A 115,343-nucleotide genomic window follows, 5' to 3' on the forward strand; every position below is an offset into this window, starting at 1 on the left:
GCCTACGACCCGCGCGGGGGCGTGCTCCCGTCCTGGCTCTCGGGCTGGCAGAAGCTTGCTGAGCAGGTGGGCGTGGATGACTCCAAGATCAGCAACATGGACCTCTACAGTAAGAGCTTTGGGGCGGGCCGCGTGAGCCTGGGGGGCAACTTGCAGGCACCGGCCTCGGGTTCCGAGACCAACTACTTCGTCATCGCCAAAAGAGACGTGAAGCCTATCCAGGCCCTGTCGTTTTCACCGCAAACCCTAGCGTATACCGTTGTGCAAGGAGCTACGGTAGTTACTAAAACTACGGAGTTGGCTGCTAGCAACGGGTCTCCGTCCGTCGTCCTCAGTAAAAGTGAAGCATCGTGGCTCACCTTGCCCGCTTCCAACTTAGGCACGCTCTCGTTTGGCCCTTCGCAAATAAACTCAAATCTTGCTCCCGGCGTTTACAAAGCAACAGTTACGGCCACGGCAACGGATTACACAACGGCATCCCTCCAAATTGACCTAACTGTAACTAGCGCGACGAGCACATCTCAAGACGCTAAAATCAATTTTGAGCTTTCCAGTTCCAATACCCCAACCGACCATGTGAAGGATGCCGGACTACCGTTTGATGCCGGAAGGCGCTACGGTTGGGTAGACCCCACGACAAAAGAGCCAAGCGACCTCTCCAATAACATGCGCGAACGCTCTGGCTCGGAAGACATACTGCTTCGGACATTTAGCCAGATGCAGGCCAGCAACAGTGGCCAGGTACCCGGATCCTGGGAGTATGTGGTGCCAAATGGGGTTTACAATGTGACCGTGAGTGTAGGAGACCCAAATTACTTTGACAGCAAGCACCAAATAAACGTTGAGGGAAAGGCTGCTATCACAAATTTTGTCCCTTCTCAGCAGCAGGCATTTCAGTCGGCCACGGTTGCCGTGGAGGTAAAGGATGGGAAGTTGACCATCGACGCCGTGGGAGGCACCAACACCAAGCTGAACTATGTGGTGATCAGCCCGACTACGGCTGGTGTGGATATCATCTCACCAGTGGCGTCTGTTTCATTCACAGGTACGGAGCAATCGGCCAATGTTTATAAAAATGAGGTGTCGATTGCCATAAACGCTTCTGACAAAGGCGGCTCAGGGCTTGCCACGGTACAGTATAGCCTCAATGGCGGCACATACACAACCTATGCATCCCCAGTGCGCATTACCGAGCAGGGTAGCTATACCATTCGGGCAAAAGCCACGGACAACAGCGGCAACCAGACAATAACACAGTTGTATAGTTTTAGTATCGTCACCTCCAGCAAGAACAACAATTACATGTTTGTCGAGAACATGGACAAGTTTCCTGGAACAGACCAGCTGACTTTCTCCCGAATTCAAATTCCTTGGAGGCGCGAGAACAGTGACGGCAGCTTTACGCCTTACAACTCCAACCACGACAAAGTCAAGTTACGAATCCATAACAAAGGCACAGGGGCGCTGGTGATCAACAACCTTGTCCTTTCAAACCCAAGTGCCTGGAAGATTGCCCAGTTGAATGGTATAGACTTCGACAAGGCTACTGATCTGCCGCTGTCTGTCAGCTCGAAATCATATGCCGAGCTTACAGTAGAGTTTATCGCGGTAGATCAGGCTACGCGAGTGAAAGTGTTGCAGGATATGCTGGCTATTTACTCAAACGATGACCTGACTCCTTACAAAGAGATTCAACTACGCGGTTTATGGCAGAAACAAGGGGAAGACAAGGCAGAACCACATGCCCAGGAAATCGTGAATGCCTTTGGGTTTGGCACCAAGATTGGCTTCAATGCCTCCGATGGAGCCTCTGACGGTGACTACATTATGCCTAACTCAGATGAAATCATGTCGGCATTCTTCCTGAGAGTGGACCCAAGCAAGCCTGTATCTGTGTTGCAGATGGCTGCTTATCACGGCTGCTGCTCAGACGTGGAAACGTTCCAGTGGTATAATAAGAACAGCACCTCCAGTACTGTGTTGTTTACTCACGAGAACCTCGACGGTCAGTCGCTGCTTCCACGAAGAAACGGTTCTTCAAAAATAGCCCAGGGAACATTTACTCCAACGGCTTCATCCAGCAACCCAACGGCCGCATTCGGTTTGAGGGTGCAGCGATCTTATTCTGACAGAACCCGCAATTACCAGGGCAAAATAGGCCTCCGGATTTGGAAGGCCGTTGACGCCAGCGGTAAAGTAATCCCGAACGCTTATCTGGTGGGTATGGATTACCTCACGTCTCCCTATGTGAACTACGATTACCAGGACAACATCTACTTCATCAGCAATGTGAAGCCTGAAACGGGCTCTGCCCATTATTCTGAGCTAGCGGCCATACCATCGGCAGCAAACTTCGGAACTGTGATGGCGGGAAGCACTAAGTCTCTTTCTGTCAGCCTGAAAAATATGGGCCAAACCTACGAGAGCGGCAACGACCCAAGCATCCAGATAAGCAGTGTGGAAATTGTGGGACCTAACGCGAACGAGTTTACCGTGACACAACCGGCAACGACTCTGCTCGGACCTCAGGGAACCGTTAACTTAGCAGTTAGCTTCAAAGGGGTAAGTGCCGGGATCAAGAACGCGGCGGTGCTGGTGCACTACAGTAACGCTTCCTCTCCGTTGCGCATCCCACTCTATGGAACCGTGAACACCACAAGTACGACTGTTGCTATCCTTAAGCGGGTGAAAGGCGCTGCTGATACTGACGTGTCGATAGGTGGCAATGTATGGGAGGCAGACAAGGATTACCGTTTCGGTAGCATAAAGCTTGACAAGCAAGTAGTGGAGACCCCGATTGCGGCCACCGATGAAGATGTACTCTACCAGACGTATCTGTCTGCAGCCAGCGATTTGAGCGAAACGCGCTACGCTATCCCAATTGCGAATGGGAACTACATGCTGCGTATGCATTTCGTCGAAAATTACTTCACTGAGCCTGGCACAAGAGTCTTTGACATTAAAATCGAAAACGAGGTTAAACTCTCCAGCTTCGATATTTACAGCGAAGTAGGGTATAGAGCAGCTTTGGTAAAAGACTTTGAGGTGAACGTGACCGACGGAACCCTTAACCTGAACTTCAACCCTACCGTGAACCGCTTGGCAATCGCAGGCTTGGAGATTTTCAAAGTGACGCCGACTTCAACGATTACCTCAGCAATGGGTGCGTTTTCAGAAAACAGTTCTGCGAAAGACCAAAAGCAAACCTCGCTACAGCTCTACCCTAACCCTACACAGGGAGGCAAGGTGTATATGGGCGTGGCTAACTTCGGGCCAAAAGAAACCTTGCTGATCTCCGTGCATGATGTACTTGGGCGTGTTGTTTCTACCTTGGAAGCGGTAACTGACCAAGAGGGCAATGCACATGTTGAGCTACTCTCCGGGAACAAACCACTTGAGAGAGGTCTGTATATCGTGAAAGCGAAGGCTGCCGGTGGCAAAGCGCAAGCAAAGCTACTTATACAGTAAATAACCTAATAAAAAAAGGAAGCACTGCTATCTGCAGTGCTTCCTTTTTTTATGCAAAATATTTTTTAGTGTTGCAACAAGCTTAAGTTGCTCAAACAGATGATTTATTTAATGAAACGTAAAGACCTGTAAGCCTTTATCTCGTATGTATAATTACATATTCAGATCAAATTAATCAAAATTAATCTTAAAGTAATACCGGGTTTAAACAAGCTTCTTATGTCCGATAATCTAAATAAACAGCGGGTGAATAAAAGCTTACGTGAGTTCAGTTACAGTAAGTCTTATATAATTGCTGCCAAGGCTCAAGAGCCGTTTTTTTATAAATTATAGTATCTTATAACTAACCCTCCTCGAAGTTAATACATAGCTCACGCTAAGTACTGCTACCTACCATGAAAACTACTTTTACTCACAAATTCCGCACAGCGGTTTTGCTTAACCGTATGTGCCTCATATTATTACTTACCATATACCTCTGCCTCACAAGCCATGTGTATGGTATAAACTTAACGAAGGGAGTTTCCTCCCTTGATGCAGTTCCCCCAGGCATCGCCGCCAATACAGGTGGTGTTGCACGTGCTAATTTCCAGCGAGCCGGTGAGCCATGTTCTCCTGAGAGCATGCTCCCATGCGACCAGCTAAAAGTGGCGGTGCCCTTTGTGTTGGATTTTGAGGCAAGTGAGGTGGGTATCCCGGATATTAATGGATTGGGTACCGGTTTTACGCTCGTAAGCCCTTATTCCGGCACGCGCCTCGCAGCAGATGGGAAAGTGAGTGACCTCAGCATACCTGGGTATGAATCCTCGAAAATAAAGCTAAACAGCGGCCATCTGGAGTTAACTACCAACAAGGGAATTGCTTACCGCGACCAGAACAATCAACTTAACGCCTTGGGGGTCAAGGTGGACAGCCGAGAAATTTTGCAGGTAGAGACCACTGTGCTGAATCCGTTCTATGGCACCAAAGCAGAGCAGGCCGGACTGTGGTTTGGGGTAGATGACAAAACATACATCAAGCTCACCATCATCGGAAACAAAGTAGAACTGCGCCGCGAGATACATGATATAACAGCAGGCGTAGGGTCAACCGACCAACGTATCACAAACTTCGTCAGTGGGCTTGACCGGGCATCGGTGCAGCTAAGGTTGGTGATTGACCCAGTTAATGAAACCGTGGAAGGCTACTATGCAGTGAATGGGGCATCGTTTATTAATGTTGGGCAAACCTACGAAACCGCCAGCCTAGGCATAGCCGGTATGGGACTAACCAACAATACCGCCAATACCGGAATTTACGCCACACACAGGAACGGCTCGCAGCCAGTCCTATATACTTTCTCTGATTTTGCCATATCGTCCCCGACGCCTTTACCACCATCAAACCGTGATCCGGTGGTAGTGGAGGCCCCGAAAGATCAGGTGCTTCAACCCGGGAAGTCTTTTTCGTTCTCAGCGGGGGCCTACGCAGACCCCGATCCCTGGGATGCATTAGTGTATACGGCATCCTTGGCTGATGAAAGCCCGTTGCCGAACTGGTTAACATTTGATGCCGTCAAAGCTGTTTTCAGCGGAACCGCTCCCACACAAAGTAAAGTGCTGTATGTGAAGGTAAGAGCTACAGACAAAAAAGGAGCTTCGGTAACCGCTACGTTTAAAGTGATGGTGCCAGAGGCTGGGGCTGCGCTGGTCTCCAACATTCAGGCCAGCAGCGGCAGTAGCTATGCCCAGGCCCAGCTGGCCGTAGGCGCAACCCACTACACCGACCGCGCCTATACTATCACCAGCGTTCCCTCGCTGCTGAGTGGGGCCATCCTGGTACGCACGGCCAACGACGACAAGCGCAGCACCGCCTCCGCTTTGCTGGGCTTCGACCTCTCGGGCCCGGCCACCCTCTACGTGGCCTACGACCCGCGCAGCAGCGCCTTGCCCGCCTGGCTGTCGGGCTGGCAGAAACTGGCCGAGCGGGTGGGCGTCAATGACCCCAAGATCAGCCATATGGAGCTCTATAGCAAGGCTTTCCCCGCCGGGGCCGTGAGCCTGGGGGGCAACCTGCAGGCCCCCGCTGTGGGTGCCCAGAACAACTACTTTGTGCTGGCAAAGGCCGTAGACCAGGCCGCCCAGTATACCCTGGCGGTGAGCGCCGGGGCCGGTGGCAGCATGTCCAAGAGCCCCGACCAGCCGACCTACGCCTCCGGGGCGCAGGTAACCCTGACGGCCATCCCGGCCCAGGGCTACGTGTTCGTTGGCTGGGGCGGCGACGCGTCGGGCACCACAAACCCGCTGTCCGTGACCATGAACCGCGACAAGTCCATCTCGGCCTCCTTCGCCCTGGCCCCGCAGCCGGGGGCGCTGGTGAGCAACATCCAGGCCAGCAGCGGCAGTAGCTATGCCCAGTCCCAGCTGGCCGTGGGGGTAGCCCACTACACCGACCGCACCTATACCATCTCCAGCGTGCCTGCGCTGCTGAGTGGGGCCATCCTGGTGCGCACGGCCAACGACGACAAGCGCAGCACCGCCTCCGCTTTGCTGGGCTTCGACCTCTCGGGCCCGGCCACCCTCTACGTGGCCTACGACCCGCGCAGCAGCGCCCTGCCCGCCTGGCTGTCTGGCTGGCAGAAGCTGGCCGAGCGTGTGGGCGTCGATGACCCCAAGATTAGCCACATGGAGCTCTACAGCAAGGCTTTCCCCGCCGGGGCCGTGAGCCTGGGGGGCAACCTGCAGAGCCCCGCCGTAGGTGCCCAGAACAACTACTTTGTGCTGGCAAAGGCCGCCTCCAGCGGAAGCCAAATTCCGGTGGCGAACGCGGGACCAGACAAACAAATCACCCTTCCCACCAACAGTGTGCTTCTGGAGGGCTCAGGGAGTGATGCTGACGGCACGATTCAGGAGTACAGGTGGCGACAGATAAGCGGCCCCTCTACGGCAGCCTTTAGCACCAAGGCGGTTGCGCAGCCCACAGTTCAGAACCTGATAGCAGGGAACTATGTGTTCGGACTCATCGTGGTAGACAACGCGGGAAACCTGAGCCCTGAAGATGCAGTGACTGTATCCGTTGCGCCTGCACCGTCGAATTCCGCCTGCCTGCCAATCAGTATGTTCCCGTGTAAACAGCTGCGTGTAAGCCTGCCCTTAAACCTTAGCTTCGACGGGCCTGTCTCAAACACTGTGGCTGATAAAAAAGGTGCCGGTACAGGTTTTACAATGATCGACGCGCCCTCTGAACCCCGAACCCCTGAGGATAGCACGCCCTCTTACCCTGGCATTCCGGGATATGAGCCCGCCAATCTATCGCTAAATGCCGGGGCGCTGGAGCTGACGACCAATAAAGGCATTGCGTATGCAGGCAACAATAATCAACTCAACACCTTGGGAGTAGAGGTGGCCACGATGGGAGAGCTCCTCATAGAGACAGCCCTTGTCAACCCCTATGTAGGGACGGCCTCGCAGCAGGCGGGACTGTGGCTTGGCTTGGGCGATAAAACATATGTGAAGTTAGCGGTGGTGAACTCCAAGATAGAATTGCGCCGAGAACTGAATGATGCCTCCAACGGTAGTGGAGATGGCCGTCTCTCTGGAACGATAAGCGGATTAGCCAGCAAGCGCTTAAACCTGCGCATGACCATGAACCCAGGCACACAAGTAGTGGAGGGTTTCTACTCTATTGATGACGGAGCAACCTATAAAACAATCGGGACGGTCAGCGTATCAGGCATGGGAATCACAAACGGCTATGCTTATACCGGGATTTTTGCAACGCACCGCAATGGCACAAGCCCCGTCGTGTATACATTCGATGATTTCTCTGTCGAGACTGTGCGCCCCTATGTGACGGCCGTGCGGCCAGCAAACGGAGCAGTTAATTTACCCTTAGACCAATCCGTGTCGGTGGATCTCGCGTTTCCGAGTGGTCAGTCTATTAACGGCAATACGGTAAACACGAGCACGGTGAAGCTTTACACGGTGGAGATAGGCGGAGGCAAGGAAGTAGCGGGCACCGTGGTAAACGCAACCGCTGCCGGAGATGCCATCACGCTTTCGGCCCCGCTCAAGCCCAACATGACGTATGAGTTTGTGATCACGGATATGGTGAAAGACGGCAACGGGTATGCCATGGTGCCTTTTGTATCCCGCTTTACCACAACCAGCAGCGTGCCCGAAACCCCCACTGACTTATCGGGGGTGTCTTTCACGGAACAGACCCTGATTGACAAAACTTTTGGCACCGTAGGCTTTACCAGTTTGGCTATCGGGCCCGACCACCGGCTGTATGCCGCTTCCTCTGACGGTAGGATTGAGCGGTGGGATCTTAACGCGGATGGCACCCTTGATAACCACATCACGATAAGCCCTTTTGGGGCGGAGAAGCGCTTGCTTATCGGCCTACGCTTCGACCCGGCTGCTTCCGCATCAAATCTCACTGTGTGGGTCAGCCATTCATCAGGCTTGTTTAACAACCCGCCGGCATGGTCTGGTAAGATCTCGAAGATAAACCTGGGCAATCCATACAGTCCACAGGTAACCGATTATGTGATTAACTTACCCCGTTCTTATAAAGACCATGCAACCAATGGCATAGACTTTGGGCCCGATGGCGCGCTGTATTTTACGCAAGGCAGCAACACCGCCATGGGAGATCCGGATGCCGCCTGGGGGAACCGTAAAGAAGAGCTCCTGACAGCGGCCGTGCTCCGGCTGGATATAGCCAGGGCGCAGCAGATCGGCATACCACTAGATGCTAAAACGGGAGAAGGCGGCACTTATAACCCCTCTAGCCCCGAAGCGCCTCTCACGGTTTACGCCTCAGGGGTACGGAATGCCTATGATCTGGTGTGGCACTCGAACAAAGAGCTGTATGTGCCTACCAACGGATCAGCCGCTGGGGGGAACACACCCGCGCTTCTTTCCGGCACGAAGTGGTCGAACGGGCAGGCATTCCCGGGGCCTGATGTGGCTTCTGTGAATGATGTGCGCGTTTCACAGAACGACTACTTGTTCAGAGTCGCGAAAGGAGGCTATTACGGACACCCCAACACCCTCCGCAACGAATACATCATGAATGGGGGCAACCCCACAAACCGCCAGGATCCCGGAGAGGTTGTCTGGACTGTGAACAATGTGGAGTATGGATACCCTGTGGGCACGCCCGTCGAACCCAATTACCGTGGCTGGGCGTACGACTTTGGCTTGAACATCTCGCCAAATGGCGTAATTGAGTATAAAAGCAATGCCTTCGGAGGAAAACTGAAAGGGAAGCTGTTGGTTTGCCGTTTTAGCGGGGGCGACGACGTGATTGTGCTGGAGCCTGGCGTTTCCAATAAAGACATTATCCGGGCAACCGAAGGAATCAAAATCCCCGGGTTCCGGCGCCCATTCGCAAACCCGTTGGATATTATCGAAGATGTTAAGAACGGAAACCTGTATTTATCTGAGTATCACGACGGGAATGGCGGCGGACAGCCGCGCATCACGCTTTTGAAAGCAGACCAGCCGGCCATGGCCGCTACGGGCGTTTCACAGGCAAGAAGCGGTGCGTCCGTGCCCGGCAGGCTTAGCGTATACCCCAACCCAACGTCAGATGGCAAAGTGTTCGTGAGTGTCCAGCAATTCGGGATGAAGGAGCCAGTGCGCATTTCAGTTCTGGATACCTCGGGCCGGGTGGTGCATACCGAATCGCTGCTGACCGATGCCGGGGGAGCCGGTAAAGTTGAACTGCGTCTTGACAAAGCGACCCCACATGGTGTATACATTATCAAGGCTACTTCCTCCGCTGCAATGGAAGTAGGCAAATTGCTCATACAATAAAAAGGCAGGGCCAGAGCGCTCACAAGGCTACCGCAGGTGTATCTTGCGGTAGCCTTGTGAGCGCTCTGGCTTCTTTAGCTGTGGCATATCGCCCGATATGCATCTGGTGCGCTCAGAAAAAGACATACCTGCCGTTGGTGGAAGGCAATTTTTAAGCAAGCTGACGTTGACATAGACAGCGCTGTCGCGCATTTCGGATAAAAAAATATATTTTATAAAACCTATATAAAATTTTAACGTTCCTGATATAAATTATAAGAATACACAGCTTTGATTAAAACAGTAATATTAATTTTACATCTGGCTTTAGGCCTTCTGCTCACCTCATCTTGTTCTGGACAGGCAAACCGATCTTTTTCCATATATGCATACCCTAGTAGGTTTGATGCAGGGGCAGAAGCATACTTTGCAGAAAATGGGTTCATAACACAGAACATTGACATTATGACGCAAGGCAGCATTGTATATGCAAAAGATCCTACCAACTTCGATTCTGCCCGTATCAAGCGCTTTCTGGACAAAAGGTTTCCGGATGTGGCGGGCGAGGGCATGCTGGTGCTCGATTGGGAGGCTGGGCCATACCTCGACCTGCGGAACCACGCTGCCACAGACAGCGACTTTCAACTGGCTGAGCAAAAAATGATAGCCTTGCTGCGTGAGATTAGAAGACAACGGCCAAACCTAAAGCTCTCTTTTTACGGCATACCTTACCGTGCTTGGAACACATGGCAACACGAGAACTATAATCCGACAGGGAAATACGATAACCTGCTCGCTAAGCTTGATTTTATAACGCCCTCCATGTACATGGTGCATGCCGATGAAGAGGTAGGGCATGAGCGAAACCTCAAATATTTGCGGCAGAATCTGGAGACAGCCCTCTATTATGGGAAAAAATTCAACATACCCGTTACTCCATTTGTCTGGCACCGTATACACTCCGGCAATGGCCAATACGGAGGGGAGATCATCCAAAAGGAGGTTTTTGCATCTTATATCAAATATATCTCGGCTTATACATGGGATGGGCATAAGGCCGCCGGCGTCTATTGGTGGGATAATGTAAGCAACCGGCTCAAGAAACTGGAGGGTATAGATAGACACCTGAAAGGAGAGGTGCACGATGCAGCCTCCTACGACGCCATGCTGGTGGGGTATGCCAGGGAAGTGAAGCAAGCGCTTCGATAAGTCCGCATCATGGCGCATCCAAACACAGGGTATATGCTTGCTGCTCAAAATACACAGTTGAAATCTAAGCCGTCCAACTCATGAAAGTATTGTTCATTCAACCCGGATGCAGGGAGTATAGAGTGAAGTTGTTTGAGGAGTTGTCCCAATCTATCGGGGGGGTAGACCTTCTGCATTTCGGCCCAAGAAAATTCAATGGCAACCAGACAGTTTCAGAGAACGAGGGACGCAAGCTGAAAATTTCCAAATTCCATTGGATCAGGGGGCTGCACCGGCACGTGAAAGACTATGATGCCGTAGTCGGGATGTTTGACCCGCACTGGCTCAACGTTTTCCTGCTGCCCATTTTCTTTAACAAAAAAATAATCTTCTGGGGGCACGGCAAAGGAAAATCCGGTATGCTCAATATAGTTAGGCGGACGCTGGGGAAAAGGGCAAAAGCCGTGATTACCTACGATGAGAAGGGAAAGGCCGAATTGGTAAAGCTCGGCATTGATACGCAGAAAGTGTTTATCGCCAACAACACGCAGCACGTGCCCAATAGCAGTGATACTTCTGCGCTGCCAAAAAACAGTTTTATCTATGTTGGCAGAATCCAGGCCCGAAAAAAAGTGGAGGACCTGCTGGAAGCTTTCGCGATGGCCAAAAGCCAGTTGCCCGCCGGAACCCGGATTACGGTGATCGGGGATGGAGACCATCTGAAGAGCTTGAAAGCAAAGGCCCAGGAATTGCAGATTGCCAGTTCTGTAGACTTTGTGGCGGGAACGACCGATGCGGAGGAACTTAAGGCTCATTTTTCCAAAGCCTATGCCTATGTTTCCCCGGGCCACGTCGGGTTGGGAGTGCTTCATAGTTTTGCCTACGGAGTGCCGGTCGTTACCTACAAAGGCGACCATCATGCCCCGGAGTACCATAACATCGACAACGAGATTTCTGGCTTGCTCACTGAGCCCAAAGTAGCTGAACTGGCTCAGGCACTGGTGAAAATAACAACAGGTGGTATGTATAGGCAAATGGGCCACACTGCCTATGGGCACTATGCCGAGAAGCGAAAGATATCTCAGATGGTTGACGCTTTTAAAGAAGCGATCTATTACACGCATACCTCCTGAAAGCGAGGTATGGCGATGCAACTAAAACAAGGAGGCATATTACCTGCAAACACAATAGGGGCCACAAGTCAGGCAGCTTATTTGTGGCGAAGGGCATCGTAATAAGCGAAGCATACAAAACAGATTAAAATGAACGTATTTCTTTCTTCAGGATCATTTTTCCCAGCGCAAACTGGCGGGCCAAGCAACTCCCTGTACTGGCATGCCAAGGCGCTTGTGGAAAACGACGTGGCAGTAACCATCCTGACGACAAACAGGGGTATCACTGAACAAAGCCCCGTTCCGTCCGACAAATGGACAAACATGGGGTTTGGGGATGTCAGGTACTGCAGCAGCAGGTATAAGGCTTTCGTCAACTCCATAAACGCCACGAAGCGTTCTGATATCATCCACCTTTCAAGCTTGTTTTACTTTCCTTCGTTCCTGCTGGCGATATACCTGTATCTGCAGGGCCGTAACTGGATCTGGTCGCCAAGGGGGGAATGCTCTGCCGACGCTTTGCGCTATTCGTCTATAAAAAAGAAGCTAATCCTGAAGTTGATTAATAGATTAAAGGGCAGGGTAGTCTTTCACTCCACCTCTCCGAAGGAGACAGAGGAGATTATGGCTGTGTTTGGCAAGGTGAAAGTGCTTGAGTTCCCGAACTACTGCTCTCTGGAAGACAGGCTAGCCGTCGACACCAAGAAGCAAATCCTTTTTATGGGGAGGATACACCCAATCAAGGCGATAGAGAATCTGATACAGGCCGTTGCTATGTCCGAAGAGTTCAATACGAAGGGGTATAGCCTCAAGATCGTGGGCAAATGCGCGCCCGAAAACGCGGGGTATCTCAACAGCCTGAAGGAACTGGTGGAAAAGAGCGGCCTGCGCGACAAGGTACATTTTGCCGGCCATTTAACTGGCAAGGAAAAGAGCAACGCATATGCCGAGTCTTATTGCCTGGTACTGCCCTCACACACCGAGAATTTTGGCAATGTCATTATAGAGGCCCTCAATTTCGGCACCCCTGTAATCGCCTCAAAAAACACGCCCTGGGGCATTCTTGAGGAAAGCGATGCAGGATACCATGTCTCTAACCAGGTGAGCGAACTCGCCGATGCTTTGAACAGAATAATAAGCTTGCCACAAAACCAGTATCAGGCGATGCGGGAAAATGCCTTCAACCTTTGCGAGCAGCATTTTTCGATCAACAACAACATAGATAAATGGATTGACGCCTATAAGGGCAATTTTAAAGGTGCGTAAGAGTTCTTAGAAAGAAACGATATTTAGTATAACTTATGAAACAAATCATACAGTCGTTTAAGACCGGCGAGACGACTTTAGCCGATATACCTGCCCCACAAGTAAGAAAAGGCTATGTGCTGATCCAGACGAGTTGCTCGCTGGTATCGTTAGGGACAGAGCGCATGCTAGTGGAGTTTGGGAAGGCAAACCTGTTGGAGAAAGCGCGTCAGCAACCAGACAAAGTGAAGCAGGTGCTGGACAAGGTGAAGTCTGATGGCCTCATGCCCACGCTGGAGACTGTGTTTAATAAACTGGAGCAGCCACTGCAGTTAGGCTACTGCAACGTGGGCAGGGTCATCGCCGTGGGTGAGGGCGTCAGCGAATTCAAGGTAGGCGACCGCGTTGCCTCAAACGGGTCGCACGCCGAAGTGGTGTGCATCCCGAAGAACCTGGTGGCCGCCATACCCGACAATGTGAGCGACGAAGAGGCGGCCTTTACCGTGATCGGCTCTATCGGCCTGCAGGGAATCCGGTTGCTGAACCCGACATTCGGAGAGACCATTGTGGTGACGGGACTGGGCTTGATCGGACTCGTGACAGCAGAAGTCCTGAAGGCGAACGGCTGTAAAGTGATAGGCGTTGACCTGGATGACCAGAAGCTCGCCATTGCCAAGGCAAAGGGGATCATACCGGTCAATCCGCGCACCACCGATGTAGTGAAGTTTATCGAGAACGAGACTAACGGGGTAGGGGCAGACGGCGTGATCATCACGGCATCTGCCAAGTCTAACGACATTATCTCGCAGGCAGCGCAAATGAGCCGCAAACGCGGCCGCATTGTGCTGGTAGGCGTTATTGGGCTCAATATCAGCCGCGCAGAGTTCTACGAGAAAGAACTGACCTTCCAGGTTTCCTGCTCCTACGGGCCAGGCCGGTATGATGAGAGCTATGAGCAGCGGGGGCAGGACTACCCGCTGGCCTTTGTGCGCTGGACCGAGAAAAGAAACTTCGAAACCATACTGCACGCCATTTCCAGCGGTAATCTCGAGGTAAAATCGCTGATAACAGAGAAAATCCCGATCCAGGAATACGACAAGATTTATGGGGAGATAGGCAAGAGCCGTGCGATAGCGTCTATCCTTACCTACCCCGGAAGCGGAGAGGTGGATTTGAGTGCCACTGTGCTGCTTGGCGACAGAAGTTTCGCCGGGGCAAAGGGTGTGGTGGGCATCATCGGGGCCGGTAACTTTACCAAGATGACCATGTTGCCTGCGATGAAAGACACCGGGGCGAACTTTAAGTACATTGCTAGCGCCGGAGGCGTAACAGGCACCGCACTGGCCAAGAAACACGGCTTCACGCACAGCACCACCGATTACAAAGAGATGCTGAAAGACGCGGAGGTGGACCTTGTGATGATTACCACGCGCCATGGGCTGCATGCTGCTATGGTACAGGAAAGCCTTGAGGCAGGCAAGCACGTGTTTGTGGAGAAACCGCTGGCCCTGACGCAGAAGCAACTGCAGGATGTGGTGGCCGCCTACCAGAAACACGCCGCGCAGAAAAACCTGACGCTCTCAGTGGGCTTTAACAGAAGGTTCTCGCCGCATATCCGCAAGATGAAGGAACTCATCGGCAACGCACAGGATCCGATAAACATCGTGGCCACCATGAACGCCGGGTATATCCCTGACAATGTTTGGGTGCACGACATGCAGTCGGGTGGCGGGCGCATTATCGGGGAGGCCTGCCATTACCTTGACCTGATGGTATACCTTACGGGGAGCAAAATTAAGTCTGTATGTATGAATGCCCTCGGGAAGAACCCTGCGGAGAACACCGATAACGCCAGTATCCTGGTGCAGTTCGAGAACGGTTCCAACGGCGTGGTCAACTATTTTGCGAACGGGCACAAGAGCTATTCCAAGGAGCGCGTGGAGTTGTACTCGCAGGGTCGCACCCTGATTATGGACAACTTCCGCAAAACGGAGGGCTACGGTTTCAGGGGCTTCTCGAAGCTGAAAACCGGCCAGGACAAAGGCCACCGCTACCAGTTTACGAAATTGGTTGAGGCCCTGAAAAACGGCGGCGAGCCGCTTATACCGTTTGACGAGATCGTGAACGTGTCGTTGGCAAGCATTGCCGCGATCCAGAGCCTGAAGACCGGAGGGTGGGCCAACGTGGCATTAGACACCCAGCCTGCCGCAACTCCTGTGTCGGAAGCCTTGAAAGAAACCCTGGCAGTCTGATCAATTCGCGCTTGCTATACCTAATGTATCATCCTTAAAACCTATTCTTATGCTTGTAACGATCATTGCCGGTGCCCGACCCAACTTCATGAAAATTGCCCCTATCATCGAGGCGATTAAGAAAGCAGGTGACCAGGGCCACGCTATATCTTACAGACTGGTGCACACGGGCCAGCACTACGATAAAAAAATGTCAGGCGACTTTTTTGAGCAACTGGGTATCCCGGAGCCGGACACGAACCTGGAGGCTGGCGGCGGAACACAAGCCGAGCAAACGGCAGCCATAATGGTTCGCTTCGAGCAGGAGTTATTGAGCCATCGCCCGGACCTCGTGCTTGTGGTCGGTGACGTTACCTCTACCATGGCCTGCGCGATCACTGCGCAAAAGCTGTGTGTGCCCGTTGCGCATGTCGAGGCCGGCATACGCTCCGGCGACTGGAGTATGCCCGAGGAGATAAACCGCATGGTGACGGACAGTATCAGCAACTATTTTTTCACCACCTCGGAGGTGGCCAACCAAAATCTGCTGCAGGCAGGTATTGGCCGGGACAGGATTTTCTTCGTCGGCAACACGATGATCGACACCCTGCTGAAGCAGCAGCCCAAGTTCCGGGCACCGCAGTTCTGGGACGAGCTGGGATTGAAGAAAAAAGAATACCTGGTGATGACCCTGCACCGACCCTCCAACGTGGACGAGCCGGAGCAGCTTGCCAGACTGCTGGATGTGCTGGAGAAAGGCACCGAGCAGCTGCCCGTTATTTTCCCTGTGCACCCGCGCACCCGCAACAACATGGAAAAATTTGGCATCACGACTAACCATGTGAAAGCCGTGGAGCCGCTAAGCTACCTGGAGTTCAATTACCTGGTGCAGCATGCTAAGGGTGTGATCACCGACTCTGGCGGCATCACGGAGGAAACTACAGTGATGGGAGTGCCTTGCATGACGCTCCGCACCTCCACGGAAAGGCCGGAGACGTGCACAATAGGCACCAACGAACTACTCGGGACAGATTCTGAGGCACTGAAAGACGCTCTGGAAGTGCTTTTTGCAGGCAATTGGAAAAAAGGCGGTATCCCGGAGCTCTGGGACGGCAAAACAGCGGGCCGCATTGTGGAGGCTCTGTTGCGCCTGCACCAACCTGAAAAAGCCGCTTTGGCATAACCCGATTAGGTCTGATGGTTTAACTGGCGTGTAAGCAATTGTTGAAGCGCCAGAGCCAGGTACCGGATAATCGCAGCGCCGGGGTATGCGGGTATACCGCACCACTTGCAGCAAAAAAATCACAGTTTCGCACAAATCAGTACAATGGTAAATATCGGTACAGGGGTAGTACATCTTCTTAAGAACATGGGGCCGCGTTATGTGGCCTACAGGGTACGGCACGAACTTGAGAAGAAGGCGGGTGTTTTGAAGCGTAGGTTCCCGGAGAACCAGCCGCTGAAGACATTCGTGCCTCTGGTGCAGTGGCGCGCAGATGCAGGCACGTTCCTTTTCTCAGACAGAAAGGATATCAGGCTGAAGAAGAAACCGACGCCCCAGCTGAAGCAGAAGGCTGCTGCCATACTGGAGGGCAGGCTGACTTTTTTCAGCTCACTGGAGATTGACCTTGGCAAAGATTACGATTGGCTGACAAACCCGGACTCGGGCTTTACTTACGACAACACGCGGCACTGGTCCCAGATCAGCGACCTGAGCTCTACGGCCGGAGACATAAAGTATGTATGGGAGAAGTCCAGGTTCAGTTACCTGCATACCATCCTGCGCTACGACTACCATTTTGAGCAGGACAGCGCCGAATGGGTGTTCGCGGAGTTGGACAGCTGGATCAGGGCAAACCCCATCAACTGCGGCCCGAACTACAGGTGCTCTCAGGAAATCTCGTTGCGTTTGTTCAACTGGAGCTATGCCCTGCATTTTTACCGGCACTCTCCGGCCCTGACAGAAGACAGATGGCGTGACTATCAGCATTATATATACTGGCAGCTGCACCATGTATACCATCACATCGATTTCTCGCGGATAGCCGTGCGCAACAACCACGCGATCACGGAGACATCGCTGCTTTGCCTCTCTGCGTTTCTATTTCCATACATACCGCAAACAAAGCAGTGGGCAAAGGAAGGGCGCCGCTGGCTGGAAGAGGAAATCAGCTACCAGATATACGAAGACGGCACTTTCCTGCAGAACAGCATGAACTACCACCGTGTGGTGGTGCAAGTGCTGACGCTGGTGCTGGCCCTAACTGAAAAAAACGGAAATCCTTTGGCAGGGAGCGCCTACGAGGCCGCTTATAAGTCTGTGAATTTTCTGCTGCAGTGCCAGCAACTCACCACCGGCAAGCTTCCTAACCTTGGTGCAAACGACGGGGCGCTTTTCTTCCAGTTTACAGACAGCGACTACAATGACTACAGGCCACAGCTGAACTCGCTCCACCTGCTGCTGACCGGGGAGAACCTGTACAGTGGCACGGGGGTATGGGAGGAGGATGCCGCCTGGTATGGCATCCGGCCACAAAAAGCAACGCGTTTTGCGGTGTTAAACCAAACCCAGGGTTTCGTGTCGTTTCCGGTGGGTGGGTATTACCTGATCCGCGACAACGAGAGCCTGAGCCTGATCCGATGCGCCAAATTCAGGAACAGGCCCAGCCACGCCGATAATCTGCACTTGGATGTATGGGTGGGGGAGAAGAACCTGCTACACGACGCGGGGAGTTATAAATACAACACGTCCAAGGACCTGAAGCGCTATTTCAAGGGCACGCAATCGCACAACACCGTAATCGTGGACGATCTGGATCAGATGCTGATGGGAGAGCGGTTTATCTGGTACCATTGGTCAGAGGCAGAAGACGTTAAGCTTACAGAAAACGACGAGTATTATACCTTCGAGGGCACCATCAGGGCTTTCGGCCACCTTGCCAGGAACGTGCGCCATACCCGTACCGTCCAAAAGAAAAAAGGGGCCAACACCTGGCTCGTGACGGACGAGGTAAAGGGCCTGCCGCCGCAACACATGATCAAGCAGCTGTGGCATACCGCTTACCCCGAACAGGCAGACCTGCGGGTACTGACCAACGAAGCCGACCGAACCACCGAAACCGGCTGGCGCTCGACGCACTACGGCACCAAAGAGGCCTGCACCCAAGTTGCGGTAACCACAGAGAACAGGCATATACAAACCCTAGTACAAACAACATAGCTTTATGAGGATACTTTATTTTCATCAGTACTTTAAAACCCGGGAAGGGTCGGGGGGAACACGCTCCTACGAGATGGCCAAGTACTTTGTGGAACAGGGACACCAGGTAACCATGGTGTATGGCCTGTCTGACAAGATCAAGTCGCCCCTCTCCGGGCCCTACGTGAACGGCAAAAGGCGCGGTAGCGTAGAGGGCATCGACCTAATCGAGTTTAACCTGAACTACTCCAACCGGCTCAACTTTTTGCAGCGGGCAATGGTTTTTCTCTCATTCTCTTTCAAGAGCATCAAAGTGGCGCTTCAGGAGGATTTCGATATCGCCTTTGCGACATCCACACCCCTGACGGCCGGTATACCCGGCATCTTCATGAAGATGCTTGGCAAGAAGAAGCGCTTCGTGTTTGAGGTGCGCGACCTGTGGCCAGAACTGCCTCGGGAGATGGGCGTGATCACGAACAAGCTGACCTTGTGGGCCATGGGTGTGCTGGAGCGCATGTCTTACAACAAGGCAGACGCTTGCGTGGCCCTCTCGCCTGGCATACAGGAGGGAATCCGGGCAAAGCTGAATGACAAGAGCAAACCGGTATACCTGGTGCCAAACGGCTGCGACCTTGACTTTCTGGTGCCTGGCCGGGAGCCGAAGACGAAAATACCGATGGTGCGTGAAGACGACTTTGTGGCCATCTTCACGGGTGCGCATGGCATTGCCAACGGCTTGGATGCCGCGTTGGATGCCGCTCAGGTGCTCAAGCAAAAGGGGTATGGCGATAAGATAAAGCTGGTTTTTGTGGGAGACGGCATGCAGAAAGACCGTTTGATGCAACGCGCCAAGGGACAGCAACTCCATAACTGCATTTTCCTGGATCCGGTATCCAAACAACACCTGATTACGTACCTGCATGCTGCCGATGTGGGACTGATGTTGCTGGCAAACATAAAGGCGTTTTACTATGGCACCTCTCCCAATAAGTTCTTCGACTATATATCGATGGGGATGCCGATACTGAACAACTACCCCGGCTGGCTGGCAGGTATGATCCAGGAGAACAACTGCGGGGTTGTCGTGCCGCCAAACGATGCCGAGGCCTTTGCCAATGCGTTGATTGAGATGTACCACAACAAGGAAAAACTTCCTGAGATGGGAGAAAATGCCCGGATGCTGGCTGAAAGAGAATTTGACAGAAAGAAATTGGCAAAAGAACTGCTGGAGGCGCTGGTTATGGATAAGCACGAATCCTTGAAAAAAGACGAACTGGTAGAATGCTAAAATCACTCTTTGATAAAGTTGTTGCCGGCATGCTGCTACTCGTGCTGTTGCCCTTGTTTGGGGTGGTGTCGGTGATGGTGGCCGTATTTATGGGATCCCCTGTGCTCTACAGCCAAAAGCGGCCAGGGCTGCATGGCAAAGTGTTCCGCATGTATAAGTTTCGGTCGATGACCGACGCCAGAGACGCGCAGGGGAACCTGTTGCCGAACAAAGACCGTTTAACTCCTTTCGGCAAGTTCCTGCGGAAAAGCAGCCTGGACGAGTTGCCGGGCCTGCTGAATGTGCTGAAAGGGGACATGAGCCTGGTGGGCCCAAGGCCGCTGCTGGTCGAGTATTTGCCGCTGTATTCGGCAGCACAGGCGAGGCGGCATGAGGTAAAACCCGGTATCACGGGGTGGGCACAGGTAAACGGCCGCAACGCCATCAGTTGGGAGCAGAAGTTTGCATACGATGTTTGGTATGTCGAACACCAATCCTTTAAGCTCGATCTCGAGATTCTGTATAAGACATTCCTGAAAGTGATGAAGAGCGAGGGCGTGAATTCGACGGAGAGCGTGACCATGCCGCCTTTCAAAGGCAATAGCCGGTTAGAGCAGGAAAAAGCCGCTCCGATCAACTAAAATCAGCCCTGACCCCAAACACCAAACGTTGTGTGGGGCTGGATGCTGTACAAATACAGTTACAGATATAGTTTTATGAAAAAATTACTCATAATCGGGTGTGGCAATGTCGGCGGGTTTATCGCCAACAACCTGGAGGAGTTTACAGGAGAGCGCTATGCGATAGAGGGTTTTCTGGACGATGACGCGCAGAAATGCGGGAAAGTGCTCTTTGGTTATCCGGTTCTCGGGAGCATCGACAAGATTAGCGAGTATGCCGCGGAAGTGGCGGTGGTGGTTTGCGTATCAAATCCCAGAATCCGGAAAAACATCCTCGACAAATTAAGCGCTTTCTCTACTATAAGTTTCCCGTCGTTCGTTTCCAGCCATGTATGGATCTCCAACAACATCCGGATTGGCAAAGGCGTGATTATATACCCTGGGGTAGCCATAAACTACAACACCAGTGTGGCTGATTTTTCGATCCTCAACATGAACTGTGCAATCGGTCACGACTGTCGTATCGGGAGATGCGCCACGCTGGCACCGGGAGTATCATTGGGCGGTTTCACTGTTTTAGAGAACTGTGTGGAAATGGGTATAAACGCCGCCACCGTGCAGGGCTCCCGGGTAGGGGAGAACAGTATAGTAGGTGGCATGGGTATGGTAACCCAGGAAATTCCGGCAAACTGCACAGCAGTTGGGGTTCCTGCGAAGCCTGTGAAATACCATAGTGATTATGTGGCTCTGAAGAGCGTAGGTTAAGCTTGAGTTTTAGAAGGTATGGCGCGTTGTATTTGCCGAAGGCGAATAATTTGCGTGTGACAGAAGGTTACGGCAAGTCGCACCATACGTAGCTTAGGCCTGAAGCAACCATTAAAAGATATTATACTTTTCGGCAATCCGGCTTTTGTTGCTTTATTTAGCAGGATCTACTTAGTGTAGCATCTGTTAACGGGTTTTATGAAAAGAATAGCTGTTTTTGGTGCCGGAGGGTTCGGTAAAGAGGTTGCCATGCTCATTGAACAAATCAACGCATCAGCCCCTGCCTGGCAGTTGATCGGATTCTTTGACGATGGCGTAGCCAAAAACGCAATCGTTAACGGGTATCCCAGCCTGGGTGGCGTGGCAGAGGTAAATAAGTTAGAAGAAACCACCGGCTTGCTGCTTGCAATCGGAGACCCCGGCATCAAAATGCGTATACATGCGCAAATAAGCAACCCGAAGGTATATTATCCTGTGCTGGTGCATCCCAATGTGCTGATGGGAAACAGTCAGTACCTGGACATCGGTGAAGGAAGCATCATAACTGCCGGAAACCTGCTTACAGTAAATATTAGGCTGGGGCGGCACGTGATCCTGAACCTGGCCTGCACTGTCGGCCACGATGCCATACTTGAAGATTATACCTCTGTCATGCCGGGTGTAAACATCTCGGGAGGAGTTAAAATAGGAAAAGGAGTTTACATTGGCACTGGCGCTAAATTAATCAACCACACAGAGGTGGGGAGTCATACCATCATAGGGGCTGGGGCCGTGGTCGTCAAATCATTGCCCGCCCATTGTACGGCTGTGGGCGTGCCCGCAAGGCCGATAAAGTTTCACGCATAACACAGGAAAGAATGGATCAGAAAATATGGCTGTCCTCCCCGCACATGGGCGAGAATGAGTTTAACTTTGTAAAAGAGGCGTTCGACACCAACTGGATCGCGCCGCTGGGCCCAAACGTAGACGGGTTTGAGAATGACCTGGCAACATACCTGGGGCAGGGCACGCATGTGGCCGCCCTCAGCTCGGGCACCGCGGCCCTGCACCTTGCCCTGATATTGCTCGGCATACAGGCAGGAGATGAGGTGTTGTGCCAGTCCATGACTTTTTCGGCCTCAGCAAACCCTATTGCCTACCAGGGAGCCACGCCCATATTCGTGGACAGCGAAGCCCAAACCTGGAACATGTCTCCCGATTTTCTGGAGGCGGCCATTCAGGATCGGATTCGGAAAGGCACCAAGCCAAAGGCCATTATCGTGGTGCACCTGTATGGCATGCCCGCCGACATGGACCGCATCATGGCGGTGGCAGACAAGCATGCGATACCAGTTGTTGAAGATGCAGCCGAGGCCCTGGGGTCGATGTATAAAGGCCGTGCTTTGGGCACCTTTGGCGCCTTGAGTATCCTTTCCTTTAACGGCAACAAAATCATCACCACCTCAGGTGGTGGGGCACTTGTGTCTGCCAACGAGGAATGGATCAAGCAAGCCCGCTTTCTGGCCACACAGGCCCGCGACGCCGCCCCTCATTATCAGCATTCCCACATTGGGTATAACTACCGTATGAGTAACGTATGTGCAGGCATAGGCCGTGGCCAGATGGAAGTGCTTCCGTTAAGGGTGCAGCAACGCCGAAAGAACTTTGAGAGGTATAAAGAGGCATTCCGACTGTTGCCAGACGTGCAGTTGCAGCAGGAGCCAAATGAAGACTACTACTCCAACAGGTGGCTAAGCGCGATTCTCGTCAACGACCACAATGGCGCTACCGTAGACCGGGAAACGCTCCGGCTGGCCCTGGAGAAGAAAAACATTGAGGCAAGGCCTCTCTGGAAGCCTATGCACTTACAGCCCGTGTTTGCCGGAACGCCTTTCTATGGTGACGGTACGTGTGAGCGTCTTTTCGAAAAAGGCCTTTGCTTGCCTTCCGGCTCAAATCTGTCGGAGGTGGACCTAAGCAGGGTAATGCAGGCATTGCAAGAATGCCTGAACCCAGGGGTAGTAGCCTAGCGTGTGGGGGCCTGTTCTCGATCAGGCGCTAAATAGCCTTCATAGCCATTAAACTGCTTTGATACCCAGTAGCGAACTGCGTCCCAATGTGTGTGAGCTATTTTCTCTTTTAAACTTAGCCTTGGGTAATCAGGCTAAGTTTATTTTGTAACCATCCTCATCATATCCCAGGTTATTTTACTCATTTGTGTTAAAGTGTATTCTTTTGGATGCATGCAACGTATAAGGTGCGTTGCGCGCATCTGTGGAGCGGTATGGAACCCTGTTAAATGGCTTGAAACTAATAAGTTTCAGTGCAGTTTATGCTTTTGCCAAAACCAAAACAAGGAAACAGGTTGACAGTGGTAATATATGTAAAATAAAATATAATGAATTATATATATAATTAGTCTTTTCTATGCACGTTTAGACATAATGAGACGTTTTTTTTTTAAGCATTGAGTAAAAAATGATGCCCGTAGAGGCTAAAAAGGCCCATTTTATTATATACTTATAATTTAAATATATAATATTAAAAAAAATATGACATTTTCTAATTGTTGGCGTATATAGAAAACCAATTAAAAATAGTCATAAGAATTATAAATCTTGTTATGTTTTTGCGAAGGCAAAACAAAATGATTTAAGCGAAATAGTATGAAAATTTTTCTACTGAAAAACTCCCTTCCCAACTGGATAATCCTGCTCATCGATCAAGTGATTGCAAGTTGGTCTTTTGCCCTGTCTTATTTCCTTATCTGGCAATTCGAATTCAATCAAATCCTTAAAGGTCATTTTCTGATTTTTATCTGTTTGTATGGCGTCGTGTCTGTCGGTATTTTTTACTTTATGCGGCTGCATACCGGACTGATTCGCTATTCCAGTATGGTTGATATTTACCGCATATTCGTGGCGGTTCTGTCATCCAGCGTGCTATATGGGGCCGTTGTCGCGTTGGCTGTTGCGCCTATCTATAACATCGAGTCCAACAACATATACCTTGTGCTGCTGGTAAACTTCTTCATCTCATCATCGCTGCTCATCATGCTAAGAATAGGCACTAAAAGTCTGTTTTTTTTTGTGAAGCGAAATACTAAAGACAAGAAAGAATGTGTGCTTATCTATGGCGCAAACAGCAGCTCCATTCTGGTAAAGGAAGCTTTGGAGTCTAGTGGAATGGGGAAATTCGTTATCGCCGGATTTATAGACGAAGATCGCTCCAAAGGAAACAAAAGCATCCACCAGATTCGGATCTACCATACCAGCGAAATAGAGAAGCTGCACCGCAAGGCGCAGGTGAACAAACTGATCATGATGAGTGAGGACCTGCAGGCCGGGGCCAGAAAGCAACTGATCGACAAGTGCCTCGAGCTGAACATAAAAGTACTGACCGTGCCGCCAACCGCACAGTGGATGTCCGGGCAGTTGAAGCTGAACCAGCTGAAGAACCTGAAGATCGAGGACTTGCTGCAGCGGCCAATGATTAACCTGGAAAATCTGAAGGTAGCCAACGACTTGAAAGGCAAGCGCGTGCTGGTAACCGGGGGAGCCGGATCCATTGGCTCTGAAATTGTGCGGCAGGTGCTGAGCTGTGGCCCTGAGATGGTGGTGATCTGCGATCAGGCGGAGTCTCCCCTGCACCAGATGCAACTGGAGATGGAAGAGAAGTTTCCATCTGTAGAAATCAAAATCTGCATCGGCGATATCCGTGACTTCGACAGGATGTATAAACTCTTCAAAGCATACAGCCCTCAGGTGGTCTATCATGCCGCCGCCTACAAGCATGTGCCTATGATGGAAAACAACCCTTCGGAGGCGATCCTGACAAACATTCTCGGTACAAAAAACCTCGCGGATCTGGCTATCAGCTGTGATGTTGAGAAATTTGTGATGCTCTCCACAGATAAGGCTGTCAACCCGACCAATGTAATGGGTGCCTCCAAGCGAATCGCTGAGATTTATATTCAGTCGCTTAACAGCGTCAATCTGATAGATGCCGATATGCGCGGATTGAATGCTGCCACTATGCCTAAAACCAAATTTATAACCACCCGCTTCGGGAATGTATTGGGCTCAAATGGTTCCGTTATACCGCACTTCCGTGCCCAGTTGGAGAAAGGCGGCCCCATAACGGTGACACACCCTGAAATCACGCGTTACTTCATGACGATCCCGGAGGCCGTGCAGCTGGTGCTGGAGGCAGGTACCATGGGGAATGGCGGCGAGATATTCGTTTTCGACATGGGCCAGCCGGTTAAAATCATTGACCTTGCCCACAAGATGGTGAAACTGGCCGGACTAACGCCCGGTGTTGATATAGAGATTGTATTCTCAGGCCTACGGCCAGGGGAGAAACTGTACGAAGAGCTTCTCAACAAGGAAGAACTCACCATTCCCACGCATCACCATAAGATCAAAATCTCAAAGGTGAGAAAGTATAAATATGCGCAAGTGGAGCTGGACGTGAAAGAGTTGCTTAGCCTCAACAAGAGCAACGACGATTACCGCTTCGTGAAAAAGATGAAAGAAATGGTGCCGGAGTACATCAGCAAAAACTCCAGATTTGAGGAGCTTGATGCTGCCATGCACTACAAAGGCCTTTAATCACACCAGCGAAAGCCTGTTATTACAGAATTCTCCCTTTCAGAAAGCTTCTGTCCGCTCTGTTTTAGCACTGCGGGCAGAGGCTTTTTTCTATACCCCCCAAGTCTATACCTCACAAAAACAGCGGAAAAACCTTAATGCTGTATAGCTGGCAACACCTGACCCCTCACTTCGCCAAAGCCTACCCGGATGCCGTTGAGTTCGCAATGGCCCCGCATAATCACGGTATCATAATCCTGGATGAACTGGCGCTCCGAGCCATCTGGCAATTGCAGCGGTTGTGTGCCGCGCCATGTCAGTTCCAGCATTGAGCCATAGGCCTCCTGCCGCGCCCCGCTGACTGTGCCCGAGGCATAGAGGTCACCGACCATTATATTGCAGCCATTGCTGCTCTGGTGGGCCAACTGCTGTGCCATACTCCAGTACATGTGTTTAAAGTTTGTGTGGCTGATGGTGCTGGCCGCTTTGTGCTGTGGCTGGAGCAGAACCTCCAGGTGGATGTCGTAATTCCGGTTTCCGAGGGCTTCGAGGTTAGGCAGCGGCTTGGGGATTTGCTCCGGCCCCTTCACCCGGAATGGTTCCAGCGCATCCAGGGTGACGACCCAGGGAGAAACAGAAGAAGCGAAGCTTTTCGCCAGGAATGGCCCCAACGGCACGTATTCCCATGTCTGTATGTCCCGTGCCGACCAGTCATTGAACAATACAAGCCCGAAGATATACTCCTCTGCCTCGTAGGGCGTGATGCTTTGCCCCAAAGGCGTTTCCTTGCCAGTGATGAAGGCTACCTCAAGCTCAAAGTCTAGTTGCTGGGAAGGTCCGAAGGTCGGGGTATCCTGATCTGCTGCCTTTGTCTGCCCTTTGGGCCTGTGGATAGGTGTGCCCGATACCACGATGGAGGAGGCTCTGCCATGATAGCCGACAGGCAGGTGTTTCCAGTTAGGTAGGAGCGCGGTCTCCGGGTCGCGGAACATGGTGCCCACGTTGGTGGCATGCTCCAGGCTACTGTAAAAATCGGTATAGTTCGGTACTTTTACGGGCATATGCATCGTGGCCTCGCTCTGCAGCACCAGGCATTCCCGAATCAACTCACTGTCCCCGCTGATCTCCTCATTGTTGTTGCGCAGCAACTCCGACACCCGGTTGCGAACCGCCCGCCAGACAGGTTTTCCCATCGCGATAAAGTCGTTCAGGACAGGGCGGTGAAACACGTTTGGGTCGAAGTCAATCAGCTCGAAGAAGTTGTGTCGGCCCAGCACGCACAGATCCAGGATATACTCCCCGATGGCCACCCCCACGCGCGGGTCCCTGTCTGGGGTGCTGAAAATGCCGAATGGCAGGTTTTGGATAGGGAAGTCACTTTCGGGGGCTATCTCTATCCAGGAATGGAGATGCGGATCATTCGCTCGTATCATGTTGTCCGTGCAAGAGGTTCAGTATGTAAATATAGTTTTTTTGCCCGGATGGGAAAGGCTTTTATGGGGTTTAAGTCCACTTGAAAAGGCCTGACAAAGCGGAGGTATGGATCAGGCGAAAAAAAAAGCGGGTATGGCTTTACACCACACCCGCTTCAACAAAGGTTTTTTACCGAATCTATACCGAAAGCGGCATCATGTTCACGGCTTCCACAGATTTGATCTCCGGCACCGCTTTCAGCACCGACTGCTCTACGCCAGCTTTCAGTGTCATGGTAGACATGGGGCAGGAGCCGCAGGCGCCCAGCAATTCTAGTTTCAGCACCATATCGTCTGTTATCTCCAGCACTTTTACATTGCCTCCGTCTGCTTCGAGGTATGGCCTGATCTGGTCGAGGGCACCTTCTACACGGAGCATGAAATCTTGATCTACGTTTATGGCTGCCATTATCTTTTAGCTTTTAATTTCAACAGGTTTTGTTTTGGACAGCGAGGCATTCCGGACGGATACCTGCTGCGCCACGGCTTGCGCCAGCTCTTTGAAAACACCCGAAGCCGGGGAATCGTTCTGCAAAACTACGGGAGTTCCCTCGTCCCCGCTCTCGCGGATGCCTTGCACAAGCGGTATCTGGCCCAAAAGCGCGACTTCGTATTTCTCTGCCAGCGCCTTTCCTCCGCCCTCACCGAAGATATAATATTTGTTATCGGGGAGCTCTGCAGGTGTAAAGTAAGCCATATTCTCCACTACACCAAGCACCGGCACGTTTATCTGCGGTTGCCGGAACATCTGCAGCCCTCTCACGGCATCCGCCAGGGCCACTTTCTGCGGCGTCGTCACGATAACGGCGCCGGTTACCGGCAGGGCCTGTACCATGGTCAGGTGTATGTCGGAGGTGCCCGGAGGCAGGTCCAGCAGCAGGTAATCCAGCTCGCCCCACTCTACGTCCGATATAAACTGCCGCAGGGCAGAGCTGGCCATCGGGCCGCGCCATACCACGGCACCGTCCGCAGGTGTCAGGAAACCGATCGACATCATCTTGACGCCATACTTTTCTACGGGCACGATATAGTTTTTTCCGTTGTCGCCCTGAATCATTTGTGGGCGCTCCTGCTCCACGCCAAACATGGTGGGGATAGACGGGCCGGAGATATCAGCATCGATCAAACCGACGCGGGCACCGGCCTGCGCCAGGGCAATGGCCAGGTTGGAGGTAACAGTAGACTTGCCGACACCGCCTTTGCCAGACGCCACGGCAATGATGTTCTTCACACCGCCCAGCACCTCGGACGTATCGCCGCGGCCTGAGGTCACGCGCGAAGTCATGTTCACGGTCACGTCAGCCTCTTTGTCTACCATGGTATGGATAGCAGTGACGCAGGCGTTCCGGATCAGGTCTTTCAGCGGGCAGGCGGGCGTGGTCAGGATGACGGTGAAGCTCACGCTTTTGCCGTTTACCTGCACGTCCTCCACCATGTTCAGGGTGACAAGGTCTTTCCCCAGATCAGGCTCCTCTACATAGCTGAGCGCTTTTAGTACATCTTCTTTTGTGATCGCCATATATTAAACTGCTTAGCAATTTGCCCCGCAAAGATACGAACAAAAACCGCTATTCATAAGCGAAGGGCTTTAGAGTGCAACAAGCGGGGAGCGGTATAAGTTTTATACCAGGCAATAGGAGCGTAATTAGGCTGTGGGCGAAGTGGTATAAAACAGGGTAGCGCCTTTCCATCAGCCGAGGGGGATGTATGAATTCCCTTCTTAAAACGAAATCTATACCTGCTCTTTTCGACGCGCACGCTTCGCCTTTGCCCTCGGTTTGCCGTAGCTTAGGTATAAATGGACATGCCATGGAACAGACAAAAATAGAAATACAGCAGGGCGACATCACCAAACTGGATGTGGACGCGATTGTGAATGCGGCAAACAGCAGTTTGCTGGGCGGCGGCGGTGTGGACGGCGCCATTCACCGGGCGGGCGGACCCGCTATTCTGGCGGAGTGTAAGAAGATCGTGGCGCGGCAGGGCAGTTGTCCCACCGGCGAAGCCGTCATCACGACAGGCGGGAAGCTGCCTGCAAGGTATGTCATCCATACCGTCGGGCCGGTGTGGCACGGCGGCGAGCAGGATGAGCCGCAGCAGCTGGCCAACTGCTACCGCAACAGCCTGCGCATCGCCACAGAAAAGCAGCTTAAAAGTATCGCCTTCCCCAACATCAGCACGGGCGTGTATGGCTACCCGAAGGAGAAAGCCGCCAAGGTGGCCGTGCAGGCGGTAAATGATTTTATCCGGGACAACGATACCAGCCTGCGGCAGGTTATTTTTGTATGTTTCGACGCCGAGAACCTGCGCCTGTATGAGAAAATTTTGAAAGGTTGAGTACGGCGATAAAGCGCATATTTCTGTGGCTTTAACCATCCTGCAGCGCTATGGCCTTCTGTAGCCAACAGCGTTTTAGCTATGTAGCCATCTTTCAACCCAACAATTAACAACCGGCAACTAGCAATCAACCAGCAGCAATCCCGTATCTTTGCTCTCCGCTAACATCGTTTGCCCATGTCACTGATCCCGAAAGAAGTTGTTGACCAGGTGTTGGTTCAAGCCGACATCACGGAGGTAGTCGGCGATTTTGTGTCGCTCAAGAAAAAGGGGCAGAACATGTGGGCCTGCTGCCCTTTCCACCACGAAAAGTCGCCTTCTTTCTCCGTTTCGCCGTCCAAGGGCATCTACAAGTGCTTTGGCTGCGGCAAGGCGGGCAACTCGGTGCAGTTTATCATGGATGTGGAGGGCACCAGCTTTCCGGAGGCAATCAAGTACCTGGCCAAGAAGTACAGCATCGAAGTGCCGGAAGATAACCCGAACCCGGAGTACGCCAGGGAGCAGAGCGAGCGCGACAGCCTTTTCATCGTTTCGGACTATGCCAACAAGCATTTTCAGCAAAACCTGCATACCCACGAGCAGGGCGGCATCGGGCAGTCTTACCTGAAGCAGCGGGGGATGAGCGAAAAGACCATCCGCAAGTTTGAGCTCGGCTACAGCGTGGACGAGTGGACAGACCTGACGGATGCGGCTCTCAAGGCAGGCTACCAGCAGAAATACCTCGAGGCCACCGGGCTGACCATTGCCAAGGAAGACGGCAAGAAGTACGACCGTTTCCGGGGCCGCGTCATGTTCCCGATCCATAACGTGTCGGGGCGCGTGGTGGGCTTTGGTGCCCGCACGCTCAAGACCAACGACAAGAAAAGCCCGAAATACCTCAACTCGCCCGAGTCGGACATTTACCACAAGAGCAACGTGCTGTATGGCCTGTTCCAGGCCAAGCAGGCAATCCGGATGCAGGACATGTGCTATATGGTGGAGGGCTACCTCGATGTGCTGTCGCTGCACCAGGGCGGCATCGAGAACGTGGTGGCCTCGTCGGGCACCTCGCTCACCGAGGGGCAGATCAAGCTCATTGCCCGCTATACCGAGAACATCACGGTGCTTTATGATGGCGACGCCGCCGGTATAAAAGCCTCGCTGCGCGGGATCGACTTGATTCTGGAGAGCGGCCTGAACGTGGATATCGTGACGTTCCCGGAAGGGGAGGACCCGGACTCATACATCCAGAAAGTGGGCGACACGGCGTTTAAAGCCTACATACAGGAGCACGCGCAGGATTTTATATCCTTCAAAACCAGCCTATACGCCGCCGAGGCCAAAGGCAGCCCGGTAAAAAAGGCGGAGGCGATTAAAGAGGTGGTTGCCTCTATTGCTAAAATCCCGGATGCCATTAAACGCACCGTCTTCTTCCGCAGCTGTAGCCTCATTTTCGACATCGACGAGCAGGTGCTGATTTCGGAGTATAACAAGATGCAGCTGCAGGAACGCCAGCAGCCGCAGCGCGGGGGCAGTGGGCAGGAGTTTTTCCCGACGGCGCCGATAGCCGAGCCAGAGCCCGAAAAGCCGGTGTCGGACCTGGACATGCTGAAACGGTATGAGCGCGAGATCGTGCGCATGCTGCTCAATTACCCCGATCGCGTGCTGGAAGACGGCCTGAACACATGCCAGTATATGCTGGAGCAGCTGGAGGATGTGGAGTTCCGGACGCCGCTGTACGCCCGCCTGATGGAGCTGATCAAGGACAAGCTGTGTGATGGCACCCTGGCCACCGCCGACGACTTTGTGCACCACCCCGATCAGGAAATACGCACCGAGGCCACCAACCTGCTCTCTGACCCCCACGAGCTGAGCCATAACTGGGAAACGCACCACATTTTCGTGCCTAGCGAGACGGACCTGCTGCCGTACGGGGCCGAGCGCGCCGTGCTGCGCCTGAAGTGGCGTAATGTGGAGCTGATGATCAAGGGCGAGATGGAAAAGCTGCGCCTCGTCACCGATCCGCAGGAACAGATCCAGCAGCTCACCTTCATCCGAAACCTCAAAACCCTGCACTGCCAGCTCGGCGACATGCTGGGCATCGTGGTGAACAGGTAGTTTCCGCAGCGAACTTCCAGGGTTATGAAATTCCTGCGGGGGCGTTGCCCGCAGGGCTATACCTTTCCGCAATTCCAGCCTCAACTAAATCCGCCTCAAAACTGTTGTTTAAATAAAAAAAGGGAATGCGCTTTAAACTTTTTAATTTTACTGCGCTTTACTAACAGACCAACCGCCGGGCTGCACAGGCAACTCAGGCATAAAATACATAGCATGGAATCCAATACAACAAATGAGGACAGGCCTTTAGACGCCATTGCCGCCGCCATTGAGGATATCCGCCAGGGCAAGGTGGTGATTGTAGTTGACGATGACGACCGTGAGAACGAAGGCGACTTTATCTGCGCTGCCGAAAAGGTCACTCCTGAGATTGTGAACTTCATGGCCACGCACGGCCGGGGCCTCATCTGCACCCCACTTACAGAGGAGCGTTGCGACGAACTCGGGCTTGAGCTGATGGTGGGGCGCAACACGGCCCTGCACGCCACGCCGTTCACCGTGTCTGTCGACCTGATCGGGCACGGCTGCACGACCGGCATCTCCGCCTCCGACCGGGCCAAAACCATACAGGCGCTGGTAGATCCCGTCACAGACCCGCACGCGCTGGGCAGACCAGGCCATATTTTTCCGCTGAAAGCGAAGAAAGAAGGCGTGCTGCGCCGTTCGGGCCATACCGAGGCGGCTGTGGACCTGGCACGACTGGCGGGATTGTCGCCGGCCGGGGTGCTGGTAGAGATTATGAACGAGGACGGCACCATGGCGCGCCTGCCCGATCTGTTTAAAGTGGCAGACCGCTTTAACCTGAAGCTGATCTCCATCAAAGACCTGATCAAGTTCAGGCTGCAGAAAGAGAGCCTGATAGACCGCGAGATTGCCGTGCAGATGCCGACAGACTTCGGCAACTTCGACCTATATGCCTTTACGCAGCGCAGTTCGGGTGCCAAGCACCTGGCCCTGGTGAAAGGGACCTGGGAGGAAGGCGAGCCGGTTCTGGTGCGGGTGCACTCTTCCTGCGTTACGGGCGATATTTTCGGGTCGTGCCGCTGCGACTGTGGGCCCCAACTGCATGAGGCCATGCGCATGATCGAGGCAGAGGGCAAGGGCGTGGTGGTATACATGAACCAGGAAGGCCGCGGCATTGGCCTGATCAATAAGCTGAAAGCCTACAAGCTGCAGGAGCAGGGCCGCGACACGGTGGAGGCGAATCTGGAACTGGGCTTTGCCATGGACGAACGCGACTATGGCGTGGGCGCACAGATTCTGCGTGACCTGGGTGTGACGAAAATGCGCCTGATCTCCAACAACCCGAAAAAACGCTCGGGCCTCATGGGGTATGGCCTCGAGATTGTGGACACGGTGTCGATTGAGATTTCGCCGAACGAGCACAACCACCGCTACCTGACCACAAAGCGCGACAAATTGGGCCACGATATCATGAAAGACGTGACCGTGAAGCACCAGGCAAACACCATCCGGCACCAATCGAACCTGAACCAGCAGTAAGGTTCTTCCTTCGGGCAGGTATAAATTTTGCGCTCAAAAACGAAATTTATACCTGCTTATATACGCGGGCTTTGCCACAAGCTTGCCCGAGCCTTTACAGCCCTTTGCCAGCAGCTAACTGCTCCTGGCAAAGGGCTTTTTTGCTTTAGAGCATGTTTAAATTTCGTTTTTGGAAGCGAGAATTGTTCAGCAAGGGTTCTGGCGAAGCGTTTTTTGAGCCGCATAGCAGCGCTATGGGGTGATAAAAAGGCGAAGTCAGGTTCCTTTATGAACAATTTGCAGCCCAAAAGATGAATTTTAAACATGCTCTTAGTGCAACTCCCATTAGTGGCATGATGACGGCGTGACTCTGGCAGGTTCGTCTGTCTGCAGGATTTATACCCGTATCAAACAGATTTTGCGCATATATAAGAGCTTGTGCAGTAGTGGTAACCAATCCCTAACCCTTACAAAGAGAGTCCATACCCACAGGAGGATAATTTCACTTCCTGAACCGTAAGTTTATACCTGCTTGTCGATTGAGAATGGTTGTATCACAGCTTCGTGAAAAATCAGCATAACACACCCTGTACAGGATAGTGCGGGCGTGAAGAGGTTAAACCGCTGATGGACAATTTCCTATGAAATAGATGCTCGCTATTGTTCTAAAGGTATAAACTTTTGTATATAAGAAACTTTAGCAGGTTAAATCCTTAAAAATAGATAAAGAAGATGTAGAACACATAACGCTATTTTGTGATGAGAGGGAATTTAGGAGTTGGAGCGCGTTTTATAAGCGCAGTAGTGTTGATTTTTTATATGTCTCTTCCGCTGCAGGCGCAGCACCAGGATAATCGGGACGAAACGTCGTGGTGGCCAGGAAGCAAGGTGGTGCTTTGGAGCGGAGACACCGTTTCTGGCTCACTAACCCTTTACCGATCACAGGACCTGATCTATGTGCAGCAACCCGACGGCAGCAGTAACTTTTACACGCCGGTGCATGTGCAGTATTTTATTACCAGGGAACAGCTCAGCGGCAAAACCACCCTGTTCCGGACGCTGTCCTGGGACATGGGCCGCGACCATTCTGATTTTAAAAAGCCAGCTTTTTTTGAGCAGCTAAACGAGGGCAGTTACACGCTGATGCGCCGGGAAATGCCGTTGATTCGGAACCCGAACGCGATTGACCAGCCGAATCAGCAGCATAGCTTCAGTACCGTCAGTACATACACGCAGGACAATACGCCATTAGGGTATGCCCCAAACCGATACTACATGCTGCTCCCCAACGGGGAAGTGGTGACGCTGCGCAACCTGCGGAAAGACCTGCACCGGCTGTTCGGCAAAAAGTCGAGGAAGGTGAAGAGCTTCGTGAAAAAGCACAACCTGGACTATGAGTATCCCCACAGGCTGGTGGCCATCGTCAACTACTACAACTCACTCTAAGTGCTACAGGTCGCGGAGTTTCAGGGTATAGTAACTGAGCAGACAGAACAGCACGATGTACCCGATAGCGGGCAGCGCGGCCCAGGCCGGCGAGAGCATCTGGGTAGGCGCAGTCAGCTGGTCGAGCAGGTCCTGTCCGGGCATCGGGGTAAGGCTTCCGAGCACTTTCATGGGCAGGTACTCGTCAACGGTGTCGGGTAGGCGCAGCTGGATGATCGGCTCCACGATTTTGGAGTAGATGATGAACGCCACGATGGCCAAACCGCTTTTCCTGATCACAAACCCAAAGAGCATGGCCAGCGTCATGTAGCCCACTGCTTGCACAAAGTAGTAGGAGAGCGCATCCATCTGCCCGAAAATAGCGCTGAAGGAGCTGTCGGGGCTGTATATCAGGCCGAAGTAGAGGCCCAGCACCAACAGCAGCAACGTGCCAAAGACCGCGAGCGCCAGCGCCACGTAAAACTTTGCCAGCACCAGTTCCATACGCGAGAGGCCGTCGATCACCTGCTGCCGCAGGGTCCGGAAGGTATACTCATCAGTCACCAGCACAATCAGGAGTATGCCGAAGAGCAGGTTGAAAAAGCTGGCGATATAGGTCAGACGGTGCCAGAGTTCCGGAAGGTGGTACATGTCCTCGCCCAGTTCCTTGCCGTTGATGGTGACTTTGCTGCTGGCATACAGGATCAGGAGGAACACAGAGACGAAGATCGCCAGGATGACCCATACCGTGCGGTAGGACATATATTTGTGCAGCTCAATGCGGAGTAAGTTCATCAGGATGGTTGTTTTATGATTTCCAGAAACTGCGCCTCCAGGCTCTTGCGCTTTACCGAGAGCTGCGACAGGACGATGTCAGCCGCAAACATGGCCTTGTTCACATCCGCGCTGCCATACCCCTCTTTCAGCGTGAGGTATACCACATCGCGCTCCGGGGTATAGGTTTCTACGAAGGGCAGTTGGGGCAGCACCCGCAGTATCTCCGCCATATCTGTTGCGCTCACGATGATCTGGTCTTTGGCAGAGAGGATGGTGCTGACGGGGCCTTCGGCACGCAACGCCCCTTTTTGCAACACCGCCACGTGCGTGCAGACTTTCTCCACCTCATCCAGCAGGTGGCTGGCCAGGATTATTGTTTTGCCTTCGGCGGCTATCTTCAGGATCAGCTCGCGCACCTCCGCGATGCCCTCCGGGTCCAGGCCGTTCGTGGGCTCGTCCAGCACCAGCACCTCCGGGTCGTTTAGCAGGGCGGCGGCTATGGCCAGGCGCTGCTTCATCCCCAACGAGAACCCCTTGAAAGTGGTATGCATCCGGAGCTCCAGCCCGACCAGCTTCAGCACGGCATTTATTTTCTGTGGGCTAACCCCCTTTATATCTGCCACAATCTGCATGTTTTTGCGGGCGCTGAGGTAGGGGTAAAAGTTAGGGGTCTCGAGCAGGGCGCCTACCCGCCGCTTGGTGTCGCGGCTGATGGGCTGCCCGAACCACGTGAAACTGCCCGAGCTGGGGCGGATCACATCCAGCACCATGCCCAGTGTGGTGGTTTTGCCACTGCCGTTTGGGCCCAGCAAGCCGTAAATGCTCCCTTCCCCCACCTGTATCGATAGCTGGTCCACGGCCTGGATGGAGCCGTAGCGCTTGGAGAGATGCTTGATGTCCAGTATGTCTGCCACGAGTGTTGGTTAAGTGTGCCGCCGTTTAGCTGTCCGAATATAGGGAACAGGCGATGGAAATAAAAACTTTATCTCCGGAGGCGCGCCCACGTACTGCGTAAGAGCCTATTTATATTTCGTTTTTGGCAGCGAAATGTAAACTTGCTTTAAACTATGGAACAGAACGACAATTTATACATCGGCACATCCGGGTGGAGCTACCGCTGGCCGGACGTGCTATACCCCGAGGGGATGAAATCGGCGGAGCGCCTGGCATACTACGCCACCCGCTTCAACACGACCGAGCTCAACAGCAGCTTTTACCATTTTACGATGGCCAAAACCATCGCGAAGTGGCTGGCAGAAACCCCTGGCTCCTTTCGGTTTGCAGCCAAAATGCATCAGGAGGTAACCCATAAGCGGCGCTTGGTAGATGTGGAAGAACCGCTGGAGAAGTTCATGTCGCGCTTTCTGGCGATGGAGGGCAGGCTGGGGCCGGTGCTGATCCAACTGCCCGGCAGCCTGCACTTTGACTTTGGGGTGGCCGCAGATTTTTTCGGGATGCTCCGGACGAGATACCCTGACCCTGTGTTTGCCCTGGAGGTACGGCACGCCTCTTGGTTTACGGAAGAGGCGCAGAACCTGCTTCGGGAGCACGCCATCACGTGGGTGATCCTCAGCGCCGGCAAGCGGTTCCCAAGCCTCGAAACCACGACCACCGACACGGTATACCTGCGCCTGCACGGCGACGAAAAGCTGTATGCCTCCGCCTATACCGACGAGCAGCTGGAGCGCTACGCCCTGATGGTGCACGACTGGCTCCTGGACGGCCGGGAGGTATGGGTGTTTTTCAACAACACGATAGTGGGCAATGCCGTTTTAAACGCGGAGCGGCTACGGGAACTGGTGGCTGCACTGTAACAGCGACTCCTGATTTTAAGCGGTATGCCTTAAGGCTGCTTCTGGAATATGGCTTACCTTTGCAGCCAGGCGGAGAGGGTATAAAACAGTTTGCTAGCCGACGTATACGCCCAAACCAGCTTTACTTGCCCGAAGGCCCGCTGTATGAGAGCGCATTTCTTCTTCGACGGCTTCCGGCGGGCACATTTTCAAACTTTCATACCGGGCAACACCCCTTGTTAAAAGACATATGAACCATACAACCGACGCCATTATATTCGACCTCGACGGCACACTTTGGGACTGCACCCCCGCCATTGCCGAGGCCTGGAACGCCGCCATCGACCAGTTTGATTTTGTTGACCACAAGCTGACAGCCGACGATGTGCGCGGGGTGGCCGGCATGCCGCACGACGAAATTTACGAGAAGCTCTTCCCGGAACTGAGCCAGCAGCAGCGCCAAACCCTGCAAGAACTCAGCGACCGCCTGCAGATGGAAAACCTGCGGGAAAAAGGAGGCAAACTGTACGAGGGGGTGGAGGCAACGCTGGAGAAGCTCCAGAAAAAGTACAAGCTTTTTATCGTGAGCAACTGCCAGCTGGGCTACATCGACGATTTTCTGGCGTTTCACGGGTTGCAGCGCTTCTTCACCGACCATGCCTGTTACGGGGATAACCACAGGCCGAAAGGGGAGAACATAGAGGCTGTGATCAAACGGAATAACCTGAAAGCCGCCGTGTATGTGGGCGACACAGCGGGTGATTTCGAGGCCAGTCAGGCAGCGGGCGTGCCGTTTATATATGCCCGTTACGGCTTCGGGGAGGTGCCCGCGACCGAGCGGTACATCGACCGGTTTGCTGACCTGCTGACCCTGTTTTAACCCGTATGGCTATACCGGCAGACCAACACCGCGTCTCCCTACTCAATACCCTGATCCGCTATCTGGCCAGACGGGATTTGCGCGACCTAACGGCTGAGGCGCTGCAGACGGATTGCCACCTGCAGCAGGTCGATTTGTTGATTTTGCTCGGCAACAGCAGCCTCTTCGTAGCGGAGCAGGCTGCCCGGGCATACCGCTTTGGGCTGGCAAAGGAGATGATGATCTGTGGCGGTATCGGGCATTCCACGCACTTTCTGGAGGCGAACATCAGGCAGCACCCACGCTACAACGACGTGGCTGTAGGGGGCAGGCCCGAGGCAGACATGCTGCAGGACTTGCTGGCAAAGCATCTGCAGGTATCGCCAGAAACTATCCTGCTGGAGAACCACTCCACGAACTGCGGGGACAATGCCCGGCAAGCCCTCCGTGTGCTGAAGAAACTTCAGAAAACCCCGGAATCCATACTGCTGCTGCAGGACCCCGTGCTGCAGCGCCGATCGCAGGCCTCGTTTGAGAAGGTATGGCAATACGCTGGGGCTCGGTTTATCAGCTATGCGGCTTTTGTCCCGCTGCTGCAAAGTAAGGAGGGGATGCTTGCTTACGCCACTGCCGCACACCGTGAATTCTGTGACCTGGACAGATTGCTCTCTCTGGTGTTAGGGGAAATACCGAGGCTGCGCAACGATGCCGCGGGCTATGGGCCAAAAGGCAAGGGCTACATCACGGCCATACCCATTCCGGCGGAAGTGGAGGCAGCCCACGCCGAACTTGCCTCCCTGTATCCGATGCACGTCCGGGTATAACGGGGCGGTATGGGGCGGCAAGTGCGCCCGAAATGTGCGGTATACCGCGCGGGCGCGCCAGCTGCATTACGCTGATTTCAAGATAAATGAGTAACTTCCGGCGCATTTGCCCATGCAGGATGGCGACGAGTAGCCGGAAAGCAAGCCTGCACGTGAGCTAATAGCGCTAAAACAGAAATCGTTTATTTATATGAAAAAACTATCCAGAAGACTGTTCCTTGGCAACAGTGCCAAATTCTCTATCGCCGGGTTCTTCGGCCTGATGCCCGCCACTGACAGGGGCAAGCACAGCAAAAAAGGCAAGTTGGTGCATCACGTCTTCTTCTGGCTTAAAAACCCGGCATCCGCCGCCGACAAAGCCAAGCTCATTGAGGGGCTCAGCACGCTGAAGGCCATTAAAGCCGTCCAAATGCTACGCATCGGCGAGCCCGCCTCCACAAACCGCGACGTGATCGATCGGGGCTATCAGGTTTCGGAGCTGATGTTTTTTGACAGCCTGGAAGATCAAGAGGTATACCAGAAGCACCCCATCCACCTGAAGTTCGTGGAGAACTATGCGCACCTCTGGGAGAAGGTAGTCGTGTACGACTCCGTGGATGTATAAGACCACATGCGCTGGCGTCGCGCCGTAACCGGGACGCCGGTAAGCGAAAAGGCTGCAAAGCCACCCAGGCGGTGGATTTGCAGCCTTTTTCGGTCTTGTAACTGCAAGCCGACTTTCAAGGGGTAAAGGCGAAGCCATACCCCTCTTGCCATGCCTACAGCGGCAGCTTCACCTCCTGCATCAGCCTGCCCACAGGGTATAGGTTGTGCGTGGGTTCGTAGTGCGGGGAATTTCTGTAGACAAAGTCCAGCTGCGCGCGCGCGTTTTGGGCGAAGTCCGGGTCCTGCTTTTTGCGGGCCTCAAGCTGCTGGCGCAACTGTGGGTTCTGCCTCAGGATGCTGGCGGCCAGGTCCTCGAACACGTAGCTGGAGAAGTATTCTTTCTGCATCAGAATCGAGTCGAAGAAGTTCCAGTTGAAGTAGGAGTCCACGGCCTGCGGCTCCAGCACCTCCACCACAAAGCGGTTGGCGGGCTGGTTGAGGTATACCACGTAGTCTCCGGCGAGGAACTGGCGCGGCATGCGGCGGGTTTCCACCTGCACCTCGGCATGCAAATAATGGCCCTCGTAAGGGCGCTGGCCGGTTTTATAGTCTGTGATGTAATAGCTGTCGAGTGTCAGGATCGTATCCTTTTGCAGTTGCCGCAGCTGCACTTTATCTGTTTTCAGCCGATCAATCACCTCGCCCCAGGCCTGCGGTATGACATAGGCCACCGGCTTTTCCACGGTCACGGTTGGCACAAACGTATCGTAGTAATTGATCATTTTGCTGTATGGCGCGGCGCGGTCGTAATAAAGGCGGTCGAGGCCGCTCACCTCGCTGGGCTTATACCTGGCCGCATACCCCAAAAACGGAATCTGGCTGACCTGCGTGGTGTCCAGCTGCCAGTTGAGCGGAAACGTTTTTTGTTGCAGCGTCTGCTCTTTTGCCCGCGCCCGCAGCGCGCCGATCTCTTTTGCGTCGCGGTGCACGGTTTCGATCATGTTCTCCATCAGTTTGTAAGTGGCCTGCACCCGCTGGCCAAACGGTTTCAGCATGTGCGTCTCGGGCACGAAGCCGAGGGTGTTGTACAGGGCGGTGTAGCCGGTGGCATAGCGCGGCGACTCCATAAAGCCAATGATGCCATCATCGGGGGTGTCGCCGGCATGGTTCATATAGGGCACCATCGGGAACTTGTCCTTTTTCATGCCGGCATAGAGCGCAGGTACCATTTTACCGGAGAGGTAGCTGGCCAGCGTCGGGTTCAGCTTGTTGTGCTGCGTCGCGATCAGCGTCATCACGTGCTGGTAATCCGCCCCGTTGGAGGTATGGTTGTCCATGAACACATCCGGGTCCCACTCCCTGAAAATCTCATGAAAGGTCCGGGCATTTCGGGAATCGGTTTTGATGAAGTCGCGGTTCAGGTCGAGGTTGCGGGCGTTGCCCCGGAAGCCGTAGCTTTCCGGCCCGTTCTGGTTGGTGCGGGTATGGCTGTTACGGTTCAGGGCCCCGCCGATGTTATACACCGGGATAATCGCCAGCACCACGTCGTCCAGTTGCCTGCGGCGTTTTTTATCCTGCAGGTAGTCGCGCACGAGCAGCATTGTGGCGTCTATACCCTCAGGCTCGCCGGGATGTATGCCGTTCTGAATGAGCAAGATGCGCTTGTCTTTCTGGTGGAGCGAGGCAGGGTCGAAATCTTTATCAGTAGAGACAACCACCAGATGCAGCGGACGGCCCGCGTCCGTCATACCCATAGGCATCATCTTCACTTCTTCGTAGGCAGCATCCAGCCGTTCATACCACTCGATGGCCTCGGCGTATGTGGCGGTCTGGTTGCCGTTCCCTTTTTCGTAGGGTGTTTTCAGGTCGGGTTTGCTTTGGCCGGGGCTGTCAGATGCCAGCAGAAAGGAAAGCAGGAGTGTCAGGAGCATGGGTATGGGTATAGATAGGTTAGATGTGCAAATATAGGAATTCTGGGTTGGGTTTTGAAGGAAGCAGTACCCCGTATAAATCGGGGCAGGGGATGGTATGGGAGGGCAAAAAAAAAGCCCTGGCTCAAGACCAGGGCTGTATGCTGCGGTTGCAGGGTAAGAGCATGTTTAAATTTCGCTTCCAAAAACGAAATTTAAACATGCTCAAAGTTTAGACCACAATCCGGTTAAACCTGCTGCGGTACTTATCGCTCGGGAAAAGCTTTCTGTCGAGGCTATAGCCACCGGGGCCGATGAAGAGAAACGCAAAAAACAGAATAGCAGCCTCCAGCGCATGCGAGTAGGCGTTAAAAGGGTCGCCGCCGGTAACGTGGCGCAACGTGGCCACCACCATCGTGATGAAGAGCAGGAGGCAGACAGGGCGCCAGAAGAGGCCAAGCGCCAGCAGCAACCCACCGGCAGCCTCCGAAAACCCGGCCATAAACCCCCAGAAGGCAGGGGCGAAATCAATCCCGACCACCTCCATCGACTTGCCGAGGTTTTCCCAAAGCTCGATGCCGCCAGCCAGTTTGGGCCAGCCATGCAGGATGAACATAGTGCCAATGCCGATACGCAGCAGCAGCAAACCGAATGCTCTGTAAGAGTAGTCTGAACGGAATAATGCCATAGAAGCAATAATACGTAATTGTGTTCAATATCGCAAGATACTAATATAATAGCACGCGTTTTACCAGCGTATTGGCAGGGATATTCTCTGGCGTATACTTGCCGCGTTCTTTATAATCCTGGGGCAACTGGGTGTGGTCCAGCACAAAGCTCATCCCCAGCTCTTCTGACACTGCCACAAAATTGCCTCCCTCAAAAGCCACCACCCCGATGGGGTATGCCGCTTTCACCTCGCTGTATTTCGAGCCTACGCCAATCCCTTTGGAGGTTTTGAAATCTGGGCCGAGCACGCTGATGCGCCATACCGTGCACCTCGGCTCACAGTGCTGTTCTACCAGCAGGCCCTTTTTCTGGCTGTCAGTGCGCAGCAGGTAGGCGGTGGAGGCGGTGCCCTCCATTTGCAGGAGGGTGTCCGTCACCACGGTGCCGAGGGCCACTTGCTGGCGCACTTCCTCCAGCGGCATCCCCAACCGGACGTCCCCTACGCGGCCTTTTTCTATGATCAGCAGGGCGGGGTCAGGGGCGGGCTGCACCTCCAGTTCAGTGGCAGCGGCAGCTTCCTCCTGTGCACGGCTCTCTGTGGCGGCCTCGTCGTTTTGGGAGAGGCAGGCGGCCATGCTCACTCCCAGTAATATGGCATAAATGATATTTCGTAGCAGCGTCATCTCTCAGTCAAATCTTTATTGAGTATAAACCTTGTAGCGTAGAAGCAGGTTGTAGTATATTAGCACGAATTGAGGATTCGTTTATTTTATCATACATCAACTTAAAATTATTAAGATGGCTAAACCATTGATTCTGGTCTCAAACGACGATGGCATTACCGCACCGGGCATCCGGACGCTTGTGAAGGTCGCCATGAAGATAGGGGAGGTTGTGGTGGTGGCGCCGGATGGGCCGCAGTCGGGCATGGGGCACGCCATCACGATTGGCAACACGCTGCGCCTGGACAGATCCATCGCCCTCGAGGACCTGAACGTGGAGGCGTATGAGTGCTCTGGCACACCCGCCGACTGCGTGAAACTGGCCAAGCACCACGTGCTGAAAGAGCGCACCCCCGACCTAGTGGTGAGCGGCATTAACCATGGCTCCAACTCCAGCATCAGCGTGCTGTACTCCGGCACCATGTCGGCGGCCATCGAGGCGGCCATCGAGGGGCTTCCCTCCATCGGGTTCTCCCTCTGCGACTATGGGCATGAGGCCGACTTTTCGCATACCGAGGAGTTTGTGGAGCTGATTATCCGGCAGGCCCTGCAGCACCGCATACCCGAGAACACGGCCCTGAACGTGAACCTGCCCAAGAAGAGCGAACAGCCGATAAAAGGCATTAAGGTATGCCGGCAGGCCCATGCCAAGTGGCAGGAGGAGTTTGACGAGCGCCTGGACCCGCGGAACCGAAAGTACTACTGGATGACGGGCAGCTTCGTGAACTTCGACAAGGGTGAGGACACTGATGAGTGGGCGCTGGTGAACAACTACGTGTCTATTGTACCCTGCCAGTTCGATATGACCGCGCACCACGCTATCGCCATGCTAAACGAGAACTGGGATTTTTAAAGGTCTTTTTTCTGCTGCAAATAAAGTATAAAGTCCCGTTTGCGGAGGCCCTTTTTCAGGTGTGCGCAAACGGGACTTTTGGTTGAAGTGGACCTGGTGGCTCTAGAACAAAGGTATAACAGCCAAATAGAGGCCATGCTATTTGATGGTGTAGCGCACCGGCAGGGTATACCTCACTGGCACCGGTTTGCCATCCTGCCGCCCCGGTGTCCAGTTGCCGCTGGTGAGTTTCACAACCCGGGCGGCTTCCTGGTCTGTCTCTGGGCTCAGACTTTTCACAGTCTGTATGTCGGATACGCTGCCATCCGTGTTGATGACAAACGAAAGGACAGTGATTCCTTCCACGCCTGCCTTCTTCGCCGCCTTCGGGTAGTTGATGTTGCTTCCCAGAAATGCCAGCATCGCATTCTCTCCACCTTTGAAAACGGGAATCTGCTCCACATACGTGTAGGGTTTGGCGGAGGCGTCATGCTTGTCTGCAACGGTTTCCTGTTTCTGTACTTCCATCACAGGGTCTTGTTCGGTAGAGCAGGAGGTCGCCATCAAGAGGGTAATAAGCACTGCATGGGTTGCGATAAGCTTTTTCATAACGGTTTTTTCTAGGTTTGAGAATGAAATTTTCAGGCAATACGATATTCGGCCAGGTTTTATACCGGGCTAAAAACTACTAGAAAAGGCTATTTTATCTTGAGGTAAAGCGGATGGGCAGGGTATACCGGACAGGAACCGCTTTGCCGCTCTGCCTGCCGGGCTCCCATTTCCCGTTCATCAGCTCCACCACCCGGATAACCTCTTCGTCGGTGCCCATACCCAGTTTTTTTATAATTTGGACGTCAGTTAAGCGGCCATCTTCCTGCACCACAAAACTTGCCACAACAATACCTTCAAGTTTCGCTTCCGAAGCCGCTTCAGGGTATTTTATCGCGGTGCCCAAAAACTCCAGCATCTTTCCTTCCCCGCCCTTAAACTGCGGCATCTGCTCCACATAGGTATAAGGCTTAGGCCTAAAGCCATTTGGCATGTCCTCGTTGGGCAAGGGTATAGCAACCGGCATATTGGCTGTGGTGTCTCCTTTCAGGATGGGCATTTTGCCTGACTGAGCAGGTACTGGTTTTAAGGTGCGTTGCGTAAAGGAATTCCCGGCTACTGGCCGTGACGAGAGCGTGAACAGCAGCGCTGCAACCAGCGGCAGCACGAGGAGCGGCTTTCCCCAGTTCGGCTGTTTTCCGTGCAGCTGGAGCATGTGCAGGCGCTGGAGTACCTGCGGCTTCTGAAAGTGACTGCCTATGGGGAGCCCCATGTTGAGGAGCACCTCTTTGGAGAGAAGCAACCGGTAGGGTTGGGCCTGATGCTGTTCCAGTACGCGGGCATCGGCCTGAAACTCGTGCAGGTTTCGGAGTTCCTGTTTCAGCAGCCACACAATCGGGTTGAACCACAGGACAATGGATAGGAGCTCATACCACAGAATATCGTAGGTATGGCCCAGGCGCGCGTGGGCAAGCTCATGCGTCAGCACCTGTTGCCTTTCAGCCGCGCTCAGCGGACCTTGCTCCCCTAAAAAGACGGTGCGCAGAAAGGCGAAGGAGGCATAGGGCCGCTCAAGCTGTAAGATCTGAACCGCATCCGGGGTCTGCTCCCGGTATGTTGCCTGGGCTTTCAGGCGATGGATCTGCCAGAGTTGTCTCAGCAGTTTTACCGTCAGCAGGAAAGCCACCGCCAGGTATAGGCCTAACGCCACGTGGGAGAGGGCCGGAAATATACCCACAGTCGTTTGGCTGCCTGCGGTTATAGTCACCCCCGCCAACTGTATGGCTTGGAGCGTTTTTTCTATTCCGGTATCGGGCTGGAACAAGCTGGGCCACCGGAGCAGCGGCAGCACTAGCGCCACCAGCGGTGCCAGCAGCAGGTATAGCCTGTTAAACCGGAAGTCGGTTTCGTGGCGCAACAGCGCAACGTAGAACCCATAGAGCGCAAGCAGCCCCAGGCCTGATTTAAGTATGAGATTGAGCAGGGTCTCCATCTGGCGTGTCTTTTGGGTTTGAGTCGATGTCCTCTTTCACCTGTTGCAGCAGCTGGTCGAGTTGCTGCACGTTCAGGTTGTTGTCCTGGGCGAAGAACGAGACAAGCTTCTCGAACGATCCGCCAAAATAGCCGCTCATGAAGTTCTTCAGGAAGTCGCGCTTATACGTGTCCTGGGCCACCAGCGGGTAGTACTGGTGCGACTTGCCAAACGCCTCGTGGCCCACAAAGCCCTTGCTCTCCAGAATGCGCACGATGGTGGAGACGGTGTTGTAGGCTGGCTTCGGTGTGGGCAACTCCTCCAGTATATCCCGGACAAATGCCCGCTCCAGCTTCCAGAGCACCTGCATAATCTCCTCCTCGGCCTTGGTCAGTTCTTTCATGCGTATGTGCTTAAAAATTTTGCTCTGTGAATGTATAACTAATTACTTAGTTTAACAACTAAAAGTTTAGTTATTTATGGGAAAATAAAAGGGCTCTCTTGTAGAGCCCTTTTAGATGGGGGATTTTAGTTTATACTAGTACCCTGGGTTTTGAGTGAGTCCTGGGTTTACCTCTATCTGCTGTAACGGAATCGGCCATAAGTTTCGGAAAGTCTCTCCGGTATCTTCACAGAATTCTAATAAATCACAGGTCAGATTATAGCGTTTTAGGTCCATAAAGCGGAGGCCTTCTCCTACAAATTCAAGCCGTCGCTGCTCAAGTATTTCCTGAAGCGCTTCAGCATTTGAGATGTCTTCTACCGTCATCAAGCCCGCTCTTTCACGAATAATGTTGATGTCGGAAAGTACGCTGCTGCTAGCTGCTTCAGATCCGCTCGCCATTCTCGCATTAGCTTCTGCCCTGATCAGGAACATTTCAGCCAAACGAATTACAATAACGTTGTCGGCGTTATTGGATACGTCATCGTATTTTATGAGCCTGCGTCGATTTCGCTGTATGGTCGTAGTTGCTTCAAAACGTTCGTCACCTTCATTGGCTGATGCCTCTAAGGCGGCATAAGCGTTTGCGCTGACATAAAAACGTTGCCCGGATGAGGTAGGGTCGGAAGCTGTGCCTAAACCGTTAGCGTCATTCATTGTAAAGTCTAATTCAAAAATTGACTCATCGTTTCCTTCGTTAGTAAATAACGTGGCAAAATCATCTAACAGTTCGAATTGCCCACTTTCTATTACCTTTGTCGCTTTTGCTGCAGCCTCTGCATAGTTACCTCGCTGCAGGTAAACACGGGCCAGCAAGGCTACTGGTGCATATTCACTGGCACGCTGAATCTGGGTGATGCCTTCTAGCTTAGTTTCCGCATCCTGCAAATCAGCAATAATGGCTTCGTACACCTGTGCTTCTGTTGCACGAGGCAATAACTGAATTTCCTCGATGCTGGTAGTGGGTGTTGTTACGACAGGAACCCCTCCGTAAACCTTCAACAAATCGAAATGAGCCAACCCACGGATAAATTTCATTTCACCGATAATCTGGTTACGTTGCTCATCAGAGATATTGGTTAAGCGTTGCGCATCCCGGATCACGATATTAGCTCGGTTGATAGCGGTATAGATACTGCTCCACGTATTAGCAATTTGCAGGTTAGATGAATTAATCCGCTTGCTGGCTACTTCTCTATCGGTCGTAAAAGTGCCAGAGAAAGAGATGTCGTCTGCATATAAGCCTTGATACAACAGATAGCGTAGTCCATAATAGTTGGTGGACTGCAAGGCGCTATACGCTCCAAGGGTTGATCTATCTAGTGTGATAAAATCAACTACGGAACCCTCTGCCTCAATGGCAGTAGTTGGCTCAACGTCAAGCACATCTTCGCAGCTTACAAAAGTGAACAGACCGAGTGCTGCTAATAATATTTTAGAATATTTTTTCATATTGTTTCTATCCTTTTTCTCTTATAAACCAACGTTAATACCAAAAGTGATTGTCCGTGTTTGCGGGAAGGTATAAAAGTCTACGCCTAAGGTCGTATTGGATGTGCCAGCGTAATTTACCTCCGGGTCAAACCCTGGATAGTCGGTAAAAGTGAGTAGGTTTTGCGCTTGTGCGTAAACGCGCAAGCTTCTTAGTTTAACTCGCTCTGTGAACGTATTTGGCAGTGTATATCCCAGCACTACGTTTTTGACACGGGTATAAGAACCATCATATATAAAGCGGGATGAGTTACTGCGGTTGTTATCGTTTAGATCATCCACAGTGGCCCTTGGGATGTCTGTCTGATCACCTTCCTGCTGCCAGCGGCCGGTGACTAAGCTAAGCATGTTGTCATCTAAAAAGTCGTTGCCAAGATGCTGCTGATACTGATGCGCTGGGTTTGCAATCTGATTGCCAACAGAAAACTGCAAGAATATGCTCAGATCGAACCCATTATAGCGGAACGTATTGGTAAAACCGCCAACGTAATCAGGCTGTGCGTTTCCGATGATAGTCAGGTCATCATCGGTAATGATACCGTCTGGTTGTCCATTAGGCCCACTAACATCGCGAAAGTTTACATCGCCTGCCTGAGCTCCTTGTGCCTGCCTGGAGGCTGGGATTTCATCTGTTGTGCTGTAAATACCGTCAGCTTGGTAGCCGTAGAAGGTACCTATTGGTTCCCCCTCCCTCAATACTAGCGAGTTGCCACCAAAACCGTAGAAAATATCCTGACCTTGGTAAAGCTCTGTAACCTTGTTGCGGTTAAACGAGATGTTAAAGTCGGAGGTCCAGTTAAAGCCTGTCTTCCCTCTGTCAATATTAACTGTGTTCAAGGCAAGTTCAAAGCCTTTGTTCTCCGTGGCTCCGATATTGGACTGGTAACTTGCGAAACCATTTTGCGTGGCGACAGGACGGGCAAACAACAAATCTTCTGTCTTTTTGATATAATAATCAACAGCCAGGTTCACTCTATTATTTAGAACACCGATATCAGCGCCTATATTTAGCTGGTTTGTTGTTTCCCACTTCAAGTCTGGGTTTGGAATTTGTGAGAGGGCAATCCCTGGGTCATCCTGATAGTTTGCTCCGGTTACCAATGCTTGGTAGCTAAAATTACCGATTTCCTGATTGCCTGTTATGCCATAAGAGGCACGTAGCTTGAACTCACTAAGTAGATCAAGGTTCGCCATAAAGTCTTCTTCCATAACTCTCCAGCCCAATGAAACAGAAGGGAAGTAGCCAAAGCGGTTATTTACACCAAATCTGGATGAACCGTCTGCTCGGAAGTTTACCCCTAACAGGTACTTTTCTTTAAAGCTGTAATTTACGCGACCAAAATAAGAGAGTAAAACACTTTCCGTCAGGGCACTTGAACCTTCGTTGACACGGGCGGCGCTAGCTATATAGCGGAAGCGCTCTCCAGGAAAACCTTGGCCAGTGACGAAAGATGAGCTAATGTTATTTTCCTCCTTGCTTGTGCCAATCACAGCGGAAACGTTGTGCATATCATTAAACAACTTGTTGTAGCTAAGCGTGGACTCAAGAAGAAGCTTGGTGGCTGTTGTTGTAGCATTCGTTCCTTCACCGCCTACAGCCGTTGTGAAAGAACCTGGATAATTAGTTGGCGTGTACCGACGTTCATCTACGTTGAGGGCATCATAGCCACCTTTCACTTGCAAGTCAAGACCGGTGGCAAGCGTATATCGAGCAAAAATATTGCCCAAGGCCCGAAGGTTTGTCGTGACGTCGTCATTTTCGGTACCTTCTGCCACTGGGTTTGTGTAAAAATAGTTCGGGCGGGTATAGCCACCATCTTCATAGTACACAGGCCAGATAGGAGAGGCTGCCAGAGAATTGGCAAAAGGACCGTAAAGCGTATTGTCACTCACAATACGGTTGTTCTCAGAGCGACTCAACTGTATACTGGTGCCGATTGAAAGTTTATCGTTCACGGTATGATCCAGATTCAGGCGGGTAGAATAGCGCTTGTACTCACTCCCGATGATAATCCCTTCCTGATCAAAGTAGTTTCCGGACAGATAGTATCGTGTTTTTGCATCGCCTCCGCTGAGAGACAGCTCGTAATTTTTGATGTTGGCATCCCTGGTCACCTCATCAACCCAATCAGTGTTGGCTTGGTCAAAATCCAGTTCTCCATAATAGAAGTCAATAAAATCCGCAAATGTGGCATCAGGGGCCAGGTAGGCATCATTTACGTAGGCCTCTAACATAATTTCCTTATACTGGTCGGCTTTCAGGAAATCAGGCTTTTTCCACATGCGTTGTGTACCAGTGTAGGCATTAAAGTTGATTTGAGTCTTCCGATCAGCGCCTCGTTTGGTAGTGATTAAAACTACGCCGTTTGCGGCACGTGAGCCATATATGGCGGCGGCGGATGCATCCTTTAAAATGTCAATGGACTCAATGTCGTTTGGATTCAGGTCTGCAATAGCATTTACGCTCTGTCCACCATAGCCAAGTTGAGAGTAGTCTCCCGTAGTCAGGGGCACACCGTCCACAACATACAGCGGCTGGTTATTTGCAGAAATAGAGGTTGCTCCGCGTACGCGCACACTTATGCCAGCACCTGGCGTGCCTGAGTTCTGGGAGATTTGCACCCCCGCGGCCCGGCCTTGCATCGCCTGGTCTACACTTACTACCGGTATATTCTGTAAATCTTCGGCAGTAACCTTTGCCGTGGCACCGGTTACCTCACGACGCTCCTGCGTACCATACCCCACCACCACTACTTCTTCCAACAGTTTCTGGTCAGAGGCGAGTTGCACGTTTACGGTGGCGCGGTTGCTTACCGGCACTTCCTGGGTCAGCATGCCCACAAAGCGGAAAACCAGTGTGGCGTTTGGGTTCACGTTTAGCTGGTACTCCCCGTTGACGCCGGTGGTCACCCCATTGGTGGTGCCTTTTTCAAGCACTGTCACGCCGGGCAAGGCCGCACCGTCAGCGGCGGCAGTCACGCGGCCTGAAACAGTTTGAACCTGCGCTAACACGCTGTTCAGGAGCGTGAAAACCATCAGGAAACTCAACAGTAAAATCTTTCTCATATTGGTTTAGGTTTAGTGTGTGAAATGTGTAATTATTAATTGTGGAAATTGGGATACTCGTATTTAAATGCTGTTACAGTGATAGCGCTTCGGATTCGTTGCTGAAATAGCAAGCAACCGAGCCGAAACATGAAATTACGCTAATTTGCTTAATCGTTCAAACACATATAGCGCCTATTTGCGAGATACTGCGGTTATGGGCATTACTGACAAGAGCATTATACTCTATTGCCTGTCAGATGTTCTTGTAGAATAGGGGTTTATGTGTTCTCTTTTGTGAGTAGGTGTACCGACAGAAAATTATTTCCGCCATCCACGGCGATGCGCCATCCCATGCGTTTCAACTCCCACCGGATAAAATTGTTCAGGAGCCCATGCGCCACCAGCACGGTGGTGTCGTGCTCCGACGCGTCCTGCACCAGCAGCTCGGCGCAGATGCGGGCCCTGCGCTTCGCCTCCTTAAAGGTTTCGATGCCCTTGCTGTTAAAGCCCAGGAACCACAGCACCCGGGATGCGAGTAGCCATAGCCTTATGGGTAGCCGGAGTAGCGGCAGCGAAAAGATCTTGCGCTCAAACTCCCTGAAGTTGTGGTTGACTTTCAGGACGACCTGCTCCCCGAATATAGCCTTGGCCGTAAGCTGCGACCGGACAAGCGTGCTGCAGTAAACCGATTTTATCTCGCGGTAGGGTATGGCTTCGTGCTCCAGTACAAACTCCTCTACCTCGGCAGTGTCGTAGGCGGCAATGTACTGGCGCGCAGACGCAGTGTTGAAATAGCCCACCTTCGGAACGATAGGGCGAGCATGGCGGATCAGAAAGATCTTTTTCTGCACGATGGTGCTTGCAGTCGATTGTTTTTCCAAGGGGGGAGTGCTTTTCAAATTTACCAACAGATGTTTTGCCTGACACCCATCATACGGCAAAACCAGCCATCAGACTGTGAACTGAATACACCAGTACTCGACCAATTTAATTACCAGAAGTAGCGTTTGTCTTTATATGTATAGAAACAGCTTTTATGCATTATTTCTACTTCTTAATTTCTAATTTTTAATTTGGCGAAGCACCAGGTCTGTACTATTATGTATGGATAAGTATACCATACCGACATAAAGCGGCTGGCCGCAGGCAAAGATGCAATTGCTGCAGGCGGTTAAGCGGGCAGATCGCCGAAAACGGTCTTTTTGATTTGGTCCCATTCCGGGCGCAGGATGCTGTAGTATACCGTGTCGCGGCGGCGGCCATCGTGCATCAGGGTATGGCTGCGCAGAATGCCCTCCTCTATGGCCCCGATCTTGCGCATAGCCTTCCGGGAACGGGCGTTCAGCGCGTCACCCTTCAGCTCTACCCGCTCCAGGTGCAGTTCCTCGAAGGCATAGCGCAGCAGCAGAAACTTGCAGTGCCTGTTCAGGCCACTGCCCCTGAACTCCCGGCTCAACCACGTCCAGCCAATCTCCACGCGTTTGTCTGCCACTGAGATGTTGCCATAGCTGGTGCTGCCGGCCAGTTGGCCCGTCGCTTTATCCACGATCATAAAGGTATAGCGCGTGCCTTTCTGGTAACCTTCCGTAACGGTGCGCACCCATTCGGCCAGTTCCTGCTCGTTGCTGATGCGGGTGACCATATAGCGCCAAATTTCCTCATCAAAAGCAATGGTTCGGAGCTCGGGAATGTCTGCCGGTTGGAAAGGGCGCAACAGCACGCGGCTATCCTCTAAAAGGGGTATGGTTTCAAAGTCCATCGGTAAGTCAGTGAAGTGTAGAGAAGTTTGACTCAAATCTAAAAAAGCATTCGCATACTGCCCAACGGTTGGGTATAACTGTCCGGGATATACTTCATACTGAGCATGTATAATAACACAGGGTATAAACCAATATGATTTTATGAAACATTTGGAAGGAGCACAACCCTCTTTCCATGTCCTACGTTCTAGCTAATCATTATAGGTTTTGATTAATTATTTAAAAGAATTATCCTATAGTTGGTTTGGCGCGCACGAATCGCCCTGCCTTAGAATATGGCGGCACCTATACCGGCAGTAAACCACGATGGCAGAAGCTTTGGCCTGAAACAGCCATTTGGGAACTGCATACGCTGCCTGATGCTACATACATTTACAGAAGAGACACCCATTATACACTCATGGAAGCACATCACCTAGCAAGAATCCTGATGACAACAGACACCATAGGCGGTGTCTGGAATTACTCACTCGAACTCATTCGCGCCCTTGCGCCCTTCGGCACACACTTCGATCTGGCCGTGATGGGCGCGCCGCTCACCGACGACCAGCGCCGTCAGGCACAAGAGTTGACTAACCTGACCCTACATGAAAGCACGTACAAGCTGGAGTGGATGGAGAACCCCTGGGAGGATGTGGAGGCTGCCGGAGAGTGGCTGCTTGCGCTTAAGAGCAAGGTAAGGCCCGACTTGGTGCACCTGAACGGGATGGTACACGGGGCTCTGGCCTGGGGCGTCCCGGTTGTAGTGGCCGTGCACTCCTGCGTGCTGTCGTGGTGGCGTGCCGTAAAAGGCGAGGAGGCTCCTCAGGCCTGGGACAAGTATAAGCAACTGGTGACGCGCGGTTTGCAGGCTGCCGATTTGGTGGTGGCCCCAACACTGGCGATGATGAACCAGGCGCAAGCACTGTACGGACCGTTTAAGGCCCAGACCGTGATTTACAACGGCCGCGCCCAGAATAATTACCAGTTCGGCAAAAAAGAGCCTTTTGTATTTAGCATGGGCCGCGTTTGGGACGAAGCGAAAAACATCTCGATGCTGGCGCATATTGCCTCCGAGCTCTCCTGGCCGGTATATATCGCTGGGGACGACAAGCACCCTGCCACCGGCGAGCCCGTCGAACTGGAGAATGTTCACTTCCTGGGTCAGCTGACAGAGAAAGAAGTTGCGGACTGGCTTTCGAGGGCCTCGATCTATGCGCTGCCAGCCAAGTATGAGCCATTCGGCCTTACCATACTGGAGGCAGCCATGTCGGGATGCGCGTTGGTGGTGGGCAAAACAGACAGCCAGGCAGAGATTTGGGGAAATGCGGCCCGCTACGTGGACCCCGGCAACGCAGACAAGTTGCGTGACACGCTCCAGAACCTGATTCAGGATGAGTTTGTGCGCAACGTGATGGGCTGCCGCGCCGTGAAACGCTCCCACGGCTACACCGCCGACCCGATGGGCCAGGATTACGACCATGTATACCGCCAACTGATGCAACTCTCGCTGGCAGTAAGTTAGGCCTGCTCAGAACAGGGGGTGGCTGGCCGTTTTCAGGCCAGATTAGGTAAAGAAAGCACCGCTTTTGGCTGGAAAACACTGGTACTCAGCTACCGGGTTAAACAATGTGTAAATTTGGAGTTTTTATTACACAGAAAGACAAATGAAACAGGAAAAGCTGCGTATAAAATGGCATTCCTGATATAAGACCGGCGTACTCCTACACTACATTTTCCGTAAGATGCTGCGCATGAATGTAAATCAATAAAACACAGCAGAAGCATGAACATAGTTATACTGGGTTTATCGAATACGTCGGGCAGGGGAGACGGCCATACCGCCCTCTACCAGCCCCTGATGCGCGAACTGAGTCAGAAGGGCCATCATATCCTTTTTCTGAAGCGTGAAAGGCCTGGCTACGGCGTTGTGGACGAGTCCCTGAACACTGGCTTCTGCGAAACTGGGCACTATTATTCTCTCAAAGACCTGCAGCTGTTTACGGAGCAGGTGCACGAGGCAGACATGGTCATCCTCGGCTCGTCTGTGCCAGAGGGCGTGCAGGTGGCGGAGTGGGTGCTGCGAAACGCGCGGGGCGTAAAGGCCTTCTACGACCTCGATACCCCTGTTACACTGGCCAGGCTAAATAGCAGGGCATGCGACTACCTGAACCCCGACCTTATCCCGCAATTTGACCTATACCTTTCGGTTATGGGAGGGCCCGCGCTTGAGGTGCTGGAGCGGCAGTATGGCTCCCCGATGGCACGTGCCCTGTATCGATCCGTAGACGCCACGCTGTTTTACCCTGAGTTCCGGGAGAAAATCTGGGATCTGGGTTACCTCGCGGATTTTACCGAAAGCCACCAGCCACTCGTGGATAAACTGATGCTGGAAGCTGCCAGCGACTGGTCAAAAGGCCGGTTTGTGGTGGCAGGGGCGCAGTACCCACCGGACATGCCATGGCCGACGAACACAAAGTATACCCAACAGCTGCAGACAGCAGACCACCGCAAGTTCTACAACAGCCTGCGCTTTGCCCTACACATCACCGGGCCCGAGGCGTTGCCGGGAACCTACGCCCCAAGCGCCAGCCTATTGGAGGCGGCTGCCTGTGGCACCCCGATTATCGCGAACTACTGGGAGGGCCTGGAGGATGTCCTGGCAATAGACTCCGAGATACTGGTGTCCCGCTCATCCAAAGAAACGATACAGTACCTGCGAGAAATATCGAAATCTGAGCGCAAGCTCATCGGGGAGCGGGCGCGCAAGAAAATACTCTCCCGCCATACCCCCGCACGGCGGGCAAAAGAGCTCATCGGCTATGCCGAGGAATTCCTGACACTCGACGGTGAGCCCGGCGCGTACAACCTTGAAGTCGTGGTATAAACACGACGCCACACGGAACCGAGTACGTAACTGTGGATGACATACCCGCACTGATGCCATGAAAGGCAACGCCTGCTATACCCTAGCAGGCGTTGCCTTTTGTAGGGGTATCGTTAACTTGCGTGCAACCTAAACGAGCAATGGAGAACAACAAGCATACACCCACTCCCTGGAAAGTGTTAAAAACTGAGATGGTGGTGGACGAGAAATGGTATAAACTGCGGCGCGACCACGTGGCGCTGCCCAACGGGCTGGAACTGGACGATTATTACGTGAGCGTGCGGCCGGATGTGGTGCTCACCTTCCCACTGACCGCGGACAATCAGGTGATATTTGTGCGGCAGTACAAACACGCAGCCAGCGACATTTTTATCGAGTTGCCCGGCGGCGTGATTGACGCGCACGAGACCGAGCCCGCCGAGGCGGCCAAACGCGAACTGCTGGAAGAAACAGGTTATACCACCAGCGAAGTTGAGTTCCTACTGGAGGTAACCGACAACCCTACAAAGGACACCAATAAAATCTACTTTTTTCTGGCCCGCAACGTGCACAAAGTGGCTGAGCAGGACCTGGACGATTCGGAGGCGATTGAGGTGCTGAAAGTACCCCTGCACGAGGTAGGGCAAATGGTTATGGACGGGCGCTTGCATGTGTCTGGCACGGTAGCCTTGTGCCTGCTGGCGCTTCGGAAACTGGGGGTATAAAATAGCACCTCCAGCAGCAGGAGAGGCACTTTATCCGCTTCAAAATTCCCTTTCTCAGCTAATGCTGTAAAACAAATCGGTGCCGGGGTAAAGCAAGCGCACGAGGTGCCCAGTCGTTTCACGAAGGGAGCTGTGCGCGTTCTTCTAAACCCGTATTTTTATCAGACCCATAGGGAACGAACCATAAAAACCTAATGTTATGTTTGTACATTAAATGTATATACATTAAATTTGCATGTATAAAACACGTACAAAGTATACACACAGGGCAGTGCTTGCGCCTGCCTTTATACCTATTTAAAAGCGATGACAGATACTAAAAATAAGATAGCAGTGCATAATTTGATCACGACACGAAGAAGCCCGCGTGCCTTCAGGGAAAAAGCGGTGACGGAGGAGCAGTTGGAGTCACTTTTTCAGGCTGCCCGCTGGGCTCCCTCGTCTATGAACGAGCAGCCATGGCGCTTTATCTATGCCGCCAAAGAGGACCAGGAGGCCTTCTCGCGCTTGTTTGGGTGCCTTGTTGAGGGAAACAGCTGGGCCAAAAACGCTTCGGCGCTTTTCGTGACGGTGGCGAAAAAAAGCTACGACCTCAACGGGAAACCCAACAGCCACGCCTGGCACGACGTGGGCCTGGCCACTGGCAACCTGCTGCTGCAGGCAACCGAGCTTGGGCTGCACATTCACCTGATGGGAGGCTTCAACGCTGCAAAGGCGCAGCAAGACCTGGGCATACCGGAGGGGTATGAGCCCGTGGCCATGGGTGCCATTGGCTTTGCCGGAGACCCCGATACGTTGCCTGACCCACTAAAAGAGCGGGAACTGGCCCCGCGTACCCGAAAGCCGCTGCAAGAGCTCGTGTTTAAGGGCAAATGGCAGGGATAAAACAGCTTATGGCGAACGGCGGGGCGGTCTGATTTCGTAGAAAGCTCCTTCATTAATAAAGATAAAAACACTAAAGACATGAGCAAGAAAGTAATGCATAAAGCGGCAACGCGCGGCCACGCCAACCATGGCTGGCTCAACTCGCACCATTCTTTCAGTTTCGCGAGCTATCATAACCCAGAGCGCATGGGCTTTGGCCTATTGCGTGTCCTGAATGACGATGAGGTGGCTGCGGGCATGGGCTTTGGGGCGCATCCCCACGACAACATGGAGATCGTTTCGATACCGCTGGAAGGCGAACTGGCCCACAAGGACAGCACCGGCAACAGCAAAATCATCCAGACGAACGAAGTGCAGATCATGTCGGCCGGAACTGGCCTGACGCACTCAGAGTTCAACCACTCCAAAACGGATCCTGTGAAGTTCCTGCAGATCTGGGTGTTCCCGAAAGAGCGTAACATCGAGCCGCGCTACGAGCAGAAGGCTTTCAGGCCGGAAGACCGCGTGAACCAACTGCAAACGGTGGTATCACCAGACAAAAATGGCGATGCGATCTGGATCAATCAGGATGCCTGGTTTACGCTCGGAAGCCTGAAGGAGGGTTTCTCGGAAGAGTATAAAGTGCATAAGCCGGGCAACGGCGTGTATGCCTTTGTGCTGGAAGGGGAAGTGGAGATAGACGGAGAGAAGCTGGGCAGACGCGATGGCCTGGGCATTTCTGAGACAGAAGCCTTCCAGATTAAAGCCTCCGGCGACGCAGAGCTGTTGCTGATGGAAGTACCCATGCAGTAAGCAAATCCCCTCAGACAGTGAAAACTCTGGTGCCTGTTTAAGATAAGAAGCAGTAATCTAACGTTAACTTAAGAATAGCTGCACGTTCACCTGCTTTCACAATAAGTTTTCCTGCTTTGGAGAAGTATAGTTTAGCTAGATGAGGGCAAAATGATTCCCAGTTTTTCTGGGAGGCGCCGGGGGTAGGGGCCCTCTATTTGTAGATTTCCGGTGCCGAACGGAGTGAGGCATTGCGCAGCGCAGCGAGCAAAGGGACACGACACAGTGCCGAGCGGGAAAACGCGCCCCAGCTTAAGTAGGGCCCCTACCCCAGGCGTGGAGCGCAAAGCAAGCTATGCAATAAGGCTGTTCAAGTTTTGAAATAACCGCTATACTCCCGATTTCACGTTAATTTTAGAGACAGCAATCGCCCCGGCCAGCAAGCCGGGGCGATTGCGTTAGCGGAGGTAGCGCATCACGGCAAAGGGCAGCGGGGCCCACAGAGCGGTGGGTATACCTGCCGCTTTCAGGCCTTTGCTCACCCAGTTGTTGCAGTTGTGCAGGATGTAGAATTTGCCGTTTGCCTCATAAAAAGTGTCCTGACCGGTATAGCCTGATCCGGAAATATGCCTGTAGGCTCCGTTCTCTTTCTGAAAGGAAGCATCGATATACGCTACTAACTGCTGATACTGTTCCGGCGAGAGCAGCACGGGCTGTTGTTGCCTGGTGGGTATAAGTTTGCTTGAAACATAGGCGACGTGCATGGCAGCGGGCGTGGGCCAGAGGGAGGCGCTGAGCGCCACTCCCGGCGTGAGGTCGCGCCACGACGGAGTTTGCATGAAAAAGCGGCGGTCGCCCCAGCCAAAAGCCAGGTAGGTGTAGCTGCTGTCGGCGGCGGGGAAGTGCTCAAGCGGCACCTTTTGGCGCCAGTCCATATAGGGAGTTGCCACAGGTACCACAAAATCGGTATGCACCCCGTTGGAGGTGACGAAAATCTCTACCCGCTCATCCTCAGTATGGGCCTGGGCAAAACCATTGTTTACGGGTATGCTGCCCAGAACCGCCGCGCACAGTAGAAAAAGCGCCACCGTGCCCACCACGCTCACCGCCATACCCCCAACCAGACAGCCTACCTTTCGCTTGATCGTTCGCATATTCGCTACATACGTAACGCAGGGGCAAAGGCCTGAACAAGTGAACGCGTGCCATACCGCCGGGCTGGCTTGCCTTATTCAGCAATTTTGCAGAGATTGTGCCTTGATTCAGTTCCAATCCAACTACTTTTTAACAAACAATCCTATGATCAACTCGCTAAAGCGAAGTTTCGCTTTGCTATTGCTGCTGCTGTGTGTGCAGGTGGCCACGGCGCAGGGCCAGTTGCAGTCGCCGGCGCAGTTTCTGGGCTACCCGCTGGGCAAGCAGTTCACTACCCACAACCGCATCCTGGACTATGTGCAGTATCTGGCGGCGCAATCGCCTGACCGGATGAAGGTGCAGGAGTATGGCCATACCTACGAGGGGCGCCCCCTGGTGCTGGCCACCGTAGCCTCAAAAGAGAATTTGCCGCGCCTGGAGCAGATCCGGGAGAATAACCTCCGGCAGGCGGGCCTGCAAAGCGGACAGGTGCAGGGTGAGCAGCCCGCCGTGGTATGGCTCAGCTACAACATCCACGGAAATGAGTCGGTGAGCTCGGAGGCGGTGATGCAGGTGCTGTATGACCTGCTGAATCCGGCAAACGCCCAGGCAGGGAAATGGCTGCAGAACACCGTGGTGATGCTGGACCCCTGCGTGAACCCCGATGGGCGCGAGCGCTACGTGCAGTGGTATAAGCAGGCCTCGAACCGGGCAGGAAACGCCTCGCCCTATGCCTGGGAGCATTATGAGCCGTGGCCGGGCGGCAGACCAAACCACTACTACTTCGACCTGAACCGCGACTGGGCCTGGCAAACGCAGGTGGAGTCGAAGCAGCGCATGCAGGTATACAACAGCTGGCTGCCGCAGGTGCACGCCGACTTCCATGAGATGGGCACCGAGTCGCCATACTACTTCTCGCCGGCGGCCAAGCCTTTCCACGAGAGCATTACGCCGTGGCAGCGTCAGTTCCAGAACACCATCGGTGAGTATAACCGGGAGGCCTTCGACAAAAACAACTGGCTGTACTTCACCCGCGAGAACTTCGACCTGTTTTACCCCAGCTACGGCGACACCTACCCCACCTACAACGGCGCCATCGGGATGACCTACGAGCAGGGCGGATCGGGCAGGGCAGGGCTGGCCTATACCAAGCAGGACGGCGACACCCTCACCCTGACAGACCGCATCACACACCACGTGGCGGCCAGCATGGCCACCATCCAGGCCACCTCTGAAAAGGCGGAGCCACTGAAGCAGGAGTTCCGGAAGTACTACGACAACAACCTCAGAAACCCCGCAGGAGACTACAAGGCCTTTGTGCTGAAGGCAGACAACCAGAACGCGGGCAACCTGAAAGCGCTGACGAGCTACCTCGACCAGCAGGGCATCCGGTATGGCTACGCAGGCAAAAGCAACTCCGTGAAAGGGTATAACTACAGCAACGGCAAGACAGAAAGCGTGCGCCTGGCACCGCAGGATGTCGTGATTAGCATGTACCAGCCGAAGTCCACACTCCTGAAAGTGCTCTTCGAGCCAAACGCCCGCCTCGAGGATTCGCTGACGTATGACATTACTTCCTGGGCAATGCCTTACGCCTACGGGGTGCAGGCCTACGCCACCAAATCCAAGCTGGAGCCAACGCAAAGAGCAGACACGCCTCCGATTGTAAAATTAGAAATCGAGCGCCCCTACGCCTACCTGGCCCGCTGGACAAGTCTGCAGGACCTGAAGTTCCTGACTGCGCTGATGCAGGAGGGTATAAAAGTGCGCCAGGCCGAGAAAGCCTTCGAGACCGACGGCCAGCAGTTTGCCCCCGGCACCCTCATCATTACCCGCACCGGCAACACCGCCCTGGGTGAGAAGTTGGACGAGACGGTGCGCCAGTTGGCAAATGAGCATCAGGTTAGCCTGCGCGCCACCACCACGGGTTTTGTGAGCAGCGGGGCCGATTTCGGCTCAGGGAGTGTGCGCTATCTTAAAATGCCGAAGGTGGCACTGCTCTCCGGAGAGGGCGTTTCGCCGTACGGCTTTGGGGAGGTATGGCATTACTTTGAGCAGCAGATCGGCTATCCGGTCACGGTGCTCAACACTTCTTACTTCAGCAGTGTGCCCCTGCACGAGTTTGACGTGCTGATTCTGCCGGCGGGTTCCTACAGCCGCACGCTCAATGAGGAGACGCTGGAAAAAGTGAAGGACTGGGTGCAGGCAGGCGGAAAGCTGATTGCCATGGAAAGTGCAGCCGGATATCTGGCAGGGAAAACCGGCTTCAACCTGAAGAAAAAAACGGAGGAGGAAGAAAGCAAAGACAAGGAAAAATCAAAAGACGAAGACCCCTACAAGCACCTGCGCACTTACGCCAACCGCGAGCGCGAGTCTCTGCAGGAAGAAGTGCAGGGCAGTATTTTCAAAGTCGATCTGGACAACACGCACCCGCTGGCCTTTGGCTACGGCCCCACGTACTTTGCCCTGATTCGCTCTTCCGACACCTTCAGCTTCCTGGAAAAAGGCTGGAACGTGGGCGTGCTCAAGAAGAACAACTATACTACCGGCTTTGTAGGCACCAGTTCCAAAACCAAGCTGCAGGACGCCCTGATTCTGGGCACGCAGGAACTGGGGCGCGGGCAGGTGGTATACCTGGCAGACAATCCACTGTTCCGTGGTTTCTGGCAAAGCGGCAAGTTGCTGTTCGGCAATGCCGTGTTCCTGGTGGGGCAGCAGTAAAGAAAAGGAAGATCAGCTTAAAAGCCTCTTGACGAAAGTCTAGAGGCTTTTTTATGTGGGTTCAACTGCTTTAGAACTAACGTGAACTCAGAATATCTGCTCATTCGGACTTCCCAGTCCGAATGCCACCTGACGGGGATTTCCTAATCCCCGCTATTAGGTATAACGCCCCGCCAATTATGCCTCCTAAAGAATAAAGCTAAACCTAAAGCCCTGGCTTTGCCGGTAATTTAACTTCGAAATCATCCCGAAAAGGTTTACTCACAAAAAGGGGTATGGAGGGGTATACATGCAGCCGCGGCTAATCACCAGCTGCTGAACCCAAGCCATACCCTCAAAATCCTGGAGTGCGCTTACAGCGTGTAAAGTATAGGTGCAATGCCGAAAGATGGTTACCTTCGCAGCAAAGCATTCGCAATTACTATGAGTTTACCTATAGGTTATCCGGCCCCCGAAGAGTACCAGGGCTATGTTGGCGCTTATGTGCAGCAAGCACAAACAGAAGATCTGATTGAGGGGCTCACCGCCAGCTACGTCTTTATTATGGGCATGCTGCAGGGCCTGTCGGAGGAGCAACTGCTGCACCGTTATGCCGAAGGCAAGTGGAGTATAAAAGAGGTAATGGTGCACCTGATGGATGCCGAGCGCATTTTTGCCTACCGCGCTCTCCGCTTTGCCCGCCAGGACAAAACCGAGCTGCCCGGTTTCGATGAGAACAGTTTCGCAGTCTCCTCCAAGGCCGATGCCCGTGAGATTAACAGCATTCTGGCAGAGTACACGGCCGTGCGCACCGCCACCATCGAGCTCTTCAAAAGTTTTACCGGCGAGGATCTAACGCAAACCGGCACCGCCAGCGGCCTCACACTCAGCGTGCGTGCCCTGGGTTTCGTGACTTTGGGCCACGAAGTGCATCACCTCAAGATTATCCGGGAGCGCTACCTGGCGCAAAGCCAAGAGCCCGCACACTAAACGCAGGCGTTGGGGTATGGCTGCTGGATGTATGAATTAGGTGAATATTGTTAGTGATAAACAGGTGTCTGCTGTTAAAATATGCTAATGTAAACAACAATCAGAAACGCTGAGAAGCTACCCGAGACCAGGCTGCCCTAAAACCTAGCCCCTGGAAACAAAAGCCGAAGTTATACCTGTTGCTCGCTGTTGGCCTGGCTGCCGCTATTGCCTTTGTCCGCTACGGTATCTTTAAAAACCATCGCGCTGCTGATTGGGCAGTTCATTACAAAGGCATCGGCACGGGCTCGTCTCCCCGCATGGCAGACTTGAATGACGACGGAGTGCTGGACATTGTTTTAGGGGCGGGAGGCGCTGAGAATGCACCCAGCGACACAGCTGTGATTGCCCTGGACGGCACTAATGGCGACATGCTCTGGCATGTTCCGGGGCGCAACCAGGTGGTGGGCTCCGCGCTTTTTTACGATATCACCGACGATGGCGTGCCGGATGTATACATCGGTGGCCGCACAGCCGAGCTGGTCGTGATTGATGGGGCTAGTGGTGAGGTGCTGTGGCGGTTTTTCCCGGCTGACCATACTCTGAATCCTGCTGACTCGGGCATCTATAATTTCTACAACCCCCAGCTTGTTTCAGACCAGGACCAGGATGGAAAACAAGACCTGCTCATCTCGAACGGCGGGGACTATACCATCAAACCTTTTGACCCCAGGCGGCCACCGGGCAAGCTGTTGGTAGTGAGCAGCCGCACCGGCAAAACCCTGTCGGAAGCCAGGATGCCCGATGGCAGAGAGATCTATATGTCGGTGGTGAAGGTGCGCCTGAAGCCTGACGGAGAAGAGGAGGTTATTTTCGGCACGGGCGGCGAGACCATTGGCGGACATCTTTACCGGGTATCGCTGCAGGATGTGTTGAGTGGGGATCTATCCGAGGCGACAGTGCTGGCCACAGGCAAAAACAAAGGTTTCGTGGCGCCGCCTGCGCTGGCCGACATCACCGGAGACGGTATCTATGATGTGATCGCGAATGCCGTGGACGGGCGCACCATCGCCATCGCCGGGGCAACCGATTCGCTGCTGTGGAGCGTGGCGTTGCCGGGCACCGAAATATACTCCGGCCCAGCTATCGGGTATTTTAATGCGGATGAGGTGCCCGACGTGTTCACCAACTACAGCATCGGCACATGGCCCATGATCAGGCGGTCTACCCAGCGGATGATAGACGGGCAAACCGGCCAGGTGCTGTTTTCAGATACGCTTGGCATTTTTTCCTGCGCCTCTCCGGTTGTGGCCGACTTCAACGAGGATGGAGCGGACGATGTGCTGTTTGTGGTCAACAACCTCGTGCGCCTCCACAAATACGATTACGATAAGAAGCATATCAACCAGCTGACGGTCTTCAATTTCCGGAACAATACCCATTACACGATAGGCGATACCTTGCCCGGCAGCAACCTGGCCAGCACCCCCTGGCTCGGAGACCTGGACGACGATGGAAAGCTGGACATCGTATCGACTTCGGTAGACCTGGACGGACAGAAAAACGATATTGACCGGCCTACCAACCTCCGGGTGTTCCATGTCAAAACTCCATACTTCATAAAAAATGAAATCAGGTGGGGGAGCTATATGGGAAGTAATTACGACGGGGTTTTCAGAACAGAGCAAAAGTCAACCATGGTAGGGAGGGAGTGAGGCCTCATGCCGTTGGTTTTAAGGAAGCGTTAGGCGTGTAATTACTTGAGATTAGTATTGGCTATATATAACTGAAGTGATTTTCCGGCTTCAGTTGAGTTACAATGGCAAAGTTGCTTATCTTATCCCCCAAAGTATATAACACACTCCCGCACCCGATGCACCTAACCCGAAGAAACGTTGGCCTCGTGCTGGCCCCCTTGCTTGCGCTGCTGGTATGGGCAATCACGCCGATGCTGGCCTATGAGGCCCGCACCGTCGCCATCATCATGACTTTTTGCCTCGTTTTCTGGATGACCGAGGTGATCCCGCTGTCGATGACGGCGTTTCTGGGGGTGCTGCTGGCGGTAATGGTGGGCGTGGCCGATATCAACACCGCCTTCCAAAACCTGGGCCATCCCATCATACTGCTGTTTATCGGGAGCTTCCTGCTGGCCCGCTCCATGACGCGCCATGGCCTCGACAAACGCATCGCCTTGTTTATCCTGTCGCGGGCGTTCTTCCAGAAAAGCTTGTTCCGGCTTTTTCTGGGCTTCTCCTCTGTCTCTTTTGTGCTGTCGATGTGGGTGAGCAACTCTGTGACGGTGGCCATGCTGCTGCCGCTCTTGCTGGGGGTGTCGCAGTTAGTCAACACGCCGGAGCAAACCCGGAACCCGAGCACGTTTTTCCTGCTGGGCATTGCCTACAGCGCCTCCATTGGCGGCATCAGTACCATCATCGGCTCGCCCCCCAACCTGATCGGCGTGAATTATCTGGAGCAACAGGGCATCACCATCGACTTTCTGCAGTGGATGCTGCTGGCCTTGCCCATCTCGCTGAGCATGTATGGGTTCATGGTGTTGTACATGCGCTACTTCCTGAAGAAATGCGCTTATAGCCAGCAGGCGGTGCAAGCCTACGTGGCGGCCCAGCACGCGCAGCACCAACGGCTGCGGCAAGGCGAAAAAGTGACGATGGGCGTTTTTGTGCTGGCGGTGTTGCTTTGGCTGTCGCCCGGCGTTTTCAACTTGCTGGGTATGGAGGAGGCCTATGCGTTTATGAGCGCCTACTTTGCCGAGAGCACGGTGGCCATTCTGGCGGCCCTGCTGCTGTTCCTGATCCCGCCGGGGCAGGAAAACGGGGGACAGGGCACACTCACCGCCGCCGATCTGGTAAAAATCGACTGGGACACGATTCTGCTGTTCGGTGGGGGTATGGCCCTGGGCCAGTTGGTGGTTTCGTCTGGTTTGGCTGATGTGATTGGCCGCAGCATTACCGCCCTGGTTGATCCTGAAAAAAGAGTCTTGTTAGTGTTTATGCTTGTCGGCATCGTGCTGCTCCTCACCGAGGTGAGCTCGAACACAGCGATTGCCATCACCTTTGTTCCCATTATCATAGGCGTGCTCCAGGGGCTTGACCTGCCGCTGCTATACCCCGTGCTGGGGGTGGTGGTGGCGTGCAGCCTTGCGTTTATGCTGCCTGTGGCCACACCACCCAACGCCATTGTGTATGGCAGCAAGCAAGTGCCAATCGGGACGATGGTGCGGACAGGCATTGTGTTGAATCTTATCGGAGTGGTTGTTACGACGTTTTGGGTAATACGCTACATGACCGGATAAGGCGCCCTGGCATCGCCTACCACTCCATTTTGCCTCTATAACGTCTACACTGCCATACCTTTCGCAATGAAAAACCGCAAAACCTACCGCCTTGTTGTCATGGTCGCCTGCTTTCTGTTTGCTGGCCTAAATCTGTTGAAAATCATTCAGGGAGCCTATACCACGATAGATGTATTCCTGTTTGTGACGTTCCTGCTTTTTGGGGGAATCTACGCGTATCTGCTCCGGAAAGACAGACAAGGCTAGGGAGGAGGTATAAAAGAAAAACCTAAGTATCTCTACTGTTCCTTCTGAACAATCAGATACTTAGGTTTTCAACTTTTAGCCAAAGGTATCCGGTTATACGCCGTCCCGGCAAATGTGTTCAAAAAAAATCAAGGAATGGCGTCTCTTTTTGTTTTTTTGTGTAATTATTAATCTATACAAATGCGGTTAAAAGTATTTTACGTATATAATTTGTGATTAAGCATATCATTTCAGCGCAAAGAGATTCATTCACCCCATACAAGGATTTCTGACACTCCACGTTAGTTAGTAAACTTCGAGTAAATGCCGTATTCGATCAATAGTCATAATAAATCTAAGCTACCCACCAATTTTTAGAATAGCGGATTGAAATTAATTCTTTTGAATAATACTATTCAAAGATGATTGATTTGTGAATATGCTATTTTCTTATCCCGTCTTAGTCAGGTATATTTTAATGATGCGTCTTAGTCTGCCCAAATGAAACAACTTACTTTAAAAGCCATCAGAAACAAATTAAAGCGGCACTACAATGAGCTGCTAGGTATAACTCCAGTTTTGTGTGGTCCATTTGAGCAGCGTATAAAGTGCAGGCACCTGGCCTACTGGAAACACGCTGATGCAGAAACTATTCGCAATACCAGCATGTCAGCTCTGGACCCAATCGAAAATTGGATGGATGTGCCTCACTGGCAACGGAAACTCAGCAATAAGCACAATGCCCGTGAATTTGCGGTGATGCATGCCTGTATGGTATCAGAATTATACTGGAAAGGGAGAGATTTGGAGCTTCTGGATTTTACTGTGTTACCTGAGAATTTTGTCATAAGGCCGACCATAGGCCATTCTTCAGGTCTGGTTTTCTTGATGCGCAAGGGAGTAAACCTGATGGACAAAAAAAGCTATACGACCGAAGCCATAAAAGAGATATTGAAGAAGGCGCTCGAAAAAAATCGATACCTCGAGTTCCTGGTAGAGGAATTCCTGACGGATGAAAAGGGGCAGTACCGCATTCCAGACGACTATAAGTTCTACACTTTCAATGGAGAGATTGCCATCATACAGGTGATTAACAGGCTGGGGCCGCGTGAAGGGTTTGACAGTTGCTATGACGCCGCGTGGAACCAAATGCCGGATATCAGCGCGCACTATCCCCCGGCTGCCAGGCAACTACCGCCCCAATGCTTGCCGGAAATGATAGCACAAGTCAAAAAGTTGAGCAAAGCCTACGGGGTGTTTGTTCGGGTAGATTTTTATGCCACGCCAAGAGGGGCAGTGTTCGGTGAGTTTACACCAACTCCTGGTTTAGGGAAGTCATTTACGCCCATGGCCGAACAGCTATTTATAGACAATTGGGGTAAGCACTGCGCAGGCACAATTTAAGATCCGTTACATCGGGTCCACGTCGGCCACTACACGTATGCCCTTGAAGTCGGGGAGGAGCTTGAGGTTGAAGATGGCCTGCGCCACTTGCCCTTTGGCGGCTTTCAGGTTGGTGTTCTCGCGGGGCAGTTTGATATGGATCTCCTGCAGGAACAGGTTCCGGATTTTGAAGATATACGGCACCTCCGGCCCCAGCACCTGCTGCTTGCCCAGACGATCGCTCAGATCTTTGGCCAGCACGATGGCGGCGTTCTCAGAAACGCGCTCCTCGGTGTGTTTTACCGTCACCTTAATCATCCGCACGAACGGGGGGTAGCCGAACCGCAGACGCTCCTCAATCTCGTGCGTGTACAAACTCTGGTAGTCGTTGTGGCGCACTTTCTCGAAGATCGGCTGCAGCGGGTCGCGGGTCTGGATAATGACGGTGCCCGGCTTGCTCTTCCGGCCGGCGCGGCCACTCACTTGCACAAAGAGTTGGTAAGCCCGCTCATGCGCCCGGTAGTCCGGAAAGTTTATGATGGTGTCGGCGTTCAGGATGCCCACCAGGCTCACGTGCTCAAAGTCAAGTCCCTTAGTCACCATCTGGGTGCCCACCAGCACGTTGGTGCGTCCGCTCTCAAAATCCGCGATAATCTGTTGGTAGCTGTTCTTCTTCTTGGTGGTGTCCAGGTCCATGCGCTGCACCTCTGCGCTGGGCAGCATCAGCTTCAGTTCATCCTCCACCTTCTCAGTGCCGAAACCCATGCTCTTGAGCGTGGTGGCACCGCAGGCGGGGCAGTCGTTGGGCATGTGCTCGTGGTAGCCACAGTAATGGCAGCGCAATTCCCTGTTGTATTTATGGTAGGAGAGGCTCACGGCGCAGTACTTGCACTTGGGTATCCAGGAGCACTCATCGCAGGAGATGAAGGGGGCATAGCCGCGTCGGTTCTGAAACAGGATAACCTGCTCCTGGCGTTGCAACCTTTCCTCGATCGCGGTTAGCAGTTGGCTGGAGAAGTGGCTGTGCATGGCCTTGCGCTGCTGCTCCCGGCGCGTATCCACCAGCTGGATGTCGGGGAGTTGGGCCTCGCCAAAGCGCTTGCTCATCGTCACTAGCCCCCAGCGGCCGGTTTTGCAGTTATAGTAGCTTTCGACGGAGGGTGTGGCGGAGCCCAGCAGCGTTTTTGCGCCCTGCAGGTTGGCCATCACCAGCGATGTTTCGCGGGCATTGTAGCGCGGGGCCGGGTCATACTGTTTGTAGCTGGCCTCGTGCTCCTCGTCCACAATCACGAGCGAGAGGGTATGGAAGGGCAGGAAAACCGCCGACCGCACCCCCACCACCACCTGAAACTTGCCCGACAGCACGCCTTGCCACACCTCCGCCCGCTCGTTGTCCGAGAACTTAGAGTGGTATACCCCCAGCTTGTCGCCAAACACCTTCATCAGGCGCGTCACGATCTGGGCGGTGAGCGCGATCTCGGGCAGCAGGTATAGCACCTGACCGCCGCCTTCCAGCGCATGCTTGATCAGGTCGATGTATACCTCGGTTTTGCCGCTGCCCGTTACGCCGTGCAGCAGCACCGTGTCTTTCTCCTTAAACAGCCCCAGAATCTCGTCCTTGGCCTGCAACTGGTGCTCCGACAGGGCCATCGGCAGCTGCTGTGGCTCGTTGTCCACGGGGAAGCGCGACACTACCTGATCAAACTGCTCGAGCACGCCCTTTTTGATGAGCGTGTTGATGGACGAGGCGGACAGGTGCGGGCTGCTGGTTAATAGATTTTTCTCGATGCCTCTGGCATTCAGGTGAACGTCCTGGTGCACCGGTACTTTCTGCAGGTAGTTCAGCAGGATGTCGAGCTGCTTTGGTTGGGGGGCGAGTTGGTTGAAAAGCTCTTCCAGCATACCCTCTTCGCGCACAAAATGCTCCGACAGGCGCACCTTCTTCACCACCTTGGGCGAGAACTTGTCGCTCACCTGCTCATATATAATGATGGCGTCTTTCTGGATCAGCGACTTAATGAACTTGTGGTAGCTCTTGAGTTGGAGCAGGTTGCTGACATCAGTAAAGGTGAGCGCCTGGTTTTGCTGCAGCGCAAAGATGATTTTCTCTTCCTGCGGCGCAAACGTGATCTCGTCTTCTTCGGGGTTGTAGTGCGGGTGCAGCTGTATCCGCGACTCGCTGCTGAGCTTGAGGGCCGAGGGCAGGGCCGCGTTGATCACCTCCCCCAGGGTACACATGTAATAATCCGCGATCCACTTGAACAGCTTCAGCTGCGGGGCGGTCACGATGGGGGTATCGTCCAGCACATCCAGCACGTACTTGGCCTGGTAGTCGGCGGGGGCGTTTTCGTGGATGTCGGCCACAATGCAGCTCAGCACCCTTTTCCCTCCGAACTGCACAATTACCCGCACGCCCACCAGCACCTCGTCGTTCATCTCGAAGGGGACGCGGTAGGTATACAGCTTGGGCAGCGGCAGCGGCAGGATCACGTCGGCAAACAACGTAACGCGGTCGGTGGCCGGCTCGGGGGGGTAATTAAAGTTTAAAAGCTCAGACAAGGGTGTTTCTACTTTAGTAATGACAAAGGTCGTAAAAAAAGGGCGATGTTGGTAATCTGAAGCGGCGCATGTTCAGGCGTTGTTTGTATACCGGGCAGAGGTGCATTTCACGGATAAAAAGCTTACCTTAATCTCTGGAAACAGGAAGGCGCTGTGCGTGTTGCGGCAGCGCCATACCCCTTTCCCCAGACAAGCTAACAAACGACAAAAGCGATATGTTAAAAAAGACATTTTTCCTGATGAGCCTGCTGTTTCTTTGTGGCGCAGCGGCCTTTGCCCAGAAAAGCAGCCTGCGCGTAGCGACGTATAACATCCGCTACGACAATGTGAGCGACACCGTGAATGCCTGGGGCAAGCGCCTGCCTGTGCTGGCCGACCAGATCCGGTTTCAGGAGTTCGATATTTTCGGGACGCAGGAAGTGCTGCTGCACCAACTGCAGGGGATGGCCAAGGCACTGACAGGGTATAAGCACATTGGGGTAGGGCGCGACGATGGCAAGGAGAAGGGCGAGTTTGCCGCTGTTTTCTACCGTGCCGATAAGTTCGATTTGCTGAAGCAGGGAAATTTCTGGCTCTCCGAAACACCCGACAAGCCGGGCAAAGGCTGGGACGCTGATTTCCCGCGCGTTTGCACGTGGGGGCAGTTTAAAGCGAAGGACACTGGCCTCAGCTTTTATTTTTTCAACGTCCACTTCGACCACATGGGCGAGCAGGCGCGCCGGGAGAGCGTGAAACTGATGCTGCAAAAGATCAAACAGATTGCCGGTACCGCACCCGCCATCTTTGTCGGCGATTTTAACTTCAGCCAGAAAGACGAGAAGTATACCACCCTCAGCACCTCTGGCCTCCTGCAGGACGCCTACCAACTGGCCGATGTGCGTTTTGCGCCCCGTGGCACCTTCAACGGCTTTGAGGCTACCCGCAAAACCGATGAGCGCATCGACCACATCTGGCTCACTTCCGGCTTCAAGGTAAGCCGCTACGGCATCCTGACCTCCACCTACAGCAACGGAAAATTCCCCTCAGACCACTTTCCGGTGATGGCAGAGGTGGTTTATGAGAAGTAGCATGAGGACACAAGACACAAGACACAAGTATCAAGACACAAGATAAAGAGTGTGAGGTTTGTGAAGTTGATGAAAGGATTATTTGAAGTAATTTGTAGAAACCCACCCCTGCACCTCTTAAGAGGGGAATTTGGTTCATGAGAAAACGCTTGCCATCGCGCGCGTCTCGCGCGTGTAAGGGATAATTGGGCCTCTGGCCCATTCGAGTCACAGACTCGACATCAATTTGAGACACCCCGAAAGCTTTCGGGACGCCAGTAAGATAGGCTATTGGAGACTGATAACTGCATTTTCATCCCCCTACCCCCTTCAAAGGGGGACAATCGGCATGAGTGGAAAAGTATAGCGGCCGCAGCTATGACCTATGAAACAATCCCAGTAAGAATTAAAAACAGCAAACTCCCCACCTGGGGGTAGGGGCCCTCTATCGGACAAGGAGGGGCTAGAGGTGGTTTGACCCGGTAAACCAAACTTATACCTTCCGAAGCAACAAAGTCAGAATACGCGGAATCTCGGCCCTGTCGTTATTGTCAAAAAACTCGTTAATGTCTACCACCGCAAGGCCGTGTTGCTTTGCCGCCTGCACAAAATCAGAGATGTGGTGGGTATAGCAGGTGACAATTTGCAGCCCTTTCTCGGTATCAAACCGAGCTTTGCTGCCGCTATACTGCTTAAAAGGATGCAATTCCCCGAGGTATACATAACCGCCCGGCACCAAGGCTTTTGCAACTTCCTTAAAAACGGCTTCCAGATTTTCGATGTGCTCCAGCACAAGGCTAAAGCTGACAAGATCATAGTGCTCTGCTCCAAATGCCCAAGGCTGGGTGATATCGGCCTGCACAAACAAAACCCGCTCAGAAGTGATTTTCTCCCTGGCCTTTGCCAGCATCTCCACAGAAAAATCCACGGCGGACACGTGCGCTGCCTGTTCCAGAAGCCATTCGGTGTTCTTCCCGGTGCCGCAGCCAATTTCCAGGCAATTCCGGAAGGGGATTTCTGCTAAAACGGTGCGTAAGGCTTTTGCCTCCAGATCTCGTGTTCTGTTCAGGTTGGTGTCGTACTGGGCAGCCCAGATGTCGTAAGCGTGTTTAGGGTCCATAGTGGGAGGTAGTGTTTAACGGACTGGGTTATAAGGGAGGCGTAGCTTGCTTATAGGTGTTAATTTGAGTATTCTTCTATGACCAAAGGTTCAAGGTATTTCTCTATTCTTTAAATACGCTCAATGAATTCCAGTACATTCCCATTTGCCCTCTTTTATTCATGACTTTTCTATCAATCTTTTCAGGGAATGCGTCTGGTTTCGCACCTTCTACAAATTCATTTAGATTCATGAACTTTGGAAATCGTTGAAATACATAATCCCAAGCCGCATAGTAGTTAAGCATCCAATGAAATTCAGAATCAAGGTTGCTATTCCCAATTTTTGCATCAATAAGGCTAATTATTCTTAATTCTGCCTGTTCATCAACTTCATTAACTCCAGTTAAGTAGTTAGGTTCGGTTAGGGCATACCATTGAATAAAAAGCCCTCGCTTTAATGCCTCGGAATTCTCTTTTGCCAGTAGTGAGTACTGCAGATGTACTTGTTTATAGGAGGCGAAAACCTCAATTAACTTTTTATCAGAATCAATCGTCATTTCTTGGTAGTATAAGTCCATGACGATAGAGTAAAGATTGTTTTCTGTCTGAGCTAATTCTTCTAAAGTCATTTCTATATTTTAAACTTACCCCTATCGTGTTCATGCTATAATGTGGACGAGGCATAGCCGAAACCTAAATTATGCACCTTGTTGGTGGTTAGTTGATATTATTCGTTCTTACCGTAGCTGTCGTGAATTACTTTATTGTCATAGTAGAGGTGATTTCCTTTGGCACCACTTCTTACCTTATCTATGAAATACTTATAAAAATAGTCCTCAAGCTGATTTGAATTTAAGGATTCTAGCTTATGCATGTCCTTCTGGTCTACCCCACTAAATAACCCTCCTGTTACATAGCTGCTAATCACACTGTCCAGTAGTATCACCACTTTATCAGAGGTAATATTTGTTATGCTTGCAAGCGCTGTAACATCTGCCTTTAATTCCGGCAGGTAGAAATATAGATAAAAGAGCGAGTCATTAAGATTTTGATGCAGTGCATTGCTGTAGCCATGTGCGGGACTAATCCGATTGAAGAATTCTTCTTTGCTCATATCAAGAACAAATGACCTGTCGGTGTCTGCTTCTAACTTTACCTCCTGTCTTGGAAGTGTAGTTGCGGTAAAAGAGAACAACGAGGCAATTGCCAGAATGGCTACTACTGGGCTTTTAAAACTAAAACTTTGATAACTTATAGAAGTAAAATACCTGTAAGAAAGTGGAAGAATCAGAAGTGTAAAGAGGTCAGAGTAGTCGATTGTCCTATGAAAACCAATGCCGATGCTGTTTCCAAAATCTATCAAAGACTGTGAAAAAGAAGACTTCCAACCTATAAAAGCAAATGCAGTCGCCCAATATATTATTTTTCTGTATTGCGGCTTTACTGAGGAGAAGAAATAAGGGAAAATGAAAAGTCCAGCGACATCCGAAAGTTTGCCTGTCAATTCATTAGAAAACGAGTACTTCAGGTAAAAGTCGTTAAGTAACAGGGTAACTAAACCTACTACAAAAAGAGGAGCCTTTATATTTCCTATTTGTGTGTCTCTTTTCATAGAGTCAATTACTACTCAACGGACTTTGCTAAATTGTGGCGTAGCTAAAGTTTAGGTGTGGTTATGGGTTGTTATTATTCAATTCTTATCTCTTCAGAAACCTGCTCTATTAAATCAGCGCAGTTTAAAACGAATTGACCATCTACCTCTACAAATGTAGAAACTTCTGAAACATCTCCTTCCTCAAAGAAATTCTCTCCCGGCATTTTTATCCTAAAAGGTAATGACCCAGATTTTGCAACAAGTATATCATAGCTCTTTCCTTTGCCATGTTTAAGTACATTGATAGCATAATAGAAGTCTATGAAGCGGTCGTGGAGTTCATCTTTGCCTTTTTGAATAAGTATCTTTTTTGCCTCTTCAAAACCATTGCGGCATGATAACTCTTCTTGCAATATTGATTCAAATATTGAAAACATACCAGTAGCTAATATTACTTTTTGTAATTGAATCATCTGTAGATTCTTAACAGCAATACTTGATGCCCCTGTTTGTAATTCATTTAATATTTTAGAATTCGCTTCTTCCAATGCATTCAATGTAAATGCTGTACTTCTATATATTAAGTCGTCAAAGTTGTGCATATTTTTAATTGGCCATAACGGACTTGTGTAGCCGAGCATAAAGGCTACACTTGGTTGGGTATAGTTATATTTTCACAAGTGATTTCTTATCCAGCACCTTCCAATCCCTCTTTTCCTTTACAAGTAGTAAAGTCCAAGACTCTCCACATAAGATGTAGTGACATATATGGTTGATGGTGATAAATGCTTTTTTGCCGTCTGCTGTAAATACTGGCTTCCCGATGGAATAGTAGACAAAACCACTTCTTGACTTATACTCCTTATTTTGATTGTCTTTATCTATTCGAGTTGTTATTTGGTTGATGGAATCTTGAGTAATAAGCGCAACACCTTCAAGCAATTCTCTTCTGATACTATTTTGCTCTTCATTCTGCCCATCCAAGTATAACTTATCTGCTTGGGTTAACCTGTTCTTATTTTTAGCTTTTTTGTCCACAAAGAAGTCGCTATACCTTGTCTTCGTAAACTTGTCTATGACAAGGTAGCTTCTCTTTTCATTATCAAGAACAGGCACAGAATCAAGAACTAAAGCAGCCTTCACTACTTCATACACTTTTGGTTCATTGGGTACAGTTTGGCTATAAGCAATTTGTTTGCTAATAAAACTTAATAGCAGCATTGCAGTTGAAACTATGCCAATTGAACCTTTCATTCCTTTATTACTTATTTTACCCCTAACTACCTCGAAAGCGTAAACATACGCTTTTAGTACCTATATCCGCAGCTCCCCAAAGCCAGAAAATCAACTCAGGGCTACTACTTTTGGAACATCCAGCCCACGAATTCCTTGTTTTTATTCTCTCCGATGCGGTAAGCTTTGTCGCGCCTGTTACTGCTAAGTAAGCCGTTCCTAATCGTGGTTTTACGGAACCTCGTAGTTCTCTACTTCACCTGCGAGGTATCCACCCGCGTTGGGGTATCTTCTCCGTTTACCACACCTGCCGAGCCCAGCGCGATGGCTTTGATCATGTTGGTGAGGTGGGCCATGTCCAGTTGCGACAGTTCGTCTTTCACGGTATGGTAGGTCTTGTCCTGGTCTATCTGCACCGACGAGATGGTATGGGCGGGCACACCCAGGCGGGCTAGCGTGGCGTTGTCGGAGCGGTAGAAGAGGTTCTGCTCGGGGTATGGATCGGGGTGGATGCTGTAGGGCGTGCCTTGCAGGCGCTTTTGCACCAGGGTGCCCAGGTCGGAGCGCTCGAAGCCGGTGAGGTAGGCGCTGTTCGGCCCGAATTTAGAGGGCTTGCCCACCATCTCGATGTTGAACATGGCCACGATCTGGTCGGGGTTGAGTTGCTCCGAGAAGTACTTCGAGCCATACCCCCCGATCTCCTCCGCCGCGAAGGCCACAAACAACAGCGAGCGCTCAGGCTGCGGTTGCCGCTTGTAATAATCGGCCAGTAGCAGCATGGCTGTCGTTCCGGCGGCGTTATCGTCGGCCCCGTTGGCAATGCTGTCGCCGGCCACAGGTTGCTGGATACCGATATGGTCGTAATGGCCCGAGAACACCACGAACTCGTCCTTGCGTTTGCCCTCGATCATACCGCCCACGTTGGTTAGCTGTAACTGCTCGATCCTGTTCTCCATCTCAAGTGTATACTTCCGGGCATGGGGCATGTCGGTGAGTATAAAGACTTTGCTACCGCCCTGGCCGAGTTGCTTTTTCACGCTGCCGCTGCCCAGGTACTGCTGGTAGCGGCTAAACAGTTCTTCGTGCTTTGGGTGCACCAACACCAGCACATCCTCGGTCTCCTTATTCAGTTCCCCGAGCACCGTCCTGAAATCGGCCAGCTCCCCAACCGTCACGACCTTGCGATCCTGCTTGTTTTTCCACTCCAGCTCCTGCGCGTCGGTGATGGCAAACATGTGGGTTGCGGGTATCTTTTTGCGGTTCAGCTTTACTTCTTTTTCCTGAGGCAAAACGCGGTACATCGTAAACGTCTGCCGGAAACCGTTTTCGCCAGGCAGCGGCTGCAGGCCGATGCGCTGAAATTCCTGCTGGATAAAATCGGCCGCTTTCTCAATGCCGGGCGTGAACGAGGCGCGGCCCTGCATGTCGTCGGCGCTGAGGGTCTGGACGATGCGCGTTACCTCGGGTTGCGTAATGGGGGAGAGGTCCTGGGCCAAGGCCGCCATGCCGGAGCCACAGGCAAGCAGCAACAGGGCAATTGTTTTTTTCATGGGAAAATGCGTTAGAAAGATTACCGAAAGCTGAGCTGGCAAAGGCACGTTTTACACCCTGTGCAAACGTGGCTTCGTAACTCAAATATATTCAAATCTATGAACAATCGTGCACAGATAAACTGGCTGAAGTGGCTGCAGTATACCCTGCTGATTGCGGTGCTGCTTTACTTCGGCCGCACGCTGTTTATACCCCTGAGCTTTGCCCTCCTCATCAGCTTTGTGCTATACCCCATCTGCCGTTGGCTGGAGCGGAAAAAACTGCCGCGCTGGAGTGCGATAACAGTTTGCCTGCTGCTGTTGCTCGTGCTGGTGGGCGCTCCCGTTTTTGTGCTGATGCGGCAGGTGGTGCGCTTTACGGAGGAGTGGCCGCTGCTGCAGCAGAAACTGCTCCGCACCTGGGCCGACCTGAGCGAATACCTCTCCCAGCACCTTGGCTTTGATGCCGAGCGCCAACTGAACTGGACCGAGAAGGTGGCGGCCAACGCCACGAACATGGCCTTCAGTATGGTGCAGGATATTCTCTATACCTCGGCGGTGTCGGTGGTGCTGTTGGTCCTGATCCCGTTGTATGTGGCCCTTATCCTGTATAACCGCGAGCAACTTGCCAAGGCACTGTATGCCCTCTTTCCGGCGGGCGAACACAAGAAAGTGCAGCAGGTCCTGCACGAAACCATCACGACTTACTATAATTTCATCAAAGGCATGTTTATCGTGTATGTGGTGGTGGCGATTCTGAACTCGGTGGGTTTGCTGTTGCTGGGCATCCCGCACGCGCTCTTCTTTGGGGTTATCGCCTCCATTCTCACGTTTATACCCTACGTGGGCATCACCATCGGGGCCGTCCTGCCAATGGCCGTGGCCTGGATCACCTACGACTCCGTGTGGTACCCGTTTGGGGTGGTGCTGGTGTTCACGGGGGTGCAGTACCTGGAGGCGAATATTATTTTTCCGTGGGCGGTGAGTTACCGGCTGCAGGTGAACATGCTGTTCACGCTGCTGGCCATCGTGGCGGGCGGTATTCTGTGGGGCGCTTCCGGTATGATCCTGTTCATTCCTTTCCTGGCCATCCTCAAGCTGGTGGCCGACAAGTATACCTCCATGCGGCCCATCTCGCTGCTACTAGGCAATAAGTAAAACGCTCTTTTCTGATAGCAGGATTGTTCCTGGGTATAGGGCAACTTCAATCGGAACGGCAGAAAACTCCCATCCTTGCATAAGGAGAGGCAGGGGATGGTTAGACTCCTCACTGCGAGTTGTTCCGTAACGAGAAATATCACCCTAAAACAGGTAGTCTACTCCGCCAAAAACTCCGGCTGCAGGAGGCTGTATACCTCCAGGTCGTGGAAACGCCCGTTCAGGTACTCGCCGTCCCGTTGCACGCCCTCCAGCGTAAAGCCCAGTTTCTGCGGGATGTTGCTGCTCCGGAGGTTGCCCACGCCGGTCTTTATCTGGATGCGGTGAAGGCCCATTTTGCCGAAGGCGTGCTGCAGCAGGGCCTTGCAGGAACGGCGCATCAGGCCAAGCCCCTGCAAATCGCCCGAAAGCCAGTAGCCCATCTCCGCCGCGCGGTTAACCATGTCAATCCCCTTAAAGCCGACAATGCCTGCGATATCCTGCTGGTAGAGGATCACATACACCTCCTCCGAATCGTTTTTGCGGTCTGTCACGGCCCGCAGGTAGGCCTTGGTGTCCAGCGCCGACACGCTGAAATCGACGAAGGGAAGCCACTCGCGCAGGTAAGACCGGTGGGTGTCGATGAGTTGATACAGGCTGAAGGCGTCGTCTGGGGAGGCCAGCCGCAGGTACAGGTCGTCCGCGACGGCTATTTGTGAACTCGGAAAGCTTATTCTCATAGGGTGGGTATAACTGAACTCCTAAAGTAAGAAGCTACGCCCAAAGATTGCAACAGAATTGACTGAAAATGAGCGATGGACCGTAGTTTTGAGGGAAACGCAGGGTATGGGTGGTGAAAATCAGTGCAATTAACCCGCTATCAGCCGTTTTTAAGAAAACCGTATACCGCCTGCCATGCTCTGGTGAACAAACAGGACATACCTACGCGCAAACGCTTATACCCCTTGCGCACCATGCTACAGGTTTTGCTTTCTGAGCTCGGAGACGGCATGGGTGGCGGCACGCGCCGTGAGCGCCATGTATAAAATAGACGGGCTCTGATTGCCAGTGCTCGTCATGCAGGCTCCGTCTGTCACGAACACGTTTTTGCAGTGGTGCAGCTGGTTCCATTCGTTCAGCAGCGAATTTGCAGGGTCTTTGCCCATCCGCACGCCGCCCATCTCGTGAATGTCCAGCCCGGGGGCCTGCTTGTTGTCGTAGGTATGGATGTCGGTGCAGCCAGCCTTTTCCAGCATCTCGCGGCTCTGTGTCAGAAAATCCTGCACCATCTTCTCGTCGTTGGCATCATACCCCACCGAGGTCACGAGCAACGGGATGCCCCACTGGTCTTTCTGGTCGGGGCTCAGGCGCACGTGGTTGCTTTCCTTCAGGATGGTTTCGCCCTGCATGTACATGTTCACACGCCACGTGCCCGGTTGGGTTAGCTGCTCTTTGTAGGCCGCCCCAATGGTTGGCCCTGTTGTTTCAGGGTTTGCGCGCGGCCGGTAAGCACTCAGAAAGGTGGTATAGCCGCCCACAAAGTCGGTGTCCTGCTCGTGCAGGTTGCGGAAGTTGGCCAGTATCGGCTCGGTGGGGTTGCGCACAAAATAGTACTTGTCCTCATACCCCTCCATGGCCGCGTTCGCGGAGCCCCTGTAGATATGAAAGCCCACATGCTTGCCCAGCAGGCCGCTGTCGTTGCCGAGCCCGTTGGGGAAGCGGTTGCTGGTGGAGTGAAGCAGGATCAGGTTGCTGTTCAGGGCCGAGGCGTTCACAAAAATGGTTTTCGCAAAGTACTCGGTGGCCTCGTTTGTATTGGTGTCAATCACGCGTACGCCGGTCGCCTTGCCTTTCGCTTCGTCATAGATAAGCGAGTGCACCACCGAAAAGGGCCGGATGGTGAGGTTGCCCGTTTTCGCGGCCCAGGGCAGGGTAGAGGACACGGAGCTGAAGTAGCCGCCATACGGGCAGCCTCGCATGCACAGGTTTCGGGAGAGGCACCTGCCCCGGCCCTGCTGCAAATGGATATCCTGAGGCTGCGACAGGTGCGCCCAGCGGCCCTGCACCAGGTAGCGGTTGCCGTAATGCTCCAGAAAGCGCTTTTGCAACGCCTGCTCCACACAGTTCAGGTCGAAGGGCGGCAGGAACTCCCCATCGGGCATGGCCTCGATGCCGTCGTTGTTGCCGCATACGCCTATAAATTTCTCCACGTGGGCGTACCAGGGGGCCACATCGGCATACCGGATGGGCCAGTCGAGGCCATACCCCAGGCGTACGGGGCCACTGAACTCGAAGTCGCTCCACCGCTGGCAGGCCCGCCCCCAGGTCAGCGACTTGCCGCCCACTTGGTAGCCCCTGATCCAGTCGAAAGGCTTTTCCTGCACGTAGGGGTGGTCTTTGTCCTGGATGAAGAAGTGTGCGGTGTCCTCGCCAAAGCCTGCCGCCTTGCTGATCAGCGGGTTTTCCTGCAGGAAATCGGCGGTCATCCGGCCACGGTGCTCCAGCTCCCACGGGGCCTTGTCGGCGGTGGGGTAATCTTTGAGGTGCTCTACATTGCGGCCGCGCTCCAGCACAAGCGTTCGCAGGCCCTGCTCGCAGAGCTCTTTGGCCGCCCAGCCCCCGCTTATTCCCGACCCGATCACGATGGCGTCGTAGGTATGGCCAGCCCTGGCCGGGCCGTTTATGTTGAAGTTAGCCGTGTCTTTTTGCATCATCCCTCCTGATTTTCAATACACTTCGTATCCTTTCATCAAAGTACATAAATTTTGAGAATATCCCTTCAAATCCTGGCCACTTTGCACGTGATGGGGTATGGCTTAGAGTCGGAGAGTACATTTTCTTAAAAAAGAGGAAGGCTTTGCCAGCCGAGAGCTATCTTTGATAACGGCTGACGCAGCCACAAACCCGAACTGCCATGGAACCCACGATACTGATTATACCAGGCCTCGGAAGCTCCGGCCCGCAGCACTGGCAAACCCTTTGGGGGCAGCAGCACCCTGAATTCGTGCGGGTGGAACAGCTGGACTGGGAAACCCCTGCCTGTAACGACTGGGTTGCGACCCTGGACGAGGCCGTGCGCCAGCACCCTCCCGGGCAGGTGGTGCTGGTGGCCCACAGCCTGGCCTGCATCGCGGGGGCCTTTTGGGCAAGGCAGCACAAGCGCCCCATTCGGGCGGCGTTGCTGGTGGCCCCCGCTGATACCGAGGCCGCGGGCTTCCCGGGCGGCACCAGCGGGTTTGCGCCGATCCCGATGGAAAAACTGCCGTTCAAAAGCCTGGTGGTGGCCAGCACCAACGACCCATACATCACGGACACCCGTGCCCGTGCGCTTGCCGCAGCCTGGGGAAGCGATTTTGTGTCTGTTGGGGAGGCGGGGCATATCAACAGCGATGCCGGTTTAGGAGGTTGGGCGCAGGGGTTGAGCTTTCTGGAAAGGATACGTTAACAGCGGCTTTCTATAATATGCCGTTATTTTAACGTGAAGTCGGTAATATCGCGGTGGTATCTAGATTTGAAACTCCTTCTTTTCATAGCCTGCTTTGCGCTCCACGCCTAGGGTAGGGGCCCTATTTAAGCTGGGGCGCGTTTTTCCGCTCGGCGCTGTGTACATTTCCTGCCTAACGGCTGCCACTGACGTGGCACCGGAAATCTACAAATAGAGGGCCCCTACCCCCGGCGCCTCCCGGAAAAACTGGGAATCATTTTGCTTTGTTCTGACATTAGAATACCCTCAATGGCTATAAACTTCATTTTGAAGTTATTCAACCTAAAGTAATTCTCGAGTTCACTTTATTTTATGCCTTTAAAACCAATCTTTGCTGAAGTCTGGTTAGTGAGGCGACAGTATTACAGGTTTTGACTACGCTCACTTTTTAAGTTTATAGTAAGGCTATAGGCAGTTTTCTCGAGTTGATAGCACTTGCTATTTTTAGAAAATGCTGTTGCCGATGAGTTAGCAGGCAAGAGAGGATGCTCCAGCATCAACCAATCCCAGCCTTTATTCAATTGCATCTCGAAGGCACACCAAACGGTAGGTTGGTTCACAATTATCCTGTGTCCGCTTCACCCTTCAATTTGTCCGCTTCGGGCATATACCTCCTCAAAAAAAGCCATCTCTTGCCAACCTTTGCTACCGGCAGTATGTAAGGCGGCACTTGTTCCTGGCTCTTTCCAATACTTATTCGCTTCAGCAGCTGCTTTTCATACATCAAAAGCGAACAATGAAAAGAACCTATGCTATAGCTTTAAACAGGCCAAGTCGGCTCTGGCTGTTACTGACAGGGCTCACGCTGGTCCTCGCCTCCTGCGACGACCCCGGCGACGTTGGCCTGGAAGTGCTGGACGAGGACATTTCGGCCTACTATACCGATACCGTGACGGTGGACGTGTCCACGGTGCTGCTCGATTCGGTGGTGACGTCGGGCACTGGTGCGCTGCTGGTGGGGCAGTATACCGATGCCATTGTGGGTATAACCGCCGCAAGCGCCTATGTTCAGGTAGGGCTTGGCGAGAGCTGGACTTTGCCCCAGGACGCCCTTTTCGATTCACTCCGTTTGGTTCTGCCTTATTCCGGGTACAGCTATGGGGATACCACGCAGGCCCTGCATCTGGAGGTATACAGCCTGAGCGAAAACATCAGCCCGGTGGACCTGCCCCCCTATGTTGGTTCCGAGGAAGCACTCTCTTACTTTTATACCGGCACGGGGCTGTACAATACAAGCCGCACTGCCACGAAGACCGCTCCCCTCAGCACCTATACCTTCCGGCCGAGGCCTACCAGCAACGACAGTGTGTTTGTGCCGCTGCCCGAGGCTATGGGGCAGGAATGGCTGCGGCTGAAAGCGGAAAGCGATACGAAACTCGCCAGTTCCAACGAGTTTCTGGACTACTTCAAAGGAATCAGGCTGAACACGACGGATGCTCCCGGGGCGGTGGTCGGGTTTACTGCGGCAGGAAGCGTGCTGCGCCTTTACTATTCCACTGCCTCCGGTGAAACGGCGCAGCATCTCTACCACGACTTCCCGGTTACCACGGGTTCCACACAATACAACCAACTCGGCACCGGCTTCGGCTCGTCTGCGTTTAGCGGCCTTGTGCGCGGCGGCTTACCCGTGGCCAGCACCGAAACTGCCGACATGGGCTTGGCGCAGGCAGGCGCAGGCATCATGATAAAAATCGACTTTCCGCACCTGTCCGGTATGAAAGGCATCTTGAATCCCGCGCTACTCAATGCCGCCGTACTGGAGCTATACCCTATACCGGGAACCACGCAGTACCCATACCCCCTGCCAGCCTCGGTGGCGCTGTACGAAACCGACCAGAGCAATGTGCCCCTGAACCAACTGTTGATGGGAGTGTCGGGGGAGGAGTACCAGCAAGCCGCGCTAACGTCGGACAACGCGTATGGCCTGGACGCAAAGTACCAGTTTTACATCACAGAATACCTCATCAGCAGGCTGAGCGGGGGCAACAGCAACCAGGCCCTCCTGTTGGCCGCCCTCCCGAGCGCCTATATCCAGACCGTCAACCGGCTGGTGGTAGGCGGAACGAACCACCCGACACAACGGGCAAAGCTGAAGCTATACTTTACCAAAATCCAATAATACCTAAACAGAACATAACACAATGAAGAACGCATCCAACACCCTTGGTTTCCTGCTGAATTTACTGTTACTGGTGGTGGCAGCCACGGCCCTAAACTCCTGCGACGGCACAACCGAGGCAGACGAAATCCTGGGAAACTGGGAGAAACAATCAGATTTTGCGGGTGTGGCCCGCAGCAGCGCCGTGTCGTTCACCATCGGCGACAACGCCTACGTGGGCACCGGCTACGACGGCAAAAGCCGCCTGAAAGACTTCTGGCAGTATGATGCCGCCAAAGGAGCCTGGATCCGGAAGGCCGAGTTTCCGGGCGCGGCACGCAGCGCGGCGGTCAGCTTTTCGGCGAACGGCAAAGGCTACGTGGGCACCGGGTATGACGGGGTGAACTACCTGCGCGATTTCTGGGAGTATGACCCGGAGGCCAACACCTGGACCCAGATCGCGGATTTCCCGGCCTCTGCCCGCTACGGTGCGCTGGCCCTCTCGCTCAACGACAAAGGCTATGTGGGCGCTGGGTATGACGGCAATTACCAGAAAGACTTCTGGCAATATGACCCCGCCTCCGGGGTATGGACGGAAAAGGTTGGCCTGGGTGGCGCCAAGCGCGTGAACGCCTTCGCCTTCGCCCTGAACGGCAAGGGCTATGTGGGTGGTGGCCTGAACAACGGCCTGTACGAGTCTGATTTCCTGGAGTACGACCCGGAGTTGGATACTTGGAAGCGTCTGAAAAGCCTCACCGACGATGACCGCGAGGACGAGGACTACCCAAGCTCCCGCACAACCGCCATATCCTTCATCCTGAACGGCAGAGCCTATTTAGTGGGCGGCAGCAACGGTGCGGCGCTGTCGGAGGTATGGGAGTATGATGCCGCCAGCGACGTATGGACAGCGAAAAGCCTGTTTGAGGGAAGTGCCAGGGAAGGGGCCGTGGGCTTCGCGATCGGCAACTACGGCTACATGGCCACCGGCAACAACGGCACCTACCGCTTCGACGACCTCTGGCAGTTCGACCCGACAACGTATGATGAGTAACCGCGCAAGGGGTATAAAACAGCTGTTTCCCTAAGCTGCATCACCTGCCCGAAAAGCCTGACCACGTGTTAGGCTTTTCTTCATATCTTTAGGCAAGCAAGACACGCGGATTTATACCTCTTCTGAAAGGGAGAGATGATACTGAAATTTGCAGCCCTGCTCGCGCTGATGTCCTTTTTCGAGGTATAAAAGTACTGACTTGAAGGGTATAAGCGCGACACGCAGCGGCTGACAGGAAAGCGGAAAACATGGTGCAAAAGTCAAACAACTACATAAAAGAGCTGCTGCTGGTGGCCTTGATCACGTCCGTTTTCTTCGGCGTTTTCAGCGCGTTGCCCATGTTGCTGTCTTCCTCCAACCCTTTTATGCCCCAGCCGCCGGGGCCGGGTGAAGCCATGCGGGCTATGCGGCCCCGGCCGCAAACAGACCCTATTATCCGTATCCTCGTTTCCGTGGTCCTGATGCTGAGTTTGTGGGTGATGAACATTTTCCTGTACGCCAGATTCACCGCCATGAAAGGCATCGAGAAAAAAAAGAACGTGCTGCGGTATGTGGCCAGTTACGTCCTGATGTTCGTGGTGGTGTACCTTTATTATCTGGTGCTCAGGCAGATGTCCCTGAATCCGCAGTATGGCAGGGCCCTGTTCTTTCCGGTGGTCGCGGGGGTCACAAACAACACTATTGTCGTGGTTTTGCTGGAGCTGGTGGTGCTGCAACGCGTTAAAGCGCAGGTGGTGCTGGAGAACGCGCAGCTGAAGATGAACAGCATCCAGGCGCAGCACCAGCACCTGAAGCACCAGCTGCAGCCGCACTTCCTGTTCAACTCCCTCAATACCCTGAAAACGCTGATTAAACGGAGGCCGCTGGAGGCCGAGGATTACCTGGTGCGCCTGTCGGAGTTTCTACGGGCCTCGCTCACCTCGGATGGCAAAGACACGGTGCTGCTTCGGGACGAAATGAAGCTGTGTACAGACTATCTGGAGATGCAGAAAGTGCGCTTCAAAGACGCTTTCCGGTATGAGGTCGTGCTTCCGGAACCGCTGATGGAGGCCGCCTTTCTGCCGGTTTTCTCGTTGCAGCTGCTGGCCGAGAACGCCATCAAGCACAATGGCTTTACCAGCGAGGATCCGCTTCAGATACACATTGGCTATCAGGAGGATGGCTATCTGGTGGTGCGAAACAATAAAATGGCCATCAGCGTGCGGGAGCCGTCGTCCGGCATTGGCCTGAAAAACCTGAGAGAGCGTTACCATGCCCTCACGGAGAAAGCCATTGTAATTGATGATGACCTGGATTATTTTACCGTTAAACTGCCCATCCTAAGCAAGTGAGAATAGTAATTATAGAAGACGAACCACTGATGGCAGAAGACCTGGCGGAAACGCTGCAACAGGTGGATGCCGCTGTCGAGATAGAAGCCGTTTTGCCTTCGGTAAAAAAAGCGGTGGCCTACTTTCAGGAGCACGACCCCCCGGACCTGATTTTCTCGGACATACAGCTGGGCGATGGCCTGAGTTTCGAGATTTTCAAGGCAGTGCAGCTAGCGACGCCGGTGGTGTTCTGCACCGCCTACGACGCCTATGCACTGGATGCCTTCAGAGCCAACGGCATCGACTACATCCTGAAGCCTTTCTCGTCTGCCTCCATCAGCGCCACGCTGCAAAAGTACAAGAGCCTGCAGCAGAACCTCTCCAAGCCTGATGCTTCCCTCCAGAACATCCTGCAACTGTTCGAGCACAAACTCACGCAGAAGCGCAGTTCCCTGCTGGTATACCAACGCGACAAAATTATGCCGCTTCCGGTGGCTGACATTGCGCTCAGTTACGTGGAAAACCAGCTGACGCGCGTGGTATGCTTTGATGGCAAGAGCTATGGGGTAAACAATACCCTGGACGAGTTGGAAACCATGCTGGCGCCCCAGTTTTTCCGAGCCAACCGGCAGTATCTGGTGAGCCATAGGGCCGTGAAAGAAGCGTCTCATTATTTTGGGCGCAAGCTGCACGTGGCCCTCACCATTACCTTCCCTGACGATGTGATTGTGAGCAAGGCCAAAAGCGCGAAATTCCTGGAGTGGCTGGCTAGTCAGTAAGGCGGTTTGCGCCAGGGCGGGTATGGTATAAACTGCTTTCTGTGTGATGCTTAGCATGCGATAGGGACTTTCCTGTCCGCTTCAAGTGCCACTTTGTCCGCTTCGCTTTCCTTTCGCTGGTAACACTTCCCAAAAGCAGGCACCTTTACACCACAAGCTGCGACACATGCAGCTGCTGTAGTGAAAGATGCCATGAAAAAGATACTGCTCCTCCTATTCGCCGTTTGCACCGTTTCGCAGGTGCTTGCCCAGGGCGTAAACGTTTTCGGAACGGTGCAAAGCGCCACCGACAAGGCCGCACTGCCCGGTGCCCGCGTGGAACTGACGCGCATCACCTATAATTCCAAAACCGGCCTGTCTGCAGACGCCAACGGAAACTTCAAGTTCGAGGGCGTGGTGCCGGGCATGTATACCCTCGAGATCAGCTACCTGGGCTTTTCGCAGCTTGTTAAAAGTGTGCTGGTGAAGCAGGACTTTGTAAACCTGGGCAACCTGGAAATGGAGGAGAGCAGCACCGCCATCCGGGAGGTGCAGGTGGTGGGCCACGTGCCGTTGGGCGAGCAGAAAGGAGACACGACCTCTTACAACGCAGGGGCGTTTAAGACGGCCCCCGACGCCAGCGCAGAAGACCTCGTGCAGAAGATGCCGGGCGTCACCATCCAAGACGGCACCATACAGGCGCAGGGCCAGGACGTGAAGCAGGTGCTGGTGGACGGAAAGCGCTTTTTTGAGGGCGACCCGAGCACGGCCCTGCGCAACCTGCCCGCCGATATCATCGCGAGCATCGAGATTTTTGACAAAAAGAGCGATCAAGCAGAGCTTACGGGCGTGAGTGACGGGAATGAGGCCAAAACCATCAACATCGTGACAAAGCCAGGGAGCAAGAACGGGGTTTTCGGGAAGGCCTCGGCAGGGTATGGCACCGACAACCGCTATATGCTGGGCGCCAGCCTCAACTATTTCCAGGGAGATCGCCGCATTACCTTCACCGGAATCACCAACAACATCAACATGCTCGATTTCTCGATCGGTGAGACGCCGGGCGGGGGGATGCGGGGACGTCGTCCGCCAATGGACGGGGGCACCACCAGCGGCCTGATCGCTACCAACACCTTCGGGCTGAACTATTCGGATACCTGGGGCGATAAAGTGGACGTGTCCGGTAACTACAAGTTTACGCAGCGCGACATCCAGAACAACCAGTCGCGGGTGCAGCAATACATCCTGCCGGCAGACTCCGGGAGGGTATACACCGAGGACAACCTGAGCAACACCAACACCATGAACCACAGCTTTAACCTCCGCCTCGACTATGCCATCAACGAAAACAACCGCCTGCTGTATACCCCCAGCCTGCGGGTGGAGCAGCAGCAAGTGAGCCAGGAGCTAACCGCCGTTACGGCCAATGACAACGGAGCCATCAATGAGACGCAGAACAGCACAGCCTCCGACAACACCAGCTATACGTTTGAGAACAACCTGTTATTCAGCCATAAATTCGGTCTGCCGGGCCGCACTTTTTCCACTAGCCTGAAAACCAGTATGAGCGCCTTTGACGGCGAGAGCACCTTGCAGGCAAACACAGTGTACGCCACCGATGCCGCCAACCCCCTGGTGCAGGACCAGCAGCTGGCACTGGAGAGAACCGGGCTTGAATGGGAAGGAGAGGTGGCCTATACCGAGCCGGTTGGCCAGCAGGGCCAGTTGCAACTGCAGTATACCATCGGCAACCAGTGGAACACATCGGACAGGAGTACTTTTGGATTGACGGAGCAGGGCTATACCCGACTGGACACCGCGCAGACCAACAGCTTCGGGAGCGACTACCTGACGCAGCGCTTCCGAACAGGATACCAGCACACCACCGATAAGCTGCGGCTAAGTGTGGGGGCCGGATACCAGGTGGCCGCCTTGCAAAGCGAGCAGACGTTTCCGGAAGCGAGCAGCCTTGAGCGCGATTTTGCCGCCATACTGCCCGATGCGCAGCTGCGTTACAAGCTGACTGATACCCGGAACATCGACTTCAGATACAATACCAGCCTGAACCCGCCCAACGTGCTGCAGTTGCAGGAGGTAGTGGATTATACCAACCCGTTGCAGCTGACGCAAGGAAACGCCGCCTTGCAGCCAAGCTACCAGCACAGCTTCAGGGGAGGCCTGCGCGATTTTAACCACGAGGCCAACCAGGTGTTTTTTGTGGGATTGTTCGGAAACGTGACCCAGAACTACATCGGCAACAGCATCACGCGGGCCGAGGGGGAGGAAGTTGCCTTAGCAGACGGGCAGGTGCTGGCAGAGGGGCAGCAGCTTGTGCAGCCCGTGAACCTGGATGGCTACTGGAACCTGCGCACGTTTGTGCACTACGGCCAGCCGATTAATTTCCTCAGCTCGAATATAGGGGTGCGCGGCTCGCTGGGCTATACCCGGACGCCGGGGCTGAGCAACGGAGCGCTGAGCTACGTTTCATCGCCCAATGCCGGGTTGGGGCTTACGCTGAGCAGCAATATCAGCGAGAATGTCGACTTCACGCTCTCCACAAACTCAACCTATAACCTGGTGCACAACTCGCTGCAGCCGGAGTTCAACAGCAATTACTTCAACCAGAACACCAACCTGAAACTCAGTTATACCTTCTGGAAGGGCCTGGTATACCGCACCGAGCTGAACCAACAATCCTACGCTGGTTTGTCTGATGCCTACGACAGCAATTACCTGCTCTGGAACATGAGCCTGAGCAAAAAGCTGTTCAAAAACCAGCAGGCCGAGATAAGCCTGAGCGTGAACGACCTGCTGCAGCAGAACGTGAGCCTGCAGCGAAACCTGGCGGCGCAGTATGTCGAGGATGTGCAGTCGAGCGCGTTGCAGCGTTTTTTCATGCTCACCTTCACCTACAACCTACGCAATTTCGGCAGCGGAGATGCGCCACGGCAGGAGCGGGGCTTCCCCGACGGACCGCCGCCGGGCGGTATGCCAGGGCCGATGCCGCAAGGGTAGCACGTTGTTAGTTTCCGGCCCATACCCTCGCGCTGGCTTAGGGACTCATGGCCGAGGCAGTATAGCAGGGCAGGGGAACAGCAAACTTGATTTTTAAACAACACCCAGATATTTTTTACTTAACCATAAACTGAAAGAAAAATGAAAAAAGTGATTTTAGCGGCAGCTGTGATGCTGTCAGTACTCGGAACGAGCGTGGCGCAACAAGGGCCGCGCGACCAGAAAGACATACCGGTAGAGCAGCGCGTGGAGAAGACGACTGCCAAGCTGAAAGAGACGGTTACGCTGTCTGAAGACCAGTGGAGCAGCCTCAGCGCCATCTACACCAAGCACTTCAACGAGATGGACGCGCTTCGCCAGCAAGGCAGCGAGCGGCCTGACCGGGAGCAAATGCAGGCGCTGCAAGCCAGCAGAAACGCCGAGATCAAGGCCCTGGTTGGGGAGGAAAACCTCAAGAAGATCCAGGAGGCTGAGAAGGGTATGGGCGGCCCCGGAAAACGTGGCGGTAAGCGGGGAAGTAAATAAGCCCTGAATAGAGAAGGATGATTGCAGGGAGGTTGCAGCGATAAAACTTGCTGCTGCTTCCCTGCAATTCCTTTTTGCTGCAACAGCAAACAAAGCGTTATAGCTATTCTTATACCACTATCAATTGAAGAGCGCATACAGCCCTGCCTTACTAGTAGTGCAATTCCCCTCTTGGGAGGGGTAGGGGTGGGTTATTCTGCACTTCCACAGGCGCAGAAGCTATTTGATAGCAGTATAATTTGCGATTATCTGCTCTGACTAAATCCACCCCTTCCAGGAACAAGGCGGTCTCGGTCTAGTTAAATTTATACCTATCGCGCAGGTAAAATGCGGTCCTTTGGCCCAGTCGAGTATCAGACTTGACGTTATTGCAAGACACCCCGAAAGCTTTCGGGGCGCCATACACGAGAATGAAACAGCCCTGTTCCTGGCAGGGATGGATAAATCAGGATTAAATCACTATCTCATGATGATATACCACAGAAATATATCCAAGCGTTGGCTGGCCTACCACCTCACTATGGCAGCCCTGATTATCGCCAATGTGTATATACTCATACACTAAAGCAGCTGGAATTGGGAAGATGTGCCCGATCAAAAAAACCGCTAAACTTGCAAGTGACACGAAGAGGCAACATGCTGATGGTATAAAACCTACTCAGTTTTCAGCTGAAGCAGCTGCCTCAAAACATTAGTTGATTTGCTTGCGGAAGCCGCTCTGGCCGCCGCGTTTCCCTTTGTTGCCGCCGGTGCTGCGACTCCGGAATCCGCTGTTGCTGCCTTTCGAGCCGCCGCCCTGCGCAGCAATGGCTTTGAGCTGGGTCACTTCCTCGGGTGTCAGCTCGCGGTACTCGCCGGGTTGCAGCTTGCCCAGGCTGATCGGGCCGATGGCCGGGCGGATGAGGCGCAGTGTGGGGAAGCCCACGGCGGCCGTCATGCGGCGCACCTGGCGGTTCATACCCTGCGAAATCTTGATTTCCATCCAGGCCGTCGGGATGCTCTGCCGGAAACGGATCGGGGTGGAGCGTTCCCATACCTGCGGTTCCTCTTCCAGCACCTGCACCTTGGCCGGGGAGGTTTTCGTCTCCTTTATCCGCACGCCTAGGCGCAGCCGCGTCAGGGCTTCATCCGAGGGGATGCCCTCCACCTGGGCCAGATAGGTTTTTTCTACTTTAAACTGGGGGTCGGAGAGGCGGTGCTGCAGCGTCTTGTCGTCGGTGAGCAGCACAAGGCCCTCGCTGTCGTAGTCGAGGCGGCCGACGGGGTAGATGTTGGGGATGTCCACGAAGTCTTTCAGGGTGGCGCGGCCCGCCTCGTCGGTAAACTGCGTCAGGACTTCGAAGGGCTTGTTGAGGATGTAGTATTTCAAAGGAGTAAGTATTTGAGATTTAGAATTATGAATCGGGTTGCGCCTGGTGCTGTACCCTGGCGGCCTGGCGCTCCTCAAACTCGGGGCGCAGCAGCGCGAACAGCAGGGAGTCTTCCAACACACCGTTTACCATGTAATGATTCCGTAGCAGGCCCTCTTTACTGAAATTATAGCGTTTGAGCAATTGCAGCGAGGGCACGTTTTTGGGCGAGGCCAGCGCCTCCACCCGGTACAGGTCCATCTTCCCGAACCCGTAGGCGAGCACGGCCTGAAGCGCCTCTGTCATCAGCCCTTTGTTTTTATGGGCCGCGCTGGTGATGGTATACCCGACCTCAGCCCGCTTGTGCGTGGGCACCCAGGTATGGAAGTCGCAACGGCCAATTACCCGCAGGTCCGTTTTGTCCAGCAGATGAAAGTTTCGGAAGGAGGTATAATAGGTGGTCATACCATCCTCAAAGCGTCTTTTGGCTTCACGGAACTCTGTTACGGAGGCAAGGCCCAGGTACTTCTTGATCTCCCGGTCGCTGGCCGATTGGAAGAGCTGGGTATAGCTTTCCGGGGTCAGCTCCCGCAGGAAGAGCCGCTCCGTTTCCAGCAGGGTGGGGGCAAGCAGGGTTGTCATCAGCATGTATACAAAGGGCTTCTCATATGGTTTATACCTCTCCTATCAGCGTCCGTGGCGTTTTGCGTGGCGGAGCTAGTTCCCGGCACAAAATCAATAGCTGCCATTGTATTTCCGCACAAACCACTCAACGCACACCAGCCCCAGCAACAGGAAAAACAGCCATTTCTGGTCTACCAGCTCGTTCAGTTCCTCGGAGCTGTATATGATGTCTTTCTGGTCTGCGTTCAGGATGTCCTGCTCTAGCTGGCCGAGCTGGGCGGGATAGTATACCCTGGAGTTGGTGTTGCTGGCCAGCTGGTAAAGCAGGGTATGGTCGGCCACGGCATTGAGCGCCTCGAGTTGCAGCTCCTGCACCACAAACTCACCCTTGTCCTGCTGCTGCTGCCCGTTTATGGAGGCCGTGGCGGTATAGGTATAGCGCCCCCCTGCCAGCGAGCCGATGTTCACGCCTGTCTGGTCCTCGCCGTTGGCGAAAGTAAAGCTGCGGGCCTGGCCATCCTCGCCGGTAATGCGCAGCGTGATGTTCTGGCCGTAAATGGGCTCCAGCGCCTCGTTGTATGCCTCCGCGTTGAACCGGATTTCATCGGAACTGGTATACTCTTCCTGCGTCGGGTATACGTTCAGGCGCTTTTTGTTGCGCGGTGCGCTGAGGAGCTGAATCAGGTTGGTGATCAGCTTGTCATACACCTCGGGCTGTCCGTTGTTGTTGGCGGCCTCGGTAATGCGCCACTGCCAGGTGCCCGAGGCGAGGAGCGTGGCGTGGCGCTGGTCGCCAGCGGTTTGCACGGCCAGCAGCGGCTTGTCGGTGCGCACCCGGCCCACCTGCTGGTACAGGATAATCTCGGTGTTGGCGGCCAGGCGCGTCTCACCGAAAGGCACCCGGACCGGAGGATACTGCTGCAGCCTGTCGGCAGCCCCCTCGGGCAGCTTAAACGTGCTGAAGTTGCCGCTGGCCACAGGCGTCACCTCGTCGGTCTGGCCGTTTGTGCTGATTGTGATGCCCGCGTTCAGGCGGTTGTAGGCGCCCAGGTCGCTCTGCGGGCCGAGGATATAGAGAACGGGCAGTTTCTTCTGGCGCACATACTCGAGCGCCTCCTGGCCGCCAGACACCCGGCCCGGGAGCTGGTGGAGCAGGGCCACGTCGTAGTCCTGTTGCCTGAGGGTAGTGAGGCTGGGTATGAAAAGCGTTGTCTCGTAGTTCTCGTTCGATTCGATGGCGGCCCGGATGGCTTTCAGGTCGGGGTGTGGGGCGGCGGCGGCCACCAGCACTTTTATCTTGCCCTTCACCACATCGATATAGGCGTGCTTGGTGTTGTTGAGCGTGGTGAACTCGCCCGTTAGCGGCAGCACCTGCACCTGGTAATGGCGCTTGCCCACGCCCCCTGCCAGCACCCGAAAGGGCACTTGCAGCAGCGCCTGGTTTGCCGGCAGCGTCACGGTTCTTTGCTCAATGGTTTTGCCGTTCTCCTGCAGGACAATGGTGGCCGAGGTGCCGCCGAAGCCCTCGTGCTGCAACTCTACCTCTAGCGGAAAACGGTTGCCGCTGTAGTTTACCTTGTTATAGCGCAGCGAGGCAACCAGAACATCCTTTTTCGGGATCGTGTCGCCCACCGCCACGGGGTAGATGGGGTAGCTGAAGCTGGTATAGGTCGGGGAGATGCCCTGATTCGCGATGCCATCCGACAGCAAAATGACCCCTGCCAGGTTCTGCCCGGCATGCTCCTGCTGCACCTCCGAGAGCAGCTGGCTCAGGTTCGTCGTTTCAGAGGTATAGGGGATGCCGGATAGGGTTTCCTGGTTTTGCGCTGGCGTGTTTAGGGTGCGCACCTGGGTAAGGTAGCCTTCATCGGCCAGCTTCTGGCGCATGGCCTCCAGCCTGGTTGCGGCCTGCTGTAGCTGGGAAGAGTCGGAGAACAGCGCCACCGACTGCGAGTTGTCCACTGCGAACACGATGGTGGGCTTCACGGTGGTGTTGGCCACGTAGCGCACCAGGGGCCCCAGCAGCAGAAAGCACAAAGCGCTGACTACCACAAGCCGTAAGGCGGCCAGCAGGTAGTTGATCGGGGTAGGCCAGGGCGTGCGCTTGCTATACAACAGCCACGCATAGGCCAGCCCCACAGCCAGGCAGGCCAGAATCAACCAGGGCGAAGAAGTGGTGATCAGTTTAAATGAAGTCAACTTAATTAATTACGGGTTCCGAATCACGAATGCGTCTGACTTGTCCACCGGTATGGGGGGCTTGTCAGGTTATCGCTCTAAAATGAAACGTAAACAAGCGCCGAGAAAATTGCCTGGCACTCGTTTCGTGTTTAACGATCAATCTAAAGGTAAATGAAAAAGACCAATGCTGCTAACGCAAAAGTCAGGGCATTGGTCTTTCAAATATGTTTGTCAAGCAATCCCTTCGGATTTACCCATCCAAAATTCAGCTATCCAGAATTACGTCAGCATGCCGCCGTCTACCTGCAGCACCTGTCCGCTGATGTAGGCCGACTGGTCGGAGGCCAGGAAAACAGCCGCGTTGGCCACGTCCTCTGGTGTGCCGCCCCGCTTCAGGGGTATGGCCTTGCGCCACTCGTCCACCACTTTCTGGTCCAGCTCGCCGGTCATCTCGGTTTCGATGAAGCCCGGGGCGATGGCGTTGCAACGGATGTTGCGGGAGCCCAGCTCCAGCGCCACCGACTTGGTGAAGCCGATGATACCGGCCTTTGAGGCGGCATAGTTGGCCTGACCGGCGTTGCCTTTGATGCCCACCACCGAGGTGATGTTGATCAGGGAACCGTACTTGGCGCGCATCATATGCTTGGTGGCAGCTTTGGTCACGTTAAACACCGATTTCAGGTTGGTGTTGATCACGGAGTCCCACTGCTCCTCGTTCATGCGCATCAGCAGCCCGTCGCGGGTAATGCCGGCGTTGTTCACCACGATGTCCAGCTTGCCGAACTCCTTTACCACGTCCTCCACCAGCTGTTCGGCCTGGGCCGTGTCGGCGGCGTCGGAGCGGTAGCCTTTGGCCCTGCCGCCGTTGGCAGACAGTTCCTGCTCCAGTTGCTGGCCCTTCTCCACGCTCGAGAGGTATGTGAACGCCACCTGGGCGCCCAACTCCACGAATTTCTGAGCGATGGCACGCCCTATTCCTTTGGATGCCCCGGTAACCAGAGCCACTTTTCCTTCTAATGCTTTCATAGGGGCCAAAGATATAAAAGTTTTTAATATTCAGGAGTCTGTGCCAACGGCTACCCGAATCCGGGGAGTAAATAATTGGGCGTGTGGTGCTTAGGTAGGTATGGCAGGCGTGCTATGGGCATTTATACAAGCAAAACAGTACTATTGTGCGTGGCAGGGAAATTGTGGTAACATATTTATAATCTGAATATTGCCTTTCGCTATGTTTTTATTTGTGATGGTTTAAGCCTATTTTCGTGTCGATTTTCAACCAAAGGTATTACGTGATGTTACAAAGCACCAAAGGGCTTGCCACCCTCATCGCTTTATTGCTCCTCATTTTCGTTACAGCGGAAAAGACGCTGCAATTCGGTACAGAAACCCTGATGGCGCAGCCTGCGGAGCGCCTGCCTGCCCCAACCCCAACCGCGCCAATGACCATAAAGCTGCCGGCCCCGGTCGTGTATGGCATCGCCACCGATTCCCTCACAATCGTGCAGGCGCAGGTAAAGCGGGGCGAGAGCCTGTCGGAGATCCTCTCTGGCTACAACATCAGCCCTGCCCAGATCGACGAGCTGGCGAGAAAATCAAAGGAGGTGTTTAACCTGCGCCGTATTGCAGCCAATCGCGGGTATACCTTGCTGCACGCCAACGACGCCGCCCAAACCGCCCGCTATTTTATATATGAGCCAAGCAAGCTAGCGTACATCGTGTATGACCTGCGCGGCGAGATGGCCGTGACGAAGGTGGAGCGGAAGATGGAAGTGATGGAGCGCACGCTGGCCGGAGAGATCAAAAGCTCGCTGTTCGAGTCGATTGTGGCGGCCGGGGGCTCCCCGCAGCTCGTCAACAAGTTTGCCGATATCTATGCCTGGCGCCTCAACCTGAACCGCATTCAGCCGGGCGATAAGTTTAAGCTGATCTACGACGAGAAAGTGGTGAACGGCTCCACCATCGGGTTCAGCAACCTGAAGGCCGCCTATTTTGAGCACAGCGGCAAACCGCTCTACGCCATCGCCTTCGACCAGGGCGACGGCCCCAGCTACTACGACGCGGACGGAAAGAGCATGAAAAAAGCCTTCCTGAAGGAGCCGCTGGAGTACTCCCGCATCAGCTCGCGATTCTCCAAGCGCCGTTTCCACCCGGTGCAGAAGCGCTACAAGGCGCACCTGGGTACCGATTTTGCCGCGCCACGCGGCACTCCCATCCGCACGGTGGGCGATGGCGTGGTGCTGGAGGCCCGCTATACCCGCGGCAATGGCTACTACGTGAAGATCAAGCACAACAAGACCTATACCACCCAATACCTGCACATGTCTAAATTCGCGAAGGGTATGCGACCGGGCCAACGCGTGCAGCAGGGCCAGACCATCGGCTATGTAGGCAGCACAGGGCTGGCCACCGGCCCGCACCTCTGCTACCGCTTCTGGAAAAACGGCCGCCAGGTGGACGCCCTGAGCGTGAAGCTTCCGCTTGCCAACCCGATCAAAAAGAACCATGCGGCGGAGTTTACAGCCACAAAAGAAGAGACGCTACGGAAGCTGGAGGCGGTAGACCCGACAAATGCCCGTCAGGAGCTGATGGCTTCCGGCAAACCAGGGAATCCAAGCGGGGTATAAATGAACTGAAGAAAGCATCCTGAAAAGAAAAAAGAGGCGCACTGTCAGCGCCTCTTTTTCTTTTTCAGGGGGTATAAATGACATTACGCAAAATAGCAGCTCAGTTTGTTAAAGTCACTCTTTGAAGGGGGACAAAAAAGGGTAGGGTGTAACAGCAGGTATAACTTTCTGCAAAATTTATTTGCAGTACTTTTTCAGATAGTTTTCCGCGTCTTTCAGGCCTAGCGCGCTGGCTTTGGCCCAGTCGTCACAGGCCCCGGCCTTGTCGCCGAGGTTATACTTCGGCCCGCCGCTGTTGTAGTAGGCCTCAGCGTAGGCGGAGTCCAGCAAAATGGCCTTGGAGTAGTCGGCAATGGCTCCGCTATAGTCTTTGAGGGCGTAGCGCACCAGGCCCCGGTTGTTATAGGCCCGGGCGTCGGCGGGCGAGAGGGCGATGCCTTTGTCAAAGTCGAGGAGGGCGGTGCGGTAGTCTTTGCGGTTGTAGCGGGAGAGGCCGCGGCTCAGGTAGGCCTCGGCGTGGGCAGAGTCGGCCGCGATGGCCTTGCTGAAATCCTGTATGGCGTTCCAGTAATCATGGAGCCGGTCTTTGGTCACGCCCCGGTTCGTGAGCGTGACCACGTTGGAGGGGTCGAGCAGCAGCGCCTGGTCGTAGGCGTCGATGGCCTCGGTATAGCGGCCTGCCTTAAAGTTGCTGTTGCCGAGCACGAAGTAGTCTTTAACCGTGTGCTGGGCCTGTGCCGATAGCACAGAAATGAGAAAGTAAAAAAGAATTGCGATTTTTATCATGCCGGGGTATACCTTGTCGTTCCGCAGCATAAAGAACAAAAGATCGGCTGTGGCATGAAAGAGAAATCTTTAATTTATAGATCTTCCGCTATATAGTACCGACATTTTCACAGGATTGTGCCAAAAGCCTGCCGCCATTGCCTTGTGGGTTTTGCAGTGTTAGTATTTAAGATTATTTTTGTTCAATCAACTATATAACAAAGAGACTATGGCATCAAAATACGATTTAGTAGTGGTTGGTAGTGGCCCGGGCGGCTATGTGGCGGCTATCCGCGCGTCGCAACTCGGCCTGAAGGTGGGTGTGATCGAGCGCGAGTCGCTGGGTGGCATTTGCCTGAACTGGGGCTGCATCCCGACCAAGGCACTGCTAAAGAGCGCGAATGTTTTCGAATACATCAACCATGCGGCTGACTACGGCATCACGGTAGGCGAGGCGTCTGTAGACTTCGGCGGCGTGATCAAGCGCAGCCGCGGCGTGGCCGACGGCATGAGCAAGGGCATTCAGTTCCTTTTCCGCAAAAACAAGATCGATGCCATCATGGGCACCGGCAAGGTAACGGGCAAGGGCAAGGTAGAGGTGACGAACGCCGACGGCAAGAAAGAGACGATAGAGGCAACAAGCATTATACTGGCAACAGGGGCCCGCTCGCGCGAGCTGCCTAGCCTGCCGATCGACGGCAAGAAGATCATCGGGTACCGCCAGGCCATGGCGCTGGATAAATTGCCAGAATCGATGGTCGTGGTTGGCTCTGGTGCCATCGGGGTGGAGTTTGCCTACTTCTACAACGCCATGGGCACGAAAGTGACGGTGGTGGAGTACCTGCCCAACATTGTGCCGGTAGAGGACGAAGAGGTGTCCAAACAACTCGCGAAGTCATTCAAAAAAGCCGGTATCGACATCATGACCGACGCAGAAGTTGCCTCCGTAGACACCAGCGGCAAGATCTGTAAGGTGAAAGTGAAGACAGCCAAAGGCGAGCAGACCCTGGACGCGGAAGTGGTGCTTTCGGCGGTGGGTATCCAGACGAACCTGGAGAACATCGGCATCGAGGAGCTGGGCATCAAGGTAGACCGCGGCCGCGTGATCGTGGATGACTTCTACAAAACCTCCGTGGACGGCATTTACGCCATCGGCGACATCGTGCCGGGCCCAGCGCTGGCGCACGTGGCATCGGCTGAGGGCATTATCTGCGTGGAGAAAATAGCGGGACAAAACCCGGAGCCGCTCAACTACGGCAACATACCGGGCTGTACCTACTGCTCTCCCGAGATCGCATCGGTGGGTATGACTGAGAAGGCGGCACGCGAGCAGGGATTGGAGATTAAGGTGGGCAAGTTCCCATTCTCCGCTTCGGGCAAGGCAAGCGCCGGCGGCGTGAAAGACGGCTTCGTGAAAGTGATCTTTGATGCCAAGTATGGCGAGTTCCTGGGCGCGCACATGATCGGTGCCAACGTGACGGAGATGATCGCGGAAGTGGTGGTTGCCCGCAAGCTGGAGACCACAGGCCACGAGATCATCAAGGCCGTGCACCCGCACCCAACCATGAGCGAGGCCGTGATGGAGGCTGCCGCCGCGGCGTACGACGAGGTGATACACTTATAAGCAGGTTTATACCCTAGCTACAGAAGAGGCTGCCCGGGATTCCGGTCAGCCTCTTTATATACGGTCCGGAGAGTAGAGGTAGAAGAAACGAAGTGCCGAAAGGGCTGGCTTTGCCATACTGTGCAATTGTCGGGGCTGTGTCTGTAGCCCATACCTGTTTCGGTTCTGCAAGCAATCTTTTGATCCTGGCAGCGTTTTTGTACCTAAGTCAGTCTGCATCATCTGCCTGCCTGGCCGCACGAGTAGCCAGCAAGCCATGTTTTTAGCGCTGAGGCAGGATTTTGGGTGATTTAAAGCCATACCCCCGGATGAACTTAAATTCTTTTTAAACGCTTTTGTATATAATCCGCGATTCACTCCTACGCTCTTTTAGCCTCTTTTGGTGAGTACCATTCTAATTCCCGCATATTCTCCCATTATGAAAATAAAAGGCAAAATAAAATTCGTCTCAACGGACAAAAACCTCTTCTTCGCTACCCTGCGCAAGCGCGTGGATGCTTACTTTCTCCAAAACGATATCCCTAAAACCGCTAACACCGCCATGGTGGTGAAAAGCGTGGTGCTGCTGCTGACGTATACCCTGCCTTTTATCGTGCTTCTGGCCTTCCAGCCTGCGTTTCCGCTGAGTCTGCTGCTCTGGTTTGTGATGGGCCTGGGCGTGGCCGGCATTGGGATGAGCGTGATGCACGACGCCAACCACGGGGCCTTTTCGGCCAGCAAGCGCGTGAACTCCCTGATGGGCAACACCCTGAACCTGGTGGGAGGATCTTCTTTTAACTGGAAACTGCAGCACAACATCCTGCACCATACCTATACCAATGTGGTAGAGATGGACGAGGACATACAGGACAGGCTGGTGCTGCGCTTCAACCCGCACTCCAGGGTTAAGTTCTTCCATAAAATTCAGTGGGTGTACGCGTTCCTGTTTTACGGGCTCCTGACCTTGTACTGGGTTGTAGCCAAGGATTTTGTGCAGTATGGCCTTTTTATCAAAAATGGCGTGAACGCAAACTCGGTTAAGGAGAACAGAAAGATGCTCTTCAAGATTATCGCCATAAAGGTGGTATACTTCTGCGTTGTGCTGGTGCTGCCGGTGGCGCTGTTCCATATACCTTTTCTGGAGGTGTTGCTGGGCTTCCTGCTGATGCACTTCGTGGCCGGCATTATCCTGACGGTGGTTTTCCAGCTGGCCCATACCGTGGAGGGCACCAGCCACCCGCGCCCCGACGCGAACGGCAACATCGAGAACGACTGGGCGATCCATCAGATGAACACCACCGTGAATTTTGCGCGCCATAACAAGCTGTTGTCGTGGTACGTGGGCGGACTCAACTTTCAGGTGGAGCACCACCTCTTCCCGCGCGTGTGCCATGTGCATTACCCGGCCATTTCCAGTATCGTGAAGGAGACGGCCGCTGAGTTCAACATCCCATACCTCGAAAACGAGACGTTTGGCAAGGCCGTGCGCTCACACATCGCCACGTTGCACCGCTTCGGCAGGTTGCCGAACATCAACGAGGCCATTGCCTGAGGCAGGTATAACGTGCATAAGATAACGTTACCCCCAGAAGCCCGCCAGTTTCCCGGGTTGTGACTACACTTCCTGCAATCATAGCAAAACATTACGGCATACCTGTGGGTTACAAGCCGGAATCGCTGCTGCATACACGGGCACGGGGCGGATTTAAGCCGCGCCGGGCAATTAAATGAGCGGAAGGGCATGGACAATAGTACAAAATGAGCGTATACACCGGGGCTCCTGTTGCAGAACAGCAAAACCAGATTAGATTATAGCAAGCATACCCAATGAAATTAAAAGGCAAAGTAAAATTCGTCAATAAAGACAAAAGCCTGTTTTTCCCAACACTGCGCCAACGCGTAGACGCGTACTTCACCGCCAACAACCTGCCGAAGTCGGGCAACGCGAGCATGCTGACCAAAAGCATCCTGCTGTTGCTGCTGTATCTGGTGCCATTTGCGGCGCTGCTCACGTTCACGCCTGGTTTGGGCGTTAGCCTGGTTTTGTGGTTTGTGATGGGTATCGGCGTGGCCGGGGTGGCCATGAGCGTGATGCACGACGCCAACCACGGGGCTTTCTCCAAGAGCAAAACGCTGAACTACCTGATGGCCCACTCCGTGAACCTGCTGGGCGCGTCGGCCTTCAACTGGAAACTGCAGCACAACATCCTGCACCATACCTATACCAATGTGGCAGAGATGGACGAGGACATCGACGACATGGTGTTCATGCGTTTTTCGCCACACACCAACGTGCGTTTTTACCACAAGCTGCAGTGGGCCTACGCCTTCCTGTTTTATGGCTTGCTCACGCTGTACTGGGTAACCCTGAAAGACTTCCTGCAGTTTTTCCGCTTTATAAAGAGTGGCGTGAATGCAAACTCGAAGGCGAAGAACAGGGTCGCGTTCGCCAAAATCATCGGTTTTAAGCTGCCCTACTTCTTTTGTATTTTGGTGGCCCCCACGCTGCTGTTCGGCATTCCGTTTTGGGAGGTGCTGCTGGGCTTTCTGCTGATGCACTTTGTGGGGGGGATTATCCTGTCTACTGTGTTCCAACTGGCCCATACCGTGGAGGGCACCAGCCACCCGCTGCCCTGCGAGAGCGGCATCATCGAGAACGACTGGGCGATCCACCAGCTGAACACCACCGCCAACTTCGCCCGTAAGAGCAAGCTGCTGTCGTGGTACGTGGGCGGCCTCAACTTCCAGATCGAGCACCACCTCTTCCCGCGCATCTGCCACATCCATTACCCGGACATCGCGGGGATTGTGAAGCAGACCGCCGCCGAGTTTGACATCCCATACATCGAAAGCAAGACACTTGTCAAGGCCATCCAGTCGCATGTGAGCACGCTGCACCGCTTTGGCAGGCTGCACACACCCAACCTGAACGAGATCATGGCCTAGGCTACTACTCGACCCATTTCATTACCAGAAGTAGCGTTTGTTTTTATAGAATTAGAAACAGCTTTTATACCTCATTTCTAATTTATAATTTGGCGGAGCACCATACCCTTTAAAACGCAAAACGGCGGGAAGTTTCCACTTCCCGCCGTTTTGCGTTTTAAAGGGTATGGGCACAGCTTAGCGTCTGTCGTTTTTATACCCTTCGTAACGTTTCTTGTCTTTCTTCTTGTCCTTCTTGCGCCCGATCGCGCCGCCAGCCGCTGTGCCGGCTGCTGCGCCAATCACGGCCCCTTTTGTGCCCCCCACGGCAGCACCGGTAGCAGCCCCCGCAGCACCGCCCACAGCGGCACCCTTGGCTTTCCTGCTCCAGCCCTCACCGGTACAACTACCTAGTAGAAATACGGTGACTAACATTAAGATGTATGTTCTCATGGTATAAAAATACAGTAAATGAACCCTCCTTTTACGTGTCTGTAATTCAAGTAGTTGGCCATCGGGGAGGTGTATAATTTTGATGAAAGCCAGCCATAACACAGGAAATATGACGGAGTCCATACCCATGCCGCCGATAGAGTCCATAAAATAGCACATTGCCGATCTGTGTATTGGTTTGCCGGAAATGCCTACCTTTGAGCGGATTCAAAAATAAAGTTTTAAATTGCCGGATGCCAAAGCGCCCCAGGGCAGCATCGGGCATCGTGGCAAACCGATTTCTTACAGCAGCATATGGCAGCGATTCGCATGACGCCCTGCACGACAGCGGACGTGTATACCCTTCAGGATATCGCCCTCAACGCCTACGGCGACCATTATCTATACCTATGGGATGACGGTGGCGCCTGGTATATCGACAAATGCTTCAGCGAGGATGCCCTGAAGGAACAGTTAGCCGATCCGAACGCGGCCCATTTTCTCATACATGCCGGGCAGGAGCTGGTGGGGTTCCTGAAGCTGAACATCGACAAGGCGCTGGATGGCGGCAGCGCGGCCGACAGCCTGGAGCTGGAGCGCATCTACCTGACCAAAAGCGCAGCAGGCCAGGGGATTGGCCGGGAGGCTTTGGCGTTTACCCTCGACTATGCCCGGCAGCGAAACAAGCGCTTGGTATGGCTGAAGGCAATGGACAGCAGCCGCTCGGTTGTTTTTTATGAGCAGAACGGGTTTGAAAAATGCGGCACCTACCGGCTGGACTTCGAGGCGATGAAACCCGAGCACCGCGGTATGTATGTGCTGCAGCGCAAACTGTAGGGGATTTAAAAAACTTGCGCCGCTGCAGCGTGTTATACATGTCGCGCATGCATGGCGCGGCACCATTACATTTCAGAAAAGCTTTGGAGAACATCTTAGACATACTCATCATTGGGGCAGGGCCTATCGGGCTCGCCTGCGGGCTGGAGGCCAAGCGGGCCAACCTCAACTACCTCATCATCGACAGGGGCACGCTGGTGAACTCGCTCTACAACTACCCCCTGAACATGACTTTCTTCTCTACCTCTGACCGGCTGGAGATCGGGGGAATCCCGTTTGTGTCCATTAATCCCAAGCCTAACCGCATGGAGGCCATGGAGTACTACCGGCGCGTTGTGGAGTCGCAGGACCTGCAGGTGAAGCTCTTTGAGGAGGTAAGGCACATGGAGCCGGAAGGGGCGCTATACCGCGTCAGCACGAGCAAGGGGGAGTACGTGGCCCGGCACGTGATAATCGCGGTGGGTTTTTACGGCATCCCAAACCAACTCCACATACCCGGCGAGGACCTGCCCAAAGTGCGCCACTATTACCTCGACCCGCACTATTACTTCCGCCAGAAGGTAGTGGTGGTGGGAGCCAACAACTCCTCGGCCGACGCGGCCCTGGAAACGTGGCGCAAGGGCGCAGAGGTGACGATGGTGGTGCGCCAGCCAGAGCTGGGCCGCATCAAATACTGGACGAAGCCCGACCTGGAGAACCGCATCAAGGAGGGGTCCATCAAATGCTACTTCTCCTCTAGCCTGACCGAGATACGGGAGCGGGAAGTGGATATCGATACCCCGGAAGGAAAGATCACGATCGGGAACGACTTCGTGCTGGCCATGACGGGCTATCAACCGGATTTCAGTTTCCTGCAGAAGATTGGCATCAAGCTGACGGAGGATGAGAAGCGCTACCCGCAGTATGACCCCGAGACAATGGAAACCAACCTGCCGAACGTGTACCTGGCGGGCGTGATTTGCGGCGGCATGGACACCCACGTGTGGTTTATCGAGAACTCACGGGAGCACGCCACCCAAATTGTGAGGCACATTTCCAGAGAAAAAGTGGCAGGCGGGGCCTAGGACTATACTTGAAATAATTGTTACTGCAAAGTGAAGGTACCCCAGGCGCGTATAGAAAGTATTCAGAAAAGACAATAAAAATCAACCCGACAAGAACGTCATATATGAAAATAGCAATTATTGGTGCCAGCGGCAACATCGGTTCCAGAATCACCCAGGAAGCCCTGACCAGGGGGCACAACGTCACGGCCATCGTCCGGAACCCCGAGAATGTGACCGAGGAAAGCGTTAGCCTGGAAGTGATTGAGGGCGATGTGCAGGATGTGTCGGCAATGGCCGCCTTCCTGAAAGGCCATGACGCCGTGGTCGTGTCTTATAGCCCGGGCTGGGAGCCGGACACAGAGTTCAGCAAGCACGTGGACGTGGCACAGAACGTGCTGCACGCTGCCCGGAAAGCAGCCGTGAACCGGGTAGTGAACGTAGGCGGCGCGGGTAGCCTCTACCTGGAGCCTGGCATCCAACTGGTGGACACGCCCGATTTTCCGGATGAGTGGCGCAGCGGGGCAGCCGCCCAGCGCGACTCCCTAAAGGTGTATGAGGCAGAGCAGGAGCTGGACTGGACATTTGTGAGCCCCGCCATCATCATCGAGCCGGGCGAGCGCACCGGCAAGTTCCGCTACAACACCGACAAGCCTGTGTTTGATGAGCGCGGCGAGAGCCGGATCTCCCGCCAGGATTTTGCCGTGGCCATCCTGAACGAGCTGGAGGATCCTCAGTATATCCGCCAGCGTTTCACGGTAGGGTACTAAACCTCAGGCTGTAGTTTAAAGTGAATTTCAAAAGGATAAGGGCCTGGCATGCGTCAGGCCCTTATCCTTTTGTGCTACATCGAGGGGTATGAAACAGGATTGTGTTGGCAGCGTAACACAGCGCACGGTTATACCCTGAATCGATGGATGGGTATACCGTCGAAAGGAAGAGGCCGCTCTCTCAAACTCTCTGGTTTCACCTATTTATACCTCTTTATATTTATACCCAACCCTCCTCTAGTTGCGCCAGAAAAACAGATGTAGGATGTGACATATTAACGGTGTACCTTTGTGTTCTTCAACAACGGCATAGAACTATAAGCATGTTTTATGGGTTGAGGTAGAAACAACAGGTCGGGTATGGCCCGTGTGCCTATATAGCCCCATATAAGCACCATATCAAATTCCGGCCACTTCCCCGCTAAAGCAGTACACAAAGTGCTGCGCGGTTTCTTTTCAAAATTAATGAATGACATTCGAGAATCTTAACCTCATAGAGCCTATCCTTAAAGCTCTTAAAACAGAAGGATATACCACACCAACACCCATCCAGGCACAATCTATTCCGCTTATACTTCAGAAGAGAGACATTTTAGGCTGCGCCCAGACGGGCACCGGTAAAACGGCGGCTTTCTCTATTCCGATCCTGCAGTTGCTTTCTGCCAAAAGCGGACAGCAGAACGATCGTTCGCCACGCAGAATTAAGTCACTTATCCTGACGCCGACGCGTGAACTGGCCCTGCAGATCGCAGACAGCCTGAGCGCCTATGGCAAGCACACAGGCCTGAAGCACACCGTGATATTTGGCGGTGTGTCGCAGCGCCCGCAAACTGACGCCCTGCGCGCCGGTATTGATATCCTGGTGGCCACACCGGGTCGTTTGCTCGACCTGATGGCCCAGAAATACGTGCACCTGGACCAGATCGAGATGTTCGTGCTGGACGAGGCCGACCGTATGCTGGACATGGGCTTTGTGAATGATGTGCGTAAGGTGCTGAAAGTGCTGCCAGAGAAAAAGCAGTCGCTGTTCTTCTCGGCCACAATGGCCCCTGAGATCATGAAACTGGCGGATACCATTCTGGTGAACCCTGCGAAAGTGGAAGTGACGCCGGTATCATCCACAGCGCATACCATCAAGCAGGCCCTGTATTATGTGAAGAAGGGCGACAAGAAAAACCTGTTGATCCACCTGCTGAAGGATGGCGAGATAGACCGTGCGCTGGTATTTACCCGTACCAAGCACGGCGCCGACCGCGTAGCCCGCGACATGAGCAAGGCTGGCGTGCAGGCCGAGGCCATTCATGGCAACAAGTCGCAGAACGCCCGAGTACGCGCCCTGGACAACTTCAAGAAGAGCCAGACACGCGTGCTGGTAGCCACTGACATCGCTGCCCGCGGTATCGATGTGGACGACCTGTCGCATGTGATTAACTACGAGTTGCCCAACGAGCCGGAAACCTACGTGCACCGCATTGGCCGAACAGGCCGTGCCGGCGCAAGCGGTACCGCCCTGTCGTTCTGCGACGCCGAAGAAACCGCATACCTGATTAGCATCCAGAAACTGATCTCTAAGTCGGTTCCGGTAATTGACAACCACCCATACCCAATGACAGCCAAAGACTTTGCCGAGGCGGCCAGCACGGTAGCCCAGCAGAAAAAGCGCGGCGGAGGCGGTGGCCGACGCAACGGTTCTGGCGGCGGTGGCCCACGAAGAGAGGGCGCTGGTTCCGCAAGGCCAGCCAATGGCGGAAGCAGTCGCTGGAGCAACAAGCCAAAAACGAGGAGTGTATAAAACTTCTCAAGCGATATTTTAGTAAAAAACCCCTGTCGGTACATACCGGCAGGGGTTTTTATTTGTCTGAAAGGCCTTATACGCCACAAGACCTCACAGTGTCCGGAGGACCTGTGAGTGTCAGGACAGCTACGGAGCATCAATAAAAGTCCAGATTAACCAAAAGAGGTTTGCGTAGTTTGATTCTGTAAGCCTAGGCCTGCGAAACCAAGTTTTTCACACTAAAAACTGCTTTTATTATCAGACACTCACAGGTCCTTCGGACACTGTGAGGTCTTGTGGTGTATAAGGCAAAATGCAGGAAATAGTAAAGCTCGAACCGTCAAGGTATTACCACATCTACACGCGGGGTAATAACAAGGAAACCATCTTCAAGGCACCAGACAACTTTAACTTATTTCTGCAGCTTTTCAAAAAGTACATCGCGCCGTATGCCGCTACCTACGCCTACTGCCTTTTACCGAACCACGTACATTTTCTTATCTGCGTAAATGAGGCAGAAAGCTTAACTGTTTATGATCCGGTCACGCAGAAGCCTTTTAAAATTGACTTGCAGCGTCAGTTTTCGCATCTCTTTAACGCCTATACCAAAACCATCAATACCCGGTATGGCCGGACAGGTAGCCTGTTCCAGGAGCGTTTCAAACGGAAAGAAGTAACATCTGAGTTATACTTCACCAGGCTAATCCAATACATCCATTTCAACCCGCAGCACCACGGCCTCATTGATGTTTTCAGCGAGTGGCCATATTCCTCTTACCATAGTCTGCTATCCAAGAGCAAAACACTGCTGCAGCGCGAAACAGTAATCGCATGGTTCGGAGGAAGCGCGGAGTTTAGAAAATTTCACGAAGAAAACGCTGCTGAGTTCAAAGCCATCGTACAATTGATAGCTGATGACGATGTCTGAGAGGAACAGTGCTATTCCCCAGACCTCACAGCGTGCGCAGCTCCTGTGAGTGTCGGTTTAATAGTAGTTTTATATACTTCATAATCTGCAATTCTACCGCTTTCACTTCCAGACACTCACAGGTCCTCCAGACACTCACAGGTCCTCCGGACACTGTGAGGTCTGGCTTAGGCTGTCTTTTCTTGCGCGGTTACTGATACGTTCTGCCGCGTGCGGCTTACCAGGTATACGCCTGCGAAGATCAGGAGCGCATATAGTCCTTTCTGAAGCGTGAAGACGTCGCGGCCGAAGCCCACTGCGATCAGGATGGCCAGCAAGGGCTGCAGGTAGATATAGGCCCCAACCAGCGAGGGATTGGCGTACCGCAGCGCCCAGGTGTTCAGTAAATAGGCCACCACCGTGACGGCCAGCACCATAAAGGCGATGGCCAGCCAGATAGCGGTCGGGAAGGTGCTGTAGTCTGGGGCCAGTAGCTGCGACCAGCCGAACGGCACCACCACTACGGCACCCACCGCGAACACCCGGCTCACGATGGTGATGGCCTGGTAACGCTGCATCAGCGGCTTTACGAGCACCAGATACATGCCGAAGGCCATGGCATTCACCACAATCAACAGGTCGCCGTAAAAGTTGCCCGTGGTGCTTTCGCTGCGGGAGGTATAAATCAGGAGCAGCGCCCCGGTGCAGGCAATGGCGATGCCCGCCACCTTGCGCAGGCTTACCCGCTCTTTAAGCAGGATGGCAGAGAAAATCAGCACTACCACCGGCACGATTACCATCAGCAGGGCGGCATTGATCGGGGCGGTCAGGTTGAGCCCTGCGAAAAAACAGAGTTGGTTGATGGCCACGCCTGTGATGCCGCAGGCTACCGTGCGCAGGTTGTCGGCCCTGCCCACGATCTTCTCCTTCACCACCAACCTCGAAAACACCCCAAAAACGAGCGCCGCCGACACCACCCGGATCACAATCAGCCCAAAGGGCCCCACATAATCGGGCATTACTTCTTTGGCGATGCTGTAATTACTCCCGTAGATGAGCGCCACCAGAAACAGCGACGCATGCACTTGCACCTGTTTATTCATGGTACAAAGTTAGGTGCTTTTTACCCGAAACCGTATATAGGGCAGGACTCAAACGCAATTCAAATTAAATGTTGAAAGATTTACCTGTGACCGTACGGCGGTCTATTGAAGTGATGGGGCTGTTCTTCTTGGGATGGCTCGTGGTTCTGGGCAAGGATATGCTCGCCCCTTTGTTTATGGCGTTTTTCCTGAGCATCATGTTGCTGCCCATCTTCCGATTCCTGATAAAGCGGCGGCTGCCCGAAATGCTTGCCATTGGCATCAGCCTGCTGGTTCTGATTGTAGCGGTAAGCGGGATCCTGTGGTTCTTCTCGTTTCAGATCGCCAACCTGGTATCTGATTTTCCCACCATCCAGAAAAATGTGATGACGCACTTGCACGCGCTAAGTGCCTGGATAGAGGATATTTCCCCACTCTCCACCGAAGAGCAGACGAGCTTTCTCAGTGAGCAGAGCAGCAGGCTGCTGAGCTATGCGGGTAATTTGCTCAGTGGGGCTGCGCTTTCCCTCACCGGTATTTTTGTTTTCCTTGGCTTGGTGCCCATCTACATATTCCTTTTCCTGTTCTACAAAAACCTGCTGTTGCGCTTTGTGTTCCTGTGGTTCCCGAAAGCCAATCACGAGAAAGTGCAGGAAGCCATGCGCGAGATGGAGGTCATCATCAAAAGCTACCTTTTTGGCCTGCTCATCCAGGTGAGTTATATGACCGTTTTGCTGGGCGGCATTCTGATGATCATCGGGATCAAGCATGCCTTGCTGATTGGGGTGATCTTTGCGTTCCTGAACCTCATACCCTATGTGGGGGCGCTGTTGGGCAATATCATCGGCGTGTTGCTGACCCTGGCATCCTCGTCTGAGCTGTGGCCCATTGTCACGGTGCTGGGCGTGATCGCCGCCGTGCAGTTCCTGGACAATAACATCCTGATGCCGCGGATTGTGGGATCGAAGGTGAAGATAAACGCACTGGCCACCATCGTGGGCGTTATCGTGGGCGGCGAAATAGCGGGCGTGATTGGCATGTTCCTCTCGTTGCCGATCATTGCCGTGCTCAAGATTATATTCGACAGAACGGAGCTCTTCAAGCAGTGGGGTGTCTTGTTTGGCGATGAACGGCCGGAGCGGAGCCCCATGGTGGACCGGTCGATGCGGCAAAACAGCAAGGAGGTGAAGCGGCAGCTGGAGCACGAAAACAAGATAGAGCCAACTGGACCCGATGGGAAAATGCCCCAAGGCTGATCAAGTTTGGGCTGACACAGAGAGGAGGTGCGCTATACCAAGTATGGCGCACCTCTTTGCCTTCTAATTCGTAGCTTTGTCTTGAACAGAACCCGGAGAAAGACTAGAGCAGATGAACCATCCGAACACACCGCTTGCCGAGCGCATGCGCCCCCACAACCTGGACCAATATTACGGCCAGAAACACCTGGTAGGGCCCAACGGCATCCTGCGTCGCTACATCGAGGGCGGCGTCATCCCATCCATGATCTTGTGGGGCCCTCCCGGCGTGGGCAAAACCACGCTGGCCAACATCATCGCCAACCAGATGAAAGTGCCCTTTGTGGCCCTCAGCGCCATCAACTCCGGGGTAAAGGATATTCGGGAGGTAATCGAGCAGGCCAGGAAGCGGCAGGGCACCGTGCTGTTTATCGACGAGATTCACCGCTTCAACAAGTCGCAGCAGGATGCGCTGCTGGGAGCTGTGGAGAAAGGCATCGTCACGCTGGTGGGCGCCACCACCGAGAACCCCTCGTTTGAGGTGATCTCAGCCTTGCTGTCGCGCTGCCAGGTATACATCCTCAAGCACCTGACCAAAGACGAGCTGATAGAGCTGGTAGACCAGGCGCTGGCCCAGGACGAATGGCTGCGCCAACGGCAGGTGCGGGTGCAGGAGTATGAGGCGTTGCTGACCATATCGGGCGGCGATGCGCGCAAGCTGCTGAACCTGCTCGAGATTGTGGCGGAAGGAGAGAAGGCCGGAGAGGTGGTGGTGACCAACGAGCTGGTGAAGCACGTGGCCCAGCAGAACATCGTGATGTATGACAAGTCGGGGGAGATGCACTACGACCTGGTGTCGGCCTACATCAAATCCATCCGCGGTTCCGACCCGAACGCCGCCGTATACTGGCTGGCGCGCATGATTGAGGGCGGCGAAGACCCCAAGTTTATCGCCCGGCGGCTGCTCATTGCTGCCTCCGAGGATATTGGGCTGGCCAACTCCAACGCGCTGCTGATGGCCACCTCGTGTTTCCAGGCAGTGCAGATGATTGGTTACCCCGAGGCCGAGATCATCCTGTCGCAGTGCACGGTATACCTGGCTACGTCGCCCAAGAGCAACGCATCCTACAAGGCCATCAAGCAGGCGCGGGCGCTGGTGCAGCAAACCGGCAACCTGCCTGTGCCGCTCCATATCCGGAACGCGCCCACCAAGCTGATGAAGGAAATCGGGTATGGCAACAACTACAAATACGCCCACGACTACGAGGGAAACTTTGTGCAGCAGGAGTTTATGCCGCCCGAGCTCAGCAGTAACGCCTTCTACCAGCCCGGCCAGAATGGCCGGGAGAATGAAATGCGCAAGCAGCTGCAGGCACAGTGGGGGAAGAAGTATAAATACTAATTACGGGTTCCTCGTTACGAATTCCGAGTTGGCAGGGGTGTCGCATGGAGATAGAGATGCCATATCCTGCCCTGCTTTATACCTATTAATGTGTGAAATACACTTTAGTTCTCTTAGATTTAAGACTCGGAACGCGGAACCCAAAACTCGGAATTCCTTAAAGTTGGTCTATAAAAAGGTGGAGTTGGTCGAGAAGCTGGGAATCGGCTGAACAAATTGGCCTATTTTTGTATATTGCTATAGAGATGTATGCAATCACCTGTTCAAAATCATACCATAATTAACCTATATACACGATGCTAAGTTTTCTGAAATATGTGTTGGCGACGATTGTCGGACTGCTCGTATTCTTTTTTATTGGAGTGTTACTGCTGATCGGCATTGCGGCCAGTTCTGCCTCATCGGATGAAGTGAAGGTGGCCGAAGGGTCGGTGCTGGAGCTGAAACTGGACAAGCCCATCGCGGAGCGTGACCCGGACAACCCGTTCGCGGAGCTTGGCTTCTCCTTCGGCGCTTTTTCGAGCACGGATGGCCTCGACGAGATCAAGATCGCCATACGCCGAGCCAAGGCTGATGACAATGTGGAGGGGATTTTCCTGAACATGACCTTTGTGGATGCCGGTATGGCCAAGCTGGAGGAGATCCGCAATGAGCTGATCGACTTCAAGAAGTCGGGCAAGTTTGTGGTTTCCTATGCCGACGTGTCTACTGAAAAAGCGTATTACCTCGCCTCCGTGGCGGATAAAATCTACCTGAATCCGGTGGGCACGGTGGAGTTTAACGGGATGAGCTCGGAGATGTATTTCTTTAAGCGCATGCTCGACAAACTGGGCATCGAGGCGCAGATCTTCAAGGTAGGCACGTATAAAAGCGCGGTGGAGCCTTTCTTCCTGGAGCAGGCCAGCGAGGCCAACCGCGAGCAGCTCAACTCCTTCCTGAACTCCATCAACAACTACCAGTTGCAGCAGATTGCCAAGTCGCGCTCGGTGCAGGTGTCTGAGCTGAAAAACGTGCAGGACAACCTGCTGGTACGTGACCCGGCTGACGCGAAGAAGTACAACCTGATCACCGACGTGGGGTATTACGACGAGGCCATCAACTACATGAAAGACAAGATCGGCATCCCGGAGACCGATAAGATGGAACTGGTGCAGCTCAAGAAATACAAGAAGGTAAAGGGAAACATTGAAGTGAGCACCTCTAAAAACCGCATCGCCGTAATCTACGCCGAAGGCGACATTGTTGATGGCGACGGAGATGAGGACAATATCGGCAGCCGACGCTTTGCCGATGCCCTGCGCGACGCGCGCCTGGACGAAAAAGTGAAAGCGGTCGTGCTGCGCATCAGCTCGCCGGGTGGCAGCGCCCTGGCCTCGGACGTAATCTGGCGCGAGGTACAGCTGACGCGGGAGAAGAAGCCGGTCATCGCCTCCATGTCGGATGTGGCGGCCTCAGGGGGCTACTACATCGCGATGGGCTGCGATACCATTGTGGCGCACCCTAACACCATTACGGGCAGTATCGGCGTGTTCGGTGTAATCCCGAACGTGAAGGGCTTCCTGAACGACAAGCTGGGCATAACGGTAGACCACGTGAGTACCGGCAAGTTCTCGGACATGCCGACCATTACCCGCCCCATGACGGCGCAGGAGCAGGAGATTGTGCAGCACCAGATCGACCAGATTTACGAGACCTTCACCAGCAAGGCCGCAAAGGGCCGCAACATGAGCCAGGACAAGCTGAAGGAGTATGCCTCCGGCCGCGTATGGTCTGGTATCGAGGCGAAGCAGCGCAACCTTGTCGATGTGTTTGGCGGACTGGAGGATGCCATCGCCATCGCCGCCAAAAAAGCCAACATCGAAGACGATTACCGCCTGAAGGCCCTGCCGGCACGCAAGTCGTTTATCGAGGAAATGTTCGGGAACCTGGGAGCACAGGCCCGGGAGCAATCCATCAAGGCAGAGATGGGGGAGTTATACCCTTATTACAAGCTATACAAGAAGGTGGGCACGCTACAGGGTGCGCAAGCCCGCATGCCTTACGACTTGAGCATAGAGTAAACCACACAGGTATAAATAAAAGCCGCTGCCGGAGCATATCCGCAGCGGCTTTTTGTTTTAAAGGCCGTCTATTTTTAGCAACTTTGCCGTGCAAGAATTACGCATTTAAGGCGCCGGCATTTTGCCGAAGCGGCTTTTCTATACAACATTCAGTATATCAGTCATTCAAAATTTACACGAGATGCAGCAGCTACAGGAATCTACCGCTTACATACAAGACAAGATAAACGGCTTCGTGCCGGAATTCGGGATTATACTGGGCACGGGCCTGGGCGCTTTGGTAAAAGACGTGGAAGTGCAGCACACTCTGTCGTACGCCGACATCCCCAACTTCCCGGTTTCGACGGTGGAGAGCCATTCGGGCAAGCTTATTCTGGGATTGCTGGCGGGCCGACGCGTGGTGGTGATGCAGGGGCGTTTCCATTACTACGAAGGCTATACCATGGAGCAGGTGGCTTTTCCGGTGCGGGTGATGAAGCTGCTGGGAATACAAAAACTGTTCGTCTCGAATGCGGCCGGCGGCCTGAACCCTAGTTTCAGCACCAGCGACCTGATGGTGCTGACTGACCATATCAACCTGCAGCCAACCAACCCCCTGATCGGGAAAAACCTCGACGACCTGGGGCCACGCTTCCCGGACATGAGCGAGGTATACGATGAGCATATGGTGCGGCAGGCTATGGTGGTAGCCGAGGATGCCGGCATCACCCTGCAGGAGGGGGTATACGTGAGTGTGCCGGGCCCCATGCTCGAAACGAAGGCTGAGTACCGCTACCTGAGCACAATTGGCGCAGACGCGGTGGGCATGTCTACGGTGCCCGAGGTTATCGCGGCGCGCCACATGGACCTGCCGGTGTTCGCTGTCTCCGTTATCACAGACATGTGCACCCCCGACAGAATCAAGAAAGTAAAGCTGTCGGATATTCTGGAAGCCGCCGCCGTTGCCGAGCCCCGCATGACCATGCTGATCCGGGAACTGGTGAGGAGAAGCTAAGGAGATAGAGAGTTAGGGAGTTTAAAGTTAGAGAGTTTAAAGTGAGAAGGGCATACCCTCCATTCTTGCCTGTCTAGCTGTCTAACTCTTTACTTTTATAGCAATCTCGCTTCCTAAAGGGCGCGTGCTTAAGAAGCCAGAAGCCAGAAGCATCAGCACCAGGGTAACTAATGCATAATGGTAAGCTTAAATTTTCTTGATTAAAAGTGTCATTTTTTGACAGTGTAAAGATGATATGTTATTGCGCGGGATCTTGATATGGAGTACATTCTAGCTTTGCCCAACTCCAATTCCCGCCTCCTTCAACACATGCGTACATTTTGATAACATTAAGCATCATAATAAAGGCAGCCAACCCAAATGTCAACACAACCAAAAGTATTCATAGTGCCCGCTTTTTCATACTCCAAATTAAGCTCAACTACCGGATAATGACCACCTTGCGCTCATAAGCCAGGTTGGTGAAAATGCCCATGCCGCCCAGCACCGAGGATTTTACTTTTGAGGGCTGGGCAAAGGGGTTGCCGTTTGCGTCCTTCGCCCCGGAAGTAGAGCGCAGAAACTCATAGTATTGCTCCTCGATGTTAAAGAGCGTGACGATAACAGTGTCGCCGGGATCATAGGAATATCCCGAGCCGAAGGAAATCCGCTTGCCGTTCGTCAGTTCATCGTTACTGAAGATGTCTTGTTTGGAGCCTGAACTCAGGCTGTCGAGGTGCGTCATGTAGCGGTAAAAGTTGCGCGTGGCCGCCTCATCCTGAAACGAGGTAAGCAACAGCGCCTCGTCATTTTTGTTAAAGCGCCATTCCACCGTATCGATGGCCACAGAGGGAAGCACAGTGGTATAGCCCGTCACTTTGCGGCCTTTGCCGTCAGTCACCTCCAGCAGAAACATGTCGCCGGGCTTGCCATCCATGATAACCGGTGAGCTGTGGGTATAGATGAAGCCGGTGTTCTCATCGAGTTTTGGTTTGTACTCCAGCTTCACGCGGTTGCCGTTGTGGGTGATAAAGGCCTCGGCGTCCGGCACTAGCGGCACAGTGGGCTCGTCGAAGTAGCTGGCGCTTTCCTGCACGGCCAGGCGGTATGGTTTCCCCTGCTCCAGATAGGCCTCCACCACCAACTGCGACGTATGCTCCGGCAGAACGACTTCGATGTCTTTGCTCAGGTCGCAGCCGTAGAGTAGGGCGGCAAGCAGCGGCAGCAGATACAGCACGTGTTTTTGTTTCATCAGAACTTAAAGTTATAGGTAACAGAGGGTATAAGCGGGAATAGGGAGACCTGCTTGGCCTGGAACCGGATAATTGCCCTGCTCTCCTGGTCCTTCACCTGGTCAAAGTACACGAAGTAGG

General features: G+C 53.5%; 90 protein-coding genes (1 of these 90 only partly in view). 56 read left to right on the forward strand and 34 right to left on the reverse strand.

What is annotated here, in order from left to right:
• The 14 genes from MKJ04_RS06215 to MKJ04_RS06280 all read left to right on the forward strand — a co-directional run.
• The coding region (locus MKJ04_RS06215) for a malectin domain-containing carbohydrate-binding protein (protein ID WP_241640361.1) at window positions 1–3,468 on the forward strand (3,468 nt) is incomplete at its 5' end.
• Between the two features lie 623 nt (window positions 3,469–4,091).
• Window positions 4,092–9,272, forward strand: coding sequence for a PKD domain-containing protein (locus tag MKJ04_RS06220; protein WP_241640363.1), 5,181 nt, complete (start codon window positions 4,092–4,094; stop codon window positions 9,270–9,272).
• 444 nt (window positions 9,273–9,716) lie between these two features.
• Entirely contained in the window at window positions 9,717–10,460 is a 744-nt protein-coding gene (locus tag MKJ04_RS06225) for a hypothetical protein (protein WP_241640364.1), read from the forward strand.
• An 80-nt stretch (window positions 10,461–10,540) separates the two neighbouring features.
• The gene (locus MKJ04_RS06230) at window positions 10,541–11,572 is read left to right on the forward strand and encodes a glycosyltransferase family 4 protein (protein ID WP_241640366.1); all 1,032 of its coding nucleotides are present in this window, start codon (window positions 10,541–10,543) and stop codon (window positions 11,570–11,572) included.
• Window positions 11,573–11,701: 129 nt separating this feature from the next.
• A complete protein-coding gene (locus MKJ04_RS06235; RefSeq protein ID WP_241640367.1) occupies window positions 11,702–12,817 on the forward strand; it encodes a glycosyltransferase family 4 protein in 1,116 nt (371 codons plus the stop codon).
• 35 nt (window positions 12,818–12,852) lie between these two features.
• A complete protein-coding gene (locus MKJ04_RS06240) occupies window positions 12,853–15,048 on the forward strand; it encodes a bi-domain-containing oxidoreductase (protein WP_241640368.1) in 2,196 nt (731 codons plus the stop codon).
• 49 nt (window positions 15,049–15,097) lie between these two features.
• Complete coding sequence (wecB, locus tag MKJ04_RS06245; protein ID WP_241640375.1) at window positions 15,098–16,210, forward strand: non-hydrolyzing UDP-N-acetylglucosamine 2-epimerase; 1,113 nt, start codon at window positions 15,098–15,100, stop codon at window positions 16,208–16,210.
• 186 nt (window positions 16,211–16,396) lie between these two features.
• Window positions 16,397–18,247, forward strand: a complete 1,851-nt coding sequence (locus tag MKJ04_RS06250) for an alginate lyase family protein (RefSeq protein ID WP_241640377.1) — start codon at window positions 16,397–16,399, stop codon at window positions 18,245–18,247.
• 4 nt (window positions 18,248–18,251) lie between these two features.
• On the forward strand, window positions 18,252–19,514 hold the full coding sequence (locus MKJ04_RS06255) for a glycosyltransferase family 4 protein (RefSeq protein ID WP_241640379.1): 1,263 nt from the start codon (window positions 18,252–18,254) through the stop codon (window positions 19,512–19,514).
• Complete coding sequence (locus MKJ04_RS06260) at window positions 19,508–20,134, forward strand: sugar transferase (RefSeq protein WP_241640381.1); 627 nt, start codon at window positions 19,508–19,510, stop codon at window positions 20,132–20,134. The genes MKJ04_RS06255 and MKJ04_RS06260 overlap by 7 nt, the downstream gene beginning before the upstream one ends.
• 75 nt (window positions 20,135–20,209) lie before the next feature.
• On the forward strand, window positions 20,210–20,878 hold the full coding sequence (locus MKJ04_RS06265) for a NeuD/PglB/VioB family sugar acetyltransferase (protein WP_241640388.1): 669 nt from the start codon (window positions 20,210–20,212) through the stop codon (window positions 20,876–20,878).
• 198 nt (window positions 20,879–21,076) lie between these two features.
• Window positions 21,077–21,724 (forward strand): acetyltransferase, encoded by a 648-nt coding sequence (locus MKJ04_RS06270; RefSeq protein ID WP_241640390.1) that lies wholly within the window; start codon window positions 21,077–21,079, stop codon window positions 21,722–21,724.
• Between the two features lie 11 nt (window positions 21,725–21,735).
• Complete coding sequence (locus tag MKJ04_RS06275) at window positions 21,736–22,887, forward strand: DegT/DnrJ/EryC1/StrS family aminotransferase (RefSeq protein WP_241640396.1); 1,152 nt, start codon at window positions 21,736–21,738, stop codon at window positions 22,885–22,887.
• A gap of 636 nt (window positions 22,888–23,523) precedes the next feature.
• Window positions 23,524–25,470: a polysaccharide biosynthesis protein gene (locus tag MKJ04_RS06280; protein WP_241640397.1), complete on the forward strand. Its 1,947-nt coding sequence runs from the start codon at window positions 23,524–23,526 to the stop codon at window positions 25,468–25,470.
• A gap of 134 nt (window positions 25,471–25,604) precedes the next feature.
• Here MKJ04_RS06280 and fahA read toward each other — a convergent pair whose 3' ends face one another.
• The 3 genes from fahA to MKJ04_RS06295 all read right to left on the reverse strand — a co-directional run bounded on the left by fahA (window position 25,605) and on the right by MKJ04_RS06295 (window position 28,440).
• Entirely contained in the window at window positions 25,605–26,882 is a 1,278-nt protein-coding gene (gene fahA, locus MKJ04_RS06285) for a fumarylacetoacetase (protein WP_241640399.1), read from the reverse strand.
• Between the two features lie 178 nt (window positions 26,883–27,060).
• Window positions 27,061–27,330, reverse strand: coding sequence for a NifU family protein (locus MKJ04_RS06290; protein ID WP_241640400.1), 270 nt, complete (start codon window positions 27,328–27,330; stop codon window positions 27,061–27,063).
• A 6-nt stretch (window positions 27,331–27,336) separates the two neighbouring features.
• The gene (locus tag MKJ04_RS06295) at window positions 27,337–28,440 is read right to left on the reverse strand and encodes an Mrp/NBP35 family ATP-binding protein (RefSeq protein ID WP_241640401.1); all 1,104 of its coding nucleotides are present in this window, start codon (window positions 28,438–28,440) and stop codon (window positions 27,337–27,339) included.
• A gap of 290 nt (window positions 28,441–28,730) precedes the next feature.
• On the opposite strand from MKJ04_RS06295, the gene MKJ04_RS06300 reads away from it, so the two are divergent.
• From MKJ04_RS06300 to MKJ04_RS06315, 4 genes are all read left to right on the forward strand, one after another.
• Window positions 28,731–29,258, forward strand: coding sequence for an O-acetyl-ADP-ribose deacetylase (locus MKJ04_RS06300; RefSeq protein ID WP_241640403.1), 528 nt, complete (start codon window positions 28,731–28,733; stop codon window positions 29,256–29,258).
• 177 nt (window positions 29,259–29,435) lie between these two features.
• Window positions 29,436–31,355, forward strand: a complete 1,920-nt coding sequence (dnaG, locus tag MKJ04_RS06305; RefSeq protein ID WP_241640406.1) for a DNA primase — start codon at window positions 29,436–29,438, stop codon at window positions 31,353–31,355.
• Window positions 31,356–31,568: 213 nt separating this feature from the next.
• Window positions 31,569–32,858: a bifunctional 3,4-dihydroxy-2-butanone-4-phosphate synthase/GTP cyclohydrolase II gene (locus tag MKJ04_RS06310; RefSeq protein WP_241640409.1), complete on the forward strand. Its 1,290-nt coding sequence runs from the start codon at window positions 31,569–31,571 to the stop codon at window positions 32,856–32,858.
• A gap of 798 nt (window positions 32,859–33,656) precedes the next feature.
• On the forward strand, window positions 33,657–34,283 hold the full coding sequence (locus MKJ04_RS06315; RefSeq protein ID WP_241640410.1) for a hypothetical protein: 627 nt from the start codon (window positions 33,657–33,659) through the stop codon (window positions 34,281–34,283).
• Window positions 34,284–34,286: 3 nt separating this feature from the next.
• On the opposite strand, the gene MKJ04_RS06320 is transcribed toward MKJ04_RS06315, so the two are convergent.
• Together MKJ04_RS06320 and MKJ04_RS06325 are read right to left on the reverse strand one after the other, a co-directional pair.
• Window positions 34,287–35,057 (reverse strand): ABC transporter permease, encoded by a 771-nt coding sequence (locus tag MKJ04_RS06320; RefSeq protein WP_241640412.1) that lies wholly within the window; start codon window positions 35,055–35,057, stop codon window positions 34,287–34,289.
• Window positions 35,057–35,953, reverse strand: a complete 897-nt coding sequence (locus tag MKJ04_RS06325) for an ABC transporter ATP-binding protein (RefSeq protein ID WP_241640414.1) — start codon at window positions 35,951–35,953, stop codon at window positions 35,057–35,059. Before MKJ04_RS06325 ends, MKJ04_RS06320 begins: the two co-directional genes overlap by 1 nt.
• A gap of 153 nt (window positions 35,954–36,106) precedes the next feature.
• Between MKJ04_RS06325 and MKJ04_RS06330 the strand changes: the two genes are divergently transcribed.
• The 4 genes from MKJ04_RS06330 (at window position 36,107) to MKJ04_RS06345 (ending at window position 39,119) form a co-directional block, all read left to right on the forward strand.
• Window positions 36,107–36,853, forward strand: a complete 747-nt coding sequence (locus MKJ04_RS06330) for a DUF72 domain-containing protein (protein ID WP_241640415.1) — start codon at window positions 36,107–36,109, stop codon at window positions 36,851–36,853.
• 229 nt (window positions 36,854–37,082) lie between these two features.
• Window positions 37,083–37,712: an HAD family hydrolase gene (locus MKJ04_RS06335; protein ID WP_241640416.1), complete on the forward strand. Its 630-nt coding sequence runs from the start codon at window positions 37,083–37,085 to the stop codon at window positions 37,710–37,712.
• A gap of 5 nt (window positions 37,713–37,717) precedes the next feature.
• Entirely contained in the window at window positions 37,718–38,515 is a 798-nt protein-coding gene (locus MKJ04_RS06340; RefSeq protein ID WP_241640417.1) for a YdcF family protein, read from the forward strand.
• A 190-nt stretch (window positions 38,516–38,705) separates the two neighbouring features.
• Window positions 38,706–39,119 (forward strand): Dabb family protein, encoded by a 414-nt coding sequence (locus MKJ04_RS06345; protein WP_241640419.1) that lies wholly within the window; start codon window positions 38,706–38,708, stop codon window positions 39,117–39,119.
• A gap of 154 nt (window positions 39,120–39,273) precedes the next feature.
• Here the strand turns inward: MKJ04_RS06345 and MKJ04_RS06350 are convergent, their stop codons facing one another.
• The 3 genes from MKJ04_RS06350 to MKJ04_RS06360 all read right to left on the reverse strand — a co-directional run bounded on the left by MKJ04_RS06350 (window position 39,274) and on the right by MKJ04_RS06360 (window position 42,362).
• Window positions 39,274–41,031: a M14 family zinc carboxypeptidase gene (locus tag MKJ04_RS06350; RefSeq protein WP_241640420.1), complete on the reverse strand. Its 1,758-nt coding sequence runs from the start codon at window positions 41,029–41,031 to the stop codon at window positions 39,274–39,276.
• Window positions 41,032–41,242: 211 nt separating this feature from the next.
• Window positions 41,243–41,698, reverse strand: coding sequence for a DoxX family protein (locus MKJ04_RS06355; protein WP_241640421.1), 456 nt, complete (start codon window positions 41,696–41,698; stop codon window positions 41,243–41,245).
• Window positions 41,699–41,738: 40 nt separating this feature from the next.
• Window positions 41,739–42,362 carry a mechanosensitive ion channel protein MscS gene (locus MKJ04_RS06360; protein WP_241640422.1) on the reverse strand — a complete coding sequence of 208 codons (624 nt, stop codon included), beginning with the start codon at window positions 42,360–42,362 and terminating at the stop codon, window positions 41,739–41,741.
• Window positions 42,363–42,477: 115 nt separating this feature from the next.
• Here MKJ04_RS06360 and surE point away from each other — a divergent pair, with 115 nt between their 5' ends.
• The gene (surE, locus tag MKJ04_RS06365; protein WP_241640423.1) at window positions 42,478–43,254 is read left to right on the forward strand and encodes a 5'/3'-nucleotidase SurE; all 777 of its coding nucleotides are present in this window, start codon (window positions 42,478–42,480) and stop codon (window positions 43,252–43,254) included.
• Between the two features lie 138 nt (window positions 43,255–43,392).
• On the opposite strand, the gene MKJ04_RS06370 is transcribed toward surE, so the two are convergent.
• The 7 genes from MKJ04_RS06370 to MKJ04_RS06400 all read right to left on the reverse strand — a co-directional run bounded on the left by MKJ04_RS06370 (window position 43,393) and on the right by MKJ04_RS06400 (window position 51,993).
• Window positions 43,393–43,842, reverse strand: coding sequence for an energy transducer TonB (locus tag MKJ04_RS06370; protein ID WP_241640424.1), 450 nt, complete (start codon window positions 43,840–43,842; stop codon window positions 43,393–43,395).
• A 94-nt stretch (window positions 43,843–43,936) separates the two neighbouring features.
• Window positions 43,937–45,274, reverse strand: coding sequence for a M56 family metallopeptidase (locus tag MKJ04_RS06375; protein WP_241640425.1), 1,338 nt, complete (start codon window positions 45,272–45,274; stop codon window positions 43,937–43,939).
• Complete coding sequence (locus MKJ04_RS06380; RefSeq protein ID WP_241640426.1) at window positions 45,246–45,656, reverse strand: BlaI/MecI/CopY family transcriptional regulator; 411 nt, start codon at window positions 45,654–45,656, stop codon at window positions 45,246–45,248. Before MKJ04_RS06380 ends, MKJ04_RS06375 begins: the two co-directional genes overlap by 29 nt.
• Before the next feature lie 135 nt (window positions 45,657–45,791).
• The gene (locus MKJ04_RS06385) at window positions 45,792–47,147 is read right to left on the reverse strand and encodes a RagB/SusD family nutrient uptake outer membrane protein (RefSeq protein WP_241640432.1); all 1,356 of its coding nucleotides are present in this window, start codon (window positions 47,145–47,147) and stop codon (window positions 45,792–45,794) included.
• Window positions 47,148–47,168: 21 nt separating this feature from the next.
• The gene (locus MKJ04_RS06390; RefSeq protein ID WP_241640436.1) at window positions 47,169–50,252 is read right to left on the reverse strand and encodes a SusC/RagA family TonB-linked outer membrane protein; all 3,084 of its coding nucleotides are present in this window, start codon (window positions 50,250–50,252) and stop codon (window positions 47,169–47,171) included.
• Between the two features lie 260 nt (window positions 50,253–50,512).
• Window positions 50,513–51,115, reverse strand: a complete 603-nt coding sequence (locus MKJ04_RS06395; protein WP_241640438.1) for a phosphoglycerate mutase family protein — start codon at window positions 51,113–51,115, stop codon at window positions 50,513–50,515.
• A gap of 290 nt (window positions 51,116–51,405) precedes the next feature.
• Window positions 51,406–51,993, reverse strand: coding sequence for a GNAT family N-acetyltransferase (locus tag MKJ04_RS06400; RefSeq protein ID WP_241640440.1), 588 nt, complete (start codon window positions 51,991–51,993; stop codon window positions 51,406–51,408).
• A gap of 431 nt (window positions 51,994–52,424) precedes the next feature.
• Between MKJ04_RS06400 and MKJ04_RS06405 the strand changes: the two genes are divergently transcribed.
• From MKJ04_RS06405 to MKJ04_RS06425, 5 genes are all read left to right on the forward strand, one after another.
• Window positions 52,425–53,498: a glycosyltransferase family 4 protein gene (locus MKJ04_RS06405; RefSeq protein WP_241640441.1), complete on the forward strand. Its 1,074-nt coding sequence runs from the start codon at window positions 52,425–52,427 to the stop codon at window positions 53,496–53,498.
• Window positions 53,499–53,759: 261 nt separating this feature from the next.
• Window positions 53,760–54,860 carry a glycosyltransferase gene (locus MKJ04_RS06410; protein ID WP_241640442.1) on the forward strand — a complete coding sequence of 367 codons (1,101 nt, stop codon included), beginning with the start codon at window positions 53,760–53,762 and terminating at the stop codon, window positions 54,858–54,860.
• 140 nt (window positions 54,861–55,000) lie between these two features.
• The gene (locus MKJ04_RS06415; protein ID WP_241640443.1) at window positions 55,001–55,564 is read left to right on the forward strand and encodes an NUDIX hydrolase; all 564 of its coding nucleotides are present in this window, start codon (window positions 55,001–55,003) and stop codon (window positions 55,562–55,564) included.
• A gap of 306 nt (window positions 55,565–55,870) precedes the next feature.
• Window positions 55,871–56,449, forward strand: a complete 579-nt coding sequence (locus tag MKJ04_RS06420) for a nitroreductase family protein (RefSeq protein ID WP_241640444.1) — start codon at window positions 55,871–55,873, stop codon at window positions 56,447–56,449.
• Between the two features lie 78 nt (window positions 56,450–56,527).
• On the forward strand, window positions 56,528–57,241 hold the full coding sequence (locus MKJ04_RS06425) for a pirin family protein (protein ID WP_241640445.1): 714 nt from the start codon (window positions 56,528–56,530) through the stop codon (window positions 57,239–57,241).
• Window positions 57,242–57,678: 437 nt separating this feature from the next.
• Here the strand turns inward: MKJ04_RS06425 and MKJ04_RS06430 are convergent, their stop codons facing one another.
• Entirely contained in the window at window positions 57,679–58,374 is a 696-nt protein-coding gene (locus tag MKJ04_RS06430; protein ID WP_241640446.1) for a TIGR02117 family protein, read from the reverse strand.
• A gap of 145 nt (window positions 58,375–58,519) precedes the next feature.
• Here MKJ04_RS06430 and MKJ04_RS06435 point away from each other — a divergent pair, with 145 nt between their 5' ends.
• The 6 genes from MKJ04_RS06435 (at window position 58,520) to MKJ04_RS06460 (ending at window position 66,965) form a co-directional block, all read left to right on the forward strand.
• On the forward strand, window positions 58,520–61,075 hold the full coding sequence (locus MKJ04_RS06435; protein WP_241640451.1) for a M14 family metallopeptidase: 2,556 nt from the start codon (window positions 58,520–58,522) through the stop codon (window positions 61,073–61,075).
• Window positions 61,076–61,498: 423 nt separating this feature from the next.
• Window positions 61,499–62,044, forward strand: a complete 546-nt coding sequence (locus MKJ04_RS06440; RefSeq protein ID WP_241640452.1) for a DinB family protein — start codon at window positions 61,499–61,501, stop codon at window positions 62,042–62,044.
• Between the two features lie 179 nt (window positions 62,045–62,223).
• Window positions 62,224–63,738 carry a hypothetical protein gene (locus tag MKJ04_RS06445; protein WP_241640453.1) on the forward strand — a complete coding sequence of 505 codons (1,515 nt, stop codon included), beginning with the start codon at window positions 62,224–62,226 and terminating at the stop codon, window positions 63,736–63,738.
• Window positions 63,739–63,896: 158 nt separating this feature from the next.
• On the forward strand, window positions 63,897–65,336 hold the full coding sequence (locus MKJ04_RS06450) for an SLC13 family permease (RefSeq protein ID WP_241640459.1): 1,440 nt from the start codon (window positions 63,897–63,899) through the stop codon (window positions 65,334–65,336).
• A gap of 66 nt (window positions 65,337–65,402) precedes the next feature.
• Window positions 65,403–65,582 (forward strand): hypothetical protein, encoded by a 180-nt coding sequence (locus MKJ04_RS06455; protein WP_241640460.1) that lies wholly within the window; start codon window positions 65,403–65,405, stop codon window positions 65,580–65,582.
• Between the two features lie 480 nt (window positions 65,583–66,062).
• Window positions 66,063–66,965, forward strand: coding sequence for an ATP-grasp fold amidoligase family protein (locus MKJ04_RS06460; RefSeq protein ID WP_241640461.1), 903 nt, complete (start codon window positions 66,063–66,065; stop codon window positions 66,963–66,965).
• 6 nt (window positions 66,966–66,971) lie between these two features.
• Here the strand turns inward: MKJ04_RS06460 and priA are convergent, their stop codons facing one another.
• Window positions 66,972–69,503, reverse strand: coding sequence for a primosomal protein N' (gene priA / locus MKJ04_RS06465; RefSeq protein ID WP_241640464.1), 2,532 nt, complete (start codon window positions 69,501–69,503; stop codon window positions 66,972–66,974).
• A 215-nt stretch (window positions 69,504–69,718) separates the two neighbouring features.
• Here priA and MKJ04_RS06470 point away from each other — a divergent pair, with 215 nt between their 5' ends.
• Window positions 69,719–70,570: an endonuclease/exonuclease/phosphatase family protein gene (locus MKJ04_RS06470; RefSeq protein WP_241640465.1), complete on the forward strand. Its 852-nt coding sequence runs from the start codon at window positions 69,719–69,721 to the stop codon at window positions 70,568–70,570.
• A gap of 472 nt (window positions 70,571–71,042) precedes the next feature.
• Here MKJ04_RS06470 and MKJ04_RS06475 read toward each other — a convergent pair whose 3' ends face one another.
• The 6 genes from MKJ04_RS06475 to MKJ04_RS06500 all read right to left on the reverse strand — a co-directional run bounded on the left by MKJ04_RS06475 (window position 71,043) and on the right by MKJ04_RS06500 (window position 76,027).
• Window positions 71,043–71,669 carry a class I SAM-dependent methyltransferase gene (locus tag MKJ04_RS06475; RefSeq protein ID WP_241640466.1) on the reverse strand — a complete coding sequence of 209 codons (627 nt, stop codon included), beginning with the start codon at window positions 71,667–71,669 and terminating at the stop codon, window positions 71,043–71,045.
• A 103-nt stretch (window positions 71,670–71,772) separates the two neighbouring features.
• On the reverse strand, window positions 71,773–72,279 hold the full coding sequence (locus MKJ04_RS06480) for a hypothetical protein (RefSeq protein ID WP_241640467.1): 507 nt from the start codon (window positions 72,277–72,279) through the stop codon (window positions 71,773–71,775).
• 98 nt (window positions 72,280–72,377) lie between these two features.
• On the reverse strand, window positions 72,378–73,262 hold the full coding sequence (locus MKJ04_RS06485; protein WP_241640468.1) for a hypothetical protein: 885 nt from the start codon (window positions 73,260–73,262) through the stop codon (window positions 72,378–72,380).
• A gap of 74 nt (window positions 73,263–73,336) precedes the next feature.
• A complete protein-coding gene (locus MKJ04_RS06490) occupies window positions 73,337–73,846 on the reverse strand; it encodes a hypothetical protein (protein WP_241640469.1) in 510 nt (169 codons plus the stop codon).
• Window positions 73,847–73,910: 64 nt separating this feature from the next.
• The gene (locus tag MKJ04_RS06495) at window positions 73,911–74,498 is read right to left on the reverse strand and encodes a hypothetical protein (protein WP_241640471.1); all 588 of its coding nucleotides are present in this window, start codon (window positions 74,496–74,498) and stop codon (window positions 73,911–73,913) included.
• Window positions 74,499–74,728: 230 nt separating this feature from the next.
• A complete protein-coding gene (locus tag MKJ04_RS06500; protein WP_241640477.1) occupies window positions 74,729–76,027 on the reverse strand; it encodes a M20/M25/M40 family metallo-hydrolase in 1,299 nt (432 codons plus the stop codon).
• Between the two features lie 99 nt (window positions 76,028–76,126).
• Between MKJ04_RS06500 and MKJ04_RS06505 the strand changes: the two genes are divergently transcribed.
• Window positions 76,127–77,164, forward strand: a complete 1,038-nt coding sequence (locus tag MKJ04_RS06505) for an AI-2E family transporter (protein WP_241640478.1) — start codon at window positions 76,127–76,129, stop codon at window positions 77,162–77,164.
• A 158-nt stretch (window positions 77,165–77,322) separates the two neighbouring features.
• Here the strand turns inward: MKJ04_RS06505 and MKJ04_RS06510 are convergent, their stop codons facing one another.
• Window positions 77,323–77,883: a GNAT family N-acetyltransferase gene (locus tag MKJ04_RS06510; RefSeq protein ID WP_241640482.1), complete on the reverse strand. Its 561-nt coding sequence runs from the start codon at window positions 77,881–77,883 to the stop codon at window positions 77,323–77,325.
• A 237-nt stretch (window positions 77,884–78,120) separates the two neighbouring features.
• Complete coding sequence (locus tag MKJ04_RS06515) at window positions 78,121–79,857, reverse strand: GMC oxidoreductase (protein WP_241640485.1); 1,737 nt, start codon at window positions 79,855–79,857, stop codon at window positions 78,121–78,123.
• A gap of 200 nt (window positions 79,858–80,057) precedes the next feature.
• Here MKJ04_RS06515 and MKJ04_RS06520 point away from each other — a divergent pair, with 200 nt between their 5' ends.
• From MKJ04_RS06520 to MKJ04_RS06550, 7 genes are all read left to right on the forward strand, one after another.
• On the forward strand, window positions 80,058–80,588 hold the full coding sequence (locus MKJ04_RS06520; RefSeq protein ID WP_241640489.1) for an RBBP9/YdeN family alpha/beta hydrolase: 531 nt from the start codon (window positions 80,058–80,060) through the stop codon (window positions 80,586–80,588).
• Window positions 80,589–81,363: 775 nt separating this feature from the next.
• A complete protein-coding gene (locus tag MKJ04_RS06525) occupies window positions 81,364–82,746 on the forward strand; it encodes a DUF4270 family protein (protein ID WP_241640497.1) in 1,383 nt (460 codons plus the stop codon).
• Between the two features lie 22 nt (window positions 82,747–82,768).
• Window positions 82,769–83,776 (forward strand): Kelch repeat-containing protein, encoded by a 1,008-nt coding sequence (locus tag MKJ04_RS06530; protein ID WP_241640499.1) that lies wholly within the window; start codon window positions 82,769–82,771, stop codon window positions 83,774–83,776.
• A 248-nt stretch (window positions 83,777–84,024) separates the two neighbouring features.
• Window positions 84,025–85,107 (forward strand): sensor histidine kinase, encoded by a 1,083-nt coding sequence (locus tag MKJ04_RS06535; RefSeq protein WP_241640506.1) that lies wholly within the window; start codon window positions 84,025–84,027, stop codon window positions 85,105–85,107.
• The gene (locus tag MKJ04_RS22855; protein WP_241640508.1) at window positions 85,104–85,865 is read left to right on the forward strand and encodes a LytR/AlgR family response regulator transcription factor; all 762 of its coding nucleotides are present in this window, start codon (window positions 85,104–85,106) and stop codon (window positions 85,863–85,865) included. The genes MKJ04_RS06535 and MKJ04_RS22855 overlap by 4 nt, the downstream gene beginning before the upstream one ends.
• A gap of 192 nt (window positions 85,866–86,057) precedes the next feature.
• On the forward strand, window positions 86,058–88,859 hold the full coding sequence (locus MKJ04_RS06545; protein ID WP_241640511.1) for an outer membrane beta-barrel protein: 2,802 nt from the start codon (window positions 86,058–86,060) through the stop codon (window positions 88,857–88,859).
• A gap of 141 nt (window positions 88,860–89,000) precedes the next feature.
• Window positions 89,001–89,384, forward strand: a complete 384-nt coding sequence (locus MKJ04_RS06550) for a hypothetical protein (protein WP_241640512.1) — start codon at window positions 89,001–89,003, stop codon at window positions 89,382–89,384.
• Window positions 89,385–90,075: 691 nt separating this feature from the next.
• Here MKJ04_RS06550 and MKJ04_RS06555 read toward each other — a convergent pair.
• From MKJ04_RS06555 to fabG, 4 genes are all read right to left on the reverse strand, one after another.
• The gene (locus tag MKJ04_RS06555) at window positions 90,076–90,753 is read right to left on the reverse strand and encodes a pseudouridine synthase (protein ID WP_241640519.1); all 678 of its coding nucleotides are present in this window, start codon (window positions 90,751–90,753) and stop codon (window positions 90,076–90,078) included.
• A gap of 25 nt (window positions 90,754–90,778) precedes the next feature.
• On the reverse strand, window positions 90,779–91,381 hold the full coding sequence (locus MKJ04_RS06560) for a GNAT family N-acetyltransferase (protein WP_241640521.1): 603 nt from the start codon (window positions 91,379–91,381) through the stop codon (window positions 90,779–90,781).
• An 87-nt stretch (window positions 91,382–91,468) separates the two neighbouring features.
• Window positions 91,469–93,556, reverse strand: a complete 2,088-nt coding sequence (locus tag MKJ04_RS06565; RefSeq protein WP_241640523.1) for a vWA domain-containing protein — start codon at window positions 93,554–93,556, stop codon at window positions 91,469–91,471.
• A gap of 261 nt (window positions 93,557–93,817) precedes the next feature.
• On the reverse strand, window positions 93,818–94,564 hold the full coding sequence (gene fabG, locus MKJ04_RS06570; protein WP_241640530.1) for a 3-oxoacyl-[acyl-carrier-protein] reductase: 747 nt from the start codon (window positions 94,562–94,564) through the stop codon (window positions 93,818–93,820).
• Between the two features lie 266 nt (window positions 94,565–94,830).
• Here fabG and MKJ04_RS06575 point away from each other — a divergent pair, with 266 nt between their 5' ends.
• Window positions 94,831–96,162 carry a peptidoglycan DD-metalloendopeptidase family protein gene (locus tag MKJ04_RS06575; RefSeq protein ID WP_241640532.1) on the forward strand — a complete coding sequence of 444 codons (1,332 nt, stop codon included), beginning with the start codon at window positions 94,831–94,833 and terminating at the stop codon, window positions 96,160–96,162.
• Between the two features lie 177 nt (window positions 96,163–96,339).
• Here MKJ04_RS06575 and MKJ04_RS06580 read toward each other — a convergent pair whose 3' ends face one another.
• Window positions 96,340–96,948, reverse strand: coding sequence for a tetratricopeptide repeat protein (locus MKJ04_RS06580; RefSeq protein ID WP_241640534.1), 609 nt, complete (start codon window positions 96,946–96,948; stop codon window positions 96,340–96,342).
• Window positions 96,949–97,156: 208 nt separating this feature from the next.
• On the opposite strand from MKJ04_RS06580, the gene lpdA reads away from it, so the two are divergent.
• The 3 genes from lpdA (at window position 97,157) to MKJ04_RS06595 (ending at window position 101,476) form a co-directional block, all read left to right on the forward strand.
• Window positions 97,157–98,551 (forward strand): dihydrolipoyl dehydrogenase, encoded by a 1,395-nt coding sequence (gene lpdA, locus MKJ04_RS06585; protein WP_241640536.1) that lies wholly within the window; start codon window positions 97,157–97,159, stop codon window positions 98,549–98,551.
• A 418-nt stretch (window positions 98,552–98,969) separates the two neighbouring features.
• Window positions 98,970–100,082 carry a fatty acid desaturase family protein gene (locus tag MKJ04_RS06590; RefSeq protein WP_241640538.1) on the forward strand — a complete coding sequence of 371 codons (1,113 nt, stop codon included), beginning with the start codon at window positions 98,970–98,972 and terminating at the stop codon, window positions 100,080–100,082.
• Window positions 100,083–100,357: 275 nt separating this feature from the next.
• Window positions 100,358–101,476 (forward strand): fatty acid desaturase family protein, encoded by a 1,119-nt coding sequence (locus MKJ04_RS06595; RefSeq protein ID WP_241640540.1) that lies wholly within the window; start codon window positions 100,358–100,360, stop codon window positions 101,474–101,476.
• Window positions 101,477–101,653: 177 nt separating this feature from the next.
• On the opposite strand, the gene MKJ04_RS06600 is transcribed toward MKJ04_RS06595, so the two are convergent.
• Window positions 101,654–101,908 carry a glycine zipper domain-containing protein gene (locus MKJ04_RS06600; RefSeq protein ID WP_241640542.1) on the reverse strand — a complete coding sequence of 85 codons (255 nt, stop codon included), beginning with the start codon at window positions 101,906–101,908 and terminating at the stop codon, window positions 101,654–101,656.
• 294 nt (window positions 101,909–102,202) lie between these two features.
• Here MKJ04_RS06600 and MKJ04_RS06605 point away from each other — a divergent pair, with 294 nt between their 5' ends.
• From MKJ04_RS06605 to MKJ04_RS06625, 5 genes are all read left to right on the forward strand, one after another.
• Window positions 102,203–102,724 carry a GNAT family N-acetyltransferase gene (locus MKJ04_RS06605; protein WP_241640543.1) on the forward strand — a complete coding sequence of 174 codons (522 nt, stop codon included), beginning with the start codon at window positions 102,203–102,205 and terminating at the stop codon, window positions 102,722–102,724.
• 83 nt (window positions 102,725–102,807) lie between these two features.
• Window positions 102,808–103,788 (forward strand): YpdA family putative bacillithiol disulfide reductase, encoded by a 981-nt coding sequence (locus tag MKJ04_RS06610; protein WP_241640545.1) that lies wholly within the window; start codon window positions 102,808–102,810, stop codon window positions 103,786–103,788.
• Between the two features lie 104 nt (window positions 103,789–103,892).
• Complete coding sequence (locus tag MKJ04_RS06615; protein ID WP_241640546.1) at window positions 103,893–104,537, forward strand: NAD(P)-dependent oxidoreductase; 645 nt, start codon at window positions 103,893–103,895, stop codon at window positions 104,535–104,537.
• Between the two features lie 469 nt (window positions 104,538–105,006).
• Entirely contained in the window at window positions 105,007–106,329 is a 1,323-nt protein-coding gene (locus MKJ04_RS06620; RefSeq protein ID WP_241640551.1) for a DEAD/DEAH box helicase, read from the forward strand.
• Window positions 106,330–106,624: 295 nt separating this feature from the next.
• Entirely contained in the window at window positions 106,625–107,239 is a 615-nt protein-coding gene (locus tag MKJ04_RS06625; protein ID WP_241640558.1) for a transposase, read from the forward strand.
• Window positions 107,240–107,406: 167 nt separating this feature from the next.
• Here MKJ04_RS06625 and MKJ04_RS06630 read toward each other — a convergent pair whose 3' ends face one another.
• Window positions 107,407–108,321: a DMT family transporter gene (locus tag MKJ04_RS06630; RefSeq protein ID WP_241640560.1), complete on the reverse strand. Its 915-nt coding sequence runs from the start codon at window positions 108,319–108,321 to the stop codon at window positions 107,407–107,409.
• A gap of 68 nt (window positions 108,322–108,389) precedes the next feature.
• On the opposite strand from MKJ04_RS06630, the gene MKJ04_RS06635 reads away from it, so the two are divergent.
• The 4 genes from MKJ04_RS06635 to MKJ04_RS06650 all read left to right on the forward strand — a co-directional run bounded on the left by MKJ04_RS06635 (window position 108,390) and on the right by MKJ04_RS06650 (window position 113,991).
• Window positions 108,390–109,556: an AI-2E family transporter gene (locus MKJ04_RS06635; RefSeq protein ID WP_241640561.1), complete on the forward strand. Its 1,167-nt coding sequence runs from the start codon at window positions 108,390–108,392 to the stop codon at window positions 109,554–109,556.
• 112 nt (window positions 109,557–109,668) lie between these two features.
• Window positions 109,669–110,937 carry a replication-associated recombination protein A gene (locus tag MKJ04_RS06640; RefSeq protein ID WP_241640563.1) on the forward strand — a complete coding sequence of 423 codons (1,269 nt, stop codon included), beginning with the start codon at window positions 109,669–109,671 and terminating at the stop codon, window positions 110,935–110,937.
• Window positions 110,938–111,233: 296 nt separating this feature from the next.
• Window positions 111,234–112,997: a signal peptide peptidase SppA gene (gene sppA, locus MKJ04_RS06645; protein WP_241640566.1), complete on the forward strand. Its 1,764-nt coding sequence runs from the start codon at window positions 111,234–111,236 to the stop codon at window positions 112,995–112,997.
• Window positions 112,998–113,178: 181 nt separating this feature from the next.
• Window positions 113,179–113,991 (forward strand): purine-nucleoside phosphorylase, encoded by an 813-nt coding sequence (locus MKJ04_RS06650; RefSeq protein WP_241640574.1) that lies wholly within the window; start codon window positions 113,179–113,181, stop codon window positions 113,989–113,991.
• A 421-nt stretch (window positions 113,992–114,412) separates the two neighbouring features.
• Here the strand turns inward: MKJ04_RS06650 and MKJ04_RS06655 are convergent, their stop codons facing one another.
• Entirely contained in the window at window positions 114,413–115,222 is an 810-nt protein-coding gene (locus tag MKJ04_RS06655; RefSeq protein ID WP_241640576.1) for a DUF4249 domain-containing protein, read from the reverse strand.
• Window positions 115,222–115,343 carry the 3' portion of a TonB-dependent receptor gene (locus MKJ04_RS06660; RefSeq protein ID WP_241640578.1) on the reverse strand. Its footprint extends 2,209 nt past the window's final position, so 122 of the gene's 2,331 nt are visible here — the last part of the coding sequence; the start codon falls outside the window, past its right edge; the stop codon is at window positions 115,222–115,224. Before MKJ04_RS06660 ends, MKJ04_RS06655 begins: the two co-directional genes overlap by 1 nt.

The organism is Pontibacter sp. E15-1, from assembly GCF_022601975.1.
Classification (GTDB): domain Bacteria; phylum Bacteroidota; class Bacteroidia; order Cytophagales; family Hymenobacteraceae; genus Pontibacter.

What these genes read in the sequence shown, in the direction of transcription:
- MKJ04_RS06220 (WP_241640363.1), top strand. Translation starts at nt 4,092, where the DNA reads ATGCTCCCATGCGACCAGCTAAAAGTGGCGGTGCCCTTTGTGTTGGAT.
- MKJ04_RS06225 (WP_241640364.1), top strand. Translation starts at nt 9,717, where the DNA reads ATGACGCAAGGCAGCATTGTATATGCAAAAGATCCTACCAACTTCGAT.
- MKJ04_RS06230 (WP_241640366.1), top strand. Translation starts at nt 10,541, where the DNA reads ATGAAAGTATTGTTCATTCAACCCGGATGCAGGGAGTATAGAGTGAAG.
- MKJ04_RS06235 (WP_241640367.1), top strand. Translation starts at nt 11,702, where the DNA reads ATGAACGTATTTCTTTCTTCAGGATCATTTTTCCCAGCGCAAACTGGC.
- MKJ04_RS06240 (WP_241640368.1), top strand. Translation starts at nt 12,853, where the DNA reads ATGAAACAAATCATACAGTCGTTTAAGACCGGCGAGACGACTTTAGCC.
- wecB (WP_241640375.1), top strand. Translation starts at nt 15,098, where the DNA reads ATGCTTGTAACGATCATTGCCGGTGCCCGACCCAACTTCATGAAAATT.
- MKJ04_RS06250 (WP_241640377.1), top strand. Translation starts at nt 16,397, where the DNA reads ATGGGGCCGCGTTATGTGGCCTACAGGGTACGGCACGAACTTGAGAAG.
- MKJ04_RS06255 (WP_241640379.1), top strand. Translation starts at nt 18,252, where the DNA reads ATGAGGATACTTTATTTTCATCAGTACTTTAAAACCCGGGAAGGGTCG.
- MKJ04_RS06260 (WP_241640381.1), top strand. Translation starts at nt 19,508, where the DNA reads ATGCTAAAATCACTCTTTGATAAAGTTGTTGCCGGCATGCTGCTACTC.
- MKJ04_RS06265 (WP_241640388.1), top strand. Translation starts at nt 20,210, where the DNA reads ATGAAAAAATTACTCATAATCGGGTGTGGCAATGTCGGCGGGTTTATC.
- MKJ04_RS06270 (WP_241640390.1), top strand. Translation starts at nt 21,077, where the DNA reads ATGAAAAGAATAGCTGTTTTTGGTGCCGGAGGGTTCGGTAAAGAGGTT.
- MKJ04_RS06275 (WP_241640396.1), top strand. Translation starts at nt 21,736, where the DNA reads ATGGATCAGAAAATATGGCTGTCCTCCCCGCACATGGGCGAGAATGAG.
- MKJ04_RS06280 (WP_241640397.1), top strand. Translation starts at nt 23,524, where the DNA reads ATGAAAATTTTTCTACTGAAAAACTCCCTTCCCAACTGGATAATCCTG.
- fahA (WP_241640399.1), bottom strand. Translation starts at nt 26,882, where the DNA reads ATGATACGAGCGAATGATCCGCATCTCCATTCCTGGATAGAGATAGCC.
- MKJ04_RS06290 (WP_241640400.1), bottom strand. Translation starts at nt 27,330, where the DNA reads ATGGCAGCCATAAACGTAGATCAAGATTTCATGCTCCGTGTAGAAGGT.
- MKJ04_RS06295 (WP_241640401.1), bottom strand. Translation starts at nt 28,440, where the DNA reads ATGGCGATCACAAAAGAAGATGTACTAAAAGCGCTCAGCTATGTAGAG.
- MKJ04_RS06300 (WP_241640403.1), top strand. Translation starts at nt 28,731, where the DNA reads ATGGAACAGACAAAAATAGAAATACAGCAGGGCGACATCACCAAACTG.
- dnaG (WP_241640406.1), top strand. Translation starts at nt 29,436, where the DNA reads ATGTCACTGATCCCGAAAGAAGTTGTTGACCAGGTGTTGGTTCAAGCC.
- MKJ04_RS06310 (WP_241640409.1), top strand. Translation starts at nt 31,569, where the DNA reads ATGGAATCCAATACAACAAATGAGGACAGGCCTTTAGACGCCATTGCC.
- MKJ04_RS06315 (WP_241640410.1), top strand. Translation starts at nt 33,657, where the DNA reads ATGTCTCTTCCGCTGCAGGCGCAGCACCAGGATAATCGGGACGAAACG.
- MKJ04_RS06320 (WP_241640412.1), bottom strand. Translation starts at nt 35,057, where the DNA reads ATGAACTTACTCCGCATTGAGCTGCACAAATATATGTCCTACCGCACG.
- MKJ04_RS06330 (WP_241640415.1), top strand. Translation starts at nt 36,107, where the DNA reads ATGGAACAGAACGACAATTTATACATCGGCACATCCGGGTGGAGCTAC.
- MKJ04_RS06335 (WP_241640416.1), top strand. Translation starts at nt 37,083, where the DNA reads ATGAACCATACAACCGACGCCATTATATTCGACCTCGACGGCACACTT.
- MKJ04_RS06340 (WP_241640417.1), top strand. Translation starts at nt 37,718, where the DNA reads ATGGCTATACCGGCAGACCAACACCGCGTCTCCCTACTCAATACCCTG.
- MKJ04_RS06345 (WP_241640419.1), top strand. Translation starts at nt 38,706, where the DNA reads ATGAAAAAACTATCCAGAAGACTGTTCCTTGGCAACAGTGCCAAATTC.
- MKJ04_RS06350 (WP_241640420.1), bottom strand. Translation starts at nt 41,031, where the DNA reads ATGCTCCTGACACTCCTGCTTTCCTTTCTGCTGGCATCTGACAGCCCC.
- MKJ04_RS06355 (WP_241640421.1), bottom strand. Translation starts at nt 41,698, where the DNA reads ATGGCATTATTCCGTTCAGACTACTCTTACAGAGCATTCGGTTTGCTG.
- MKJ04_RS06360 (WP_241640422.1), bottom strand. Translation starts at nt 42,362, where the DNA reads ATGACGCTGCTACGAAATATCATTTATGCCATATTACTGGGAGTGAGC.
- surE (WP_241640423.1), top strand. Translation starts at nt 42,478, where the DNA reads ATGGCTAAACCATTGATTCTGGTCTCAAACGACGATGGCATTACCGCA.
- MKJ04_RS06370 (WP_241640424.1), bottom strand. Translation starts at nt 43,842, where the DNA reads ATGAAAAAGCTTATCGCAACCCATGCAGTGCTTATTACCCTCTTGATG.
- MKJ04_RS06375 (WP_241640425.1), bottom strand. Translation starts at nt 45,274, where the DNA reads ATGGAGACCCTGCTCAATCTCATACTTAAATCAGGCCTGGGGCTGCTT.
- MKJ04_RS06380 (WP_241640426.1), bottom strand. Translation starts at nt 45,656, where the DNA reads ATGAAAGAACTGACCAAGGCCGAGGAGGAGATTATGCAGGTGCTCTGG.
- MKJ04_RS06385 (WP_241640432.1), bottom strand. Translation starts at nt 47,147, where the DNA reads ATGAAAAAATATTCTAAAATATTATTAGCAGCACTCGGTCTGTTCACT.
- MKJ04_RS06390 (WP_241640436.1), bottom strand. Translation starts at nt 50,252, where the DNA reads ATGAGAAAGATTTTACTGTTGAGTTTCCTGATGGTTTTCACGCTCCTG.
- MKJ04_RS06400 (WP_241640440.1), bottom strand. Translation starts at nt 51,993, where the DNA reads ATGGACTTTGAAACCATACCCCTTTTAGAGGATAGCCGCGTGCTGTTG.
- MKJ04_RS06405 (WP_241640441.1), top strand. Translation starts at nt 52,425, where the DNA reads ATGACAACAGACACCATAGGCGGTGTCTGGAATTACTCACTCGAACTC.
- MKJ04_RS06410 (WP_241640442.1), top strand. Translation starts at nt 53,760, where the DNA reads ATGAACATAGTTATACTGGGTTTATCGAATACGTCGGGCAGGGGAGAC.
- MKJ04_RS06415 (WP_241640443.1), top strand. Translation starts at nt 55,001, where the DNA reads ATGGAGAACAACAAGCATACACCCACTCCCTGGAAAGTGTTAAAAACT.
- MKJ04_RS06420 (WP_241640444.1), top strand. Translation starts at nt 55,871, where the DNA reads ATGACAGATACTAAAAATAAGATAGCAGTGCATAATTTGATCACGACA.
- MKJ04_RS06425 (WP_241640445.1), top strand. Translation starts at nt 56,528, where the DNA reads ATGAGCAAGAAAGTAATGCATAAAGCGGCAACGCGCGGCCACGCCAAC.
- MKJ04_RS06430 (WP_241640446.1), bottom strand. Translation starts at nt 58,374, where the DNA reads ATGCGAACGATCAAGCGAAAGGTAGGCTGTCTGGTTGGGGGTATGGCG.
- MKJ04_RS06435 (WP_241640451.1), top strand. Translation starts at nt 58,520, where the DNA reads ATGATCAACTCGCTAAAGCGAAGTTTCGCTTTGCTATTGCTGCTGCTG.
- MKJ04_RS06440 (WP_241640452.1), top strand. Translation starts at nt 61,499, where the DNA reads ATGAGTTTACCTATAGGTTATCCGGCCCCCGAAGAGTACCAGGGCTAT.
- MKJ04_RS06450 (WP_241640459.1), top strand. Translation starts at nt 63,897, where the DNA reads ATGCACCTAACCCGAAGAAACGTTGGCCTCGTGCTGGCCCCCTTGCTT.
- MKJ04_RS06455 (WP_241640460.1), top strand. Translation starts at nt 65,403, where the DNA reads ATGAAAAACCGCAAAACCTACCGCCTTGTTGTCATGGTCGCCTGCTTT.
- MKJ04_RS06460 (WP_241640461.1), top strand. Translation starts at nt 66,063, where the DNA reads ATGAAACAACTTACTTTAAAAGCCATCAGAAACAAATTAAAGCGGCAC.
- MKJ04_RS06470 (WP_241640465.1), top strand. Translation starts at nt 69,719, where the DNA reads ATGTTAAAAAAGACATTTTTCCTGATGAGCCTGCTGTTTCTTTGTGGC.
- MKJ04_RS06475 (WP_241640466.1), bottom strand. Translation starts at nt 71,669, where the DNA reads ATGGACCCTAAACACGCTTACGACATCTGGGCTGCCCAGTACGACACC.
- MKJ04_RS06480 (WP_241640467.1), bottom strand. Translation starts at nt 72,279, where the DNA reads ATGACTTTAGAAGAATTAGCTCAGACAGAAAACAATCTTTACTCTATC.
- MKJ04_RS06485 (WP_241640468.1), bottom strand. Translation starts at nt 73,262, where the DNA reads ATGAAAAGAGACACACAAATAGGAAATATAAAGGCTCCTCTTTTTGTA.
- MKJ04_RS06490 (WP_241640469.1), bottom strand. Translation starts at nt 73,846, where the DNA reads ATGCACAACTTTGACGACTTAATATATAGAAGTACAGCATTTACATTG.
- MKJ04_RS06495 (WP_241640471.1), bottom strand. Translation starts at nt 74,498, where the DNA reads ATGAAAGGTTCAATTGGCATAGTTTCAACTGCAATGCTGCTATTAAGT.
- MKJ04_RS06500 (WP_241640477.1), bottom strand. Translation starts at nt 76,027, where the DNA reads ATGAAAAAAACAATTGCCCTGTTGCTGCTTGCCTGTGGCTCCGGCATG.
- MKJ04_RS06505 (WP_241640478.1), top strand. Translation starts at nt 76,127, where the DNA reads ATGAACAATCGTGCACAGATAAACTGGCTGAAGTGGCTGCAGTATACC.
- MKJ04_RS06510 (WP_241640482.1), bottom strand. Translation starts at nt 77,883, where the DNA reads ATGAGAATAAGCTTTCCGAGTTCACAAATAGCCGTCGCGGACGACCTG.
- MKJ04_RS06515 (WP_241640485.1), bottom strand. Translation starts at nt 79,857, where the DNA reads ATGATGCAAAAAGACACGGCTAACTTCAACATAAACGGCCCGGCCAGG.
- MKJ04_RS06520 (WP_241640489.1), top strand. Translation starts at nt 80,058, where the DNA reads ATGGAACCCACGATACTGATTATACCAGGCCTCGGAAGCTCCGGCCCG.
- MKJ04_RS06525 (WP_241640497.1), top strand. Translation starts at nt 81,364, where the DNA reads ATGAAAAGAACCTATGCTATAGCTTTAAACAGGCCAAGTCGGCTCTGG.
- MKJ04_RS06530 (WP_241640499.1), top strand. Translation starts at nt 82,769, where the DNA reads ATGAAGAACGCATCCAACACCCTTGGTTTCCTGCTGAATTTACTGTTA.
- MKJ04_RS06535 (WP_241640506.1), top strand. Translation starts at nt 84,025, where the DNA reads ATGGTGCAAAAGTCAAACAACTACATAAAAGAGCTGCTGCTGGTGGCC.
- MKJ04_RS06545 (WP_241640511.1), top strand. Translation starts at nt 86,058, where the DNA reads ATGAAAAAGATACTGCTCCTCCTATTCGCCGTTTGCACCGTTTCGCAG.
- MKJ04_RS06550 (WP_241640512.1), top strand. Translation starts at nt 89,001, where the DNA reads ATGAAAAAAGTGATTTTAGCGGCAGCTGTGATGCTGTCAGTACTCGGA.
- MKJ04_RS06560 (WP_241640521.1), bottom strand. Translation starts at nt 91,381, where the DNA reads ATGCTGATGACAACCCTGCTTGCCCCCACCCTGCTGGAAACGGAGCGG.
- fabG (WP_241640530.1), bottom strand. Translation starts at nt 94,564, where the DNA reads ATGAAAGCATTAGAAGGAAAAGTGGCTCTGGTTACCGGGGCATCCAAA.
- MKJ04_RS06575 (WP_241640532.1), top strand. Translation starts at nt 94,831, where the DNA reads ATGTTACAAAGCACCAAAGGGCTTGCCACCCTCATCGCTTTATTGCTC.
- MKJ04_RS06580 (WP_241640534.1), bottom strand. Translation starts at nt 96,948, where the DNA reads ATGATAAAAATCGCAATTCTTTTTTACTTTCTCATTTCTGTGCTATCG.
- lpdA (WP_241640536.1), top strand. Translation starts at nt 97,157, where the DNA reads ATGGCATCAAAATACGATTTAGTAGTGGTTGGTAGTGGCCCGGGCGGC.
- MKJ04_RS06590 (WP_241640538.1), top strand. Translation starts at nt 98,970, where the DNA reads ATGAAAATAAAAGGCAAAATAAAATTCGTCTCAACGGACAAAAACCTC.
- MKJ04_RS06595 (WP_241640540.1), top strand. Translation starts at nt 100,358, where the DNA reads ATGAAATTAAAAGGCAAAGTAAAATTCGTCAATAAAGACAAAAGCCTG.
- MKJ04_RS06600 (WP_241640542.1), bottom strand. Translation starts at nt 101,908, where the DNA reads ATGAGAACATACATCTTAATGTTAGTCACCGTATTTCTACTAGGTAGT.
- MKJ04_RS06605 (WP_241640543.1), top strand. Translation starts at nt 102,203, where the DNA reads ATGGCAGCGATTCGCATGACGCCCTGCACGACAGCGGACGTGTATACC.
- MKJ04_RS06615 (WP_241640546.1), top strand. Translation starts at nt 103,893, where the DNA reads ATGAAAATAGCAATTATTGGTGCCAGCGGCAACATCGGTTCCAGAATC.
- MKJ04_RS06620 (WP_241640551.1), top strand. Translation starts at nt 105,007, where the DNA reads ATGACATTCGAGAATCTTAACCTCATAGAGCCTATCCTTAAAGCTCTT.
- MKJ04_RS06625 (WP_241640558.1), top strand. Translation starts at nt 106,625, where the DNA reads ATGCAGGAAATAGTAAAGCTCGAACCGTCAAGGTATTACCACATCTAC.
- MKJ04_RS06630 (WP_241640560.1), bottom strand. Translation starts at nt 108,321, where the DNA reads ATGAATAAACAGGTGCAAGTGCATGCGTCGCTGTTTCTGGTGGCGCTC.
- MKJ04_RS06635 (WP_241640561.1), top strand. Translation starts at nt 108,390, where the DNA reads ATGTTGAAAGATTTACCTGTGACCGTACGGCGGTCTATTGAAGTGATG.
- MKJ04_RS06640 (WP_241640563.1), top strand. Translation starts at nt 109,669, where the DNA reads ATGAACCATCCGAACACACCGCTTGCCGAGCGCATGCGCCCCCACAAC.
- sppA (WP_241640566.1), top strand. Translation starts at nt 111,234, where the DNA reads ATGCTAAGTTTTCTGAAATATGTGTTGGCGACGATTGTCGGACTGCTC.
- MKJ04_RS06650 (WP_241640574.1), top strand. Translation starts at nt 113,179, where the DNA reads ATGCAGCAGCTACAGGAATCTACCGCTTACATACAAGACAAGATAAAC.
- MKJ04_RS06655 (WP_241640576.1), bottom strand. Translation starts at nt 115,222, where the DNA reads ATGAAACAAAAACACGTGCTGTATCTGCTGCCGCTGCTTGCCGCCCTA.